This window comes from Pseudochrobactrum lubricantis, from assembly GCF_041929865.1.
Classification (GTDB): Bacteria; Pseudomonadota; Alphaproteobacteria; order Rhizobiales; family Rhizobiaceae; genus Pseudochrobactrum; species Pseudochrobactrum saccharolyticum.
This window is the reverse complement of sequence record NZ_JBHEEE010000007.1, coordinates 89234-204576: the sequence shown is the minus strand read 5'-3', so window position 1 is coordinate 204576 and position 115343 is coordinate 89234. Positions and strand designations below refer to the sequence as shown.

Below are 115343 nucleotides of genomic sequence, written 5' to 3'. Positions count from 1 at the left end.
CCTCACCGATCTCATCCAGAAACTGTGAGCGGATGATACAACCGGCGCGCCAGATCCGTGCAATCGTCGCCAGTGGCAAATTCCACTGATGCTCCTGTGAGGCCGCGGCCATCACCGCAAAGCCCTGCGCATAGGCCGCAATCTTTGCGGCCAGCAATGCCTGCTCCAGTGCATCAATAAAAGCCTGATCCGCCTTGATCGATCCTGTCTGTACCGGCTCGCCATAGACATCTGCCAGTTTTTGTCGTTGTGCAATCAGGGAGGATATCGAGCGTGCAGCAACAGCGGCTTCAATGCCCGTCGCCGGAACACCGAGAATCTGGCTTTCAATAGCCGCCCAGCGTCCGGTACCCTTTTGTCCTGCAGCATCCAGAATAATATCAGGCACCGGCTTTCCGGTTTCAGGATCAAGCGCTTTCAACACTTCTGCAGTAATTTCAATGAGATAGGAATTCAGCGCGCCTGTATTCCATTTTGCAAAAATCGGCGCGATTTCTTCCGCCTTCAAACCGCAGACATCACGCAAAATGCCATAGATTTCCGCAATCATCTGCATATCGGCATATTCAATACCGTTATGAATGGTTTTGACGAAATGTCCCGCACCATCCGGCCCCATACGGGCACTGCATGGTTCGCCTTTATAACGCGCGGCAACCGCATCCAGTATCGGCTCAATCCGCGCATAGGCTTCAGGCGTACCACCCACCATCATTGACGGGCCGTTACGCGCGCCTTCCGCACCACCGGAAATGCCCATACCGACAAAAGTCGGGTCGTTTTCGCCGAGAGAATTCAGACGACGCACCGTATCGCGGTAATCGGAATTGCCGGAATCAATAATGATGTCGCCTTTTTCCAGAAAGGTCTTGAGCTTGGCCATTTCCGTATCAACGGGGCTGCCTGCTTTAATCAGCATGATAATCGGGCGCGGCTTGGCAATATTCTGGCTGAGCTGCTCCATGGTTGCACAGGGAATAATGCGCTCCTGCAACTCACCGCTGGAAGCATAAAACTTTTCTAATACCGGCGCTTCACGGTCATAAACTGCAACCCGATATCCTTTTTCAGCAATATTGAGTGCCAGATTAGAACCCATGACGCCAAGCCCGATCAGTCCGATATCTGCCAGTTGCATTCTGTTTTCCCTATATGTGAACTATCCGGCAAAATAGCCGGAGCATAATTCTTCGTTCTATATAGGTATGCTATTCAAAACCGGTTTCAACTGAAAGCAGAGACTGACAGCTGAAACCGGTTATTTTTCTTTAAATTCCGCTCTATTCAAACAGCAATGGCCTGACGGTCAGCAATCAGCTTGCCGGTAGCAGTCAGCACACCGGATGCACCGTCCAGATAATTTTCTTCCAGCTCCAGCGCCAGAAAACGGTGACGTTCCACAGGCCCCGGCATAGCCAGATCAGCCATTTTATTGCCGGTAAAACCGAAGCGGCCATAATATTCAGGATCACCAACCAGCAAAATCGCCTTATGGCCAAGCGCCTGCGCATTGTGAATAGCCTGACGCATCAATGCAGCGCCGACACCCCGCCCCGCATAGATTGTCTCAACCGCCAAAGGCCCCAGCAGCAAAGCAGGCACAGCTTCTCCGCCGGCTTTTTTACCGGCAGAAATATGCCAGAGCCGGACACTGCCGATCATCACGCCATGCGCATCACGGGCAATCAATGCCAGCCCATAAGCAGGCACGCGTTTACGGCGCAGCTTTTCCGATGATTTGCGCTTGCGTCCCTCGCCCATCACACGGTCGAGCAAAGCCTCACGCGCGCTGCTGTCCGCAGGCGTTTCATGCGCAATACTAAACGAGACCGGTGCCGGAGCAGTGATTTGCGCGGCTGACAATTCAGCCGTGGTTCCGGCCGCAACAGAAGAAGCAGACATCAGCGTGAACCTTAAAGCATTTGCGTGAAACAAATGCGCTAAAACAAAGCGGTAAGGGACATTGTTTCCTCACACATATGTATGAGGATAAACACAAAGCAAAAATCTTATGTGACAAGACCGGTGGAATTCTTCCACCGGTATCATTCGCAATGTGAGGCTGAATATGCGTCCCTGACGAGACGCATATCATTATCAGATCACATAGGAGCGCAGCGGTTCAAAACCGTTAAACGCAACAGCCGAATAGGTTGTTGTGTAAGCGCCGGTGCCTTCGATCAGCACTTCATCACCGATGGTCAGCGAGACCGGCAGCGGATAAGGTGCCTTTTCATACATCACATCGGCGCTGTCACAGGTCGGGCCTGCCAGAACGCAAGGCTCCAGAATATCGCCGTCACGCGGAGTCACGATCTGATAACGGATCGCTTCATCCATGGTTTCAGCCAGACCGCCGAATTTACCGATATCGAGATAGACCCAGCGATTGTCATTGTCGGCTTTGCGGGAAACCAGAACCACTTCGGTTTTGATGACACCGGCATTGCCAACCATGCCGCGGCCTGGCTCGATGATGGTTTCCGGCAGACGATTGCCGAAATGACGGCTCAGCGCGTCGAAAATAGCTTCGCCATAGGCCTGTGCGGTCGGGATATCTTTGAGATAACGGGTCGGAAAACCACCGCCCATATTGACCATGCGCAGGTTAATGCCTTCTTTAGCCAAAAGATCAAACACGCCTTTGGTATCGGCCAGAGCACGATCCCAGGCAGTCAGATCAGTCTGCTGTGAACCGACATGGAACGATACGCCATAGGCATCAAGACCCAGCTGATGGGCTGCACGCAGCACATCAACAGCCATTTCCGGAACGCAGCCGAATTTGCGCGACAACGGCCATTCAGCACCTTCACCGTCAGCGAGAATGCGGCAGAACACGCGGGAACCAGGAGCCGCACGGGCAACTTTTTCCACTTCTGCAACGCAATCAACAGCATAGAGGCGAATGCCATATTCATAGGCGCGTGCAATATCGCGCTCTTTCTTGATGGTGTTGCCATAAGAAATGCGGTCAGGTGTTGCACCGGCATTGAGTGCCATTTCAATTTCCGCAACCGAAGCTGTATCGAAGTTCGAGCCCATGGAGGCGAGCAGCGACAGAATCTGCGGTGCAGGATTTGCCTTTACCGCATAGAAAATGCGCGAGGCTGGCAGAGCCTTTTCAAAATGTTCATAATTTTCACGCACAACGTCGAGGTCAACGACAAGGCAAGGGCCTTCCGGACGTCGGGTGGCGAGAAAGTCGATAATGCGCTGTGTAGCCATCCTGATCTCCTGAACTGCAATAAGCAGTAAAAAGCCGCATCTTCATATCATTTGCGATGCGAAAGCCTGCCCCCGTGCAATGACGCACAAGGTTGAGCATGGTTTCAAAGGACTGATGAACAAATACCTGCGCATACACGCATCAAAAGCCATCAGAGGGACAAACTGCCTTACGGCAAATATGAATCAGCTCTTCGCGCAACCGGCCTTTGGAGATGCAGGAAACACGGAACAAATACATATGCAGATGGATCAACGCCCTGAATTTAGCGTTTTTCCGCTTTGTCTGCCTTGGCTTGGAATGGGAAAAACCCGGTTCCGCACTTAGGGCAATGAGGGTGTGCCTCTTTGAGTTCCCGACCTGTGGAGAGCCGGAAGACACCAGAAAGGCCCGCACCGTCGTTGCTTCAAGGTGTCCTTGATCCATGGTTGGCCATCAGATCAACTGGAGCGGTTAGGTCCAGGTTACCGTACCGGTCTATTCTCCATTCAGAATACCGGCGGACACCCACAGGCACGTGCGACTTTGGGCAAGCGCGATATAAGATGATTTATGTGTCCACACAATGACAAATTTGCGCCGGTTTGATTTTTTTTGGTTAATAAATCACTTCTTTATTCAAAATACGGCGCAGTGCTTTATGTAGATGATAAAAACAGGTGTCTTATTGATTGCAATGCAGCGAATCACTTTGATATTTCTGAGACATTTTGAATATTCAGGATCGCGATATATGGTGCGGTTTAGTCGCTGATCTGGAGGACAGAGCTTATGGACACACTCACACGGATGCGTGCTTTTATTGATGTTGTGGAGGCCGAAGGTTTCTCCGCAGCTGCGCGCAAAATCGGTCGTTCCAAAGCCCTTCTGTCCAAATATGTCCGCGAGCTTGAAGATGATCTGGGCGTGCGGCTACTGAACCGTACAACTCGGCAATTTTCGCTTACCGAGAGCGGCCACACTTATTATCACCGCGCAACGGAGATTTTGCGCGAGCTGGATGATTTGCAAGACTCTATTTCCGAGAGCAGCGGCGATGTGCGCGGCAAGATCAAACTGACAGCACCGCGCAGCTTTGCGGATGCTTCACTGGGCATGTCACTGATTGATTTCTGCGCAGATCATCCGGAGATTGCGCTCGATATCCACCTTGATGACCGGTTTGTAGATCTGGTTGAGGAAGGCTTTGACCTTGCCATCCGCATCACCCGCTTGCAGGATTCATCGCTGATCGCCAAAAGGCTGAGCGCATTTCACACTGTTGTCTGCGCCTCACCTGATCTGATCGCACGGCTGGGCATGCCGGAAACACCTGAGCAATTGCGGGAAATGCCCTGCATCATTGATACCAACAGCCGTTCCCGCAATAACTGGCAGTTCCGCAATCAGGACGGCTCGATGATGACAGTCGCCATTCGCGGTCCGCTGGAAGTCAACAGCCCGCTCACTACGATGGCAGCGACTGTCAAAGGTCTGGGCTTCAGCGTTCTACCGCGTTTTGTTGCTGATGGTGAGTTGAATAAAGGCACACTTGTGCCGGTGCTCCTAGATTATATGCTTAATGACGGCGGCATTTATGCCATTTACCCGCACCGTACCTATCTGCCTGCCAAAGTGCGTCTGCTGGTGGACTATCTCGCCAAATGGTTCAAAGATAATCCGTGCAAAGAGCTGACCAATGACGAGGCGTAAAACCCGTAGACTGTCGTCGTAGTTTTGCCTCACTCATTCTCCAAATTCCGAACCAGCATTGACCGCTCAAAAGAGTGATTTTCGTTTCCATGACCAGCAGCAAAAACAAGTCTTTACTGAATGTCCTCGGCCTGACCTGTCTCATGACAGGGCTGGGTGTTGTCGCGGCATCAGCGCATCCGCATGTTTTTGCCGAAGCCCGTCTGGAAATCACAATCACACCGGATCGTTCCGTTGAAAAACTAGCGCATGTCTGGCGTTTTGACGACCTGTTCTCGTCAACCGTATTGATGGAGTTCGACAAGAAAGGCACGCTGAAACTCGACAGCGCCGAGTTGAATGAACTCAGCACAACAATCGACACATCTATTGCCGAGTATAAATATTTTCAGACAGTTACGCAGGATGGCAAAGATATTGCCATGAACAAGCCTGAGCATCTGATTGCCGATCTGCCGGATAATCAGTTGATTGTTCTGTTTGAAAGCAAGCCGGAAAAACCGTTGAAGCTGGAACCCGGCCATAAAGTCAGTTTCGGCGTCTATGATCCGACTTTTTATACAGCGATTGATTATCTGAAAGACGAAGATTTGGTGGTGAAGGGCATGCCATCCGGCTGCAGTTCTGCTGTTGTGCGCCCTGATCCCGATGAGGCACTCGCCCAGAACCAGCAAAGTCTGACACAGGCATTCTTCGACGAAGCCGCGGCGATGACCAATGACGTGTCTAAATTCTTCGCAACCCGAATAGAAATCACCTGTAAATAACAAGCCCACGGCCAGCGCATTAGGATTGGTCAAAATTCAAATTTGTTACGTTATATCATCAGAGGCATTCCGGCATGAACCACGCAAAGCAACACACTCTTACTCTATCCCCGTTAAGAGCCTGTGCTTTGCTGCTGACCATATGCACCTGTCTGTTGTTTGTACTTCACAATCAGGCATGGGCGCAGTCTTCATTAGGTATCGGCGCCAGTGAAGTCACATTGCAGCCAACCGGCCCGTTTGCAAAACTGATATTGTGGATTAATGCCGAGCAAAAACGCTTCTATCTGATGATGACCACCGCGCTGAAAGCGATGAAGGATGATCCGTGGGCTGCGTGGACATTGGTCAGCCTGTCTTTTCTCTATGGTATTTTGCATGCCGCCGGCCCCGGCCACGGCAAAGCGGTGATCTCATCCTATATGATTGCCAATGAAACAGCTTTGCGACGCGGAATTTTTCTTTCCTTCATCTCATCCGTTTTGCAGGCACTGTCCGCTATTTTTCTGGTCGGCATGGCATGGTTTGTGCTGCGTGGCATCGGCATTTCAATGGGAAAAGCAGGACGCGGCATGGAAATAGCCAGCTATGTGCTGGTCATTCTCTGCGGGATTTATATCATCTTCCGCAAGCTTCGCTCAAAACCGCAATGTGCTCCTGCAATAGCGGTTGAAACAATGGCACCGGCTCCCGTCTGGCAAGGTTCACTCTCAGCCTCGGCAACACAAAAACCATCGGCATTGAACACATCCATGCGGCTTAAATATCAGCCAACCAATGCAAAACCGGCTGTCTTTGACCATGAGTTTTCAGGGAATGGCGCCAATTGCACAGCCTGCGGCCACAGTCACCTTGCTGATCCGTCCACTCTGAGCGGTGAATTCAACTGGAAAACCGCATGGGCAGCGATTATCGCCGTCGGCATCCGTCCCTGCTCCGGCGCGATTATTGTACTGACATTCTCAATGCTCAACGGCCTGATGCTGGGTGGCATTCTCTCTGCCTTTGCCATGGCATTCGGTACTTTCATCACCGTCGCCTTGCTCGCAACACTGGCTGTCACGGCTAAAAATACGGCGCTGCGCCTGGTCAAGAATCCGCTGATGTCAGCACGTTTGCAAACGGCGATTGAAATCGCCGCTGCATTATTCATCATTCTGACCGGCGTGCTTCTTCTGATTGCTGCCCTGAGTTAATTCTCTTTGTGGTGTTTTCGCTGTGATTTCGCCCGCAGCCAGAACACCACAAAAAAGGCCATCACAAAGACAACCGCAATCAGCGCCGCCAGCACATGGCTGTAAGGCCCGACCGCCAGCATGATGATCGGCATGGAATAAAACAGCGCGCCGAAAACCACCATAATCAGTGCGGCGGCTATAGCGGAATTGCGCGTATCCTTCTTATTCTGCTGTGGGGATGCCATGCGCTTATCTCCGGCCTGTATCGGCGTAGAAGCTTTCCAGCTTTTTGATCTGCTGCCCGTTCGCGTCAAAGTTTTCTGGCGCGAGCCAGTTTTGGTAAGCCTGTTTCAATGCAGGCCATTCACTGTCGATCACCGAATACCATGCAGTGTCACGGTTCTTGCCTTTAACAATCAGATGCTGCCGGAAAATACCTTCAAACTGAAAACCGAAACGCTCCGCCGCACGCTTTGACGGCAGATTGTCATTATTGCATTTCCACTCATAACGGCGGTAACCGAGCTCATCAAAAATATATTGCATGAACAGATACTGGGCTTCGGTCGCAGCCGGCTTGCGTGAAATCAGCGGCCCCCAATAGATATTACCGATTTCAATACTGCCATTCTCGGCATCAATGCGCATCAGCGCCTGACGACCGGCAATTTTACTTGTCGCCTTGTCAATCGTGACGAAAAACATAGTCGTCTGGCTTGCGGCGGATTTCTCCAGCCATGGCAGCATCTCTTCGAGCGTTGCAGGCACTGTATCAAACAGCCATGTGAAACGGCTATCCGCATCGGCAACGCTGGACGCCTCAAACAGCCCCTGCCCGTGCTTTTCAACACTCAGCGGCTCCAGCCGCACAAACTGCCCTTCAAGAACTTTGCGCTCAGGAACAGGCCGCGCTGTCCACTCTGACAAGTCCTGCATAATCATTCTCCTCTTCCTCAAAAGGAAATGACCATATTTTATGCAGATTGCAAACTTATTTCACTTTGCTGCAGTCTTGCGGCACTGCGATCTATCGACACTGCTTTGATAAGTGCAAAAACCTGCTCGCCGGTTTTCAGATTGAGATCCTGCACAGATTTGCGCGAAATACGGGACAATAATTGCACATCGCCCAATTGCAGGCGCAATTCCGCAAACGGCCCGTCATCGGTTGAGATTGCAGTAATCGTTACCGGAAAAATATTGCGGATACTGATATCCACCGGCGCAAAGCGCGACAGAGATACATCGCGCGAGCGGATACGCAGACGCACTTTCATCCCCGATTGCAATGCATGGTCTGTCAGCTGAAAATTATGCCCGCCAATGGCAATGTCAGCCATGGCATAGGCATCATCACTGCGGGTGACTTCCCCTTGCAAAAGCACACTTGTCGTATCGCCCGTACCATCAATCTGGCTGAAAATATCAAACACTGAACCGCTTTCCCGTACCCGTCCCTGCTCCAGCAGCACAAGCGTATCCGCCAGCCGCGCGACTTCATCCACCTCGTGACTGACAAAGACAATCGGCAGCCCGCTCTCGTCACGCAGACGCTCCAGATAAGGTAAAATTTCCTGACGCCGCGCATGATCCAGCGATGACAGAGGCTCATCGAGCAGCAGCAGGCGCGGTACCGACAGTAATGCCCGCCCGATCGCCACACGCTGTTTCTCACCGCCGGACAATTGATGCGGCTTGCGCTGTAATAAAGCGCCGATGCCGAGCAGCTCGGTTATTTCCTCAACCTTACGCTCCGGCTCACGTTTACCTGCCCATTGCGCATAGGTCAGATTGCGCAAAACACTGAGATGCGGAAACAGACGGGCATCCTGATAGACATAGCCGATATGGCGTTCTTCAGGACGGAGATTGATGTTTCTGGCGCTGTCAAACAGCACCAGATTGCCAACGGCAATACGTCCTTCCTCAGGGCGCAGTGTTCCGGCAATCATCCGCAGCAAAGTGGTTTTACCGGCACCGGACGCACCGAATAATGCTGTAACGCCGGTCTCAGCACGAAAGGCCGCCTCAACGCGAAACCCGCCATTGCCGCCTTTTACATTGAAATCAAGGGTATTGAAGCTGATTTGATGTGTCATTTACCAGCTCCGCTCAACCGGCGCTGCAACCATTCGGACAGCACCACCGCCAGCACAGACAGCACAACGGAAACCAGAATAAGCTTCAGCGCAGCGGCATCACCGCTCGGCGTTTGCATCAGCGCATAAATCGCCAGCGACAGGGTTTGCGTTTCACCCGGAATATTCGAGACAAAGGTAATTGTAGCGCCAAATTCGCCGAGCGCTTTGGCAAAACCCAGCACACTACCGGCAATAATGCCCGGTATCAGCAAAGGCAGCGTCACAGTCATAAAGGCTTTGATGCGCCCTGCTCCCAGCGTGCGGGCAGCTTCTTCCAAGCCCTTGTCAATATTTTCAATCGCCAGCCGCATCGGACGGATCAGCAATGGCAGCGCCATCACACCGGCAGCCAAGGCCGCCCCTGTCCAGCGGAAAGCGAAGGTAAAATCAAACCATTGCAGCAGCAGACTGCCGATAGCGCCGCGCGTACCAAACAACACCAGCAGAAAATAACCGGTTACTACCGGCGGCAGCACCAGCGGCATTGTCAGCACCGCCTGTAACAGGCTTTTGCCGGGGAAATTATAGCGCGCCAGTATCCACGCAAAACCAAATGCAACCGGCAAGGCTCCGAGGATAGCAAGCCCTGCTATCCTCAAAGACAAAGCGATAATTTCCATTTCCGGCATTGCCATCAGTCAGATCAGAGCCTTATTTTGCTTCTGCCGCAGACACAAAGCCCTTATCGGCAATGATTGCCTGTCCGGCATCGCTGCGCAGGAATGCAAGAAACGCCTTGGAGTTTTCGTCAGACTTGCCGACCAGTGCCGCAGGATAAAGAATTGGCGCGTGGCTGGACGCAGGAAAACGATAAACTTCAGTCAGTTCAGGCACCTGTGCACGATCCGATGCATAAACAATACCGGCTTTCACTTCACCGCGGGAAACATATTGCAGCGCTACGCGCACATTTTCCGCGAAGACTGCATTGGCAGACACATCACCCCAGATGCCAAGTTTTTCAAGTGCTGCCTTGGCATATTTACCGGCAGGCACATTTGACGGATCGCCCATCGAGAAACGACCGGCTTTGAGGATTTCCGCAGCTTCTGCCGGTTTTGTATCTTTGGCACCGGCGATAACCAGCGCATTACCGGCGATCACAGCGCGGCTGTCATTATCGATCAGCTTGCGTTCCTGCACATAATCCATCCAGTCGAGATCGGCTGAGATAAAAATGCTGGCTGGCGCACCGGCCTCAATCTGCTTCGCCAGCACAGAGGAAGACGCATAAGACGCAGTTACTTCCGCACCGTTTTCAGCCTTAAATTTCTCTGCTGCCGTATCAATCACATCTTTCATGCTGGCCGCAGCAAATACGACAATCTTCTCTGCCGCTAAGGTTGGCAGGGCAGTTCCGGCAAGCAGGCCAAGTGCAACAACAAATCTGATCATGATATCCCTCAATATTTTCAATCATTATATTTCATCATGCATATCGATTCCTGCCTTATGCTTCAAGCAAATAAAAAAGGCCCTCCGAAGGGAGAGCCTTTTGCAAATGAGGACGGACTAAAAATCAGTCGCCGATATGCTGTTTGGCACCGCGCTCTTTCGCCAGCAGAACCTGACGCTGGCGTTCGGCATAACGGGCACGGTCAGCATCGCTGCGCTCATGATAGCAAGTGTCGCAGGAGATACCTTCCTGATAGAATTTCGACAATTTGCCTTCCGGCGTCACCGGATTACGGCAAGCGCGACAGAGCTCGACATCGCCTTCCACCAGACCATGACCAACGGAAACGCGCTCGTCAAAAACGAAGCATTCACCTTCCCAGCGTGTATCTTCCGCAGGCATATCTTCGAGATATTTCAGAATGCCGCCTTTGAGGTGGAAGACATCATCAAAGCCCAGACCTTTTACAAAAGCCGTTGCCTTCTCGCAGCGGATACCGCCGGTGCAGAACATGGCAATTTTCTTGCCTTCCAGCTCGTCGCGGTGGTCTTCAACCCATTGCGGAAACTCGCGGAAAGTCTTGGTTTTCGGATCAATCGCGCCTTTAAAAGTGCCGATGGCATATTCATAATCATTACGTGTATCGATGAGGATCGTGTTCTCATCGTCGATCAGCGCATTCCACTCCTGCGGTTGCACATAAGTGCCGACGCTCTGCAACGGATCAATTCCGTCCACACCCATGGTCACGATCTCTTTTTTGAGACGTACTTTCATACGGTTAAACGGCATCTGGCTAGCTGTTGAATATTTCAGTTCAATATTCTGCTCACGCAAGGCAGGAATAGCTTCAATGAAAGCAATCAGCGCTGCAATGCCGGACTGTGTTCCGGCAACGGTGCCGTTCAGTCCTTCAGCAGCCAGCAACAAAGTGCCCTTGATACCCTGCTCATCACAAAGCTCAGTCAGCGGTGCCTGATAGGCTTCAAAATCCGGAAAACGCGCAAAACAATAGAGCGCAGCAACAGTGAAATGTGCTTCACACATAAATAAACCTCAATAGCTGGTCGCCTCGCAAAGGCGCTGCCGTGATATTCCGCCTGAGCACCCTGAGGGTCAGTCAGACAGCCGAAAACAGATTAATCTGCTTGCCTGTGCTCTAACGCCGCTGCGGAGCAATTTCAAGATCAGCATCAAATTTTGCTGCCATGAAGCGACAATCTATCCCCGCCCTCACTACGCATGACACAGTGCAACGGGTTATATCGGTCAGGAGAGAGTGCCATGTTTCGCGCAGAAATCAGAATGCTGTTTTCAGAAGCAGGACAAGCGCATCATCTCGATCCCGCAGCCCTTGCTGCTGTCGCACAGACAGAAAGCAGTGGCATTGTCACCACGCGCATCAATGGACGTGATGAACCACTGATCCGTTTTGAGGGGCATTATTTTGATAAACGCCTCAGCCCTGCCGATCAGGCAAAAGCCAGAGCGCTGAAGCTCTCCTCTCCCCGTGCCGGTGCCACTCCCAATCCGGCGGATCAGGCGGCACGCTGGCAAATGCTGGACAAAGCCTGCCGCATCAACCGCGATGCCGCTTATGAATCCACATCATGGGGTGTCGGACAGGTTATGGGTGCCCATTGGCATTGGCTCGGTTATGTGTCCGTTGCTGAAATGGTTGAAACTGTGCGCAGCGCCGTGCCGGAGCAGATTGAACTGATGAGCCGCTTTATCGTCTACAGCAATCTGCGGGATGTGCTGAACAAGCACGACTGGCAGAAATTTGCATATAGCTATAACGGCCCGCTCTATGCCAAAAACCGCTATGACCGGAAACTGGCTCTAAATTATGCGCTGTATCAACCCTTGTTTCCCGCCTTCACTACCCCTGATCAACGAACAGCATAGACAAAATATCTTCGGAACGTTAAATCGATTATAACAATAATTCCGAGGGTGAGATGTCGCAGAAAACCGAAAGCCTGATTCCCGTCATGACGGGACAAACCGTCATCCCTGTTCTGCTGATTGATAAAGCAGCAGATGCCGTGCCGCTTGCACGCGCTCTGGCAAAAGGCGGTCTGCCTGCCATCGAAATTACCCTGCGCACCAGCGCGGCATTGGATGCTATCCGTGCCGTGGCAGAAGATGTGCCGGAAGCCATTGTCGGCGCCGGAACCATCCTCAATGCTGCCCATTATGAGCAGGCTGTCACTTCCGGTTCAAAATTCATCGTCAGCCCCGGCGTAACAGATGCCATTCTGAAAGCCGCAGATAACAGCCCTGTCCCTCTGCTGCCGGGTTGCGCAACAGCAAGCGAAGTGATGAGCCTGCGTGAGCGCGGCTATACTCATGTGAAATTTTTCCCTGCGGAACAGGCAGGCGGCGCGGCCTATCTTAAAGCCCTGTCCTCCCCGCTTGCCGGTACTTTCTTCTGCCCGACAGGCGGCATCAGCCTCAGCAATGCCATGAATTATCTCACCCTGCCGAATGTGCTGTGCATCGGCGGCTCATGGATTGCTCCCAAAGAGCTGGTCAATGATGGAAAATGGGATGAAATTACAGCGCTGGCAGCCGCAGCCGCCGCGCTCAAATCCTGATCAACATCAAAATTCAGGCAATAAAAAAGGGAGCTCAAAGCTCCCTTTTTTCATTCTTGTACCGATCAGTTAATCTTAGAGAATTTAGCAATCGGAATGAAAGTCACAGCATTGCCTGTAAAGCGGTTTGCATTACCGGCAGGCAGGTCTTTCTGGAAGCCAGCCGTATAAACAACGGTTGGTGCCTGACGCATGGCATCATTCCGCAGAACCGGATTAGACACCGGTACAACCTTGGCTACAGGTTCATTCGAAATCGCAACTTCTGTCGCGGCATCGGCAGGCTGCAGCACTGCATTGGCAGCCGCTTTTGTAATTGGGCGATCTGAGCGACCGGCTTTAGCGGTTGTCCGTACAGCGTCAGCACCAGTTGCTGCGGCAGTATTCTCGCTGTTTACGACCGGACGGGAGGACGGACGGCTGTTGCGTGTATCCTGTGGCATAACCATAGCCACCTGCTGTTCCTGAGCCTGCGGACGCGGAGCCGGAATAGATGCAGTGTGATCATTATTGCTCAGCAGATCAGCAATCGCATCCTGACCGGCTTCAGCACGGGCAACAGAGACTTCCTGAGCCTGTGTTGGACGTGTTGCCGGAACAGCAGCGGCCAGAACGGTATTGATCGCCTGTCCTGCACCCTGCGGACGCTGTACCGGAACCGGCACATATCCGCTCAGCATAGCACCGGTATTTGCAGTTGTGTCAGCTGCAACCAGCGCGGCAATCTGGTCATTGGCAGGCTGGGCCGGTGCGGAAGGCGCACCTGTGGCACCCGCAAAAGCCTGCGCTTCAAGTGTATTCGGCGGTGGCGGCGCCATAGCCAGCAGCACTTCGGCTTCCGACTGCGGACGCTTCACCGGAACCGGCACGGCAAAAGCCATGGCAGCCTGTGCATCCGGTGTCATTTCCACGCCGGCCGAAGGGCGCGGTGCATTCAACGGTACCGGTGCATCGCGGGCAGGCAAAGCAGCAATCAACGCTTCCTGCGGCGCCTGAGGCTCAGGCTGTGCAGGTACAGCACGGTTCGGCACTGCCGGTACCGGAGCCTGACGGGCAGGAACTGCGGCAGCAGGTGCTGTACGTGCCGGACGGGCAGTTGCTACAGCACGGCTGGAGCTTTCACCATTATCTTCTTCTTCATCCGCACCGCCGCCAAACAACATACCGAACAGAGATTTGCTCTTTGGCTTGGCAGAAGCCATCTGGATTGTACCGCCATTGGCCTTACGGGCTTCATAGGCAGCAAGCGCCTGTTCATAACCCGGCAATGGCTTGCCATCGGTCGGAACGTGAATTGTTTTACCGTCAGGGAACACAGCCAGCAATTCGCGGCGGCTCAGGCGCGGCCAGTGACGCACACTGCCAACATCAAGATGCACAAACGGTGAACCGGAAGTCGGATAGTAACCAACGCCGCCGATCTGATAGCGCAACGCGGTGTCACGCAGCTTTTTCAGCGGAACACCCGGAATGAAAAAATCCATCGCCTTGCCGAGCGTATGCTGGCTGCTTTTGGCAACGCCGCGGGTACGCGAACGCAGCATGGAGTTCGTCGCCGGTGAACGATAGGCGGAAACAACAGTAATATAATCGCGGCCACCGGCGGTCTGATAGACCTGCCAGACCAGATCGAACAAACGCGGGTCCATCTTGGTCGGCTCATTGCGGCGCCAGTCGCGCAGGAAGACATTCAGCTTCTTCAAACCATCCGGCAGATAGCGGCCGTTTTTCTTGAACGTGATTTCTGCACGTTCACCGGTATGCACAAAATGCAGCTTCAGTGTACGGGTTTCGGCTGCAGCCTGAGACGGCGCGAAAGCTGTAACAGCCGTGAAAACAAGTGCCAGCTGCGCGCTGAGTTTAAAAACCCTGCCTGCCCAGCCCGCCAGTTTAGATGTTTTGCTGTTTTCCAATTTCGAATGCCTTACCGTTTACAGTCACGCTATTCAGATGAATATCGGATTTAATGGTTAATAGACACTTATTGAACAGACAATGAGTTTTCAGCATGACAAAAAAAACGCATTCGGGAAGGACTTTCCATCATGGTAAAGAGTTTATGAACAGATTTTACAACCTGAGGAAGCATGATTTTATCTATACACGCGCTCAGTGGTACAAACAGCACCCTGTGGCATATATGCACCATCTGATTGAAAATATTTAATTTTCAGAACAAATAATGCGATATTTCGCGGTTTCCGGCACCTGAAAAACAAAGAACACCAATCAGAAAATTCATATAATATTTCAGCAGTATAATAGGCCTTAAGCACATAAAATTTACCGGATTTTACTCACATTGTTTCGTTAATGTAACGCAATGTGATGGGATAAAGAGCCTCATTTCGGGAACCAAATCGGTTTTGGCTCTGCTTTTGAGTCGAAAAAACACAAAATTGCACCAGCGCCACCTGATCCGGCATGCTGATTTCACCCTTTTATATCTTAACAGCGCCTGTCAGCACCCGACTTTGATCCCGCAATTTCAATACTGCTGAAACGCATGAAATCTGCGCAGGAACATCCTATATAGACTGCAGCATTAAAAAGAATCGTATGAGGTTGAACCACAATGAATTTACGCAACCATGCAGAATTTCTCCGTATGCCTGCCGATGCCCCGCAGGCACAGGTTTCCGCAGCTTCCGAGCTGAGCAATCTGCCATGCTGGAACCTCACCGATCTTTACCCGTCACCGGACAGTGCGGAACTGACCAGCGACCTGCAGCTTTCAGCAGAGCGATCAATTGCTTTTGAGAATAAATGGAAAGGCAAGCTCGAAGCTGAAGCCTCCAAGCCTCAGGGCGGTAATTTTGCCGATGCGATTAAAGAATTCGAACAGCTTCAGGAACTGATGGGACGCATCTATTCCTATGCCGGTCTGCTCTATGCGGATGACACCTCCAGTGCCGCCAATGCCAAACTCTATGGCGATGTGCAGCAGAAACTCACCGATGCAGGCAGCCATCTGATCTTCTTCTCGCTGGAACTCAACCGTATTGATGATGCCCTGCTCGACAAAGCTATCGCTGAAAATCCTGCTATCGGCCATTATAAGCCATGGCTGATCGACCTGCGCAAAGACAAGCCTTACCAGCTGGATGACCAGATTGAGACATTGTTCCATGACATCTCTGTCACCGGTTTTGTTGCCTGGAACCGTCTGTTTGACGAAACCATGAGCGGTTTGCGCTTTACAATTGACGGCGCAGAGCTACCGATTGAACCGGTGCTCACCATGTTGCAGGATGCGGATGGTGCAACCCGTAAAAAAGCCTCGGACGCATTGTCCAAAACCTTTGGTGAAAATCTGCGCCTTTTCACGCTCATCACCAATACGCTCGCCAAGGATAAAGAAATCTCCGACCGCTGGCGCGGTTTTGAGGATATTGCCGACAGCCGCCACCTTGCCAACCGCGTTGAGCGTGAAGTTGTCGATGCACTGGCCAGCGCCGTGAATGATGCCTATCCGCGTATTTCCCATCGCTACTATGCGCTGAAAGCCAAATGGCTCGGCCTTGAACAGCTCGACAACTGGGATCGCAATGCGCCGCTGCCGGAAACCCCGCAGGTCACTATCGGCTGGGATGAAGCAAAAGCAACTGTGCTGGATGCCTATGCAGGCTTTGCACCGGAAATGGCCGATATTGCCCGCGACTTCTTTGACAAGAACTGGATTGATGCCCCGACTCGCGCAGGCAAGGCACCGGGTGCTTTTGCCCATCCGACAGTGCCTTCCGCACATCCTTATGTATTGCTCAACTATCTGGGCAAGCCGCGCGATGTTATGACCCTTGCCCATGAACTCGGCCATGGTGTGCATCAGGTTCTTGCCGCCAAACAGGGTGCGCTGATGGCTTCAACCCCGCTGACACTGGCAGAAACCGCCTCCGTCTTCGGTGAAATGCTGACCTTCCAGTCCCTGCTTGCTAAAGCAAAGGACAAGCGCGAGCGCAAAGCAATGCTGGCGCAGAAGACCGAGGACATGATCAATACGGTCGTGCGCCAGATCGCCTTCTACCAATTTGAACGCAAAGTTCACACCGAGCGCAAAAACGGTGAGCTGACAGCCGAACAGATCGGTGAAATCTGGATGGAAGTGCAGCGTTCAAGCTTAGGTCCTGCAATCCGCCTCAATCCGGGTTATGAAAGCTTCTGGACTTATATTCCGCATTTCATCCACTCGCCGTTCTATGTCTATGCCTATGCTTTCGGTGATTGCCTCGTAAATTCGCTCTATGCGGTTTACCAGAACAATCCTGAAGGCTTTCAGGACAAATATTTCGACATGCTTAAAGCTGGCGGTACCCGCCATCATAAAGAACTGCTGGCACCATTCGGTCTGGATGCTTCTGATCCGGCCTTCTGGCAGCAGGGCCTGTCAGTGATTGAAGGCATGATCGACGAACTGGAAGCGATGGAAGACTGATCGCATTATGGTTGAGCGAGCAATGCCTGCATCTTCTGAGCCTTTCATTCTGTTTCGTGACGATGTTGAACAGCAGTCCATGCTGTTCAACAGGCCGGAACAGCTGATTATTATTGAACAGGCTTCCGATTTTGAGGCAGGCTTTGCCGCGCTTGAAGCAGCGCACCGTCAGGGCAAATGGCTTGCAGGCTATTTCAGCTATGAGGCGGGTTTTCTGCTGGAGCCGAAGCTTGCTCCCCTGCTGCCGGAGGAACGCCGTGTTCCGCTGATTTGCTTTGGTGTCTTTAGTGAACCGCCGGCGGATATCCCTGCCGGTAATGGGAACACTGGCACCAATGCGCATCTTTCTGATTTTCATGCCCATTGGTCGGAAACAGACTATCAGCAGCGCTTCCAACGCCTGCATCGTCATTTGCGTGAAGGCGATTGCTATCAGGGCAATCTGACATTTCCGATTTCAGCACGCTATCACGGTGAGCCTGAGGCGCTGTTTGCCGATCTCAGCAACCGCCAGCCTGTGCGTTACAGCGCATATGTTAATCTGACTGCGCAAGACAAGGCACCGCTTATTCTGTCGCGCTCACCGGAGCTGTTTTTTCAAATCAATAAAGACGGCTGGATAGAAACCCATCCGATGAAGGGCACCACACCGCGCGGGGCAACACCACAAGAAGATGATGCCTTGCGTGATTTTCTGATCCATGACGAAAAAAGTCAGGCCGAAAACCGCATGATCGTGGATTTACTGCGCAATGACATTTCGCTGATCAGCGAAGTCGGCAGCCTTTCTGTGCCGAAAATCTTCCATGTCGAACGCTATCCGACGGTACACCAGATGGTCAGCCATGTGCGGGCGAAGCTGTTGCCCGATCTCACTTTGCGGCAGATCTTTGCAGCTTTGTTTCCGTGCGGCTCGGTGACCGGCGCACCGAAAATCAGCGCCATGACGATTTTGCACAAGCTTGAACAACAGGCGCGCGATATTTATTGCGGCTCCATCGGCTGGATCGCACCATCCGGCGAAATGCGCTTCAATGTCGCCATTCGCACCCTGTCGCTCTATCCTGACGGAGAAGTAGTCCTCAATGTCGGCGGCGGTGTGGTCTATGATTCAACGGCAGAAGCAGAATATGCCGAATGTTTGCTGAAAGCCCGCTATGCGACCGGTGAGAACACAGTCTCCGGCATCCGAGAGTGAAACATGCAAGACCTGAATTTTGGCCTGATCGAAACATTGCGCTTTGAGCCTGCCAATGGTTTTCTGCGTCTTGAACAGCATTTACAGCGTCTGCAGCAATCTGCGACGCAACTCGGTTTTGTTTTTGATGAAGGTGCTATCCGTTCACAATTGCAGGCACATGCAAACAGCCCTCATGCCTTACGTGTCCGTCTTTGCCTGAGGTCAGACGGTACAGCAGATATCATCACCGCAGTCTTTCAGCCTTTGCCGCCGCAAATGATCTGGACATTGGCAATTGCCGAAACCCGCCTGAACAGCGCCGATGAGCTGCTGCGCCACAAAACAACACGCCGCACGGCCTATGAAGCCGCGCGGGCGGAATTTACACCTGCACAGGCTGATGAAGTTCTGCTGCTCAATGAAAAAGACGAGATTTGCGAAGGCACGATCACTTCGCTCTTTGCGGATATGGGGGATGGTATATTGCTGACCCCGCCGCTGGAATGCGGGTTGCTGAATGGCGTCTTGCGGCAGGAACTGCTGCAACAGGGTAAAGCCAGAACTGCCGTTCTCACGCTTCAGCACTTGCAAAAAGCGCACCGGATTCTTGTCGGCAATTCTCTGCGCGGCATGATACGAGCGCAATTAGCCGATGCATTCTGATATCCGCCGCCCTTTAAATTACGCCATTATAAAATATAATGTTTTTGCTGTCTGAGACCAACAAAACCGCTTCACACACAAAGATGTGAGGTAAAAAAGCAACAGATACAAGGCTCTTCATGGTTAAGGAACCTATAAAGCTCTTGTATTTACCCGCATTTACATACATCAAATTATTATAAAATTTTGCAGAATCCCGGGAGAGCTCGCTTATGAAAACATTCCGCACGGCCGCATCCCTTTGTCTGGCTGCCACACTCGCTGCCTGTACCACATACGGACCAGTCAATGGCGGTGGCGGCAACACCATGCCGACCCGTCCGGCTAATGCCGGTATTGATGGTGGCTGGGTCGATGCCAATGGCATTACATCGAATTTCAACGGCGGCGTTTTTGAAACCCGCACAACTGACACCAATGAAAAGCTGGCAGAAGGTAATTACCGTTACCTGTCACCGCGTTTGGTGGAAATTGATATGCGTTCGATCGTACGCGGCACTACATCCAAAGTGAATTGCGCACAGGTTACTCCGTCACAGCTCAATTGCACCACATCAACCGGTTCGCAATTCTCGCTGACACGTAAAGCCTGAAATTAGACAAGAAAATATACAAACGCCCGCGGCTCTGCTGCGGGCGTTTTGCTATTCCTAGAGTATGTCGCAGCTAAATGGTCTCATTTAGCGTCCGCGAACATACGACAATTAAGTGAATCTAGAGCGAACGCTATGAATTCAATTAAACGCGACACGCTCTAGCTCTCTCAGAACTTGGGAGATGCAAACAGCATTCGTCATATTACTATGCTATTTTGCCCCGACAAATGTCTACGGAGAAAGCCATGTCCGGACTGTTCAAGATTCTGTTTTGCAGCGCCAGCCTCGTAAGCCTGTCACTGCCTGCCTATGCCGATTACACGCTGACCATTCTGCACACCAATGACACGCATTCCCGCATTGAAGAGGTCAATAAATATGACGCGACCTGCTCGGCTAAAGAAAGCGCAGAGCAGCAATGTTTCGGCGGTATGGCGCGGCTGAAAGCGGCCATAGATGCCGAGCGCGCCAAGGGCGGCAATATGCTGGTGCTGGATGCCGGAGATCAGTTTCAGGGTTCATTGTTTTTCACCACCTATAAAGGCACGGACAATGCCGAATTCATGAATGCCATCGGCTATGATGCGATGGCACTCGGCAATCATGAATTTGATCTTGGGCAGGAAGGGCTGGCACCCTTTTTGGAAAAAATCAAACTGCCGGTTCTGTCTGCCAATATTGAAACCGCTGCCGGTTCACCGATCCACGGCAAATTCGCGCGCTATCTTGTCAAAACAATTGGCAATGAAAAGATCGGCATTGTCGGCCTGACCACACCGGACACAGTGGAAATTGCACGTCCGGGCAAGGACATCCGTTTTCTTGATGCCAAGGAAACATTGCAGCGCATGATCACAGATCTGAAGGCAAAGGGCGTGAACAAGATCATCGCCCTCACCCATCTGGGTTATGATGCGGATCAGCAATTGGCAGCAGAACTGGATGATGTGGATGCAATTGTCGGCGGGCACAGTCATACATTGCTCGGCGATAATGCTTTGCGCGCTTCCGGCCCCTATCCTACTCTCGTCAAAAATCCGTCCGGCAAGATGGTGCCGGTCGTCACGGCCTATGCCTATACGCAATATCTGGGCAGGCTGGTGCTGAATTTTGACGATGCGGGCAATCTCACATCAGCCTCCGGTGTACCGCTCCGGCTGGATGCTTCCATCAAGCCGGACGCAGAACTGGCCAGCCGCATTGCGGAAATGGCCAAGCCGATTGAAGAGCTGAAAAACCGCCGCGTCGCCGAGACAACCAAGCTGATTGATGGTTCTGCTGTCAGTTGCCGCACGCAGCAATGTCCTATGGGCGATCTGGTTACCACTGCCATGCTCGATCGTGTCCGCGATCAGGGTATCACTGCCGCGCTGATAAATGGCGGTGCATTGCGCGCTTCGATCAAGGCCGGTGACATCACTATGGGCGATGTACTGGTGGTGCTGCCGTTTCAGAATACGGTTGCAACATTTCAGATGAAAGGCAGCGATCTGCGGTCAGCACTGGAAAACGGCGTCAGTCAGATTGAAAAAGGCAGCGGCCGCTATCCGCAGGTTGCAGGCATAAAATTCACACTGGATATGGCTAAACCTGCCGGACAGCGCATTACCGCTGTCGAAATGCAGGATGCGGAAAGCAACTGGCAGCCGCTTGATGATAATAAGCTTTATGGCATTGCCGCAACCGATTATCTGCGCACAGGCGGTGACGGCTATGACATGATCGCCCAAAAAGCTGAAAAAGCCTATGATTACGGTCCTTCACTCGATCAGGTTGTTGCTGAATATTTGCAGGAACATTCGCCCTATTCAGATGCTGCACAGCCCGCAGCAAAAATGCCGGTCTCTGAGGCTTATGAAATCAAACAAGGCGACAGTTACTGGTCGATTGCAGAGAAGCTCTATGGCAATGGCACAGAATGGAAACGCCTGTTCCGTCAGAACCCGACTTACAAGCCACGGAAACTGCCGGTTGGCGCTGTTTTGAAAACCGGAGCACCTTCCCAATAAAAAACCACTTTAAATTTGAGTTTTCTCATCATGTTATGGTTATGTTCTGGTCATGCCGGACATAATACTGTTATGATAGGCAAATTTTGTTCGGCAGCTTCCGCGCACGCAGATACAGATTGTATTTGTTCGAGTGAAAGCACCGCCCCCTCAGGATAGAGACACAGACATGCATGATAATGTGATGAGCCAATCCGCGACTTCCCAGCCGGTTTCAGCAAAACCTGTTCTTGAAAAAACAGGCGTAATGCTGATCAATCTGGGAACACCTGATGGTACTGATTACACATCCATGCGCCGCTATCTGCGCGAGTTTTTAATGGATTCGCGTGTTATCGAATGGCCGAAGGCGATCTGGTATCCGATCCTGTTCGGTATTGTGCTCAATACACGCCCGAAAAAGTCCGGTGCCGCCTATGACCGCATCTGGAACCGCGAGCGCAATGAATCACCTTTGCGTACCTTCACACGTTCCCAGAGCGATCAGCTCAGCGCCCGCCTCTCCGATCTCGGCAATGTGGTTGTGGACTGGGCAATGCGTTATGGCCAGCCCTCGATTGAAGATGTGCTGACACGCCTGCGCGAACAGGGTTGCACCCGTATTGTCGCCTTCCCGCTCTACCCGCAATATTCTTCTTCCACCACCGGCAGTGTGATTGAAAAACTCAATGACGCACTGAACAAGCTGCGTTTCATGCCTGCCGTGCGTACAGTGCCGTCATACCAGCATGAGCCGGTCTATATTGATGCGCTGGCACGCTCGATTGAAGACCATATTGCCAAGCTGGATTTTGATCCGCAGGTCGTGGTTGCCTCCTATCACGGCATTCCGCAGAGCTATGCACGCCGCGGCGATCCTTATCCGCAGCAATGCCTTGAAACCACGCGCCTACTGCGCGAGCGCCTTGGCTGGGATGAAACCAAGCTGATCAGCACGTTCCAGTCGCGCTTTGGCCCTGAGGAATGGCTCCAGCCTTATACGGATAAAACCATCGAGGAAATGCCGAAACAGGGCATCAAATCCGTTGCCGTATTCAATCCGGGTTTCGTGGCTGACTGCCTTGAAACTGTTGATGAAATCGGCAATGAAGCGGCAGAATCCTTCCATGAGAATGGCGGCGAGAATTTCAGCCATATTCCGTGCCTCAATGACACAGAACTCGGCATGCGCGTGATTGAAGACCTCGTACGTCGTGAATTGCAGGGCTGGGTCTGAGACTTTTATAAAACAAGACCATCATCATTTCCGGCATTTTAAAAAGGAAACAGAATGGAATTCGGTGCCAATATTGCCCTGCTGATTTTAGCTGCAGTGGTTATTTTCACGCTTTATGCCGGTATTAAAATTGTGCCTCAGGGTTCCAATTTTACTGTCGAGCGTTTCGGCCGTTACACCCGCACTTTGTCGCCGGGGCTGAATATGATCGTCCCGTTTTTTGATCGTATCGGCGCGCGTCTCAATATGATGGAACAGGTACTGGACGTACCGACACAGGAAGTCATTACCCGTGATAATGCGACCACATCGGTTGATGCTGTCGCCTTCTTTCAGGTGCTGAATGCGGCACAGGCTGCCTATCAGGTTTCCGATCTGCAATATGCAATCCTCAACCTGACCATGACCAATATCCGTACCGTCATGGGTTCGATGGATCTGGATGAACTGCTCTCCAACCGCGACACCATCAATGATCGTCTGCTGCGCGTGCTGGATCAGGCGGCGCATCCGTGGGGCATCAAGATCACCCGCGTCGAGATCAAAGATATCAACCCGCCGAAGGATCTGATTGATTCCATGGCGCGTCAGATGAAAGCCGAACGTGACAAGCGTGCACAGGTTCTGGAAGCTGAAGGTGACCGTAATGCGCAGATCCTGCGTGCTGAAGGTCTGAAACAGTCACAAATTCTGGAAGCGGAAGGTAAGCGCGAAGCCGCCTATCGTGAAGCTGAAGCCCGCGAGCGTCTGGCAGAAGCGGAAGCCAAAGCGACAACCATGGTGTCAGAAGCTATTGCGCAGGGTGATGTGCAGGCACTGAATTACTTCGTTGCACAAAAATATACCGATGCCTTGTCTGAAATGGCCTCTGCCAAAAATCACAAGGTCATTATGATGCCGCTGGAAGCCTCGTCGCTGATCGGCACATTGGGCGGTATTGGTGCGATTGCCAAAGAAGTCTTCGGCAATAATTCGGATTCCGGTGCGAATACTACTACCACCCAAGGCGCACAGGCCGCTCGTAAAGCACCTGCCAAACCGGCTGCCCGCAGTGAAGGTACAACCCGCAGCGGCTCTGCTGATTATGTCTCGGTTCCGAACCACATTATCGGCAATCGTGTACCGCCGACAGGATCACGCTGATGCCGGATATGCTCGCAGCATTGGGGATATGGAACTGGGTCGTCCTTGGCCTTGTTCTGCTGTTTCTGGAACTGGTGACACCGGGTGTCTTCCTGATCTGGATCGGTTTTGCTGCTCTGGTTACCAGCCTGATTGCGTTTACCGGCCTCGGCTTCATCGACAGCTGGCAAGTGCAACTGCTGCTCTTCATGGTCTTGTCGGTGATCTTTGTACTGATCGGGCGCAAATATTTTAATCCGCGGGTGCAGAACAGCGATGAACCGCTGCTCAACCGCAGAGCCGATCAGCTGATCGGCATGCGCACCACACTGGAAGAGCCGATTATCAACGGCCATGGCCGTGCACGGTTTGATGATACACTCTGGCGTGTGACCGGTCCTGATCTCCCCGCTGGTACAACAATTATCGTGCGGGAATATCACGACGGATTATTGCAAGTTGAAGAAGTGAAATAACAAAAAAGGCGGCTTATCAGCCGCCTTTTTATTATCCTGCAGAGAGCGTTTAAGCCACACCGGCACGCAGCAGATCGTGGAAATGCACCAGCCCGACAGGACGGTTATTCTCAGCCACAATCACTGCGCCGATACGCGCTTCATTCAAAAGTGCCAGTGTTGAACCAAGCAGCTGGTCAGGGCTGACAGTCTTCGGTGTACGGGTCATAATATCATCGACTTTCAGCGTCGCCATTGGCCGGTCGACATTGCGTGTCAGATCACCGTCCGTGATGATACCGGCCAGTGTGCCGTCTTCATTCTCAACAATCACACAGCCGAAATGCTTATGCGAGTGAATGCGCATCGCTTCCGGCATTGGTGTGCCGATTTTGACCAACGGCAATTCCTCGCCGCGATGCATAATATCTTTCACATGAGAAAGGCTGGCGCCCAGTGAGCCACCCGGATGAAACACGCGGAAATCGCTGGCGGTAAAGCCGCGTCTTTCCAGCAGAGCAAGTGCCAGTGCATCACCGACTGCCAGCTGCATCAAAGTCGAGGTGGTTGGTGCAACACCATGCGGGCAGGCTTCAACTGCTTTCGGCAATAACAACAGCACATCAGATTCACGGCCGAGAGTGGAATGTTCACCGGAGGTCAGTGCAATCAGCGGCACTTTAAAACGGCGGGAATAGCTGACAATACCTTTCAGCTCCGCAGTCTCACCCGACCAGGACAGGGCAAGAATAACGTCATTGCTGTTAATCATGCCGAGATCGCCATGATTGGCTTCCGCCGCATGAACAAAAAACGCAGGCGTTCCGGTGGACGCAAAAGTTGCCGCCAGCTTGGAGCCGATATGACCGCTTTTGCCGATACCGGTCACAACAACCCGTCCCTTCATAGCGGAGATCGCCTGAACTGCCTGTTCAAACGGCTCTGCAAGCCCGTTTTGCAGCGCATCTTCAAGAGCGCTCATACCGGCTTTTTCAACTGCGATTGTATTCAGGGCGGAGCGGATAGCTGGGCTGTGGCTGCTCAATGGACTTCTCTCACTTCATTCATCCGGTCAATAGTGCTTCTTCTATATAGAAACCGGAGCTGCATTCTGCAAAACGAATTATGAGGTAAAACTTTACATATTCCCTGTCCAGCCTCCCTGCTTACAGAAATACAGCACATATTTCCCTGCGATTAATAAAGCACAAGCTGAAAAGCTGAATAAAGCCAGCCCATTACAGCAAAAGAAACTTTGTATTAACCATGATCCTTTACCGTCCTGTAACAAGCCTGCTCCGTGCAGGCATTCTCAGTTGCGTGCACAACTCTTGGCAGGACAATGGAAAAAACAGCCAAACCGGCTCATTACGCCCCGCTTTCCCTGTACGGGCTGCGTCAGGCAGCTCTGCTGACGGGCGTTGTGCTGTTTTCATCCGTGGCCATATCCCAGGCACAAACTGTGCCCTCCGGTGCTCAAAATGACGCAATTGCCGATGTTATTGCGCAGAGCGAAGGCACTGAAAATATAACTTATGATGCCAATGGCCGTATCGTTGCACAGCCTGTAATCAATCCTGCAGTTCCGGCTGCACGCCCTGTTGCCGACAGCGCTGTTCCTTTGAGCGAAGATATCAGCGGTTTACGCACCGGCCCAGCAGATGCAGGCAGAGCCGTTCGCGAAGGACGGGAAAATATGCCGGAAGGCGCCCTTGAAGGCCGCCCGCGTGCGCCTTTTGAAGCGGATCCGTTTGAACCGCAGGGCATTCGCGCCGGAAGTTTCATCTTACGTCCGTCGCTGGATCAGGGTATCCGCGCCACCAATAATGCCGATAACAGCGCAACCGGAACCAGCGGTGTCTTGTCCGAAACCGCATTGCGGCTGAATGCCCGTTCAGACTGGGCAAGCCATCTGGCCACACTGGATGCATCCGGCATCTTCGAGAGAAATCTCTCCGGCCAGTATGTTTCCAATCCGCGCGGGCAGATTGATGCTGCATTACGGCTGGATATGAGTGATGAAACCCGTCTGAATTTCGGGCTTGGTTATTCTGTTAATCGTGAAGATTCATCCGATCCGAATGGTATCAGCGCCGCACGCACCCGCCCTCTGGTACAGAGCCTGAATGCGCAGGCCGGTATTGAGCGCGATATCGGCAAGATTTTTGCCAGTGCGATAGCACGGGTGAACAATACCCGTTACGGCAAAGCCAAATTATATAATGGCGACCAGCTGGATCAGAGCGACCGCAACAATACCTATGTCAGTATGACATTGCGCGGCGGTTTTGAGCTGAGCGCCGCCATCCGCCCGTTTGCGGAAGTTGAAGTGGGTCGCCGGCTTTACCAGAATGATAATGGTCTGGATCGCAATGCAACCCAGCTCGGGCTTCGTACCGGTTTGCAGATCAATACCGGTGAAAAACTGAATGGTGAGTTTTCTGTCGGTTATATAGGCGCACGCAGTGCAGATGACCGTCTGCAAGATACCGGCGGCCTGTCGGTGGATGCAGCGATGAACTGGTCACCGCAGCGCGGCACCGATGTTCGCTTTGGTCTGCGCACCTATCTCGACAGCAGCCCGGATATTGGCGGCAATTCATCCATTTTGTATCTCGCCAATATTGATGTCACCCGCATGATCCGCGCCGATCTCAGCGTGAATGCCCGCTTTGATGCTTCTATCCGGGATAATCGTGACGGCAGTGGTACCGATTATGGTATGGGCGCGGAAATCGGGGCGACTTATTGGTTCAACCGCTTCTTCGGTGTGGATGGCAAATTGCGCCATGAATTCATCAACAGCGATGTGGCCAGCCGTAAATATAGCAGTAACAGCGTCTATCTCGGCGTAAAACTGCGCCGCTGACATATTAATCCGCAACAAAAAAGCCGGTCAGTGACCGGCTTTTTTATTTAAACTTAAGAGAGTTTAATAGTTTTCAGCAGTTCATCAATGCTGACTTCGACCAGCGGGCGGATATCATGGCGCCACAGGGCAAAGGCCACATTGGCCTGAATGAAGCCCTCTTTGGAGCCGCAGTCAAAGGTACGACCCTGATAATTAAAGCCGTAGAAATCCTGATCTTTCGCCAGTTTCAGCATCGCATCAGTCAGCTGAATTTCGTTACCGGCACCCTTTTCCTGCTTGCTCAGCAGGTCGAAGATTTCCGGCTGCAGAATATAACGGCCGTTAATATAGAGATTTGACGGCGCGGTGCCTTTGGCTGGCTTTTCAACCATCTGATTGATTTCAAAACCATTGCCGATTGCATTGCCTTTGCCGACAATACCATATTTGTGCGCTTCTTCCGGATCGCACTCCTGCACAGCAATCACATTGCCGCCGGTCTGTTCGTAAAGCTCAACCATTTCCTTGAGGCAGCCTTTTTTCGACTGCATCACCATATCCGGCAGCAACAGTGCAAAAGGCTCGTCACCAACGATTTCGCGGGCACACCATACTGCATGGCCAAGGCCAAGCGGCACCTGCTGACGCGTGAAACTGGTCGTACCAGGCTGCGGCTGCAAGCTCTGCATATGGTTCAGCTCATTGAGCTTACCGCGTTCCTGCAGCGTTGTGTAAAGTTCAACCTGAGCATCAAAATAATCTTCGATCACCGCTTTATTACGGCCGGTCACAAAAATCAGATGCTCAATACCCGCTTCGCGCGCTTCATCAACCACATATTGAATGACCGGCTTATCAACAACGGTCAGCATTTCTTTCGGGATTGATTTTGTGGCTGGTAAGAAACGTGTCCCCAGTCCGGCGACAGGAAAAACTGCTTTGCGGATTTTTTTAACTGAACTCATGTCACTTCCCGTTTTGTCCGGTTTCAACCTACATCAAACAAACCTAAGCCGCCGGTTATAATTTTTCTATTATCAACCTGTACTCTAGTCTCTTGCTAAACCTGATCTATAAAAGCCATTACAGCCAAACTATGAAAAAAGCCTGCATTTTCTAAAAGTTACGGTCACATTTCATGTGCGATTATTAACGCAGTTGAGCGTCTCTCATGCCCGAACAGGAGTTTCTTCACGTCCGGTTCATCAATGATGCAGTAATTCAGACAAGCCGAAATTACGCATATGCAGATCATTCATTGTCTGATTATTATCTGCACTGTCTTAACAGTTTTTTGCCGGTTCTTAATTCCGGCACTGCATGGTAAACTAAATGCTAACTTCCGTGTGGCATAAACAATGAACCTAGACCATTTCCCGCAAAATTGTGAAGCGATTTTGCATCCGGATAATGCGGCTAAAACCATTACCCGAGCGTAGTGAGCACCGGCAAACTGAACGACGCTCTTGATTGATTGCATTTTCGTACCCGCAACAATGCCTGTGTGCCTTGTTAGAATGCGAAATGCTAAAGTTTATATTCAGGGAGAAAAGCATGCTTCGAACCCATATTTTCAAAAGCCGCTTCTGGAAGACCGCAGCAACAACAGCCTCTGCGGCTGCCTTGTCGCTTATTCTGACAACCGGCTATGCATCTGCCGATGCACAATTTCGCAAATGGGTTTCCAGTTTTCGCCCTGTAGCCCTTCAGAACGGGATTGCTCCGGCCACTTTTGACCGTGCTTTTGCCGGTGTGAATGCCATTGATCCTGAAGTGCTGCAAAAAGCGCGTTATCAGCCTGAATTTACGTCCCCTGTCTGGGAATATATCGACAACCGTGTCAACGAGCATTCTATCGGTACCGGTCAGGCCATGGCGCGCAAATGGGGCAAAGCCCTCAATGCGATTGAAAAACAATATGGCGTAGACAAAAATGTGCTTCTGGCTATCTGGTCGATGGAAACCGGCTATGGCGAGATGATGCAGCGTCCCGATGTCATGCGCGATGCAATCCGCTCACTGGCTACACTGGCCTATGCCGACCAGCGCCGTGCCAAATATGCCCGTACGCAGCTGATTTCAGCGATGAAGATTCTCCAGACCGGTGATATTGACCGCGGACATCTGAGCGGTTCATGGGCCGGTGCAATGGGGCATACCCAGTTTATCCCGACCAGCTATCAGGCCTATGCGGTTGACTTTGACGGTAATGGCAAACGCGATATCTGGAATTCCGTGCCGGATGCGCTGGCAACCGCTGCCAATCTTCTGCGTAAAAACGGCTGGGAGCCAGGCCGCACATGGGGTTACGAAGTGGTTCTGCCTGCTTCGGGTAAGTTCCCGTCCGGCAGCCTGAGCATTGCTGAATGGCGCCGTCTGGGACTGGTGCGCGCCAATGGCCGTCCGTTCCCGAGTGATGCTGAAAAAGCCACGCTGAAAGTCATGGATGGCCGCAGTGGCCCTGCCTTCCTGATGACCAAGAACTTCTTCGTTATCAAGCGCTATAATAATGCGGATAAATATGCTCTCGGCGTGGGTCTTCTGGCTGACCGCGTTGCCGGTTATCAGGGTTTGGTACAGGACTGGAACCGTCCTTTCACACCAATCTCCATGAAAGAACGTGAAGAACTGCAAACGCATCTGCGTGCACTCGGCTATTATGACGGCAATATTGACGGCAAAATCGGCTCAAGTTCACGTAAGGCAATTGAGGCCTTCCAGCAGCGCAACGGGCTGTCACCTGACGGCCATCCGAGCAAAGAAGTGCTCAGCGTTCTGCGTCGCCGCTAAATACGACTTATTGTCAGGCCGGTTAATCCGGCCTGACCCTTTATACTGCCGCATATATGCGTTCTAAACGGCAAATGCAGCAGAAGGCTTAAGGGTTGAAACCCGTTATGACAGATCAAACAGTCACACAGAACAAGATCAGAGCGGGCTTGCTCAGCCTGCAATCCTTAACTGTGGCTTTCGGCCTGACCGCATTGCTGGCAACTCCCGCCACTGCACAGACACAAATGGCAGAGCCGGACAGTGCCCCTGCTCTCATTGCCCAGCAATATCCGCAGCAACAAAAACGCCGTACATTGCTGGATATATTATTCGGCAATCCCGCACAGCCCAGACAGCAGGAAGTCACCCGCCCTCCGGTTCAGCAGCCGCAACGGCGCTCGGCACCAGTGAAGAAAAAACCCGTTGTCACCAAGCCTAAGCCGGCCATTATTACACCGCCGCAACCGGAAGCCGTCGCAAAGAATCCCGATGCGCGGAAAATTATGGTTATTGGTGATTTTATCGCCGGTGGTCTTGCAGAAGGGCTGACAGAGACATTTTCCCAAACTGCGGATTTGCAGGTTATCAACCGGACCAATGGCTCATCAGGCTTTGTTCGTCAGGATTATTATAACTGGAGCAAAGAACTTCCGGCCATTTTGACTGAGCAGAAACCTGCCGTCGTCGTTATGATGATCGGGGCGAATGACCGCCAGCCGCTCACGCAGAAAAGCGTCAGTGTTGCAGCCGATACGGATGAGTGGAAGAAACTGTATCAGTCGCGGGTTGATGAATTTCTGCAAGTCACAGCGAAATCCGGCGTGCCTGTTGTCTGGATCGGCCAGCCGCCCTATCAATCTTCTTCACTGTCTCAGACCATGTTGTCGCTGAACAAGATTTATAAGACTGCGGCAGAACAAGCCGTCACAACGGAAGATACAACACCTCAGGTTGTTTTCTCCGATGTCTGGGACGGTTTTGTCGATGATAAAGGCAGCTTTACTCAGACCGGTGTTGATGTGAACGGTCAGACGGTACGCCTGCGCGGTAATGACGGAATTAATATGACCGCAGCCGGCAAGCGAAAACTGGCTTTCTATGCGGAAAAACCATTGCGTCAATTGCTGAAACTCTCATCACCGGATGCTCCTGTTTCATCTGACAGTAAAAGCAATGAACCTATGGCTTTACCGGTGCAGAAAGAAATCACCCGTATCGGGCCAATGAAACTCAATGATCTGGATCAGTCCGGTGATGATACATTGCTGGGTGATACAACAGTAATCAGCAAAACCGCTACTGCAGCAAACAAGCCTGCGATGAAAGCAACTCCGCATGGCCGTGCGGATGATTTCAGCTGGCCACGCCCTTAAAAAAAAGCCTCAAGAGCGGCTCCGGTTAAGATTAAATAGCTGGAGCCGCTCTATCTTTTAGTTTACGCATTATCCTACGCAAAACCGCTTCACACTTTTGCTGGAAATGCTTTAGCGAGGCTTTTCTTCATTCACGCAGGCAACAGACTGGCGCCCATTAGCTGCAAGTCAATAGCCCGCGCCGCCTGTCTGCCTTCACGGATTGCCCAGACAACTAATGACTGGCCGCGACGCACATCACCCGCTGCAAAGAGTTTTGGTATAGATGTGTGATAATCCGTCTCATTGGCCATCACGCTCTCACCGCCACGGGCATCTTTTTTCAGCTTCAGCCTGTCACCGAGTTCCGGCAACACGCCTTGCTTGGCAGGGCCGCTGAAACCAAGGGCAATGAATGCCAGATCCGCCTGCAGAATGAACTCCGAACCGGCAATTGGTTTACGCCGTTCATCCACTGCGCTGCAAAGCACATGGGTCAGTTGACCGTCTTCGCCGCCAAAGCCTAGTGTCGCCACCTGAAATTCACGCATAGCGCCTTCCGCCTGACTGGACGAAATACGGATCTTTGTCGCCCAATAAGGCCACACGCCGAGCTTATCTTCCCGTGCCGGTGGTTCAGGACGAATATCCAGCTGCGTTACCTGTACTGCGCCCTGCCGGAAGGCCGTGCCCACACAGTCAGAGGCCGTATCGCCACCGCCGACAACCACAACCCGTTTACCTGCTGCCGAAATACTGTCTTCCAATGCCCAAGCGCGCGACTGTTCATCTTCCCCTGCAACGCGACGGTTTTGCTGCACCAGATAAGGCATGGCATCATAAACACCGTTTAAATCAGATCCCGGCAAAGTCGGATCGCGCGGCGTTTCCGCACCGCCGCAATAGAGCACAGCATCATAGTCTTTGAGCAATTGCTTGACCGCAATGTCCTTGCCGATTTCCACACCGCAATGGAATGTCACGCCCTCGCCTTCCATCTGGGCGATACGACGGTCAATCAGCTGCTTTTCCATTTTAAAATCAGGAATACCGTAGCGCAGCAAACCACCCGCACGGCTTTCCCGTTCATAGACATCAACACCGTGACCAGCCCGTGCGAGCTGTTGTGCAGCGGCCAGACCTGCAGGACCCGAGCCGATAATCGCAACACGTTTTCCGGTCTTAACAGCCGCGATTTGCGGTTGTATCAGACCCAGTTCGAAAGCTTTGTCAGCCAGTGCCTGCTCAACGGTTTTGATCGCCACCGGCATATCTTCCAGATTAAGCGTGCAGGATTCCTCGCACGGCGCAGGGCAAATCCGCCCTGTAAATTCCGGAAAATTATTGGTGGAATGGAGATTGGCAATCGCCTCTTCCCACTGCCCCGCATAGACCAGATCATTCCAGTCCGGAATCTGGTTATTCACCGGACAACCGCTGTCACCGCTTTTATCGCCATGACAGAACGGTACACCGCAATCCATGCAACGCGCAGCCTGCTTCTGCACTTCCGGTTCACTCATCGGCAGAGTGAATTCACGAAAATGCCTGATGCGATCCGATGCCGGTTGATATTGCGCAACCTGCCGGTCGATCTCCAGAAAACCTGTAACTTTACCCATTTTAAAAACCTGTTCTTTTCTGAAGTTCGGATTATTCTGCGGCAACCGGATTGCGCAGAAGTTCCATCTCTTCCAAGGCACGGCGATATTCGACCGGCATGACTTTGACGAATTTCGGACGATACTGTTCCCAGTTATCAAGGATCATCCGTGCCTGTTGCGACCCCGTATAATGATGATGATTGGCCAGCAGCTGTGTCAGACGCTCCTCATCGTGACGGGTCATATTGCCGGAAACATCCACGCGGCCTTTATGCATCAGGTCACCGCCGTGATGATGCAGCTTTTCGAGAATGTCGTCCTCTTCTGGCACCGGCTCCAGTTCGACCATCGCCATATTGCAACGCTGGGCAAAGTCACCGGCTTCATCCAGCACATAGGCCACGCCGCCGGACATACCGGCCGCAAAATTGCGCCCTGTCTCGCCAATCACAACCACCACACCGCCGGTCATATATTCACAGCCGTGGTCACCCACGCCTTCAACAACCGCCACGGCACCGGAATTACGCACAGCAAAACGCTCGCCAGCCTGTCCGCGAATATAGCACTCACCTTCAATCGCGCCGTAGAGCACAGTATTGCCCGCAATAATCGCCTCATCGGCCTTGAGCCGGCTGTCTTCACTCGGACGGATAATAATCCGCCCGCCGCTTAAGCCCTTGCCGATATAGTCATTGCCTTCGCCATGCAGTTCAAAACTGATGCCATGTGCCAGAAATGCCGCGAAAGACTGCCCTGCAGTACCGTTGAAACGCACCTGAATCGTATCTTCCGGCAGACCTTTATGACGGTAACGGCTGACCAGCGCACCGGACAGCATCGCCCCTGCCGAGCGATCCGTATTTTTAATGCTGCGGGTAATCGTAACCTTCTCACGATTTTCCAGTGCCGGTGCGGCAGCTGCAATCAGATCACGATCCAGCACATCATCAATCGGATGCTGCTGCAATTGCGTATGGCGCAGCTGTGCCTCATCGCCAGCGATTGCCGCATAAGGGCGGTAGAAAATACGGCTGAAATCCAGCCCCTGTGCTTTCCAGTGATTAATCGCTGCCTGTTTTTCCAGCAGGTCTGAACGGCCGATAATTTGCTCCAGTCTGGTAAAGCCAAGCTCGGCCAGCAGCACGCGCACTTCTTCCGCCAGATAGAAGAAGAAGTTGATCACATGCTCCGGTGTGCCTTTGAAGCGCTGGCGCAGCACAGGATCTTGGGTCGCCACACCAACCGGACAAGTATTGAGATGGCATTTGCGCATCATGATACAACCGGCAGCAATCAATGGTGCGGTGGAGAAGCCGAATTCATCCGCCCCCAGCAAAGCACCGATAATCACATCGCGCCCTGTGCGCAAACCACCATCGACCTGCAATGCAATGCGCGAGCGCAAACCATTGAGAACCAATGTCTGATGCGTTTCCGCCAGACCGGTCTCCCAAGGGGAGCCTGCATGTTTCAGCGAGGTCAGCGGCGATGCACCTGTTCCGCCGTCATAGCCGGAAACGGTGATATGATCGGCGCGTGCCTTGGCAACACCGGCAGCAACCGTACCGACACCGACTTCCGACACCAGCTTGACCGAAATATCGGCTTGCGGATTGACATTTTTCAGGTCAAAAATCAGCTGCGCCAGATCTTCAATGGAATAGATATCATGATGCGGCGGTGGTGAGATCAAGCCGACACGTGGGGTGGAATGACGTGTCTTGGCAATCGTCGCATCCACTTTATGCCCCGGTAACTGACCGCCTTCACCGGGCTTGGCACCCTGCGCCACCTTGATCTGGATCATGTCGGCATTGACCAGATATTCCGTGGTTACGCCAAAACGCCCTGATGCTACCTGCTTGATCGCCGAGCGCTGCGGGTTTGGTGAACCGTCACGCAGCGGGTAGAGACGATCCGGCTCTTCACCACCCTCGCCGGTATTGGACTTGGCACCCATCCGGTTCATGGCAACGGCCAGTGTTGTATGTGCCTCACGCGAGATCGAACCGAAGGACATGGCTCCGGTTGAAAAGCGCTTGACGATTTCAGCCGCAGGCTCAACTTCTGCCAGATCAACCGGCCTCTTTCCGCGTTCACCCGCGCGCTTTAAGTGGAACAGGCTGCGGATGGTTTTGGCTGCCGCAGAACGGCTATTGAGCATTTCGGAATATTCCGCAAAGCTCTTCGGATTATCATTGCGCACGGCATGTTGCAGCTTGGCCACCGCATCCGGCGACCACATATGCGCCTCACCGCGAATACGATACGCATATTCACCACCCGCAGGCAGAGCGCCGGTGCCACCAATTTCTTTCACGAAGGCCGTGTTGTGCCGCAGCACAGTTTCCTGCGCCACTTCAGTTAAGCCCACACCTTCAATCATAGAAGCTGTGCCGAAGAAATACCGGTCAACAAAATCCTGTTTTAAGCCGATGGCATCAAAAATCTGCGCACCACAATAGGACTGATAGGTGGAAATGCCCATTTTCGACATCACCTTCAGCATGCCTTTGCCGATCGACTTAATGTAACGACTGACAATTTCACTACTATCCACCTCCGGCGGAAAATCGCCGCGCTGATGCATATCGGTCAGCGTATCAAAAGCGAGATACGGATTGATCGCCTCGGCACCATAACCGGCAAGGCAGCAGAAATGATGGACTTCGCGCGGTTCGCCGCTCTCAACCACCAGCCCCACAGATGTACGCAGACCCTTGCGGATCAGATGATGGTGTACGGCAGCCGTTGCCAGCAAAGCCGGAATGGCGATACGGTCGGGCCCCACCTGCCGGTCTGACAGGATGATGATATTATAGCCGCCATGCACAGCGGCTTCCGCACGGTCGCACAGACGTGCCAATGTGCCATCCATACCTGCCGCACCTTCATTCACCGGATAGGTAATATCCAGTGTCTTAGTGTCAAAACGGTCTTCCGAATGGCCAATGGAGCGGATTTTTTCCAGATCAGCATTGGTCAGGATCGGCTGGCGCACTTCCATACGCTTGCGCCGTGAAGTGCCGACCAGATCAAACAGGTTTGGCCGCGGCCCGATGAAAGATACGAGGCTCATCACCAGTTCTTCCCGGATCGGATCAATCGGCGGATTGGTGACCTGCGCAAAATTCTGCTTGAAATAGGTATAAAGCAGTTTGGCTTTGTCCGAGAGCGCGGAAATCGGCGTATCCGTACCCATCGATCCAACCGCTTCCTGCCCCGTTGTCGCCATCGGTGCCATCAGCAGTTTGGTGTCTTCCTGTGTGTAACCAAAGCTGCGCTGACGCTCGATCAGGCTGACATCACGGCGTAGTGCGCGTGGCTCCACCGGTGCCAGATCTTCCAGCACCAGCTGTGTGTTTTTCAGCCATTGGCGATATGGATGCGCGCTGGCGATCTGGGATTTCAGCTCGTCATCACTGACAATGCGCCCCTCTTCCAGATCAATCAGCAGCATACGCCCGGGCTGCAAACGCCATTTTTTGACAATCCGGCTTTCATCCACCGGCAGCACACCCGCTTCGGATGCCAGAATGATCCGGTCATCATCCGTCACCAGATAACGCGCAGGGCGCAAACCGTTACGATCCAGCGTCGCGCCAATCTGGCGACCGTCGGTGAAAGCAACGGCGGCAGGGCCATCCCAAGGTTCCATCAAGGCGGCATGATACTCGTAAAATGCCTTACGCTCATCCGCCATCAGCTTGTTATTACCCCAGGCTTCAGGGATCAGCATCATCATCGCATGGCTCAGGCGATAACCGCCCTGCACCAGAAATTCGAGCGCATTATCAAAACAGGCTGTGTCCGACTGGCCTTCATAGGAGATTGGCCAGAGCTTGGAAATGTCATTGCCGAACAGCTCACTATCAACCGAAGCCTGACGCGCAGCCATCCAGTTTACATTGCCGCGCAGCGTGTTGATCTCGCCATTATGGGCAACCATACGATACGGATGCGCCAGCTTCCACGATGGGAAAGTATTGGTTGAAAAGCGCTGATGCACCAGCGCAATCGCGCTTTCAAAACGCGGATCAGCCAAATCCTTATAATAGGCACCGACCTGATAGGCCAGAAACATGCCTTTATAAACAACGGTGCGGGCAGACATGGAAACAATATAGAAACCGTTGTCACGGCCTTCAGTTTCCTGAAAAATCCGGTTGGAAATCACCTTACGCAGCACGAACAAACGGCGCTCGAAATCATCATCACTGGCAATATTCGGGTTGCGGCCGATAAAGACCTGACGATGCACCGGCTCGGTTGCAGCGATCTCCGGCGCTTTGGACAGTGAACTATTATCTACCGGCACAGTGCGGAAACCGAGCAATGTCTGGCCTTCTGCGGCGATCACTTCCGTAATCACCCGCTCCAGATGCGCACGCAGCTTCACATCCTGCGGCATGAAAATCTGGCCGACAGCATAATGTCCGGCATCTGGCAGATGAATACCGGCTTTTGCCATTTCTTGTGCAAAAAACTGGTGCGGAATCTGCACCAGAATACCGGCACCATCGCCCATCAGCGGGTCGGCACCCACGGCACCGCGATGCGTGAGATTTTCAAGCATCTGCAAGCCGTCCAGCACAATCTGGTGCGACGGCACATTTTTCATCTGCGCAATAAAGCCGACACCACAGGCATCATGCTCATGTCGCGGATCATAGAGCCCTTGTTTCTTGGGCATAGTTCGGGAAGTTTGGGTGGTTTTAGTCGATGTTGTGGTTTTGCCGCCTTTTTCTGTATGCGTATGAGCCTGAAATGCCCCAACAGAATGCGACTTGATCAACATCGAAACCTCCTTAGACCCGGTACAGGGCCATGTGCCGGCTCAGGCGTGCGGCACCAACCCGTCCTCCGGACGGGATAAAGACCGGAGCTGAAACAGCAGAATTGTTAAATGAGTTTGTGAAAATGCCTGTCCGTGCAGCGCACCAAAGGAAGCAGACAGCATAATACATCAGATTAATCATTGACCGGCCTCCCTTGTTGCTAAGCACGCTATGGCGTGCGCATGAACGGAATGCTCTCACCGGTTATCGCAACGGCTGTTTTGATTGCCATCGCGGAAAACAGATGAAATCATAGCATGAATTGCAGCAAAATTCGCCGGATTTTCCTTAGACCGAACCCTGCTCAATAGGTCAGCATTGCTGCCCTATCATTTTATTGCAGAATATTTTCTGCTCTACAAGCACGAAATATTCAATTTTAAATCGATTTTTTGTAATTTTATTGCGCAATCAATTTCATCATATGAAAAAACAAGGATTTAGCTGGCAGCACCAGACGCAAATCAGAAAAACTGCGTCAATGTGACCACACCGAAACTTGATATCAGGTTTCATTCGTGTGTCAGAAAAAACCAGCTATAAACACGCATCACATTAAACTGCACCCTCTAAACGATTTGCAGTTTAGTTCTTAGTCCTGATGCATACGGAGCTCTTGATGTTCTTCGCTTCCGATAACTGGGCCGGTGCCCATCCTGATATCAATGCCAATATTACTGCTCATGCTGGTGGCTTTGCTGCTTCCTATGGTGCCAGCGAAATCGACAAAAAGGTCGAGCAGCGCTTCAACGAATTATTCGAGCGTGAAGTTGCGGTTTATTTTGTCGGCACAGGTACAGCCGCCAACTCTCTGGCGCTGGCCAGCGTTAACCGTCCGGGCGGTGTATCGCTTTGCCATCGTGAAGCCCATGTGATCGAAGATGAATGCGGCGCACCGGAATATTTCACAGGCGGTGCCCGTCTGCATCCGGTAGACGGCGCTCTGGGCAAAATGGATCCGGCAAATCTGCGTAAGGAACTGAAACGCTTCAACCCTGCCTTTATCCATGCCGGTCAGCCAATGGCTGTGACGATCACGCAGGCTACCGAAATCGGCACGCTATATTCGCTTGATGAAATTGCCACGATTTCGGCGATCTGCCGTGAGCATGATCTGCCGCTGCATCTTGATGGCGCACGCTTTGCCAATGCTCTGGTGACGCTGGGTGTTACACCGGCAGAAATGACATGGAAACAGGGCGTTGATATCGTCTCTTTCGGCGGCACCAAAAACGGTTGCTGGTGTGCGGAAGCTCTGGTGTTCATGAACCCGCAACAGGCGAAAGACCTGCCGTTCATCCGCAAACGCGCAGCACAGTTATTCTCCAAAACCCGTTTCATTGCTGCACAGTTTGATGCTTATCTCAAAGATGACCTGTGGCTCAATCTTGCCCGTCATTCCAATGCCATGACCACCAGAATGGCAGATGCCATCAAAACTTCCGGCAAAGTGAAGCTGGCATGGCAGCCGCAAGCCAATGAAATTTTCGCCATTCTGAAAAAGTCAGACAGTGAAAAACTACTGGCACAGGGCGCAGTATTCCATGACTGGAACCCGCCGCACAGCGCTGATCCTATTGCTGAGGACGAAACTTTCATTCGTCTTGTTACCAGCTTCGCCACAACGCAAGACGAGACAGATAAATTCGTCAGCCTGATCAAAGCATTATAATCATTTTTTCCATCGCATTTTCCTACGCAAAACCGCTACACACTTTTGCTGGAAATGCTTTTAAAAGGGCAGGAAATTTCCTGCCCTTTCTTCATTACTCACAATATGTGCAGATCAGTTTTTACTGATTGCTTTTGCATCAACGGTTTTGGCATCGATGCTTTGCGAAGTATCGCCCGAAACACTCGTCACATTAATCTTGCGTGGCTTCAGTTCTTCCGGAATCTCACGCTTGAGATCAATATGCAGAAGGCCGTTTTTCAGGCTCGCACCGGCGACCTCAACATGGTCAGCCAGATGGAAGCGGCGTTCAAACGCACGCGATGCAATCCCGCGATAGAGAAATTCTTTTTCACTGTCCGCTTCATCGGCAATCTTGGTGCCTTTGATGGTCAGCTGATTGCGGTGCGCTTCAATTTCAATCTCATTCTGATCGAAACCGGCCACAGCCATGGTAATACGGTAGGAGCTTTCACCGGTGCGCTCGATATTATAAGGCGGATAAGCCTGCGCACTTTCCGGCTGGCCGAGACTGTCCAGCATTGTGAACAAACGGTCGAAACCAACGGTTGAACGGTAAAGCGGAGAAAAATCAAAATGACGCATAAAATGCCCTCCTTCAGAGCGACGTTGCGTTAAAAGACTGTCTGAAAAACTCCCGTTATCGGCGAGCCTTTCTCATTTGCGCAGCCCCTTATCAGGCGGCTACACCAATGATCTGGTATTACAGAAAACATATTTCAAGGGGGCAATTCCGGCATTTACAATTTGTCTTCCGCCCGCCATGATCCCGCTATATGCAGACCATATAAGAAGCACTGAAGCTTCACCGGCACGCAATGACAAGAGTAGCAGCAATGACAAATCCGTTTTTTGAGACAGAAAATAACAAGGCCCCCGCAGGATTGCAGGCAGGCTATTTTCAGTCTGCCGACGGGTTTGAGCTGCGCTATGCTTTTTGCCCCTATGCGGAAGATACACCGCGCAACGGCACTGTCATTTTGCTCCACGGGCGCAATGAAGCCTTTGAAAAATATTATGAAACGATCAGTGATCTGAACCGGCGCGGTTTTTGTGTTGCGACAATGGACTGGCGTGGTCAGGGCGGATCGTTCCGCATTCTCAAAGATGCCGCGCGTGGCTATGTCCGAAAATTTTCCGATTACCGCAGTGATTTCGAGATTTTTCTCAAAACCATCATCATGCCGGATTGCCCGCCGCCCTATTATATTCTGGCACATTCAACCGGCGCATTAATCGCCTTGCAATCTCATGAAATGCTGCAATCGCGTATCCGCCGCATGGTGCTGGTTTCCCCTTTTCTCGGGCTGGCGCGCAGCATCTTTTCAGACCGTCAGCTTAGGCCGCTTGCCACATTGCTGGCATCATCCGGTTTTGGCAGCCGCTATGCTGGTAAAGTCCCTTTGCAACTGCCGCCGGAGAGTTTTGACGGCAACCCGCTTACACACGATCAGGCCCGCTATCTGCGCAATGCCGCAATCACACGCGATCATCCGCAACTGGGTATCGCAGGGCCGACAATCCGCTGGCTGGCGCAAACACTCAATGCCATTCACAGTATCAACAATCAGCAATTTTACGAGAATTTTGCGATTCCAACGCTGTTTATCGTTCCCGGTGCCGACCGTGTTGTCGATGGCAAGGCAGCAATGCGTCTTGCTGAAAAACTACGCAGTGCCTCTCTGATTACCATTGACGGTGCGCGACATGAATTATTGCAGGAAAGCGATTTTTATCGGGAGCAGGTCTGGGCAGCGTTTGATGCATTTATACCGGGATCAAACGCGCCGGAACAAAATACTGAACCGGCGCTGATTGAAGCATAGGTCGCTATAGTCAGGCGTTCAGTAGTTTCAGAGCCTGTTCATGCAGAGCTGCTGAAGAAGCAGCAACAATATAACCCCCCTTCTCCGCAGGTCCGCCGTCGGCCTGCGTAATAACACCGCCTGCCTGTTCAATCACCGGAATTAAGCCCATAACATCATAGGGCTGCAAACCGCTCTCAATCACCAGATCGGCAAAACCGGAAGCCAGCATTGCATAGGCATAGCAATCCACACCATAACGGGACAAACGCACCTGTGCTTCCAGACGATCAAACGCCTCGCGCTGCTTATCTTTGAACAAAGCCGGTGATGTTGTGAAAACCGTTGCTTCCGACAAATCTGTTGTCTGGCGGGTTTTCATCTGCACATGCCCGCCATTGCCTGCATATTCCGGCCCGCTCCAGAACGCACCATCGCCCAGCGCATAAAACATCTCATTGGTGAAAGGCTGGGACATCATACCAATACGGGCATCGCCATCAACCATCAGGCCGACCAACGTACCCCAAACCGGCAGTCCGGAAATAAAAGCACGGGTGCCGTCAATCGGATCAATTACCCAGATATGGCTGCTGTCGAGATTTTCGCCGCCAAACTCTTCGCCCAGAATTCCGTGATCGGGAAAATGCTGATTGATCACTTTGCGAATGGCTTTTTCAGCCTCGCGATCCGCTTCGGTTACCGGATCAAAACCGACAGTATATTTATTATCGATTGCGATTTTTTGCCGGAATCGCGGCAGGGTTTGTTCGGACGCTGCCTGTGCAACCTCTTTTAAAAACGACGAATTCACCACGAAAATTCACTCCATTTCACAGCAGGATTTTAGCATTTCGACGAAATTTCGGCGATATCTCTCATCAAAATGCTTGAGCCATAGCTTTTAGCCAAAACATTTTGATGAAATATATCAATAAGTTAATTTGATTGTAACTTCAGAAAATTCAGAATTTTCATAAAAATGTCTGATTTTTCCGAATTCCGAATTGACCGTAACTCACCGGCAAAATAAAATAGTTAACGGACAATATGTCTGTTTTCGCCCGCAAGGGCGTTTCCTCCCTAGATTTTGGACCGCACTTTTGTGCGGTCTTTTTTTATGCGCGTTTCATTCTGCGGCCTGCGGTTTCTGTAAAAATACATAATCCGGCAAGGCCGTCAGATCTGCCATGAATTGCGTCAGATCACGGCAAAGCCCCGCAAATGACGGCAGGTGCTCAAGGCTGTTTTCGTCGACATAGAGTGCGCGGTTCACTTCAATCTGCAAAGCATGGAAATCACGATGCGGGCGTCCGTAATGCTCGGTAATATAACCACCGGCATAAGGCTTATTATGCGCAACATTATAGCCCATATTTTGCAACAGCTCGATTGCCGCCCATGACAAGGCATCAGAACAGGACCGTCCGAAACGGTCACCGATAATGAAATCCGGCCGCCCTGTAATCCCGTTCTGACCGGCATTATCAGCCAGATCCATTCCGCTCGGCATCGAGTGGCAATCCACCAGAACAGCATAGCCAAACTGCGCCCGCGTATCGCTCAGCAACTGTCCGAGCACATGATGATATGGCTTATAGATGGTTTCGATCCGGTCGAGCGCCTCACATAATGGCAGTCTGGATTTATAAATATCCTGACCTTCACCAACGATTTTAGCGATTGTGCCTAAACCGCCTGCAACCCGTGTTGACCTGATATTCGCATAAGACGGCACAGGCTCGTTAAACATTTTCGGGTCGAGCTCAAAGGGTTCACGATTCACATCCAGATAGGCGCGCGGGAAATGCGCACGCAACAAAGGCGCGCCCAGCGGCACGGCCATGGCGAATAATTCATCCACATAACAGTCTTCCGACTGACGGATATCATGGGGGCTGAGACGGGATTGCTGCAGAAATGCCGGCGGATAATAATTGCCGCTATGCGGCGAATTAAAAACGAACGGGATGCGCTGTTGCGCCGGAGCACAGACTTCAAAAGGAGTGATTGTCTGAAAATCCCGTTGCAGGCTCATTCTTCACTTTCATATACTGCAAGGGCATATGCCCGGATTATTTGGCCGGATAGCCGGTTCATTTCTCAAGCCTAACTGATAATCCGGAAAAGCAAAGCCGGAATTGTCATATTTTGCCAGAAAATACCGGCAGCAGGCATTCAATTTATTATTTAAGAACAATTTCATACCATGACACATGACATTTTCTTGAACTGCCCTATATGGTATTTTTAACGTCGTTCTTGCCTGTCAAAATGCATAGGCAATAAAACGCTTTTGCCCTGCCGGTCGCAGTGACGGGGCAGATTAATGGGAATGATTCATCCGATATTTACCAAAGCAGCGTCTTATAGGATCAGATTGAATCGCTTTTCTTGCCATTTTGTCACCGCAATATCATGCTGGGGACACGCAGATAAAAAGCGTACAGACATTCGGACGGACCAATGAAAAGAATTCTGCTTGCTGAAGATGATAATGATATGCGCCGTTTTCTGGTGAAAGCACTGGAAAAAGCCGGTTATCATGTCACCCATTTTGACAATGGAGCCAGCGCCTATGAGCGTCTGCGCGAAGAGCCTTTCTCTTTGCTGCTGACGGATATTGTTATGCCTGAAATGGACGGAATTGAACTGGCACGCCGTGCAACCGAAATTGATCCTGATCTCAAAGTCATGTTCATCACCGGTTTTGCTGCCGTTGCTCTCAATCCTGATTCAAACGCACCGCGTGAAGCCAAGGTATTGTCCAAGCCGTTTCACCTGCGTGATCTCGTGAATGAGATCGAGAAAATGTTGCTGGCAGCCTGATTTCAGGTATCAGGATAAGCCTGTTGAAAAACAACAGGTAAAACAAAGTTTTTTCTCTTTATTCTTCAAAAGGGCATTGACGCGCGCGAGCCAATATGGTGTATGCGCGTCATCGGATGGGCGTATAGCTCAGCGGGAGAGCACTACATTGACATTGTAGGGGTCACAGGTTCAATCCCTGTTACGCCCACCATCCGAATTCATTGATTTTACTTTTGTATTTCATGCTCAAGCTAAACTACAATTGCACTCATTTTTCCAACAAGTTACAGATTAGGGGCATTTACTGCACCTTTCCATAGCAGCTGTAAGATGCACTTTTTCATAGAGTTGAAGCAGACAAGCTGTCACTCATAAACTGGATAAAATTATCAAGCACACTGGATTGAACCTGCATACGCGGACGTATCAACCAGATATTAAACTTAATCTCAGGTTCAAATTTTTTGACAACCAGCTCTCCATCCCGATAACCGGCTGCACTTATCGGGTCAACCACAGATACGCCCGCCCCTAACGCCACAAATGAACAGGCGGTTTCTGATTGACCTGTCTCAATCTGCATTTTGCGCGGTATCTGTAAATCATCAAAAATTTTATCAATCAGCATACGTGACTGATCCTGTGGTCCCAAAGATACAAAGGGCTGGCCGGCAAGATCCTGTGCTTTGATGCTTTGTTTTTCTGATAATGGGTGCCCGACCGGCAGAATGCATACTGCTTTTAATGTCTGCAGCGGTATGCTTTCAATTTCATCCCTGTCCCCCGGAATAAAACTGATCCCGAAATCCAGCTGATGGCTTGCAACAGCATCAATCAAACTGCGTGAGCGCATGCTCTGCAAATGAAAAACTATATTGGGTCTTTCAGCAGCATAATCTGCAACAATTTCAGGCAGGACACGGCGAGCGATTGCCGGAAAGGCACCAAATGTAAGCGCTCCCCATTTCTGCTCTCTCAGAGCAGTGGCAACGCGCGAAACACGGTTCACACCAGCAAACATTGCCTCAACCTCTACCAACAGCGCTTCCGCCTCTCTGGTCGGGTGCAAACGCTTTCCTTTGCGTTCAAAAAGGGAAAAACCGCAATAAAACTCCAGCTGATTGATCAGCTGACTGACTGCCGGCTGAGAAATACAAAGTAATTCTGCGGCCCTGCTGACACTCCCCATCGACATAACCGCTTTAAACGCCTCAAGCTGCCTGATATACACCGCCCCTCCTTATTAGATTTTCTTATAATTATCTTAGAAAATAGTATTATTAATTATATGATATTGTCGATAGGCTTTGAAGACAGCATTTCGTGGTCATCCGATTTTGTGGTGCCAATAATGAAAATGCACATACCAAAAGGGGATTTTCATGCGTGCTAACTTACTTGCCAAACTTTCATTGACAACCATTCTTTCTGGACTGGCATTGTGCATGGCAGCTCAAGCGGATCAGCTCGATGACGTAAAAGCCAGAGGGAAGTTAATCGTCGGCATTAAGAACGATTATGTACCTTTCGGATTTTTAACCAAAGAGGATGAGTTGAAAGGTTTTGAAATCGACCTGGCGAAATATGTCGCCGGAAAGATTGTCGGTTCTGAAACAGAAATTGAACTTGTGCCGGTGGTGGCTTCCAACCGTATCGAGCTTTTAAATGCCGGTCGTATTGACCTGATTTTGGCAACGCTCGGCGTTAATAAAGAGCGCGCAAAAGTTATCGATTTTACCGAAGAATATTACAACATGGCGGGCATTGTACTGCTTACCCCCAAAGAAAGCACAATCGCCAAATGGGAAGATGTGCGCGGGCAGAAACTCTGCGGCATGCAAGGCAATCTTTACAATCGTACCCTGACCGGAACTTACGGCGCACAAACTGTTCTACTCACCGGTACCGCGGACATGTTCAAGGCATTTCAGAACGGCCGCTGCAGCGCCGTTGCCTTTGATGGTCCTATCCTCCAGCAAAAATTGTCAGATCCTGAATGGGGCGCAAAGTACAAAATCGCGCTGGATACATTTGATTACATTCCGATTGCGGGCGGCGTACGTAAAAACGAACCGCGCTTTCTGGAAGAGGTCAACAAAGCCATTCTCTCTGCAGAAGCAGCAGGCCTGCTCGTTAAAGCAGAAGAAAGCTACGATATGGGTTCCAGCGAATACGTGACCAAACGCGCGGCAGACGCCAAAGCTGCCGGTCATTGATCTGCACTGAGAACAAAACCGGTTATCACTCGCTAACATATCTGTGTAGCCCAAACTGATAACCGGTAAATTCATCGGAAATAATTCATGATATTCGGTCTCGATTTTGAATGGCTGGCAGATCCGCTCTATCAGAGCTGGTTGTTTGAGGGCTTGAAAACCACGCTCGCAATCACTGCTCTGGGCACTATATTAATGCTGATTATCGGCATTGCCGGAGCAGCGATCATTCATTTTAATGTCCCTGCTGCCCGATCTCTGACCATTATCATGATCGACTTGTTCAGAAACACGCCGCCTCTGGTGCAGTTGTTTTTTCTGTATTTCATGCTGTCTGATTTAGGCATGACCTATACAGATGCAACGACAGGAGAACGGGTGCCTCTCTTATCCGGTTTTGCCTGTGTGGTCATTTCACTGGCCTTGTATAATGGATCAATTGCTATTGAGATTATACGCTCAGGCATCAATTCCGTACCACGCCAGACAGTCGAGGGCGGCCGGAGCATGGGCTATAGCCGATTGCAGATTTTTCGCTGGATTGAACTGCCGATTGCACTGCGCATGACCATTCCCAATATGACCAGCAATGTTGTGAGCCTGATCAAGACATCTGCGCAGGCAGCGCTCGTTGCTGTAACTGATATTATGTTTTTTTCCACTCAGATTGCATTGGAAACCTTTCTCAACCTCGAAGTGATGATCGTGCTGTGGCTGATCTATCTGACCATAACCACTGCGGTCGTTCTGCTCGCCAAACAAATCGCAAAAGTCTTTGCAATTCCGGGGTTTGGTGCAGGAGAAGTACAATGAACAGAGACGCAATCTCCGCTATTCTTGGTTTTTTCGGGGTTATCATCACGCTGCTGGCTATTCTGTTTATAAGTTACGGACAGGCAAGCGGTACTGCTATCGGCGTTCTTATCGACCGCTCATCACAGCTACTCACCGGTAGTGCTGGTTTCATCGATTTTGGCGGCGGCTTCTCCGCAAATGTGATTATCAGCATTTTTTCGATGATGATCGCTCTCGTGGCAGGGTTTTTCCTTGGCGGCGCGATGGTGTCGCCTAACCGGGCGGTCAGAACCACTGCCATATTGATCATGAATCTGTTGCGCTCTTCACCGTGGCTGGTCGTGCTCTATGCGATGCTTTATCTGCTGCCATTTCGTATGACGTTTTTCGGCATCAGCCTCTTTGTGTCACCGTTCCTCAAAGCTGTAATCGGTCTGTCCCTGCCCGTTACCGCTTATGTTGCTGAGGGGTTCCGGAACGGAATTCGCGCAATACCGGATGGCCAGTGGGAATCTGCCCGTGCCCTTGGTTATCGCCGCGGTCAGATTTTGCGCTCCATTATTCTGCCTCAGGCACTGCCAATGATGCTGCCCAACCTGATGACGACCTATGCAATGCTGTTTATCGGCACGAGCCTTGTGGTTGTTACCGGCACATCAGATGTTCTCTCCATTGGCAAAACAGTCATTGCCAGTGACGGCGATGAATATGCGACGGCAATTTACCTCTACATTCTCCTGCTATTTTTTCTCTTCGCCTATCCGTTGGCGACCTGGACGCGTGCTCTTGAGCGCCGCCTGATTAAAGGCAAATGACATGACCACATCCTCCACACCAATCATCAAAGTCGCTGACATCTATAAGAACTATGGTTCTGTTGCGGTGCTGAAAGGCATTTCAATGGAAATTCAGAAAGGTGATGTTGCCTGTATCATCGGCCCTTCCGGTTCAGGGAAGTCCACACTTTTGCGTTGCCTGAACGGTCTTGTCCCGATCAACCACGGCAGCATTCGTGTCGGCAATTTTCAGGTTGAGAAACTGCGCTCTGAAAAAGAGCTGGTTCCGTTGCGTCATCAGGTTTCAATGGTGTTTCAGCAATATAACCTGTTTCCGCATAAGACCGTTCTGCAGAATATTATGATGGCACCCATACAAGTGCTGAGACACAATGCCCAGGACGTGCGGGAGCGCGCGGTCAGACTTCTCGCCAAAGTTCAACTGTCAGGCAAAGAAAATGCGTATCCGGGAGAATTGTCCGGCGGGCAGCAGCAGCGTGTAGCCATTGCGCGGGCGCTGGCAATGCAGCCGGAAATCATTCTGTTCGATGAAGTAACGGCCGCCCTTGATCCGGAAATGGTGCAGGAAGTCCTCAATGTCATCCGCGATCTGGCAGCGGAAGGAATGACCTGTGTGCTTGTTACCCACGAAATGCGTTTTGCGCAGGAAGTGGCCGATCAGGTGTTTTTTACTGATGGCGGCATCATGGTCGAGCGAGGCGAACCGTCAACATTTTTCAATCAGCCGCGTGATCCGCGTCTCAAATCTTTCCTGTCCAAAGTTCTTTGATTAATTCTCGGGAGGAATTTATGCAGACTTACAAAATTTTGGTACCGGATGCGCATCTGCGCGATTTGGCAATTGAAAGTGCCGTTTCCGGAGACCGGTTTGAATATCTGATTTATGACGAGACTAATCCTTCTGCCATTCCGGAACAGCATTGGCGGGAATGCGATGGCATTCTGGTCTGGCACCGCATGCGCATTGCCCCGCAAACAATTGCCCTGCTGGACAATTGCAAGCTTATTGTCCGCGTTGGTGTAGGCTTTGACAATGTGGACGTTGATGCCTGCCGTAAAGCTGGCATTGCCGTATCGAATGTTCCGAATTACGGCACAACAGAAGTGGCAGATCATGCCATTGCCATGCTGCTTTATCTGACACGCGGCCTCGGCACCTATGAGAAACGCCTTAAAGCTGATCCCGTCAAAGGGTTTGTTGCAGAAGGCGCCCCTGTTGTACGGCGGCTACGCGGGTTGACATTCGGAGCTATCGGCCTCGGCCGCATCGGTACTGCAATCGCACGTCGTGCTGCGGCTTTTGACATGAAAATTGCCTACTACGATCCCTATCTGCCTGAAGGGCATGAACTGGGCATCGGCTTTGAGCGCAAGCAAACGTTGGAAGAACTGGTGGCAACATCTGACATTGTCAGTCTGCATGTACCGTTATCTGCTGAAACCCGCTCCATGATCAATGATACCCTGCTGGCACAGTTCCGCGACAATGCTGTTTTTATTAATATTGCGCGCGGTGGTCTGGTGGATATTGATGCGCTTTACCGCGCATTGCAGAGCGGACGCCTAGCCGCTGTCGGACTCGATGTTCTGCCGGTTGAACCACCATCCCCTTCTCCCGCCTTGCTTGAAGCATGGCGCAATGATGAAGCGTGGATTGCAGGACGGTTCATTGTATCGCCCCATGCGGCTTTTTATTCTGAAGCCGGCTATGTCGACATGCGCACATTCTCAGCTGAAATTATGCTGGATTTTCTTCTGCGCAACAAAGTCCGCAACAACGTCAATCCCGGTTGGGAACAATACAACCACTGACATACAGTGTGCCGAGGAGTGTGCCACAATGGCATTTCAAAAAGTAAACGCCCCGTTTCAAAAACTGTCTAGTGCTGCTCTTGATGCATGGCGCACCATCCCGCCTGCAGTCGCTTCCGACTGCCTGAACCGGACGCAGGCAATGAGCGCTGCGATCAAACCCGTCTCAACGGGCATCACACTCTGCGGTCAGGCGCGAACCGTTACTGCTATGGCGGGAGATTGCGGCAGTATTTGTGAACTGATCGGTGTGGCAGAAGCCGGTGAAGTCATTGTGGTTGATGCCGGTGGCGTAGAAGATACTGCGGTATGGGGCGGGATCATGACGGCAGAAGCAGCCCACCGGAAACTTGGCGGTGCAGTCGTTTTCGGCGCTATCCGCGATGTTGAAGAAGTTCGGCAACTGCAATTCAACATGTTCTGTAAAGCGATTGTCCCCCGTGGTCCGCATCATGGCTTTGGCGGCATCATTGACGGTGCTATTTCAATGGCCGGCGCCGTTGTTCACCCCGGAGATATTGTGCTTGGCAATGATGACGGCGTGGTGATTGTCCCCTTGGAACGAGCGGAAGAAATACTCGCGGCCGCACAAGAGCACATCGAAAAAGAAAAAGCTTGGCTCGACGGCATACGAAGCGGACAAACGATCCAGCAAATGTTCAAGATGCAAACTTCTGCATCAAGGTAACAATATTATTTTCAAAAATATGTAATATCAATAATTTTTGGAACTGACATTAAATATTCATATGTATTATCCATGTCAGTTCCAACAAAAATAATATTATTTCATATATACTTATAATTAGAAATAAAAATAAGCAATATATTGTAATTATGGTACAATTTCTTGATAAGCAAGATTATCACTATACTGATTACATAAGTTGCGACCTGCTTCGCGGGCAATTGTTGCAACCAGCGTAATTAATCGCGTTGCCGATGCCTCCAGATACATCGCACTATAATTTGTGGCCGGAAACATTGTATTTGTATTGAGAACTTTCAGCTCCCCCTGCCGCAGTTCTTTTTGAATAACAACCGGTGGAAGAACCGAAATGCCAACACCCGCAGAGATCATATTGATGGTTGTAGTAAGGGAGTTGGAATAATGCACCGTTGCATCTTTGATACGATCTTCTGAAAAATAATTGATGATTTGCTGATGATTATGTGCCCCTCGTTCATAGGAAATAATCGGATAGTTCAGCAAATCTTCACGTGAGAACAAATCTTCGGGACTAATAAGAACGTCAGGTGTCCGGCTGATCCAAAACATGCCGAATGTGCAGATGTTAACGCTGCGCAATGTTGCCGCTGTCTCGGGGCGTATTGCAAACACAATGTCCAACTCACGCTGCTCAAGCTGCTGCGTCAGGACTTTGGACGAATCTGTCGTAATTGAAATTCTGATTTTAGGATAACGCTGGCGTAAAATATCTAAAACATCAGGCAAAATTGTCATCGCAAGACTCGGAACAATACCGAGTTTAAGCTGTCCTTCGACACTGTTTTTGGGGCTAACGCTTTCAACAAGGTTATGATAGCGCAGCACAATATCCCGTGCACCTTCAACAAACACCTCCCCTTCTGCTGTCAGGCTGACGTCGCGGGCATCACGCTCAAATAAACGGAAGCCGAGTTCTTGCTCGATTGCACCAATGCGATTGGAAATTGCGGCCGGTGTCATGTTCATGCGCGCCGCAGTGATCCGGAAATTGCGCAATTCCGAAAGCCAGATCACCGTCTCAAGAAACCGGATATTCATCGATATGCAGTCTCCCCTCCGCATATTATGTGACTGAATTCTTATGTCTTATTTTTTGCTATGATCCTACTGAGAAATAACCGGAGCGACCGACTATGAAACTGAATGGCCGTGCCGCTCCGGCTGTGCTTTTATACCGCCATGCGTGCTTTGACTTTGTCGGAGGCGCCTGAAACTTCGCCGAGTTTCAAACCAGTTTTGACGGAAGCCTCACGCTCTTTTCCGCGTTCCTGAATAGCCAGCGCTTTGGTTGCAACTTCGTTGACTTCGCCTCGCGGCAGCACAAGCACACCGCTTTCATCAGCAAGAATGGCATCCCCCGGATTGACGACCACGCCGCCACAGGAAACCGGAATATTGATCCCGCCGCCCAGATCGTAAAGACGGGTGGTGATTGGCGAAATACCGCGTGCCCACATCGGGAAGTCGGAATCCTCAATTTCGGTCAGATCAGTGCACGGCCCGTCAACAATACCAGCCACCGCACCGGCAGCTTTAGCGGCAATGGTCACTCCCCCGCCCCAGCAGGCATAGCGGTCATCGCCCATACGGTCGACCACCAGTACATCACCCGGACGCAGCATACCGGTGATATGATGCAACAAAGTTGAATCCGGCCCCGGAATGGCAATGGTGACGGCAGTGCCGACAATCCGGCGCTTTGGCAGCAGCGGTTGAATGGAATGGTTCATAAAACCAAAGAAACGCCAGTGACCGACAGTTGCCGTTTCCACACCGGACAGCAAATCCAGATCAGCCTGTTCCACCTGTTCAGGCATTGCATTAATAACATACATGATGAGATTTCCTTACACTGCACAGGCTTCATGACGTTTGCCTAACCGGCGGTGCTGTACCATCGGAATTAAAGCGCGAACGCGGTTGATCTGCTCACGATCAATTCTGGCGGTGACGAAACCCACACCGTCCGATGCGCGGGCAACAACATGCCCCCAAGGGTCACAAACCAGAGAATGTCCGTATGTATGACGTTTCTCGCCGCCGCTCACCACCGCGCCGGTCTGTCCGCAGGCGACAAAGTAAGTCTGGGTTTCAATGGCGCGGGCGCGTGCCAGTACTTCCCAATGGTCTTTGCCCGTTTGCAGCGTGAAGGCGGCAGGCAGAATGATGATATCAACACCGGCCTTTTCCAGCTCAAGATACAGTTCAGCAAACCGGATATCGTAGCAAATAGCACAACCGACTTTGAAACCGTCGAGGTCATAGACCACAACATCTTCACCCGGTTTCACCGTTGCGGATTCTTTATATGCTGTGCCATCCGGTGCCACGATATCGAACATATGGATTTTACGATAATGGGCGACTTCTTTACCCGAGCGGTCAAAGACAAAAGTCGAATTATAAATCCGTGCCTCACCTTCAACTTTCTCCATGATCGTACCGGCATGAACAAAAACTTTATGCTCACGAGCAAAATCCTGCGCCATTTTATAGGCAGCACCATTTGGTGCGGTTTCAGCCTCATTCAGCTTACCCTCAGGGCTGCCGCCATAATATTCAAAATATTCCGGCAGAACGATCAGATCAGGCGCATCTGTACGCACTGCATCTTCCATCAGTTTACGGGTTGTAGCCAGATTGGCGGCTTTATCAGCCTGCGGATTGGTCTGGATCAAACTTACTTTCATCATGCTCCTCCAAGCTCATTGAATAGAAATAAAATCAGGCAATAAGCGCTTCTTTTTTAAGCGCATTGACAGTGGTCATCATGCCCTGACGCAGGGTCATATTCTGTGTGGCGACGACCAGCATTGATGCGCCCTCATCCAAGGCAAAACGGCGCTCGGCTTCTGTCCATGCAGGCATGATCCATGGCTTGCCCGCATCACGAGCAGCTTTAGCGCAACGGCGCAGATCAGCCTTGTCCGCATCATTGAATTCATAAGCACCGCGACCACGGGCAAGTGCCAGATCAGAAGGCCCCGGGAAAAGACCATCGACCGTATCCAGCGCGATGATCTTTTCGACATCAGCAAGGCTTTCAGCCGTTTCGATCATGGCGTAGCATTTGGTTCGCTTATTCTCTTTTTCGAAGGCATCGGATGCCGGACGGCTATAGCCGAACACGCGACCACCGGCATAAGAACGTGTACCGGTCAGCGGATATTTCGCTGCTTTGGTGACTTCTCTGGCATGATCCACACCCAGAATATGCGGAACAATCACACCATCTGTGCCAAAATCGAGCACCTGCTGAATAGCTTCTGTGGTCGGTGCCAGCACCTTGGTCAGTGTCGGCAGGCCTTGCGCTTTGGTGAAAGCCAGAAACTGATCAAGCGTGCCCAAGTCAAATGTGCCATGCTCCAACTCCAGCACGAAAGATGTGAAACCGCAGGTTTTAGCAATCTCAAGATATCCGAAATGCGGCTGCGACATCCAAAGGGCGATATTTTCCATTTTCGAGACCTCCTCGTCTCTTCATTCATGCAATGCGAATGCGGTTATTTGGTATTTTCAGAAGACTTGCCGATAGTTCGGGACAGACCAAGTGTGCGTTCAATCAGGAAAATGATCAGCAAAGTTGCGATAATCAGCACCACAGAAATTGCGGCCGTCATCGGATCTGTACGACTTTCCACATAATTGAAAATCTCGACCGGCAAGGTGGTCAGGCGCGGCCCTGTGATGAACAGCGAGATTACCACCTCGTCAAAAGACAACAGGAATGACAGGGCAGCACTGGCCACCAGACCCGGCATCATCAACGGTAAGGTAATGCGGCGGAACACTGTGAATGGTGTAGCACCCAGCATCGTCGCAGCTTCTTCAACGGAGGGTGGCAGGGTTGAAAAGGCTGTGATCATAATGCGGATCACATAGGGTGTGGTCACGATCAGATGCGCGATAACAAGCCCTGTAAAAGTACCGAGCAGCTGCATTCTTACAAAGACCAGCAGAATGGCCAGACCCAGCACGATTGACGGCAGCAGCAACGGCGCAGTGAAAATATTGAGCAACAATTCCCGCCCGCGGAACTCATAGCGACGGATCGCATAGGCGGCCGGAATACCGGCTATCAGCGACAGAACAGTCACGACGCTGGCAACGCCAAGGCTGATCCACAAAGCATTGATCAGCGCCTCGTGATGCAGCATTTCACCATACCACCGCACACCCCAGCTTTGCGGCGGAAAGGTCAGATAATTATCATTGCTGAAAGACAGCGGGATCACCACCAGAATAGGTGCAAGCAAAAAAAGGTAGAGCGCTACAACCAGAATTTTAAACGGCAGTTTCATAGTACCAATCATGAGATTTCCCCTGCCGGTTAATCGATGCGGCGGGCAATGCGTGAATACACGACCAAAGCCAGTCCGAAGATGATGAGAACGATGACGGATGTTGCTGCCGCACGCGGCCATTCAAGCTGGATAACCGCTTGATCATAAATCTCGGTTGCGAGCATGAAGACACGACCACCGCCAAGCAGTTTCGGTGTGATAAAAGAGCTGATTGCCAATACGAAGCACAGCAGACAACCCAGCGCCACACCGGGCAAAGTCAGCGGGAAAATCACACGGCGAAAACGGGTGAAGCTATTGGCACCGAGTGAAGCGGCAGCCTCTTCCAATGTCACATTCAGGCGGCCAAAACCGGCAATTAATGACAGCGCCATATACGGGATAAGGATTTCCACCATACCGATGAAAACGCCAAGCGTATTATTGACCAGACGAAACGGTTCTGAAATCAGACCCGTGCTCATCAACATACCATTGATAAGCCCCTGATCACCGAGCAGCACCATCCAGCCATAAGTTCGCACCACGCTGCTCACCAACAGCGGTGAAACGGTGATGACAAACAACAAGTTACGCCATACCGGTGATACACGATGAAGAAACAGGGCAATCGGATAAGCGCAGACCAGTGTCATCACCGTGATTAAAGTGCTGATCCACAGAGAGTTGAAAATCAGCTCCCAGTTGAAACTGTCGGTGAAGAAGCTGAGATAATTCTCCAGCGTGTAATTGTCGGTCAGAACCCCGCCGCTGCGGCTTTCCAGAAAGGAAATCTGCGCAAGATTGGCTACCGGTACGATGAACGCGATCAGATTGATCAATGCCATCGGCAGTAAAAGCCCGACGGCAATCAGAGGAAACCAGCCGCGCTTCGGTTTCGCAAGATTATTGGATGCAGAGGCAAGTGCAGTCATTGCTTACCTCCGAAAACCAGCATGTCTTCCGGCTTCCACTCGCACAGCAGCTTATCGCCAAGCTGGAAACCATGGCCACCACTGGTCGTCGGCACTTCAACCTTCAGGCAGCCGCCGTTAATCTCGATTTCATATTGAACAATGTCGCCGATATAAGTAATCCGCGCGACCTTACCGCGGGCGCTATTGGTGGTCACACTGATCAGCGACTGGTCACGGTTAGGTGTCAGGCTGATACGGTGCGGACGGATCGCAATCTGCCCCTCACCGGAAGTCGCACCATGAGTGTTACAACGATAGACATTGTCACCCAAACGGCAGCTATTCTCTGCAATGATCTGGCAAATATGCACATTGGCGCGTCCGACAAATTCCGCAACAAACAATGAGGACGGACGCTCATAAATTTCTTCCGGTGTGCCGAGTTGTGCCAGTTTGCCATTATGCATCACACCGACCACGTCACACATGGTCAGCGCTTCCACCTGATCATGGGTCACAAAAACAGTTGTGATATTCATACGTTGCTGAATTTCGCGGATTTCAATGCGCATATCATCGCGTAATTTCGCATCAAGGTTGGAAAGCGGCTCATCAAGAAGCAAAATGCGTGGTCGGATCACCAAAGCACGGGCAAGTGCAACGCGTTGTTGCTGGCCGCCGGACATATCTTTCGGTTTACGGGGGCCATAACCGGGCAAGCGCACCATTTCCAGCGCTTCCTCAACCCGTGCCTGTGCTTCATGTTTAGGCACGCGGCGCATATCCAGCCCGAAAGCCACATTCTCTGCTACGGTCATATGCGGAAACAGCGCATAATTCTGAAACACCAGACCAATGTCTCGCTGATGTGGTGGTTTGCGGGAGATATCCTCGCCATTGATATAAATATTGCCGTCTGTGATCGGCAATAATCCGGCAATCATGCGTAGAGTTGTAGTCTTGCCACAACCGGATGGCCCCAAAAGCCCGAGAAGTTTGCCTTTGGGCAAATCAAGATGCAGATCATCAACGGCCTTATAGTTGAGACCATAGAGTTTTGAGACGGCTTTGAGTTGCAGAAATGTATTGTCTGTCGTCATGTCAGAACCCGAATTATTCTGTGCCGTTCCGCCTGATAAAGATTAGGCAGAGCGGTTTTGCAGTCATAAGAAATGGAAATCTGTGCGCTGAAAATCAGCGACCGGCAGGGATGATCTGGCGACGCCACGGGTCCAGAATTTTGCCGCGGATATCGCCGATCGTCATCCAGTCCACGGGAATGAGTTTGTCACGCTGTTCAGAATTCATCATCGGGATGCGGGCGCGTGTGGCCTCATCAACTTCGGCTTTGGTATTGGTCGGTGCATAGAACATCATCTTGGCAAAACGCGCCTGTGCCTCAGGGCTGAGTGCATAATTTATGAAAGTCTTGGTTGCGTCCTGATTTTTACCGTTGGCAATCGCACTGATCACATTAATCTGCGCTGCTGTACCCTCGGAAGGCCCTACAGAACGTAGCTTACCGCCGGTCTGATCATAGTAAAACTGCGCACGGGCATTATAACCAATCGACAGGTTCGCGGTGCCATTCGCCACCAATGTATAGGCATCAGGTTTTGGTTCCCATGTCTGTACCAATGGTGCCAATTCTATAAGCTTTGCCACAGCAGGTTTGATGGTTTTTACATAGTCAGTTTCACCGGCGAGCCGGTTGGTGATGATTGTCAGCAGTATGGCCTGAATATCACCGCCACCTTGCGCGGCGATAATGACTTTGCCATTTTGTTTTTTATCCCACAGCGCTTCCCAACTGGTTGGCCCTTCCGGAAAAGCATCATGATTATAGATTAGTGACAATGTATCGAATGTAATCGGAATGGCTTTACCGGCAAGCTCTCTGCCAATATCTGCCAGATCGGCATAATTGCTCAGAGCAGCAGTATCGAGGTCTTCGACCAACCCTTCATCACTGGCGATTTTAGCAACGGAAAGATCATAAATAACCGCATCAGTTTGCGGAGAGGACTTTTGAGCGCGCATATTACCAAGTGATGTCGCGGCATTCTGGACACCGTAATAGGTCACTTTAATATCCGGATGTTCTTTCTGGAAAGGCTCGATAACAGCCTGAATATAATTATCCTGAAATGCACCGCGATAGCCCATCACGGTAATATCAGCAGCCATCGCTGGCAGTGCCACCCCCGTCAGGGCAGCGGCAGCTGCCAAAATCAAAATACGGGATGCCTGATATTGAGATTGTTTCATGTTCTTCCCCTTTGTTTTTTCAAAGGTGCAAAACATCAGGCTTATCGTCCAACGACTTATTCTTACCGCCTGTTCGATTTTGGTTTATGCATGTTGCTTATGCTTGTCAGAATTATGTTTTTTGCCTGTCAGTATCCATCTTGGCCGCATAATTTATATAACAATCCAAACGCAAATAGATTGGCCAATGATCATCCATGATGTCTCGTGACACCTCAATGGCACAATCAAGCACTCGCACTCTCAGACTTGGTTTTTTCTCACTTCCTAGGAGCAATGTTTCCACCTCTTCTACTGGTCATTAAAGAGGCAAAAGCGCACTGGTCTGTCTGTCAACAGCTATTCATCACGAAAAATAAACTTTACAGTTTCATGTGCTAATCTGATAACCTTAGTAACAAGATTATTCGTGCTGAAATCTAAGGAGTGAATGCCACATCCGGCGAGCAATCACTACCGCCCCCCCAAATCACGTTTCAATACAGCGCCATATCTGTAGCATTACATTATGTAGCGCCTAATAAAGATTCATTTTCACCTTCAATTTATCTAGGTAAAAAAACAGAATAGATAATATTTTTTCAATAAACTTAAAATAATACGCATTTTTATGAGTAAAACAGATTTTTAAAGTGACAATAAATTGTTACCTTATGATATTATAAGCATTCTCATCGCGACTATCTGCACGGGAGATTGTGGGGAAATTATCTCACGTTCAGATAGATGGGGCACATAGATGGGAATCAAAGTCGGGGTCACAGGGGGAATAGTTTTTGGTTTCAAAAACGCACCGGAAAATTTGCATCGGCACGATCACAAAAGATCGCCCCGTTATGCTGCAGAAATTGCTGATGTCTTATGCCCGGCTGATTATTCCTGAGGGGATACAGGTCTGTTTTTTAGTTGTAGAAAACAATCACGAGAAAACAGCCTGCTCGATTATCAATGACTTTAAGGCAAGAGTTTCGCCTGCTGAAGTCGTCTATACTGTTGAACCGGTTTTAGGCATCGCATCGGCCAGAAATCATGTGCTCAATTATGCTATTGATCATGGTTATGATCTGCTGACCTTTGCTGACGATGACGAGCAGGTAGAGCCGCAATGGCTCATGGAATTGCTGAAAGAACGCGATTACCACAATCTTGATATTGTCGGCGCACCGGTACGTTTTGCACCACCCGAAGGCAAATTGTCATTATGGCAAAGAATTGTCTGGCAGGGTGTTGATAAAATGAACAGTAATGCGGAAAGCCGCTCAATCAAAAAACGAGCTAACGGCAAAGCCGGACAAGTGAAACTTGCTACCGGCAGCTGGATGGGCAATCTCGACTTTTTCCGCTCAACCGGATTGCGCTTTGACGCAGCTTTAGGTCAGTCTGGGGGTGAGGACTGGCAGCTATGGGCCGAGGCAAAAGCCCTTGGCGCTAAAACAGGCTGGACGCCGTACGCTATTGCCTATGAAACCGTTCCTACCTCGCGTTTGAAACTGGGCTATTATTATCGCCGCAACCGTGATATTGCCAGAGCAGCCCATCTGGAGCGCATGAAAAATCCGGAAAAAAGTATAATATGGCGCACCTTCAAATCCGTTCTTTCGCGTGTTTATAAAGTGCTTGTCGGCAGCCTATTATTGCCAATCTATCGCGAAAGAGGCCTGCTAACGATTGCTGCGAATTTAGGCAGTCTGGTCGGCTTTATCGATGGAGCCCGTGGAAAAAAATCCATGCATTATGTTGATATTGACGGCTACTGATAACCAGCCCCTGCCCGAAGAGTAAAAGCACCTGACTATGACAGTTCCGATCCTTGTCTATCATCATATTGCGGTTGTCGGCAGCAGCGTCCCTTTTCGCAGCCTTTTTGTGCATCCGAAACGCTTTGCAAGCCAAATGCGCTGGCTGAAAAAACTCGGTTATCAGGGGCTCTCCGTGCGGGATGCCATGCCTTACATTAAGGGAGAAAAAACCGGAAAGGTTGCTGTCCTGACTTTTGATGACGGCTTCCTGAATGTGCTGGAAAATGCTGCACCGGTTCTGGCAGAATGCGGCTTCACCGCCACGAATTATTTTGTGGCCAACCAGATCGGTGGCAGCAATATCTGGGACAAGGCAATCGGCATTCCGGAAATGGCATGTATGTCCGTTACGCAAATGCGTGAATGGGCAGCATTGGGACATGAAGTCGGCGCCCATACGCTTGATCATGTCAATCTGAATGACACACCGGATGAAGAAGCCCGCCGCCAGATCAGTGAATCAAAATCACGTCTGGAGGACATGCTGGGCGCAGAAGTTCCTCATTTTTGCTATCCCTACGGTGCCAATAATCAGACGCACCGCGTAATGGCACGCGAGGCAGGTTTTCAAACTGCGGTCACGACAATTGCCGCGCGTGCAAAACCAAATGATGACCCGTTTGGCATTCCGAGAATATATATCCGTCGCAATCATACATTGCCGGAATTTTTATACCGTGTGTATTTCCGCTAAAGGCAGCAAACAGCATATTTTCAGATAATTAACACCTGCAATTATCGTCAGTTTGTTCTGACGCAAAGACGCATTCCGCCACTTCATTAAAGTCCACTGCATAACCGCTGAGCAGCCTGCTGCTGCAGCACCTGACTTGCAGTGAGCACCTTATATGAACCGCTTTCATGATCGTCCGGCATTTTTCATCAGAAAACTGATCCTGCTGTTCTGTCTTCTGTTAAGCGGCTTCATCAGCCTGCAAACGACAGCCTTTGCCGCTCAGCTGGATAAGTATCTGCCTGTGCTAAAAGTGCAGGAACTATTTCAGGATGCGGATCGTATCGGCACGCCGCAAGGTGAACCACCGATTGCGCCGGTTTATAAAAATCAGGATTTGCTCGGCTATATTTATCTGAATTCGGATTTTACCAGTTCAGTCGGCTATTCCGGCAAGCCGATCCATATTCTCGTCGGCATTGATACCAAAGGTATCATTCGCGGCATCAAACTTGCCGACCATAAAGAGCCGATTGTGCTGATCGGCATTCCCGAAGCCAAAGTGGTTGCGGCGCTCAACTCCCTCATCAACAGCGATTTCAATGCCGTTGCATCCGGTACAGCCAAACCGCCTCAGGTCGAGATTGTCAGCGGTGCCACGGTCACTGTTCTGGTCATGGGCGACAGTGTGGTGCGCTCGGCTGTCGGACTGATCCGTAGCGGCCGTCTGGGCAATCAGCTTGCTGCCGGACAAGTCGCGGCACCGCAGGAAACCCGCACTGTTGATCTGTCAAAACAGGATATCCGTGACTGGCAGGAACTGACCGGTGACGGTTCTGTCCGCAGCCTGAAGCTCAGCGTCGGCGAAGTAACGCAAGCTTTTCTTGACGCTAAACAGCCGCAAGCCGCAGGCAATCCTGAAACATCCGATCCTGAAGATCAATTCATCGAGCTTTATATCGCGCCGGTATCGGTACCCTCTATCGGCCTCAGCCTGCTTGGCAAGGCCGGTTATGACCAAATGCAAAAACATCTCAAACCCGGTCAGCAGGCCGTACTGGTTGCCGGTGATGGTGCCTATTCCTTCAAGGGATCGGGTTACGTACGCGGCGGTATTTTCGACCGTATCGAACTGTTGCAGGACGGTCAGGGCATCCGTTTTCGAGATAAAAACCATACCCGTATCGGCAATATTGCTGCTGAAGGCGCACCGGATTTGCGTGAAATCGCGTTGTTCACGGTGCCGGAAGGTTTCGCCTTCGACGTAACAAAGCCATGGGAACTGCAATTACTGGTACAGCGTGGCTTTGGTGCCCGTGACAAAGCCAGCATCTTCTATGACCTCGGTTATACACTTCCCGACCAATATGTGACCATCACCGCACCTGCCAAACCTGTCCCGGCTCCCGTGCAGTCTGCACAAGATGCTGCCACTGCGAATAATCCGCATGTCAGCGCACCGGTCGGTGAAGCATCCATGCCTGATTTCTTCGGAGAAGATAATCCGCTGTGGATTCAGATGTGGCAGATGAACAAAATCAATATTGTGATTACTGCCTTCGCCATTCTGGTGCTGGTCGCAATCTTCTTTTTCCAGAACCATCTGGTCAGACGTCCGCGCTTCTTCGCATGGGTCAGACGCGGCTATCTTCTCTTCATTCTTGTCTGGCTTGGCTTCTACACCAACACCCAATTATCGGTCGTCAATGTCCTGACTTTCACCAATTCGCTCATCACTGGTTTCAACTGGGAGTTCTTCCTGACCTCCCCGCTGACCTTCCTGTTATGGGGTTCGGTTGCTGCCGGTCTGCTGTTCTGGGGACGCGGCCCGTTCTGCGGCTGGCTCTGCCCTTTCGGCGCGCTGCAGGAACTGAGCAACAATCTGGCACAATGGCTGAAAGTACCGCAGGTCAAACTACCATGGGGCCTGCATGAACGTCTGTGGCCGATCAAATATATTATCTTCCTCGGCCTGTTTGGTCTGTCGCTCTATTCCGTGGCTCTGGCCGAAGTTTTCGCTGAAGTCGAACCGTTCAAAACCGCGATCATCCTAAAATTCGCCCGCGAGTGGCCGTTCGTCATCTATGCCCTGACCTTGCTGACTGCCGGTCTGTTCATCGAGCGCTTCTTCTGCCGCTATCTGTGCCCGCTCGGCGCGGCACTCGCCATACCCGGCCGCATTCGCATGTTTGAATGGCTGAAACGCTGGCCGGAATGCGGCTCGCCATGCCAGCGTTGCGCCGTTGAATGTCCGGTACAGTCAATCCATCCGGAGGGCCAGATCAATGTCAATGAATGCATCTACTGCATGCATTGTCAGGAGCTTTACCACGATGACCAGCGCTGCCCGCATATGATTCAGGTGCGCGTCAAACGTGAGAAATTCGCTGCCCGCAACGCGCCTTATACGCCACCGGCAGAGCGTACCGGCAGCCAGTCAAAAACCATCATCACCCATAACGGACAACCTGTTACCGGCGCATCCGCACCGGACGCAGCATCCTGAAATTTTCAACTGGAGACAAAGCAATGTCTGAGCAAGAAAATAAGACCCGCATGAACAGACGGCAATTACTCGGCACCTCGGCTTTTGTGGCCGCTGCCGGTGCCAGCGGCATGGGCGGTGCGCTTGTCATGGCCGGCGCACCGAAGCAGGCCATGGCGGCATCCGCATCCGGTTCAAGCGCTGAAGTCAAGCCGGGCGAACTGGATGAATATTACACCTTCTTTTCCAGCGGCCAGAGTGGTGAAGTGCGTATTGTCGGCCTGCCATCCATGCGTGAGCTGATGCGCATTCCGGTTTTCAACCGTGACAGTGCCACCGGCTGGGGGCAGACCAATGAAAGCCTGAAAGTTCTGACCGAAGGCATGCTGCCTGAAGACCGTGAGTTTATGAAAGACCGCGGCGGCGTTTTCGACAATGGTGACCTGCACCATCCGCATCTCTCCTTTACTGACGGCACCTATGACGGCCGCTATCTCTACGCCAATGACAAGGCCAATACCCGCGTCTGCCGCATCCGCCTTGATGTGATGAAATGCGACAAGATCATTCAGCTGCCGAACCAGCACACGGTTCATGGCCTGCGCGTGCAGAAATATCCGAAGACCGGCTATGTCTTCTGTAATGGTGAAGACCGCGTGCCGATCCCGAATGACGGTAAAAATCTGACAGATACCAAAAACTATCATGCGATTTTCACCGCCGTTGACGGCGAAAGCATGAAGGTAGCATGGCAGGTGATGGTCAGCGGCAATCTCGATAATGTGGACTGTGACTATCAGGGCAAATATGCTTTCGCGACCTGCTACAATTCCGAAGAGGGCGTGACACTGGCCGAAATGATGGGCAGTGAGCAGGACTGGATTGTTATCTTCAACCTGAAACGCATTGAAGAAGCGGTTGCCAAAGGCGAGTTCAAGGAAATCAACGGCGTACCGGTGATTGACGGACGCAAGGGTTCCAAATTCACCCGCTATATTCCGGTGCCGAACAGCCCGCATGGTATGAATACCGCGCCGGATGGCATCCATATTGTGGCCAATGGTAAATTGTCGCCGACCGTCACTGTTTTCGATGTGCGCAAATTTGACGACCTGTTTGATGACAAAATCAATCCGCGTGATGCCGTTGTGGCAGAGCCGGAACTCGGTCTCGGGCCTTTGCACACGGCCTATGACGGCAAGGGCAATGCCTATACGACACTGTTTATCGACAGTCAGGTCTGCAAGTGGAACATTGAGGATGCCAAACGTGCCTTTAAGGGCGAAAAGGTTGATCCGATCCGCCAGAAACTTGATGTGCATTATCAGCCGGGCCACAACCACACCTCGATGGGACAGACCAAAGAGGCTGACGGTAAATGGCTGATCTCCCTCAATAAATTCTCCAAAGACCGCTATCTCAATGTGGGTCCTCTCAAACCGGAAAATGACCAGCTCATTGATATTTCCGGAGATAAAATGGTGATTGTCCATGACGGACCAAGCTTTGCCGAACCGCATGACGCAACAATCGTACATCGCTCCAAGATCAATCCGGTCAATGCCTGGAATCGTGAAGATCCGTTCTTTGCCGATGCTGTTGCACAGGCAAAGGCCGATGGCGTCGATCTGATGGAGGCTGCTGAGGTCATCCGCGACGGTAATAAAGTCCGCGTCTATATGACCTCTGCCGCACCGGCCTTCAGCCTTGAGGAATTCACCGTCAAACAGGGCGATGAAGTCACTGTCTATGTAACCAATATTGATGAAATCGAAGACCTAACCCATGGTTTCTCGATCATCAATTACGGGATCAATATGGAAGTGGCACCGCAGGCCACCGCCTCGGTCACCTTCATCGCCAATAAGCCGGGCGTGTGGTGGTACTACTGCTCGTGGTTCTGCCATGCCATGCATATGGAAATGAAAGGCCGTATGCTTGTTGAGCCGAAAGGCGCTTAAGCATCATGCAGCATCAGCGCCATAAGGAAAAACGCAATTCCGCAGCTTTACCGGAGCACAGAGCGCCCGCAATGAAGCACTATGCTTTGGCCACGGCTTTGTGTTTTTCCGGCCTGCTGCCCGCACTGATTTCTCCGGCACTGGCCGGAGAGATCACCGTATCTGCCGGACAAAATCTGCAGACCGTCCTTGATCAGGCACCGGCGGGGGAAACGATCCGCCTGCTCAAAGGGCGGCATGACGGGTCAGTCGTCATTGACAAGACAGTCATGCTGGAGGGGGAAGCCGGAGCCGTGCTTTACGGCTCCGGCACCGGCAATACAATTACCGTCAATGCACCGGAAACCATCATTCGCGGATTGGAAATCCGTGGTTCCGGCGACAATCTCTTTGATCTCAATTCCGGTATTTTCATCGCCAAAACCGCTACCGGCGCACGGGCGGAGAATAACCGGCTGATTGATAATCTCTATGGTATCTATCTGCATGGTGCCAAGGATTCCGTGGCCGAAGGCAATGAGATTATTGGCAAGCGCGGTGTGCGTATGGCGCAAACCGGCAGCGGTGTTTCCATCTGGAATGCACCGGGTGCCAAAGTGCTGAATAATATCATCCGCTATGGCCGCGACGGCATTTATACCAATGCCAGCCGCAAGAATATCTTCCGTGGCAATCTCATGGAAAATGTGCGCTTTGCCGTCCATTATATGTACACAAATGACAGTGAAGTCAGCGATAATATCTCGCGCAATAATTCTGTCGGCTTTGCCATTATGTATACCAGCCGGCTCAAAATTACCGGCAATCTTTCGGAGGGTGACCGCGATCACGGGTTGCTGCTAAACTATGCCAACAGTTCCGTCATCACCGGCAATCGGGTGATCGGCAAAATGCAATCGGCTGACCGCTGGATGGATGCCGGTGTTCAAAGCGCCGAGCACGGCATGCCAGCACCGGAAACTGACCCGTCTGCAGAGACTGGCAACCTGCGACTGGGGCCTGAGAAATGCGTTTTCATCTACAACGCCAATAAAAACAAATTCACCGGCAATCAGTTTGAAAATTGCAGTATCGGCATTCATTTTACTGCCGGTTCCGAAGGCAATGTGATGAGCGGCAATGCCTTCATCAACAACCGCAATCAGGTCAAATATGTCGGCACACGCAATCTCGACTGGTCGGTCAAAGGACGCGGCAATTTCTGGAGTGACAATCCCGCCTTTGACCTCAATGGCGACGGCATTGCAGACAGCCCCTACCGGCCAAATGATCTGATCGACAAAGTGCTGTGGACAGCTCCGCAGGCCAAAATTCTTATCAACAGTCCGGCGATCCAGACAATCCGCTGGGCGCAGACGCAATTTCCCGCATTGATGCCCGGTGGTGTCATTGACAGCTATCCGCTGATGAAACCGCCTGCGTTGCCGGTCAAATCCGGAGGCGAAAATAAATCATGACTGAAACCGTAAAGCTTGCCGGTGTCACCAAAACCTATGGCACATTCAATGCCATCAGCGATGCGTCCTATGTGCTGAATGCCGGTGAAAATATTGCCCTTGTCGGCCATAATGGTGCAGGCAAAACCACGATGATCAAGCTGATGCTGGGATTGATCCGCCCGACACAAGGCAAAGTGCTGGTGCTGGGTGAAGATCCCGCAGCCGGACAATTTGCGGCACGGCGCAAGCTTGGCTATCTGCCCGAGCATGTCTCCTTCAATATGGCGCTGACCGGACGGGAGACCCTGTCCTTTTACGCCAAGCTCAAATCCGTTCCCGCGAAGGAAACCGCAGCACTGCTCGATCATGTCGGCCTGTCCCATGCGGCAGACCGCCGTGTCGGCACCTATTCCAAAGGCATGCGCCAGCGGCTTGGTCTGGCACAGGCTTTGCTCGGCAAACCCGCCGTGCTGCTGCTGGATGAACCGACAACCGGCCTTGATCCGGCCTTGCGCAAAAACTTCTACGATTTGCTGGAGGTTATGCGTGCGGAAGGCACCACCATTCTGATGTCCTCCCATGCGCTCACCGAACTGGAAAATCGTGTCGGACGGGTAATTATCGCCAATCGCGGCAAGGTCATCGCAGATGGCTCACTGGATGATCTGCGCCATATTGCGCGTCTGCCGGTGCGTATCCGCGTCAGCTTAGCCGAAGGCGAAGCCGCACCCCACAGCACCGGACAATCCCTGCGGATAGGCTGGCGGAAAACCGGCTTTGCAAGTTTTGAGGCGGATGTCTCCGCAGAAGATAAAATGCAGGTTCTGAACTCCGTTATCGCTCAGAACCATAACATCACGGATATTGATGTCATGGCACCGACACTGGATGAGCTTTACGCCCATTTCCTCACAGTTAAAGAGGCCGCGGAATGAAAAACCTCATTCATATTGCCGGTAAGGAAATTCAGGAAGGGTTGCGCAACCGCTGGGTGCTGGCAACCACTCTGCTGCTGGCTGCGCTGGCACTCAGCATGAGCTTTCTCGGCAATGCACCGACCGGCACCACCATCGGCTCCAACCGGCTGGATGTGGTGATTGTCAGTCTCTCCAGCCTCACCATTTTTCTGATCCCGCTGATTGCGCTGCTGATCTCTCATGATGCTGTTGTCGGCGAGATGGAACGCGGCACCATGCTCTTGCTGCTGAGTTACCCGATCGGGCGCAAACAGGTCATTCTTGGCAAGTTTCTCGGACAGCTCACTATTCTCGCTTTCGCGACCCTGTTCGGCTATGGCAGCACCGCCGTAGTGCTTGCGCTGACAGGCAGCGGCATTGATGCGGCAAGCTGGCTGGCTTTACTGTCACTGATCGGCAGCTCTGTCCTGCTCGGCGCGGTATTCATCGCCATCGGCTTTTTCGCCAGCACAATCGTGCGTGAGCGCAGCACTGCTGCGGGTATTGCCATCGGCATCTGGCTGCTCTTTGTGCTGATCTATGACATGGCGCTGCTTGGTTTGCTGGTCTTCGATCAGGGGCAGATGATCGGCACTGCTTTGCTCAATATTTTGCTGCTTATCAACCCGACAGATGCCTATCGCCTGCTCAATTTCGGCACAGGCGGTGCCGGTGCCCTCACCGGCATGGGCGGCGTTGCTGGCACCACAACTCTGAGCGCAGGTGTCCTCACTCTGGCGCTGGGACTATGGACTGCCATCCCGCTCGGCCTTTCCATACTCATCTTTTCAAGGAAAGAACTATGAGACTGATCTCCCTTTTCATCCCCGTCATTGCCGCTCTTACCCTGTCCGCCTGTTCACCTGAAAAACAGGCCGAGGCACCGGCGCCTTTCGCGCTGACTGAAGCTGCCATGGGGCGCTATTGCGGCATGAATGTTCTGGAACACAGCGGCCCGAAAGGTCAGATCATTCTGCATCCGGCAAGTGAAGCCATCTGGTTCTCCTCTGCCCGTGACACGCTGGCTTTTACCATGTTGCCGGAAGAGCCGAAAAATATCGCGGCAATCTATGTCTCCGATATGGCCAAAGCTCCAAGCTGGGAGCAACCGGGCGCACAAAACTGGGTTGATGCAAAAAAGGCTTTCTTTGTCATCAACAGCAATGCCACCGGCGGCATGGGGGCTAAAGAAACCGTGCCCTTCTCTACCCGTGAAGCGGCAGAGCAATTTGCCAAAGATAAAGGCGGAGACATCGTTACCTTTGCCGACATTCCGCAAGACTATGTTCTCGGCACCTCAGACACGCCTGCTGAAGCACCAATGAGCACGCATCATTAATCTCATGAATATTTGCACGGAGGCTGCCATGACAAGCCGTATCAATCGCAGACGTTTTATCGGTATCAGCTGTGCTGCTGCGGGTCTGAGCCTCCTGCCGTTTCATGCCGGTGCATCTGCACATAATAATGCTGTGATCTGGCAGGGCTTTGCCCTTGGCGCACCGGCAAAAATCATTCTGCATCATCCCGACAAGAGGGCCGCAGAAGCCCTCCTCCGGCAGGTTCGTGCGGAAATCGCACGTCTGGAAGGTATTTTCAGCCTTTACCGGCCAGACTCTGAACTTGCCTCGCTCAACCGCTCCGGTGCTCTGGCGATGCCATCGCCGGAGCTGGTTGAGTTGCTGGAAAAATGCCGTGGTTTTTGGGAAAAAAGCGGCGGTCTGTTTGACCCGACTATTCAGCCGCTTTGGGCATGTCTTGCGCGGCATTTCTCCGCAGAACATGCCGCCGCCTCCGGCCCCTCCGCACAGGAATTGCAGCAGGCGCAGTCTTTAACCGGCTTTGATGCCGTGCGTTTCAGTAAAGGCCGGATTGTTTTTGACCGCCCGCATATGGCCATGACCCTCAATGGTGTGGCACAGGGCTATATCACTGATCTGATTACGCAATTGCTGGCAGACCACGGCGTTACCAATACGCTGGTGAATCTGGGTGAATATCGTAGTCTGGATAATCAGCCCGATGGTACGCCCTGGCAGATCGGTATTGCCGATCTTGAAACCGACCCGCAGCCCGATGCGATGCTGCAACTCTCCGACAATGCACTGGCCACATCCGGCGGTGCCGGTTTCCGGTTTGATCCGGACGGGCATTTCAACCATCTGCTCAATCCGAAAGCTGCGAACAGTCATGAACTGTCTTCGTCGCGTTATCAGCGCCTGACAGTTATCGCGCCTGACGCAACTTCTGCTGATGCATGGGCAACAGCCTTCAGCCTGATGGAGCAGGCAGAAATCCGTGCAATCCTGCAAAATATGTCCGCAACTTCTGTCTATATAAAAACTGAAAAAGATGGTTTTCAGCGGTTAAAAGTCTGAAAATGATAGCAATATATTGAATTGCGCCGCGCATCACAAAGCTTTACTACTCATCCCACATTGATGAACACAGGGTCGGTCACGGCGACGGCTCTATAGCGTATCATGACTGCAAAGGGATGAGTATGATTGACCGGACGCTTGTCAGCGCATTGCCGATCTTTGCAGGCATGGAAGAAAGCGCTCTGGACAAACTGCTCTCCAATGCGGTTCAGCGCCCTGTTGCCAAAGGCGCTAAAGTCTTCGAGCAAGGTCAAAAAGCAACCTCATTCTACCTGCTTCTGCAAGGCCGGTTGAAAGTCATGCAGGTTACCGCCGGTGGTCAGCAGCTGATTGTGCGCGTCGTCCATCCCGGTGATTTATTCGGATTTGCTCTGGCAATCGGGCGCACAGAATATCCGGGCACACCGATTGCTGTCGCCGACAGTATTGTACTCGCATGGCCGATGAACATGATGAACAGCTTTCTGGAGCGCAATCCCACGCTGGCGATTAACGCCATGCAGATGATCGGCCAGCGGCTGGATCAGGCACATAACCGTATCCGTGAAATGTCCACGCAGGAAGTGGAGCGCCGTATCGCTCATACGGTTATCCGGCTGGCACAGGAAGCGGGCATTCATGAAGGTTCTGATATCCGCATTGATTTTCCGATTTCGCGGCAGGATATTGCCGAAATGACCGGCACCACATTGCATACGGTTTCCCGCATACTCAGCAACTGGGAAACCAGAGGACTGGTCAAAGGCGGACGGCAATTGCTACTGGTTTCCAATCTGTCCGGCCTTAAAAGACTGGCCGAGCACGAAGACTAAAATACTCCACCATTTTTGTCCGGTTTTTCAGCCTCTTTGCGCCCCGACAAAGAGGTGTGTTTCAATCTGTCTTAAGAAACGGGCAGCCGCTGAAGCGGTTATCTTTTTTCGGAGACTGACATGAAACTTACCGCAACAAAACTGGCTCTGACAGCAGGCGTTTTCGCCCTCTTTACCCTGCCGTCTCTGGCTGCCGATATTGAAGTACACATGCTTAATAAAGGCGCAGAAGGCGCAATGGTCTTTGAACCCGCCTATATCAAAGCCAATCCCGGCGACAACATCATCTTCATCCCGACGGATAAAGGTCACAATGTCGAGTCGGTCAAAGATATGATCCCTGAAGGCGTTGAAAAGTTCAAAAGCAAGATCAATGAGAATTACACGCTGACAGTCCAGCAGGACGGCGCTTATCTGGTTAAATGCACACCGCATTATTCCATGGGCATGGTAGCTCTGATCGTTGTCGGTGACAATCCGGCTAATCTCGATGCCATTGTGGCCGCGAAGAAACCAAAGCCGGTACAGCAGCGCCTCGAAAAAGCAATTGCCAGCGCACAAAAATAACAGCCCTGCCTGATGCAGGTTTGCATACCGGCACGCATGTTGAGATGAGGACACCGCTGTGAACGCCCCTGATACCGCTGACCATCTGAAAAACGAAAACACCAAAACCAGAAAACCGGTGCCGCGCGGGTTAAAAATGACCGGCCCTGTGCTTTTCAGTTATGGTTTCAGACCGTTTTTCCTTGGTGCCGGTATCTGGGCTGTGCTTGCCATGCTGTTGTGGATTTTATCCCTCACACTCGGCATGCCGCTGGGCGGTTCTTATGATGCACTCAACTGGCATGCCCATGAAATGCTGTTCGGTTTCGGCTCTGCGGTTCTGGCAGGTTTTCTGCTGACCGCTGTGCCGAACTGGACCGGAAACCTGCCGGTCTCCGGCACACCGCTGATCATTCTTGCCGGTTTCTGGCTGGCGGGACGTCTGGTCTTTCTCTATCCCGATCTCATCCATTTCTATGCGGCAATCGCATTGGAAAGCCTGTTTCTGCCATTGTTGCTGGTCATTTGCGCAAGAGAAATCATTGCCGGCAAACAATGGAAAAACCTGAAAGTGCTGATCGGTGTCACACTTCTCACCATCGCCAATCTGACCTTCCATTATACCGTGATAACCGATGGTGATATTGCTTTTGCCAGCCGTATCGCTGTCAGTGCCTATGTGTTGCTGATTATGATTATCGGCGGCCGTATCGTGCCAAGCTTCACGCGCAACTGGCTCAACCGCAATCAGAAAACACGTTTTCCTGTACCGTTTAACCGCTATGATGCACTTTGCATCATCACAGGCGCATTAACGCTTCTAAGCTGGATAGTTGCGCCGGAAACGCCGGTCACACTCGTGCTCGCCAGTCTGGCTGCGATCTTGCATATTGCGAGACTGGCACGCTGGCGCGGCTGGGAAACCGCACCGGAAAAACTCCTGCTCATCCTGCATATTGCCTATGCTTTAATTCCCGCAGGTTTTATCGCTATCGCTTTGTCTGCAGCGGATATGCTCAATGCCTATTCAACATTGCATATTCTGACGGTCGGCGCTGTCGCCACCATGATGCTGGCGGTGATGGGGCGTGCCACTCGTGGGCACACCGGCAATGCGCTCAGCGCATCTCCGCTCACCATTCTGTCTTATGTCTGTCTGATTGCCTCAGCACTCCTCAGACCATTTGCGGAAATTGTTCTGAATTATTTCCATACAATTCTGGCAGTGTCGGCGCTGTTATGGATCGCGGCCTTCGCCCTTTATGTCATCGAATATGCACCGATGCTGCTGCAGGATCGTCGCCAGCGGGCAGAATAAGAACAAATCAATGAGCGCCGGAGCGTATCATCATCCGGTATGCTTCGCCGCTAGCATCAAAATTTCCGACCCATTGATGACCTGCATTTTCCAGCTCCGGCAGCAAGAAATGCGGCTCGGCTGAGAACAGCGCGAAGATCACCGCACCTTCTTCAATTCTGCCAAGCAGGCGCAGGATTTCTTCCGTAACAGTCTTCTGATCCGGCAATGAATAATCCAGATAATGCATCGGATCCGGCCAGATTTCCGGCACCACGGTTCGGGCAGACAGGCTGACAGGCTTTATCTCTTCTGCGGATTCTTCTGAAATTGCCGGAGAGAAGATGACCTCCCAGTCACCACCGGTAATTTCACGGGCAGCACAGGAAAAACCTTTCCGCTCCATGACCTGAAACAACGGCACCGGACGGAAAGTTGCAAGCAATCTGAGGGATTGCCCTTCCTGCAAGCCGGAAACAGTCTGCATAATCAGCGGAAACGGCTCACCGCCGTCACGCAGCACCGGCCGTACATCCAGCTCAACTATTTGCATGTAAATCCCCCGTCATAGACAGAATCTTGATTCCGGTGCGTTTTCAGGAGGTCAGTTTAAACCGGAAGTCTTCAGAGAATAAACAAACCATGCGTGAATTATAATCATGGTTTGAGGACAGGATTTTGTTCTGTCGCAAATTGCTCGAAATAAGAATTAGCTTTTAAAAATTACGCTAAAATACAAACCGGCAGAAGCACGGGCATATCGGCGACCGCGCGTAAACGCGTGTGGTTTACACTCATTAAGAGCGCAAACCACAAAGCTGATTAACCGGCGGCCATCACTGAATGCGCCTGTCCGGTTTTGTTCAGGTCAGGAATAACGACGATATCACTGCCGTCACGCACATTATCATACAGATGCATTACATCCTGATTGACCATGCGGATACAACCGGAAGAAACGGATTTACCGATGGTCCAATATTCAGGTGAGCCGTGAATACGGTAAATCGTGTCGCGTCCGTCTTTATGGATATAATGGGCACGGGAACCGAGAGGATTTTGCAAGCCCGGCCCCATACCACCATTGGCGATGCTGTAAGGTTCAAGCGCCGGATTACGGGCTACCATTTCATCCGGTGGTGTCCAGCGCGGCCACTTACGCTTATAGGCAATTTTCGCACGGCCGGACCATGCATAACCGTCTTTACCAACGCCGATACCGTAGCGGGTCGCACGGCCACCGGATTTAATGTGGTAGAGATATTTATTCGGTGTATCGACGATAACCGTGCCCGGTTTCTCATCCGTGATATAATCAACTTCCGTGCGCCAGAATTTCTCCGGAATTTTCGACACATCGACTTCAGGAACCTGATAGCCTTCATCCCACACTGCATAATACATTGGCGGAGTGACAGGCTTGATTTTGTTGGCTGCAAGATCAGCCGAAGGGCGCTTGGTTTCACCGGTGGAAACGCAACCCGTCAAAGCAAGAGCACTGGCTCCAAGCAAGAAATGACGACGGGAGAATGCAAATTCAGACATTTATAGCTCAATCTTCATTGGAATTGATCCCGAACTATCATGTCTGTCCTTAAGTCAGGCTTAAGAGCAGTCACGGGATCTTTCACTTCATTCATTTATCTTTTCTGATTTACTGAACGCGGGAGGCTGCGTTTTTCATTCAGCAAGTCTGAAACCTGAGAAACCACATCTATGACAACAACATGGTAAAAACAGAATTAACGTATGAAATAATAAGTTTTCTGGATGACCTGTGGCATTTATAACAAAGCCCTCTGCGTTTCAGGCAAAGGGCTTTGTTCATTTCGTACTTATGTCAAAGTTCAGTTCTTGCCGTAGCCGCCACCGGTCGGGGTAATGATGGTGAAAGCCTCACCGGCTTTCAGAACTACCTGATCGCAGCCTTTCAGCACTTCGACAGCACCGTCCTTACGGCGGACTTCATTGCGTCCCAGCTGGCCGTCCTCACCACCTTCAAGGCCAAACGGCCGTACGCGGCGATGGCCGGAGAGAATCGCAAATTCCAGCTCTTCCAGAGCACGGATGGTACGGTGTGTACCATTACCCGCAGTCCACTTGCCGCGGCCGCCGGAATTTTCACGGATATGGAAATCTTCCAGCATCACAGGGAAACGGGTTTCCAGAATTTCCGGATCGGTCAGGCGTGAATTGGTCATATGGGTATGCACAGCATCGGCACCATTGAAACCAGGGCCTGCCGGCGCACCGGAACAGATGGTTTCGTAATACTGATATTCATTATTACCGAAGGTCAGATTGTTCATCGTACCCTGTGCCGCAGCCATGGCCTTGGTCGCACCAAACAGGCAGTTGGTCACAGCCTGACTGACTTCCACATTGCCCGCCACAACAGCAGCCGGATAATGCGGTGACAGCATCGAGCCTTCCGGCACGATGATTTTAATCGGACGCAGACAACCGGCATTCATCGGAATATCACCGTCGACAAGCACGCGGAAAACATAAAGCACGGCGGCACGGGTAACCGGCTGCGGCGCATTGAAATTATCAGGACGCTGTTCAGACGTACCGGTGAAATCAACTGTCGCTTCACGCTTCACACGGTCAATCGTCACTTTGACTTCAATTTTGCTGCCCTGATCCAATTCATAAGTGAACTGGCCATCCGGCAATTGATCCAGCACACGGCGCACGCTTTCCGCAGCATTATCCTGCACGTGCGCCATATAGGCTTGCACCACGTCTTCACCAAAATGCACAATCATCTTGCGCAGTTCCGCCACACCTTTTTCATTGGCGGCAATCTGAGCTTTCAGATCGTTGACGTTCTGCGTGAGGTTACGCACCGGATATTTGGCACCATTGAGCAAATCAGCCAGCGCATCTTCACGGAACTGCCCCTGATCGACCAGCTTGAAATTGTCGATATAGACACCTTCCTGCTCAATATTCACCGCCAGAGGCGACATTGAACCCGGTGCAATACCGCCGATATCGGCATGGTGACCACGGCTGGCAACCCAGAAGCGAATCTCGGTCTGTGCATCATCAAAGACCGGCGTACACACGGTCAGATCCGGCAAATGTGTGCCGCCATTATAAGGTGCGTTAATCAGGAACACGTCACCCGGTTTAATGACCGGATTTTCACGGATAGCTGTAGCAACAGAGGCATCCATCGAGCCCAGATGCACCGGCATATGCGGCGCATTGGCAACCAGATTGCCTGTCGCATCAAAGACCGCGCAGGAGAAATCGAGGCGCTCTTTAATATTCACCGAATAGGCGGTGTTCTGCAAAGTCACGCCCATCTGTTCAGCAATTGACATGAACAGATTGTTGAAAATCTCCAGCATGACCGGATCAGCTTCTGTGCCGATGGCAACGCGCTTCGGCAGCGCCTTGATGCGGGTCAGCACCACATGGTCATGCTCGGTCAGGCGTGCCTGCCAGCCATCTTCAATGATAATAGTCTGGTTTTTCTCAATGATAATCGCAGGACCGGTTACGGTCTGGCCGCGCTGCATGGTTTCACGCACCACAACAGCTGCATCATGGAACGCACCTTGTGAATAGAAGCGTGTCTGACGGTCAGCCTGCGCTTCAGTTGCCTCACCAATATTGCCTGCTGCCTCGCCCTCACCGGCACCACCGCCGACAGTTTCCAGTTCAACAGCATCAATGACCAGCGCTTTATTTTCCGCAATGAAACCAAAACGACGCTTATGCGCAGCTTCAAATTCGGCACGCAGGCGCGAAGCCGCATCAACTGCCGGATAAGTTGCCTCAACGGAAAGCACGGTATCTGTGCCCGCATAACGAATATGGGCACGCAGATGCTTGGTAATAACCTGCTCTTCCACGCCCTGTGCAGTAAGTTCAGCCACACACTCAGTGGCCAGTTCGGCACCAAGGCGCTGCAATTCGGCAGGCGCATCCGCATCAAGATCAACACCCAGTGCTTTCTGACGGGTGGCGCGGATATCCGCCAGACCCATACCATAGGCCGACAGCAGACCGGACATTGGATGCAACAGAATATTCTTCATACCCAGCGCATCAGCCACCAGACAGGCATGCTGACCACCCGCGCCGCCAAAGCAGCTCAGGGCATAACGGGTCACGTCATAGCCGCGCTGTACGGAGATTTTCTTGATCGCTTCAACCATATTGGCAACAGCAATACGAATGAAACCGTCTGCCACGCTTTCCGGTGAACGGTCGTCGCCGATTTCATCGGCCATCTGCGTGAACAATTCACGCACGCGCTCAACATCCAGCGGCTTGTCCTGATCGGGACCAAAAATCGACGGGAAATAATCCGGAATCAATTTGCCGAGCATCACATTGGCATCGGTAACAGCCAAGGGACCACCATTACGGTAGCAGGCTGGCCCCGGATTGGCACCGGCAGAATCAGGACCAACGCGAAAACGACCGGCATCAAAATGCAGGATGGAACCGCCACCTGCAGCAACCGTGTGGATCAGCATCATCGGTGCGCGAACACGCACACCAGCCACTTCGGTCTCAAAAGCGCGTTCATATTCGCCGTCAAAATGCGCCACATCTGTCGATGTGCCGCCCATATCAAAGCCGATAACCTGACCGAAACCAGCCGTTTCACCGGTACGGGCAAGTCCGACCACCCCGCCGGCAGGGCCGGAGAGAATCGCGTCTTTACCCTGAAACATATCCGCAGCCGTCAGACCACCGGAGGACATCATGAACATCACGCGCGCACCGGTGCGTTCTACGTCGAGTTCGCGGGAAACCTGTGCCACATAACGGCGCAAAACCGGCGACAGATAAGCATCAACAACGGTGGTATCGCCACGACCGACCAGCTTGATCAGCGGCGAAACTTCATGGCTGACAGAAACCTGTTCAATGCCGATATCACGGGCGATTTTGGCCACAGCAGCTTCATGGGCAGGAAATTTATAGGCATGCATGAAGACGATAGCGACGGCATTATAACCCTCAGCTTTCAGCGCACACAGCGCAGCTTCTGCCTGAGCCAGATCAAGCGGCAATTCAGTGCTGCCATCGGCCAGCACGCGCTCATCAATCTCGACAACGCGGTCGTAAAGCGCTTCCGGCTTGATGATTTCCGTTGCGAAAATATTCTTGCGTTCCTGATAGCCGATGCGCAGCGCATCACGGAAACCTTTGGTGGTCACCAGCGCCAGCTTTTCACCCTTGCGCTCCAGCAGCGCATTGGTGGCAACGGTTGTGCCCATGCGTACTTCACCGATTGCACCGGTCGGTACCGGCTCACCGGTTTTCAGCCCCAGATGCAGGCGGATACCCTGAACAGCCGCATCCTTATAGGCAGAAGGATTCTCTGACAGCACTTTGCGGGCGTGGAGCACACCCTGCGGGTCACGACCGATAACATCCGTAAATGTGCCGCCACGATCAATCCAGAAGTCCCAAGCCCCTGAAATCTCTTGTGTCGCTGCGCTCATTATCGGCTCCCTCACAAAATTATGCCGTTACGCTGAATGTTTATTGGAAAACATAGTTTCATTTTATTGACAAAATGTCGATAAGATGGTGACATAAAATACACAGGATTGGGAGACTGGCAATATGAGCAGGAAAAAATCGCCGCCACCGGCAGATCATAATGACGAGTCATTTGTGGCCGAGGTCAGCCTGCCTAAGCATTTGCGCCCTGTCCCTTCCATCGGCCCTATTGTCTCTTCCGCCCATCTGGCAGAAGGCGGTTCTACCGCTTTATCCGAAGTGGAATATGGCTTGATTCTCGCGTCCCATGCATTCTCCCGCTGGATGGTACGTTGCATGGCCGCCGCAGGGCTGCCGGGTCTCTCCCCGATTGAAATCCTGATCCTGCATTCCATCCGTCATCGCGGTCGTGAAAAGAAGCTGGCTGATATTTGTCTGGTTCTGGATATTGAAGACACGCATATTGCGACTTACGCTCTACGCAAGCTGGAAAATGCCGGCTTGCTGACCACCGGCAAGGCCGCAAAAGAAAAGACCGTCCGTATTACCGATAAGGGTGCTGAAGCCTGTGCGCGCTATGCGCAAATCCGTGAGCGTCTGCTCGTGGATTCCACAGCCAATGCACGCCCTTCGGAAGAAACCCTGTCGGAAGTGGCGGCTCTGCTGCGCTTTATGTCGGGTGCATTTAATCAGGCAGCCCGTTCTGCCATTACACTATAAGGATGACCGGAGTGAACGACGCACAGCTTCGCCAAACAGCTGAAACCCAGCCACTGCTGGAAGTCAAAGATCTCTCGGTAGAGTTCGGGACCGCCCGCGTGGTGGACGGATTGAGCTTTTCCGTTCGTTCCGGCCGCACAACGGCAATTGTCGGCGAGTCCGGCTCCGGTAAATCCATTACCTCTTTGTCAGTGATGCGTCTGGCAGATATGCTCGGTGCAAAATTCCCTGAAGGCAAAATCCTGTTCACCGGCTCGCAGGGACAGATGAACCTGCTCGAAGCCGAACAGAAGACTATGCGCGGCATTCGCGGCAAAGAAATTGCCATGATTTTTCAGGAGCCGATGACCTCGCTCAATCCGGTTTTCACCATTGGTGACCAGATTGCCGAAGTGCTGATGCTCCATGAAAAAATGAGCAAGAAGGCAGCGCTGAAAGAAGGCCAACGCCTGCTTGAAATGGTACGCCTGCCGGATGCACAGGGCATGCTCAGCCGCTTCCCGCACCAGCTTTCCGGTGGCATGCGCCAACGCGTGATGATTGCGATGGCACTGGCCTGCCGTCCGAAACTGCTGATTGCCGATGAGCCAACCACCGCCCTCGATGTAACCATTCAGGCGCAGATTCTGCATATTATCCGCGATCTCCAGAAAGAACTGGAAATGGCCGTGATCTTCATCACCCATGATATGGGCGTTGTTGCGGAAATGGCCGATGATGTGGTGGTGATGTGGAAGGGTAAAAAGGTTGAGGAAGGCGCGGTCAGCGATATTTTCGCCAATCCGCAGCATCCTTATACCAAGGTTCTGCTCTCAGCCGTGCCGAAACTCGGCAGCATGGCTGGTGAAGATTTCCCTAAACGCATGCCGGTCACAATTCTGGAAGATAACAAACCGGTTCTGGTCGGTGAAACCCGTATTCAGGACACCGCCCGTCTTGATGAAGCGCCGCTCTTGTCAGTGCGTGATCTGTCTGTCCGCTTTAATATCAAGAAGAATATGTTTGGCCGCACCACCCATGTGTGTAATGCAGTCTCACAGGTCAGCTTTGACATTCATCCGGGTGAAACGCTGGCTCTGGTTGGTGAATCCGGCTCCGGCAAATCCACCATCGGCCGCACAATCCAGCAATTGCAGAACCCGCTTTCCGGCGACATGCGTTTTAACGGCAAAGCCTTCTCAGAAATGAGTTCTGCTGAGCGCTTCCGCATGCGTCAGGAAGTGCAGTATATTTTTCAGGATCCGTTTGCCTCGCTTGACCCGCGCAAGACCATCCGCTTCTCGATTGCCGAGCCGATCCGCACCCACGGCCTCATTCTTGACGAGGCAGCGATCACCAAGCGCGTTGATGAATTGCTGGAACGTGTAGGCCTGAGTTCAGCCGTTGCCGGACGATATCCGCATGAGTTTTCCGGTGGTCAGCGCCAGCGTGTCTGCATTGCCCGTGCGCTTGCTTCCAATCCGAAGCTGATTATCGCCGATGAAGCGCTCTCTGCGCTCGACGTTTCCATTCAGGCACAGATCATCAATCTGTTTATGGACCTGCAGAAAGAACATGGCCTCGCTTATCTCTTCATCAGCCATGACATGGCTGTGGTTGAGAAAATGAGCCACCGCGTGGCCGTGCTTTATCTCGGTCAGATCATGGAACTCGGCTCACGCCGTCAGGTGTTTGAAACACCGTCCCATGATTATACCCGCCGCCTGCTCTCAGCCGTTCCTGTCGCCGATCCGCTGGCGCGTACCAACCGCGCAATGCTGGAAGGCGAAATTCCGAGCACAACACGCCGGATCGAGGACAAACCGCAGATCTGGCAGCATGAGGAAATCGCTAAAGGGCATTTCATTGCCCGCAGTGCATAAAATCTAACATCTGTTTCATTGTTTACAAAAGGGGAGTCGAGATTATGAAGCTTAAAGCATTACTCACCGCGCTGACTGTCGGCACAGCATTGTCCGCTGTTGCTCTGTCATCCGCACCGGCATTCGCTGCCGGTAAAATGACCGTATCCTCACCGCAGGATCCGGGCAGCTGGGATCCGATTGACACATTTCTGGTCAACTGGGCATCTGTTGCCACCAATATTTATGACGGTCTGGTCTATCGCGGCCCTGATCTGAAAATCGTACCGGCGCTCGCCACATCTTGGGAAGAGCTGGACGAAGGCAAGCGTATCCGTTTCAACCTGCGTGAGAATGTAAAATTCCACAATGGCGAGCCTTTCAATGCGGAAGCTGTCAAATTCACCTTTGAGCGTCTGCTCGGTGATGAAGGTGCCAAAGGCCCGCAGCGCTCCAACTATGTTGCAATTGAAAAAATCGAAGTTATCGACGACAAGACTGTCGATTTTCACCTGAAAGCGACCGATCCGGTTCTGATGACCAAGCTCGCCGGTTACGGCGCGATGATCGTGCCGCCAAAATATATTCAGGAAAAAGGCGATGATTTCTTCAACGCCAATCCTGTCGGCACCGGCCCGTTCAAAGTCACCAGCTACAAGCCAAAAGTCGGCATTCAGATGGAAGCTTTTGCTGACCATTGGGGCGGCGCACCTAAGCTGTCTGAACTTGAATACCGCTTCATCACCGAACCATCAACAGCCGTTGCCGAATTGCAGGCAGGCCGCGTTGATCTGGTAATCCCGCCGACAATTCCGATCGGCATGATCCCGACCATTGAAGCTGATCCTAATCTGGCGATTGTCACCACTGCCGGTCCAACCGTTTATTCGCTTCGTTATAATACCCGCGACGGTATTACCGCTGATGAACGCGTGCGTAAGGCCCTGATCCTCGGTGTTGATCGCGACACCATCATCAAATCCATTCTCGGTGGTCAGGCTGAGCCAATTGCCAGCCTTCAGGGTGCGCTTTCCTTCGGGTATGATGCCGAAATGAAGCCGCTGCCATACGATCCGGAAGGCGCGAAGAAGCTTCTGGCAGAGGCCGGTGTTAAGCCGGGTGCAGCCGTGCAGATCGACATTCGCGGTAATGACGCAACATTCAACGAAGTTGTGCAGGCTGTTTCCAGCTATCTGCAGATCATCGGTATCAATGCGACCATCAAGCCATATGAAACCAACGTATTGCTGAATGACATCATCCCGCAGGGTAAAACCGGCGCGATGTTCCAGCAGTCATGGGGCGGCTGGACATTCGATTACGATAACACCGCTTATTCCATGTATCACGCCGGTGAAAAATGGAACCCGTATGACAATGATGCGAAAATGAATGAACTGCTGGAATCCCAGCGCGCCATTACCGATCGTGCCAAGCGTGAAGAAATCCTCAAGGAAATCGCAAAATACGCAGCCGACCGTGCATTGGAAATGCCGCTTTACAATCTCAAAGCGATTTACGGCATCAACAAGCGCGTGAAAGATTTCGTACCGGCACCGGACAGCCGTCTGCGCCTCACCGAAGTCAGCGTTGACTAATAAACAGACTAAACCGCGCCGGATAAGCATTTCGCAGCCAGATGGTAACATTTGGCGGCAGCGACAATGCGCCAAGCAAAAAACAGAGCGAAGCTCTGGATCGGCGCGGTAATTCCTTGATCTTATAAAGGATAAGAATTTTGGCCGGATTTCTGATCAAACGAATTTTACAGGCGATCTTTGTCGTCATTGTCGTGACTTTGACCGTCGCTTTCGCAATCCGTATGACCGGTGATCCGGCGCTGATGCTCACCCAAGGTGCGGGCAGCGTAACCGAGGCCGATCTGGAGCGCATCCGTGAAGGTCTGGGTCTGAACCAGCCTTTCATCGTGCAATATATGAATTTCATCAAAGGCCTGTTCACGCTGGATTTCGGGCGCAGCTTCCTTGGCGGCACTCCGGTTTCCCTGCTGATCAAGGATGCCCTGCCTGCCACTCTGCTGCTGGCTTTTGCATCTATGGCCGTATCGATCATTATTTCGATCCCGCTCGGCATTAAAGCTGCGGTATCACGCGGCAAATGGGCAGATCAGCTGATCCGTATCCTGTCGCTTGTCGGTCTCTCTTTCCCGAACTTCTGGCTCGCAACCATGCTGGTATTGCTGTTTGCTGTCGGTCTGCAATGGCTGCCACCAAGCGGTATGGATGGCTTTGCCAGCTTCATCATGCCTGCGGTGACAATGGGGATTATCCTCACTGCTACCAATGTGCGTCTGGTGCGCACCTCCATGTTAGAGACCCTGCAGTCCCAGTATATTATGGTGGCACGCGCCAAGGGCCTGAGCGAAAACAAGGTGCTCTACAAACATGCACTGCGCAATTGCGCCATTCCGCTGATTACCTATTTCGGCCTGCAATTCGGCGGGTTGCTCGGCGGTATTGTGGTGGTTGAGCGCGTGTTCAACTGGCCCGGCATGGGCACACTGGCTTTCGATGCGGTTTCCGGCCGTGACTATCCGGTGCTGCAGGCAAGTATCACCGTGCTGTCGCTCATGATTATCGGTGTCAATCTTCTGGTCGATATTGCCTATGGTCTTGTCGATCCGCGTATCCGGACGGAGTAGAAAATGGCCGCGAAAACTTCCTCTTCCCTGCTGTTCTCCCGCCTGTTCAGCCTTGAATTCATTCTCGGCGTCGGCCTCACAGCCATTATCTGTCTTGCCGTGCTGTTCTCCGGCCTGTTGTTTCCCGGTGGTGCGGACAAGATCGATCTGATGGCGCGTCTTACGCCGCCATTCACCAATATGTCCCATATTTTCGGCACTGATCCGCTCGGCCGCGATGTACTGGCACGCGTTGTCACCGGCGGTAAAATCTCACTGCTGGTCGGCTTTGTCTCCGTTGCCGGTGCCGTGGTTGTCGGCGTTATCATGGGACTGATTGCCGGTTATTATCGCGGCTTCTGGGATATGGTGGTGATGCGTTTTGCCGATGTGCAGCTCGCACTGCCATTCATCCTGCTGGCTATTACCTTTATCGCCATTGTCGGCGGCGGCCTGATGAACACCATCATCCTGCTGATCGTTTCCCAATGGGTACAATATGCCCGTCTGGTGCGCGGTTCGGTACTGGCGCTGCGTGAGCGTGAATTCATCCTCTCCGCCCGTGCAATCGGTGTCAAAGACTGGCGCATTATTTTCCAGCATCTGCTGCCGAACCTGCTTGGTCCGGTGATCGTGCTGATGACGCTGAATGTTGCCAATAATATTCTGCTGGAATCCAGCCTGACGTTCTTGGGGCTTGGTGTTGATCCGACCATTCCGAGCTGGGGCGGTATGTTGGCCGATGGCCGTACTTATTTGCAAACCGCATGGTGGGTCAGTCTTTTCCCGGGGTTAGCAATTTTGCTGACAGTGCTTGGTCTTAATCTTCTGGGCGACTGGCTGCGTGACAGCCTTGATCCGACAGGGAGAACATCACGATGAGCATGATCTTTGAAAAAGGCTTTGAGCGCAGCCTCGATGCACTTGTTGCCCGCTTTTCCGATGCGTCAATGAAAGGCGCAACGGTTGAGGCATGGCTATTCGATGATCTGCAAAGCCGGCAGGCAACAGAAGCAAAGCTGCAGGCACTTGGCATTACGGCCAAACTGCATAGTGCCTATAAGCCGCTGGTGCATTGCTTTCTTGAAGATGTGGACTGCAGCAATCTCAAGCACATCAGCATTGCCTATCCTGCCCATGAAGCTTGTGCAGCCAATCGCTTTTTGCTGGAAACCTATCCGCTGAGCAAACTGACCGGTAATGCGGAAGTCGAGTTCAAGCCATCGGGCAAACAGGATTTCACCTATCAGGTGACCCTGACAGACAAAAACGGCACTGCCACGCAACACGAGGTTTTCGCACCAAACCGCACCCATCAGGATGCGGTTGGCGAAACCTTATTGTCGCCGACCGGCTGGCTGAAAATCACCCATCAGGGCACAGTCACGTCCGAGCGCTTTGAGACAGATTTTGAACAGCTGTTCCATACTGGTATTGCAGCAATAGCTAATCATACATGGGGCGATACAGAGCCTTATTTTGAAGAGCTGAACATTGCTGTCTCGCTACCAGTCAAAGATCAGAAGCTAACTCACGCGGAAGAAGCAATCAGCCTGACAGAAGCGCTGCATGAAGACTTCTACTTTGCATTGTTGGAAGTGTTTCAGAAAAAATCCGGCCGCCCGCTCGGTGACCGTGGTTTGCAGCCGGGACAGATTGTGCCGGAAATCACTTACGCAGATGCAGCGCCTTCTATCCGCATCGCTGCCCGCGCTTTATCGGTCAAAGACAGCGCCGGTGAAAGCCAGATGCTTGCCACCGCACAGGCACCGCTATTTGCAGCACAGATCGCACAGGAGCTGGAGCTTATTGGTGGTGAGGCTTTTGAGGCCAAATCCCGTTCCGGCCGCAGCGTTCTTGGCCGCTATATCAAAGGCACAGATGAGCCAATGATTATCAGCGGCGGTCAGCATGCCAATGAAACCACCGGTGTGGTCGGCGCCTTGCGTGCAGCCCATGAGCTGAAATCCCGTAAAGGCGCGCATTTCACCATCTCCCCGCAGGAAAATCCTGACGGCTATGAGCTGCATCGCCGTCTCTGCGCTGATAATCCGAAACATATGCACCATGCGGCGCGTTACACCGCTATGGGTGATGATCTGGAATATCGGAGCGGCGAGAAACCCAAGGGTGGACTTGGCGAAAAAGCCATCCGCACACAGGCTGAAGTGCTGACCGGTGCCAAGCTTCACGTGAATCTGCACGGCTATCCGTCTCATGAATGGACACGCCCGCTCTCCGGCTACATTCCGCGCGGTTTTGGTATGTGGACACTGCCGAAAGGCTTTTTCCTCATCGTCCGCCATCACTCTGACTGGGCACAGCAGTCCGAAGAGCTGGTTGATCATGTCACCCGTCATCTCTCGGCCATAGACGGTCTGGTGGAATACAATAATGCGCAGATCGCCTTGTTTGAAAAACACGCAGGCGAAACCGGCTTCCGCATCATCAACGGCTTCCCTTGCCTGATCGGTGTCGATGACCGTCATACCGTGCCGCTGACGCTGATCACTGAATATCCGGACGAAACCATTTACGGCGAAGATTTCATTCGCGGCCATACGGCGCAAATGGAAACAGTGCTCTCAGCCTATGAGGCACTGCAAAAATTATCTGCCAAATGGTACATTGCATGAATAAAAATCCCGCCACTTCAACAAAAGCGGCGGGATTTTTTTAATTTATTATACCAACAGGTAAAAATGCCTCATGGCACCCCGCTTTACTTCACCCTGCTGACAAAATAGGCTTTCCTTGCTTCTGATATTTCAGCATCGGCCATCAAACCAATATCTGAATAAAACCAGAGACATATAAATAATTATCCGGCCTTTTGCTTTCCTTATCAGATGCACAAGACAATCGCAGTTCCGGCTCAAAACAGTCCGGAAATGGTGTGTGTAAAGAGGAGAGACCATGCCTGAGACTCTGATTTCCGTTGATCTTTCACAGTCCGCTTATGACAATGATAACCTGCATAATCGCTGGCATCCGGATATTCCGATCAATGTCTGGGTCGACCCCGGCGATGACTTCCTCGTCGAGACTGTCGACTGGACCGGCGGTGCGATCAAGAACAATGATTCCGCTGAAGATATCCGCGATGTCGATCTGACAACGGTGCATTTTCTCTCCGGCCCTATCGGTATCAAAGGTGCCAAACCCGGCGATCTTCTCGTGGTCGATATTCTCGATGCAGGTACGCTCAAGGGGCATGAATGGGGCTTTAACGGCTTCTTCTCCAAGACCAATGGCGGCGGCTTCCTGACCGATCATTTCCCGAGCGCACAGAAATCCATCTGGCATTATGAGGGCATGTTTACCCGCTCCCGTCACGTTCCGGGTGTCAGCTTTGCCGGTATGATCCATCCCGGTCTGATCGGTACGCTGCCTGACCGTAAAATGCTGGAAATGTGGAACACCCGTGAGCTTGGCCTGATCGCTCAGGAACCAAACCGCGTTCCGCCACTGGCGAATCCGCCCCATGCCCGCACAGCTCATCTTGGCTCGATCAAGAAGGGTGAAGCCTTCGACAAGATCGCAGCGGAAGGCGCACGCACTGTTCCGCCACGCGAACATGGCGGCAATTGCGATATTAAAGACCTGTCGCGTGGTTCGAAAATCTATTTCCCTGTCTATGTTGACGGTGCCGGTCTCTCTATGGGCGACCTCCACTTCAGTCAGGGCGACGGCGAAATCACCTTCTGCGGTGCCATCGAAATGGCCGGTGGCTGGCTGCATATCAAAGTCGATTTGATCAAAGACGGCATGGCAAAATACGGCATTCGCAATCCGGTCTTCAAACCATCGCCGATGGTGCCTAATTATAAAGACTATCTGATCTTTCAGGGTATTTCTGTCGATGAACAGGGTCATCAGCATTATCTCGATGCCAATGTCGCCTATCGTCAGGCTTGCCTCAATGCCATCGAATATCTGAAGAAATTTGGCTATTCCGGTGCGCAGGCCTACTCGATCCTCGGTTCTGCTCCGGTGCAGGGACATTTCTCCGGCGTGGTGGATATTCCGAACTCCTGTGCAACTTTGTGGCTGCCAACCGAAATCTTCGATTTCGATATCAGCCCGTCGGCAGCAGGACCGAAGAAGTTCCTCGACGGCTCCATTGATATGCCGATTGCCTATGATCTTTGAGGTGAAACATGCCGGTTTATGAATATGCCTGCGAAGAATGCGGGCCATTCACAGCTCTGCGTCCGATGTCGGAATATGATCAGCCCTGCGCTTGTCCGGACTGTGAGACGTCCGCCAAACGCGTCATGCTGACAGCGCCCAATCTTGCATCAATGAATGCAAATAAGCGCAATGCAATGGCGGTGAATGAACGCAGTTCTCATGAACCGATCAGTTCAAAATCATTAGGACACGGACCGAATTGCGGCTGCTGCGGATCAAAATCCAAGAAATCCAAGGCAAAAGTCTCGGCAAACGGCGCGAAGAGTTTTCCTTCCGCCCGCCCATGGATGATCAGTCATTAAATCTGCAAATAAAAAAGGCGGGTCTTCCCGCCTTTTTTACAAATTAACACCGCGATTGAATTTGGTTTCCATCACAATATTCGATGTAGTGCGGACAATACCCATCATTTCATTGATCTTGTTGATCTCGGCATTGAGCTTTTCCAGCGTATCCGTGCAGATGTGAATAATCAGATCCCAGTCACCGGAGATCGAATGTACAGCCTGTACCGCTGTCAGTGTTTTCAGCTGTTTGATAACATCAGGAAAATTCTTGTTGTTCAGTGCCGCAAAGGTAAAGCACTGGATCGGTGAGCGGTTCACATTCGAACCGAGGCGCACCGAATAACCGTCAATAATCCCGTTGGTTTCCAGCCGCTGGATACGCTCCTGCAAAGCCGTGCGGGATACGCCAAGCTGGCGCGCCAGAGACGCCACAGATTCACGGGCGTTTTTCTGCATCAACGCCAGTAACTGCTTATCCTTATCGGTCATTTGCATAGTCGTCATTCCGTGTCTTAACGATGCGCGCCCTTATAGCGACCTTCCTGAAAGTAATCCATCAGGCGCAGATAATAGTAGACGCTTTCAGCAGCCAGCGGGCCGAAAATACCGCCATTCCATGTCAGACCATAAGGTTTGAACAGACGGATACGGTCGCTTTCGCCACTCACGGCTTCAGCCACAACACGTCCGCCGATAGCGGTCGTATTCATACCGTGACCGCCGAAAGAGCTGCATGCCCATACACCATCTTCAACTTTGGCAATGTGAGGCATTTTATGGCGCGAATAGCCCATCAGACCCGACCATGCCTTTTCGATTTTCACATCTTTCAGACCGGCAAACACATCGCACATATCCTTGCGCAGAATTGCAGCGAGACGTGTCTCATCCTGCTCATTCTTAGTGGTAATGCGCCCGCCCCAGAGAATGCGGTCCCCTTCCACCACACGATAATAATCGGATGAGCGACGGTCATCGCCAACCGCATCTGTAGTGCGAATGAAATCCTGTAAACGGCTGCCCAGCTTTTCAGTCAGTACAACATAAGTGGCAATCGGCAGGAATGAACGGCGCAGCTTGCCAAACTGGGAACCGCCATAACCACCACAGCACAACACCACATCATCGCATTGCACAGAACCTTGTGCGGTTTTCACCGTATAACGTCCTGTGGCACCGGCCTGTGGGTTACGGGTGAAGGACTGCATCGCACTGTCTTCAAAAATCCGGCCGCCTTTGGCGCGGATCAGATCAGCCAGCCCCAGTGCATAATTCAGCGGATGAAAATGAAAGCCGGTACTGTCACGCAGTGCCTGTTTATAAATCGGCGTATTCAGCTTCTGACGAACGGCAGCAGTGTCCAGATACTCATATTCATAATTGAAATGCTGCGCCATGCGATCACGGTAGCGCTGCATCTGGTCCGCAGCCTCATAGCGCACAACGCTGAGCTTGCCTTTGACAATATTGCAATCGGGCAGATTATTCTGCTCAATATTTTCACGGACAATTTCCACGCCTTCAACCGACATGGCAAACAGCTTTTTTGCATCCTCAAAGCCGCTGCGTTTTTCAATCGCGCCCAAGCCTTCAGCCCAGCCGTTCAGACAGAAGCCGCCATTGCGCCCCGACGCACCCCAGCTCACTTTATTCGCTTCAATCACGATCACGGATTTATTGCGCTTCAGCAATTCCCATGCGGTTGTCAGACCGGCAAGCCCGCCGCCGACAATACAAACATCGGCCTGCAAATTTTGCTGCAAGCTTTCATAGGCAGAAGATGAAGCAACGCGGGTGGCGCTGTAATAGGTAGCCGGATATGAACTCATAATGATACTGCTTCTTACAGAAAATGCGTTTCAGTTTGTAAAAGACAATACCGGTTTCTGACTACGGGGGAAGTCCAGAAACCGGCATGCATAAACAGACTGATTATTTAAGCTTGGTATAATCCACGCCGTACCACTTTACGGACAAGTCAGACATTGTGCCGTCTGTTTTCAGCTGTTCAAAGATCTCTTTAACCTTAGCTGAAAATTCAGGATCACCCTTGTCAACGGCAACAGCCAGCGGCTCGTAGAATGCCGGCTCATCAGCCAGCGCACGGATCGGATAACCGCGCTTCACCGCATTTTCCACGGTTGGCATAGCGGAGACTGTCGCATCAAGACGGGTGCCGTCACCAAGACGCAGATCATCCAGCGGACCTACGCTGTCGCCATAGGTTTTAATATCGCCCGGCTTCACGTCATATTTGAATTCCGGCACACCAACGGCATCAATCTTCAGGCTGCCATTGATATAATCTTCGGTGGTTGTGCCGCCTTCAACACCAATGGTCTTGCCGTTCAGATCTGCACGCTTTTCAGCCTTGGAATCTTTGTGCACAGTGAAAACATAAGGCGTGTAATAATAAACAATCGGGAAATCGAGCACGCGGGCGCGGCCTGATGTCGGGGTCATGGAACCTACAGAAATATCCCAGCGGCCATTCCAGTGACCGGCAGTGATAATGCCCCATTCCGGTGTCACAAAACGGGCAGTCGCACCCAGACGCTTGGCAACTTCGGTTGCAACATCAATGTCGAAACCCACCAGCTTGTCGTCTTTCATGAAAGACTGCGGCGGCCAGTTCGCGGCAGTTGCCACAACCAGTTCTTTTTTGCTGGTCACGCGATCCAGCGTTTCACCGGCAAAAGCAGGCAGGCTGACAGTCAGTGCCAGTGCTGCAACGGCGGCGGATAAAATTGCATTCTTCATATGGTTTCCTCCCCAGAGCATAGTGCTATTCGAGTAACCTCACCGGAATAAACGCTATGCGAACAACAATAGATAGTTGTGGTCAGAACGGCTGACCGCCCGTATTCATCAGCGTTCCTGACGCTTCATGCGATTTTCCAGCACAGCCTGACAGCGTTCGAGAATAATCGACAAAATCCAGTACAGCAGAGCAGCAGTGATCAGCATTTCCAGATGGCGGAATTCTTCACGACCCTGCGTACGGGCAAGGAACATCAGCTCCCAGACACCAATCACCGAGACAAGTGATGAATCTTTCAGCATCGCAATGAACTGGTTTCCTGTCGGCGGGATGATCAGTTTCATCGCCTGCGGCATGATTACTTTGCGCATAGTGGTGAACGGACGCAGACCAAGGGCACGGGCAGCTTCCCACTGGCCACGCGGAATGGACATGATCCCGCCGCGGAAAATCTCGGTCATATAAGCGCCGTAGCAGAGCGACAGGGCAAGCACACCGGCGGGTACCGCATCAATCACATAACCAAGCTGCGGAATACCCAGATAAATCAGATAGATCTGGATCAGCAGCGGCACGCCGCGGAAAAATGAGGTGTAAAATGAGGCGATAGCAACCGCAAAACCGTTCTGTGAAAGTTTGGCAACCGCACCGACAATCGCCAATACAAAAGCAATCGCAATGGAAATCGCCGAGATATAAACGGTGGTGAATACGCCCTGCGTAATCAGGAATGGCAGCTTCGACAGGATAAAAGTGTAAGACAGATCAAAGCTGTAGAAGAAATACAGAGCAGCAGAGAGCAATGCCAGCCAGACAACGATCGTCTGTATCTGCATCGGCAATTTACCGACAAGATTGATAATCAGCGTCAGAACCAGCGAAGTGACGGCTGCAACCGCAATTATGCCGCCCGATGTCTGCAATAATCCGGCCAAACCCGTAGCGGCAGCATCGGCTGCGCCTGTCAGATGCCAGTTCTTCCAGACCATAAAAATGAAGGTAACAAGGGCGAATACGCCCAAAAACCACGGTTTTTGCGTGATTTTATTTTTTTGTACTTTATCGTAATACATGCTGCTCTGCTCCCTGCCTCTATGTCTCCGTCAAAAAAGCGCAGGCTTCCACCCGAACATTTGCCGGAAATGACACAAAAGGCAGTCAAAATCACTGAAATAACAGTCATAATGCGATTCAAAGCAGCAGATTTAACTGCATAAGCGCATGATGAAGTCTCTTAAAAGTGATTTCGCAGGTCATAAAAGACTGAAACACGGGTCAATGACCGTCATTTTCACATTATTTTTCGCCGGATATATCGCAAGATATTAAACAGTGTTTTCAGGACACAGCGTTGCCGGTTATGCGACTTGATTTATCCCTGCCCGCACCATAAATTCGGCTCATGCAGCAAGAACCGGAACTGTCCGGCGCTTTGCTCATAATAATTTTAATCGTTCTCAGGGCGGGGTGTAATTCCCCACCGGCGGTAACAGGCGGAAGTCTGAAGCCCGCGAGCGCTTAATCGAATGATGCCGGCATGATCTATATCATCATTTTGCAGGCTCAGATTTTGGTTATGGCGTGCTGAAAATGGTGTTTTCTCGAGAACCGGAGCGGAGTGTACTTTGAGTATATGAGCACCGGAAAGCGTAGAAAAACGACATTTGCAAGCCGTCAGAGACAAAATATGTCGGTTAAGGACAGCAGATTCGGTGCAATTCCGAAGCCGACGGTCATAGTCCGGATGAGAGAGAGCGGGGCTGAAATGGCATCATGCGCGGCGTTTTTTGCCGCCATTGTGTAATTTTCTTCCCGTAGCATTTCCCAATCCCTGGGGTAACGGCTTACGAGACAGGAAGAAAACGTTGAGCCCAATTGCCTCTGTTCAAACATTAAAACCAACCGTCCGTGGTGCAGCGCTCATGCTGGCAGCCGGAGCAGCTTATGCGGGCGTCAATGTCGCCACCCAATGGGCAGGCACACGCACCGGTATCCCTTCGGTTATTATTGCTTTCTGGCAATATGTCATCGCCCTTGTACTGACCTTGCCGCTGCTGATCCGCGAAGGCGCACAGGCACTGCGCACCAATCATCTCGGGCTGCATATTATTCGCGTGGCGCTGGCTGCCGCCGGTGTGCAGGTATGGATTTTCGCCCTCACCCATGTGCCGATCTGGCAGGTGATTGCACTGTCCATGACCTCGCCATTTTTTGTTATTCTCTGTGCAAGATTGTTCCTGCGCGAGGCTGTAACACAGACACGCCTGCTCACGACTCTGGCAGGCTTCATCGGCGCATTGATTATCATTGCTCCCTGGTCTGACACCTATACAGTCTACTCCCTGCTGCCAATTCTGGCCGCAGCACTGTGGGCAGGCTATTCGGTGATGACCAAATATCTGACCCGTTTTGAAACAACAGCCAGTATCTCCATGTATATGCTGATCCTGCTCACACCGATTAACGCGGCACTCTGGGCTGCATCAGGTGTCGGCTTTCCGGAGATCGCATCGCCATCCATGGAAATCTGGTCAATCCTGCTCACCATCGGCGTTCTGACCGCCATGGCGCAATATTTCCAGATCGCCGCCTATTCCGTGGCAGATGCTGTCTATCTGCAGCCCTTTGATGATCTGAAACTACCGCTGAATGTTATTCTCGGCTGGATCGTTTTTGCGGCCACCCCAAGTATCAATTTCTGGCCGGGTGCACTGCTGATTGTCGGCGCGTCGCTCTATCTGATGCGTCAGGACAGCGGGCGGTCATCCCCGAAAATACAAGCGGCAGAATAATCAAAAAAACGGCGGGAAATCCCGCCGTTTTTATTTGAACTGATACACTTTAATGACCTGCCGCGTCTTTCGGCACATCACCGGGCTTCTTCATCATCGTGGCAAAAAACGCCAGTGAGACAAACAACACGGTCAGGATCATAAACACGTCGATGAAAGACATCAGCGTTGCCTGCTGGCGCACCATGCCGGAGAGTTTCATCAATGCAATATTGGCACCATCCATACCCGCCGCATTAAATTTAGCAGTCAGATTGGCCAGCATTTCCTGCGCTTCGCGGTTGCCCCAATTCAGATGCTCCGACAATTGCGCATAATGCAGATCACCGCGCCGCATCAGCATCGTATTAATCACCGCCAGACCAATCGCACCACCCAGATTACGCATCAGATTAAACAGGCCGGAAGCGTTTTTAATATGGGATGGATGCAATGTACCAAGCGCCAGATTGTTGATCGGCACCATACACAGCATCATCGAGCAACCACGCAGAATCTGCGGCAATAGCAATTCGTAGAAGTCCCAGTCCGCTGTCAGCCCCGTCATCAGATAGGTACCGGCGGCAAAGCCGATAAAGCCGATCATCATCATCAGGCGCGGATCCATCCGTGTGGAGAGAAAACCTGCCAGTGGCGCTGTCATAAACATCGCCAGACCACTGACAAACAGCGCCTCACCGATCATCAGCGCATCATAACCGCGGATACTGCCGAGATAGAGCGGATAAAGATAAGTCAGCCCGTAAAGCCCTACCCCCATGATGAATGAGAAGCTGGAGCCAAGCGCAAAATTCATATTCCTGAAGGCCGAGAGATCAACAATCGGCTCTTCCGCCGTGAATGCCCTGTAAAAGAACATCAGCGCACCGGCCACGAGCACAATGGTCATAATCACAATATGGCTGTCCTGAAACCAGTCATTGCGCGGCCCTTCTTCCAGCACATATTCCAGCGAGCCGAGAAATGCCGCCATACCAGCCAGTCCCCACCAGTCGAATTTAGCCAGCAGGGATTTATCACCCTTGTCAAAGTCGATCAGGTTCCATGCAGCAATTGCCACCAGAATTCCGGGCCCGACATTGACCAGAAACAGCCAGTGCCATGAAAATGCGTGCGAAAGATAACCGCCGATTGTCGGCCCCACAGTCGGCGCCAGTGTTGCCACCAGCCCGACAATCGGAGAGACGATGGAACGCTTGGACGGCGGGAAAATTGTGAAAGCCGCCGCAAACACACTCGGGATCATACCGCCGCCGATAAAACCCTGAATGGCACGGTAGACGATCATCTGCTCAATATTGGTCGCGGTCGCACAGAGCACACTGGCAGCGGTAAAACCCGCCGCCGAAACAGTGAACAGCACACGGGTCGACAGCAGACGACCAAGGAAGCCGGAAAGCGGGATCATCACCACTTCGGCAATCAGATAGGAGGTCTGCACCCATGAAATTTCATCGGAACTGGCACCCAGTCCCGCCTGAATTTCAGCCAGCGAGGCCGACACAATCTGGATATCCAGAATGGCCATAAACATACCGAAGACCATGGCCAGAAAGGCAAAGGCTTTTTTCGGATCAATTTTTTCTTCAGCGGCAGGCACTGCCTGCATGGTGGTTGATACAGCCATGGCTGAATACTTTTATTGTGCAGCCGGAGTGTTTTGCGGTGCTGTGCGGGTATCCACATCCACAACAACACTCAGGCCAGCGCGTAGTTTACCGGTCGCCAGAGCCGCTTCAGGAATGGCAATGCGCACCGGAACACGCTGAACAACCTTGGTGAAATTGCCCGTGGCATTTTCCGGCGGCAGCAGGGAGAACACAGAGCCGGAGGCCGGTGACAGCGATGCGACTTTGCCTTCAAATGTCTCTCCGCCCAGTGCATCAACGGTGAAATGCACCGTCTCGCCGCCATGCAGATTTTTCAGCTGGGTTTCTTTAAAATTCGCATCAATATAGAGCGCATTGACCGGCACCAGCGCGGCAATACGCTGCCCTGCACTGACCAGATCACCTTTTTTACCGGTCAGATTGCCGACAACACCATCAAAAGGCGCACGCAATGTGGTGAAGGACAGATCACGCTGCGCTTTGTCGCGCGCCAGTTCAAGACTGCGGGTCTGGCTCTCAGCTTCCTGATATTGCGCTTTCAAAACACCGATATTGGCCTGAGCCGCTGCAATCTGCGCCTGTGCATTGGCATCCGCCGCCTGTGCCTGCGCCAGAGCCGTTGTTGCGCGGTCAAGCTCCGACTGCGAAACAAAACGCGTGTCATGCAGCTTGGTGATCCGCTCCATGGTTGCCTGCGCATTGGTCAGACCGGCTGCCGAAGATTGCTGAGAGGCGCGCACCTGTGTGAGGCTGGCTTCTGCCGCAACAGTCTGTGCCTCAATCCGTGCCAGCGTTTTCTGCTGGCTGGCCAATGCCGCGATTTTCTCATTCAAAGCAATCTGGTAATCACCCTGATCGAGCTGGAAAATAGCATCACCGGCTTTAACATGGCTGTTGGCACTCACCAGCACATCATCAATATAGCCGGTCACTTTCGGCGACATTGCCATAATATCCCCGTGAATATAGGCATCATCAGTCGAGACCATAAAGCGGCCTGTCGTCCACCAGTCATAGCCATACCATGCGCCACCGGCCAATGCCGCGAGCAGCAGAACACTCAGGATTTTACGCTTGCGCGATGGTTTACCCGATGCAGGCTTTGATGTTTCCGGTGCTGTCGTCTGTTCGCTGAAGGGTTGGGACTGCTCAGCGCGCAGCGGATCGTCCGGCATTCTGTTGTCATCATTCTGCGCCGCTCGCTTGAAATCAACCGGAGCAACACTCTGAGTGTTGTCCTGATCGGGCGAGGAATGATTCGACTGAGCTGGTTTCGCAACGGGCTTGAGAGCGGACATAGCGGGGGCAACTTTCTGAGTAAAACAGGCCGTACTGCCAATAAACTTTATTGAATTTAGAGCATTTCCATTTTTGACTGGGTCAGAGGAAATGCTCTATCTATTTGTTTTTACGCATTTCCTGACGCAAAACCGTTATCCACTTTTGCTGGAATGCTTATTATTCCGGTAAGAAGAATTTCAAAAAGAACCGAAACCAGACTGAGAAATATGCCTGTTTCTGTCCTTCTGACAGGTGCTGCACAACCCTTCAAACCGATCGGTTCGATGTTGACATAAAGCAAGAGAGACGGCATATCAATTGAAATCGCACTGATCGGTTCGAATTGATGATTTTTATCGTCGGCACATAAGCGGAAACACACAGATATGACAGACACCAAACAGGCACAGAATGGCCGTCACGGCGCCGGACAAGATCCGGCAAAGCGTCAGAAAATTCTGGACGGTGCGCAAAATGTATTTCTGCGCATGGGGTTTGATGCTGCGAGTATGAATGACATCACCCGTGAAGCCGGTGTGTCCAAAAGCACAATCTATGTTTATTTCGAGAGCAAAGACGAATTGTTTGAAACGCTTTGCGAGCAACATCGCAGCGTTTTATTTTCGCAGATCGGTGCAATTAACGGCGATACCCTATCCAGCAAAGAGAGCCTGATTACCTATGGTGTGGCGCTCGTGACGCTTGTCACATCGGATATGGTTATCAGCGCCCAGCGCACTATTCTCGGTGTTACAGAGCGGAAACCGGAAATGGGTGTGCGCTTCTATGAGCGCGGCCCGCGGCGCGGCTTGATGGTGCTGAAGGCCTATATTGAAAAGCTGGCCGAGCAAGACATTATCCGTGTGCCGGACGTGCAGCATGCCGCCTATCAGCTGGCAGAACTGTTTCTCGCAGGCATATATCGCCAGCGGCTGTTCGCTTATATGGAAGAGGCACCGACAGCAGAGCAAATCCGCTATAATGTGGAATCCGCAGTGAATATGTTCTTCGCGGCCTATGGCACACAACCGGACGCGCCCGAAGTCCGATAACACCGCCCCCTCCTCTCAACATCACAATGCCATAACTGTAATTGTGATTGCAGCAATGCAGATTTGCGCTACTCTGCCTCAAACAACAGTTTACGTTCAGGTCAATTAGAGCGCCGTGTACCGGATTTGGCACACAAAGGTCGCTCTAACACTTTAAAATTAGAGCATAATTTTACCTTCAACTGATCCAGTGTTAAGGAATTATGCTCTGAACAGGCTGTGTAAAGGGGGAGACAATGCATGGCGGTCGGAAACACATCACAGACAATCAATAATCATCATGCTGCAACAGTGATCTATATTTTACTCGCTACAGCAGCAATTGCGGGCGCATTGCTTGGCAGCTCACTCAGCCCTGAATGGCGCTGGCTGCATTATCTGACCAAGCCGACGGCTACGGCTTTCCTGCTGTTTCTGACTTTGCAGATTAAGCATCCTGCATCCCGCCATTATCGCAATGCTATTGCGCTCGGGCTGGCCTTTGCCATTGGCGGTGATTTCTTCCTCATGCTGCCGCAGGATTATTTTATGGCCGGGCTAATTTGCTTTCTGCTCACCCATTGCGCCTATATTTATGCATTACTGTCCGATCATGCTGCGTTCAAACCCGCTGTCTTTATCGGCTTTGCAGCCATTGCATTATTGATTATTTCCGGTCTGTGGAACAGCCTGCCTGATGGCATGCATATTCCGGTCGCTATTTATGCAGTGGCACTGGCGCTGATGGCTGCACTGGCACTCAACCGCGCTATCAACATGACAATCGCCGACCGCAGCACAAAACAGGCGGCCAAGATTGCGGCTTTTGGCGGCATCTTCTTTGTTATCAGTGATAGTATTCTGGCTTACGGGCGTTTTCGTTTTGATATTCCGCTGAATCCGGTCTGGGTACTCGGCACCTATTACGCAGCGCAATGGTGCTTTGCCCGTTCTGTTTTAAGGGACACAAATGACTGAGCAATTGAGCACGAATTTTGCGATTTTGCGTGAAGCATGGCTGAAAAACCGCCCTGATGAGCGGCAGCGCCGTGAAGATTTGTTGCGGTTGCGCACAGCTTTCAAAGCCAGCCTGCCGCAAATGGCCGAAGCAATATCGCGCGATTTCGGGCATCGCTCCACCCATGAAAGCATGATGGCCGAAGCCGTGATTGTGCTCAAGGAAATTGACTTCTGTCTGCGCCATCTCAGAAAATGGATGAAGCCGCAAAGGTGCAAAGCCGGATGGCAGTTCTGGCCTGCGAGAGCAGAAATACGACATGTGCCGCTGGGCGTGGTTGGCATCATGTCCCCGTGGAACTATCCGGTAAACCTCTCCCTGACGCCGCTGGTTTCTGCACTTGCGGCGGGTAATCATATCTATCTGAAACCTTCAGAACATACGCCGCATACCAATGCCTATCTCAGCCGCCTGTTGCAGGAAATATTCCCGCCAGAACGTGTGTGCATCGCTCAGGGTGGTGCGGACATTGCCGCAGCATTTTCTGCCCTGCCCTTTGACCACTTGTTTTTCACCGGTTCCGGCGCGGTCGGTAAAAAAGTCATGGCCGCAGCTGCCCGAAATCTCACACCGGTCACTCTGGAACTCGGCGGTAAATCGCCTGCATTGATCGCACCCGATGCCGATCTTGTTAAAAGTGTCAGCCGCATCCTGACAGGTAAACTCTTCAATGCCGGACAAACCTGCATCGCGCCGGATTATGTGCTGCTGCCGGAAGATATGCTGGAAGCTTTTATTACGGAATGCAAAAGCCAGACCGCCCGTCGTTATACGGGGCTCGACCGGCAGCCGGATTACACAGCCATTATCAATGAAGGTCAGTATAAACGCCTCACCCATTTGCTGGATGATGCCAGTATCCGTGGTCATAAGACCATTCCGCTTCTGACATTGAGCGATATACAGAGAGCCGGAGAATATCATATTCTGCCACCGATGCTGATTATCAATCCGGATGATAACAGCACCATTATGCAGGAAGAGATATTCGGTCCGTTGCTGCCGGTGAAAACCTACCGCACCTATGATGAGGCCATTGGTTTTATCACCAGCCGCGACCGGCCGCTGGCATTCTATTGTTTCAGCAACAGTAATGAGACCATTGAGACTACGCTTACACATATTGTGGCAGGCAGTGTGTGTATTAATGACACGCTCTATCAGTTTGCCTGTGCAGACCTGCCATTCGGCGGCGTGGGCATGAGCGGCATGGGGCATTATCACGGTGAGGAAGGTTTCAAAACTTTCTCCAAAGCCATGCCGATCTTACGAAAATATAATCCCGCGGCGACTGATTATCTGCACCCGCCCTATAGTCGCTTTGCCGATTTCATCATCCGTTTTCTGACACGATAAAAAACAAAAAGCCCCGCCTGAAACAATCAGGCGGGGCTTTTTCATTACTCTGTTACCGCTGCTTAATTGGCAGGCTGCACCTGCATCATAGCGGCTGCACCACGGGCAAAATATTGCGGACGATACATATCTTCCACAAACGGTGCCGGATGCGCATAGGTACCCGGTGTCACCGCCCGCACAATATAGGCAACCGTATATTCACGGGCATTGCCGCCGCTGCTGTTGAATGCCGCAACAAAACGGTCACTGCGGAATTCGCTATGAGCAACGGTCGTGTCACCGAGCCAGCCGAAATTGCTCAGATCCGCACTGTTCACAACGCGAGGATTATCAATTTCAAATCCGGCAGGCAGCAAATCCGTTATCAGCACACGGGAAGCCCAGTTATTCGATTCAGCTACTTTCAGAACAACCACATAGCGCTCATTCTGTTTCGCTTCAGAAACACTGATCTCTTCACCGTCGAGCGTGTAATAGCTGCGGCCAATGCTGAAACCGTCACCACCTGCCGGTGGTGCTTCCACCGGTGCCGCAACAGTTGTAATCACCGCAGTCACCGGCCTGTCACCGGTATTGCCCACAGTTACCGGCGCGGCTTCAAGCTGTTCGCCAGTCAGACGCTCAGACAATGCACCCTGACGGGCCTCACCATTGAGCAGCAAGGTCAGATTGGCATCTTCATCCTTCAGCCCCTTGGCAGCCAGCAACAACCATGCCTGTTCTTGCGTGCTGGTATAACGTGTTTCATTGCTCAGACCGCCAACCACTTTCACCAGTTCCGGTACAATGCTTGGTACCGGACGGCTTTCTGCGGCAAGAGCCAGAATGGCTGCACCGTCTCGCAGGTGCGAACCGTAATCCGAACGCGCCCAGGAAATATTGCCTTTATTGGCAAGACGGAACGCCGAAGCAAAAGCCTTTTCGGAGCGTGCACCGTCACCATAAAGGGCAAGGCTTGCACCGAGCTGAGCACGTGCCAGCGGCGTTTCAAACTCATCCAGACGGGTATCCGCGTAGTAGCGCAGATCGGCAATGGATGCACGGCGGTTACGCGACAATACATAGAAAGCATAGGCTATCGAATTGCCGTTATCCTTGATCGAAACATCGTAAGACAGTGCATTTTGCAGATTATCCAGTGCCGAAATCATCGGCTGCTGCGGCACATCAAACTTCTGCTCGCGGGCGCGGGTCAGGAAATCTGTCACATAGGCATCAAGCCACAGATCACCGCTATCCGGCGACCAGAGACCGAAACTGCCGGAAGAGGACTGATTATTCAGAACTTTGTAAATGGCTTCCTGAATGCGCTTGTGCAGTTCTTCTTCACTGTCCTGCATCGGCATACCGGCCTGCTTGGCCAGTTCGCTCATATAGAGCAATGGCAAGGCACGGCTGGTTGTCTGTTCGGTACAGCCGTAAGGATAACGGTCAAGCGATGTCAGCAAGCCCGGAATATCAAAGCCGGATGCATTGGAAACATTGATGCTGACTGAAGCGCCGTCCATACGCTGACCGGCAAGCAGTTCTTTATTGATAACAAGAGAACCGTTAACCGCAGCCAGTGTTACTTCCTTGCGGGTCGTTTCCGGCAAAGACGATGCACGCACCGGCAGGATCAGATCCTGCGAAATACTCAGACCGCTTTCATGGGTCAGCTGTACCGTCAGTTCTTCAGTTCCTGCACGTTCCGCTTTCAGCGGCAGTGTCAGATATTTCTTTTCGCCCTGTGCCAATGTCACCGATGCCGGTGCCTGTTCCTGCGGCACAGAAACCAAACCGGAACTGGCCACACTCACAGTGTAATTTCCGGCAGGGCCATCCGTATTGGCAATATCAAGACGCAACTGTGCCTGATCGTCCGGTGCCATGAATTTTGGCAGAGCGGCAGTGATAACCACCGGATCACGGATGATGACATCCGACTGCGCATTACCGACAGCCGTCTTTGTCCAGGCTACGGCGCTGATCCGCGCAGTACCGTTAAACTGCGGAATATCAAAGCTGACATTGGCTTTGCCATCGGCACCAACCTCAACAGGACCGGCAAAGAATGCCACCAGTTTTTCGGTTGGCGGCGAGCCTTCAGCGGCCATTTGCGCGCCGTCACCACCGGTGCGCAGACGACCCATCGTGCCGAGCGAACCGTCAATCAGTCGACCGTAAAGATCGCGGATTTCGAGACCGAGCTGACGCTGACCGAAATACCAGCCAGCCGGATCGGCCGGTTTGTGATTGGTCAGGTTAAGAATACCCACATCCACAGCCGAGATCATGACATAAGCCTGATCGCCGGATTTCAGACCGCCGATTGAAACCGGTATAGTCAGTGCCTGACGCGGTTCGATTTTCTCCGGCGCTTCAATCCGCACTGAAAGCTTGCGCTCTGCAGGATCAACAGCCAGCCAGCGGATACCGATGGCGCGGGCAGGCATACGGGTTTCCTGAGCTTCGCCCGGACGATAGAGGCTTGCGGTAATATAAGCACCGGCACCCCACTCACCGCTGACCGGAATTTCAACTTCCGCACCCTCAGCAGGAACCGAAACGGTTTTGGTCATCAGCAGACTGTCAGCGCCGACAGTGACCAGCAGCTCACCGGCAAAACGCGGAGAGACTTTCAGCTTTGCGGTTTCGCCGTCTTTATAAATGTCTTTATCAAGCGCAACTTCCAGACCGTCCGGTGTTTCAGTCGAGCGTGCTTCAACATACCAGCCGGCATCAAATTCAATGCTGGTCTGCGGGCCGTCAGGGTCAGAGGTCGCGATCTCAAGACGATAACGTCCCCATTCCACAGGCACCTGAATGCTGCCTGCAGTCTGCTCATCGGCAGAAACAGTGCCGTCGGCGACTTTCTTCGTATAGCTCACCGGCTCATAGTTCCATGAGCTGCCGCTGCGATACCACTGATACTGGCGCTCGACTTTAACCAGCGTCCATTCCAGCCCTTCCTCAGTAACGCGCTTGCCATCAGCATCGCTGACAATCACCGAGAACTGCGCATTGCTGTTTTCCGGCAGGCTGTCGCCGTCAAATTCCGGCTTGATACCGATCATGGCGCTGTCGGATGCAACCGGCAAAGTCAGCTTACGCTCAACCGCACGGCCGCCACCTTCACGCATACGCACAACGATATCCGCATTCAAACGCTGCGTTGTCGCGGGCAGATCATTCAGCAGCACCGGAATTTCGGCCTTGCCCTGTTCATCCAGTTCCGGCAGATCATCCAGCGTAATACGTGTATCTTCCGGCTGATCCTCATCGGCCAGACCGAAAACATATTTCGGAAACAGATCCCATGTCCGTGTCGGGCGAATATTGACTTCGCCTTCCAGTGTCAGACCGGCCGCTGGTGCACCATAAAGATAACGGCCGTCCACTTTAACCACAGCCGCATCACCGGCTTGAATTTCCTTCACATCTGAAGTCAGGTCGAATTCTGTGCGGTCAGGCACAAAATCCTCAACCAGAAACTGCTTTTCTGAGAGCGGGGTGGCTTTCGGATCGCTTAAAATACGCAATGTCCATGTACCGCGCATGGCGTTGTTTGCCAGCGGCAATTCCACAGCATGACCACCGGCAGCCTGTGAGGTGCTGACAATCGCACGGTCTTCCACACCATCAGGACGCAGGAAAGAGAATGTCAGCGGCAGATTTTCTACAGCCTTCGCTGAGCCGTCACGCACCAGCGCAGCGGCATGAACGGTTTCACCGGTGCGATAAATACCGCGCTCGGTCCAGCCGTAAACATCCAGCGCACCCGGTGCAGGACGACCGGTTACACCGCGATCCGAGAGGTCAAAACCGGCACGTTTCATATCGAGGAAAACATAATCTTCCTCATCGCCATTGCCCTTGGAGCGTGCGGTCAGAATGGCAGGCGCCATCGCTGCTGTGCCGCGCATCAAACCGGCGGTGAAAGTCGCACGACCATCACCATCCGTTGTTGCAGTCCCCAGAACTTCATTATTCGCCGCCAGCAATTGCAGTTCAACGCCGCTCAGCGGCTTGGCTGTTGCAAGGGAACGGGCGAAAACATTCAGACCATCTTCACCGGCAAAAGTTGCAAGACCGGTATCCGACACCAGAAACCACTGTGTCGCCTGCGATGACCAATATTCCGAACGGTCACCCTCAGCCTTGGCTGTCATAATATAGATGCCGGGCTTACGCTTCGGCAGCGCTTCATCCACGGGGAAGGATGAGACGATTTCTTTGTTCAGCTCACTCTCAACATCCAGTTTGCCGGTATAAACTTTTTCACCCAGCGAGCTGACAATCTGCGATGTGGCATAGCCGTCAAGCTGACCGAAGAAACTGATACCATCCATCGACTGGGTAAGAGCACGCTCCCCCACACGATAAACTTCCAGATCAATGGTTTTGACATTGATGCTGACAACAGGAATACCGCGGCGCATGGTGCTTGGCAGCACAAAAGCATCGCCGTTGAAACGTACAGTCGGTGCACGGTCACGCACATAGATATTAAGCGCAACCGGTGTTTCAATCATTTCACCGATCGCGGCAGGCAAACCGGAGCGGATACCGATGCGGTAATTTTTACCGTGCTGCAAACCTTCAATACAGATTTGCTTTTCTTTGGCTTCCAGACCTTTCGGGCTTGCATCATCAACAGTCACGAAAGAAGCGTAATCAATGCCGCTTTTCATCAGCGTTTCTGAAAGCTGGATACAAACACGCGGATTGGCGCTGTCGCTGTCCACCGTATGATCGACCACGCGGAAACCTTTACGCATACGCAGGTCTTCATAAGCGGCACTGACCGCAGCCGAATTTTGCAGCGCAAGGCTGGCTTTATAACTGTCGATAGCAGGGCGGAAATTATCGCGCAACTCCAGCGCCTTGGCCAGATTGCTCAAAGCTTCAGCACGGTCGGAAACCGTACGGCTGAGCTGATAGGCAATAATAGCCGAAGATGTGGCAGCGCGTTTGATCTGCCAATTGGCATCATTGCTTTGTGCAGAACCAAGCGTCGCGCGGCTCAATCCCATCCAGACAGCACTGTTTTCTTTTGCAGCAGGCACAATACTGGCAAAATCAATCACTGATGAAGAAACACTGCCGGATTCGTAATTTCTTTGGGCAGCGCGCAGCAATTTGCTGACATCACCGGCAGGCTTTTCGCCGCTGTTCAGCTTATTGCGATAGGTGCGTGCCTCATCCAAAACACTGGCCGGAACAAAGGTAATCGGTGCAGGCGCGGGCAGTTCCGCTTCCGCAGCGGCAGCATCCAACACTTTACCCGCTACTGCGCCTTCAAAAGCATTGAGCTGATTATAATCGGATTTCAGGAAACACCATTTTGCTTTCACATTATAGGTGAAAGCACGGCATTCCTCATCTTTCAGACAAATATTCTCACACTGGTCAAGGCCGACATCCTTCACTGTGCGCAGATCAAAACCGGGATAATCACCGTTTTGCGTTGTTTCAATCGTCCTTGTTCCGTTTTGAGCAGTCTGTGCCGTAGTAGCTTGGGCTATAGAAGTTTGAACAGACAGTGAAAGCGCAGCAGACAATATCAGGCCTGCAAAGACAGTACGCATCGACATCGGGATTCTCCGGTCAATTAAATTTGATTCAGCCATGAAACTTGTCCGGAGACTCTTGTCAAGTCAGACGCGCAGTCAGGACAACAGAAGCAAAAGCATTTTATAGATCAGATATGACAATACATGCTGTATCACTAATTCAGTATCATAAATTTTGGATGACCATGACCGGTTTTTATTCTAAAGAGGAAACAAGTCTTTAAGACGTTTGAAGTGCCGGAGCATGTTGTATTTGATTGCAGCCACCGCAAGCGCTCTGGATTTTTTAGTTTATCGCATGTGCGCGGGCGTTAAATGACAGCATTTAACTGCGGCATGCTTAGTGCGGAATGCTTCTATGGAATTGAAGTGGCTCGAAGATTTTCTCTGCCTGTCACAACACTTAAATTTCTCCCGCGCGGCTAATGAGCGGCATGTTACACAATCCGCGCTGTCACGCCGGATCAGGCAACTTGAAGCATGGGTCGGTGTACCGCTGATCGACCGTTCCACCTATCCTATTCGTCTGACCCTTGCCGGACAAAGTTTTCTGCTCCGTGCGCATGATGCGGTCGGTCTCCTCACTCATGCCCGTGACGAGCTGAGCGCCCGCTATACGCCGATGATGGAAGTGCTGTCCTTTGCGACACTCAACACTCTGTCGCTCACCTTTTTTCCGGCGCTGATGGCACGGATTGAAAGCAACGGCGATAATTTCCGCACCCGTTTTTCCGATCCGCATCCCTCATTTCTCGGCAATGTCTCAACCCTTCTCAACGGAAATTGCGATTTTCTGCTGACCTATGCTCACCCCTTGGTCAGCCAGATGGAGGATCTGAGAAATTTCCCTTATTTGTCTCTCGGGCATGAAAAGGTAATACCGGTATCAGCGGCAGATGCCGCCGGCGAACCACTGCACCGGCTGGGAAACCACACATTGCCGACAGAATATCTGCGTTATCGCGATACAACATTCTTTGCACAGGTTCTCGATCCGCTTGTGGAGCGCCGCGGCCTCAATCTGAATATGGTCTATGAGAACGGCATGGCCGTCGGGCTGAAGGCCATGGCGGTTTCCGGTCAGGGCGTGGCATGGATTCCGCAAAGCCTGATGCCGGATGAATGGAAACGCGGCATTCTGGTGCGTGCAGGCGTTCAGGACTATGATCTGGATGTGGAAATCCGCGTCTACCGCTCGCAGCGTTTTCGCACGGATTATGCCGAGCGTTTCTGGCGGCGCGCATCAGCACTCGCCGCCAAAGACATTAACTGGTGGCAGAACTGAATAATGATTTCAGTGCTTTCAGATCTTTTGCAACATCCAGTGCCAGAAGCTCTTCATACACACCGGCAGCATTATCCGATGCCCCGCAGCAATCCATGAATTTACCGAGGCGGTCAGCATCGGTGAAAGGCTCCTGTAAGCCACCAACAGCATAATTTCGAGATGCTTTCAGCACGCGCCCGTCATGCAATTTCACAGTCACAACATGCGGAAGCTTATCCTGTGCAATCCGTTCTTCATCCGCACTGTAGCTCAGCATGGTTACGCGGTTTAGCAACGCATCACTTGCATAGTGCTGCACAGCTTGCGGCGTAAAATCAGTAAGACTTAAATGTCCCTGCCGCAATGCTCTCGCCACGCAATATTGCATGGAAAAGCGTGCCTGCATTTCATCAACCGGCTGCGGATAGGTCAGATTACGGTAATTGGCGATACCGACCAGCGTCTCGACACTCTCCACATCCTCTGCCGTGAAACTGTGCTCACGCATCAGATCAAGCAAACCGTCAACGATCAGATGGGTTGAACCGCAACACGGATGTTTCTTCGGCATCACCCCAGCGGTCTCAAGAATATGCTTTGCATCAGCGATGATCGCTTCCGTTTTCCAGCCGCGGCGCTGATCTCCGGCAAACAGGCTATGAAAGCCCTGTGCGCCCTCCAGAATATCAGGCCGTGCCTGCATCCCTGCTTTTGCCAGCAATGTGGCCTCCACCGCATTGCGTGCCGCCATGCCCGCATGGAATGGTTTAATCAGCGTGCCGAATTGGCCTTTGGTGCCAGATGCATAGCTGACAGCAATGGTGATTGCCCGGGAAGTCGCCTCTTCATCCAGCCCGAGCAGATGCGCCACTGCTGCGGCAGTGCCGATGCTGCCAATGGTTGAGGTACCATGCCAGCCTGCCGTATAATGCGCCTGCCCGACGCCATCGCCAATCAGTGCCTGCGCCTGAAGGCCTGCCAGATAAGCATCAATCAGTTGCGCACCGGATGTTTTTTCAAAATCCGCGACAGCCAGCAAAGCCGGAACGATAACCGCTGAAGCATGGCTCATGCCGGGCAGAAAATTATCGTCATAATCCAGCGCATGGGCGGCAGTACCATTCACCAGCGCCGCCACAATCGGACTTGATTTTGCACCGGTCACCAGTAACGCCTCTCCCGCGCAGCCAGTCCGGGCGAAAGCCTCAAACACTGTTTTGGTGCTTGCATCTTCACGCCCTGCAACCATACAGGCCAGCGTGTCGATAATCGCATCACGCGCGAGCAAACGCGCCTTTGCACTGGTTACCGGCTTTGCGCAGATTTGCGCAATCGCTGCGGCAACCGTCATTTCCTCCTCCCGCATTTCCCTCACCCCTGAAATGCGTCGAAGATCAGTTTCAGCAGACGGCCAAACTTGTGTCGGTTAAGCTGGCGACCGGCAATATCGGTATCCACCCGATGCACAATCACCATATCCAGCGCCGGAATGGTAATGCAAAAATGTCCGCCTGCACCAAAGCCTGCATAGCTGCCTTTAGGAGTTACAACACCGGGGAAAAACACACCGTCACGCTCCAGCCACCACATATAGCCATAGGCACCGCGCGCACCGGCATCAGAATAAGGCATTACGCATTCCTGCGCCCAGCCTTTTGGCAGCACATCTTCACCGTTCCAGCGACCATGACGCAAATAAAGCTGGCTGAAACGCGCCAGATCGCGGGTCGACAGGCGGAACGGATAGGCCGCGTGGCGGCTCTCGGTGAAACGATCGTGCCAGCCATCCGGCTTATCACCACTGAGCGAAAAATCTTCAAACTGCAGCGGCTTGGCAATACGCTCTTCAAAAGCCTGATGAACGGTCTTACCGGTCAGTTGTTCAAAGATTGTACCCAGCGCATTGAAATCCCAGTTATTATAGCACCAGAAAGTGCCCGGTGCATGGGAGTGGCGCTTCTCTTTAATCATGCGCATCCACGGTGTTTCATAACCCGCTGCATGATAAATACCGGAGCGTGCCGTCAAAAGATCATAGACAGTTGCCTGTTTTTCAACTTCGCTCAAACCGTCATTGTCATCGATGCCAAGTTGCTCAAGCGTCAGGCTCAGATCAATCGTACCATCCGCCACATCCTGCCCCATCAGCGCGGCCAGAATGCTTTTGCGGATCGAATGACAGAGATATTTATGGGTAACATCACCATAGGTGTAGATGATCTTGCCACTCTGCACGATCATCAGTGCATCGGTCTCTTGCCCTTCAGCGCAGGTTTCAACCGCCTGCAGACCCGCTTCAGACCAACCGGACTGAGAAGGGTTTTGCACCCGTTCCCATTCTGCCGCCGGATTGGCCGCATGCTGATAACTCATAGCTGGGCTCCTTTAACTTCATTATGCGCCACGGCCTCAACACTGGCCTGCAAAAATTCCTGCGTATAAGGCGCGCTGGCACGGGATTGACGCAGATCATCTGCCGTCAGTTCTTCCAGAATAATGCCTTTATGCATCACACCGACCCGCTCACAGATATGCGCAACCACCGCCAGATCATGACTGACCATCAGATAAGTCAGACCGCGTTCACGGCGCAGGGTTTTGAGCAGGTTGAGAATTTCTGCCTGAACAGAAACGTCCAGCGCCGAAGTCGGTTCATCAAGCAACAGCACTTCCGGCTCGATAATCAGCGCTCGGGCAATCGCCACACGCTGACGCTGACCGCCCGATAATTCATGCGGATAGCGATACATGAAACTCGGGCCCAAACCGACAGCTGTCAGCACATCACGGATACGCTCTTCCTTACGATCCATACCGTGAATGGTCAGAGATTCCGCCAGCACTTTATGCACCATCTTGCGCGGATGCAGCGAGGCATAAGGGTCCTGAAACACCATCTGCACGCGGCGGAAGAACGATTTGTCACGCTCACCGGACAGCAATGTGCCGTCAAAACTGAAATTGCCGGTATAATGCGGGATCAGGCCAGCCAATGCGCGCAGGATCGTGGACTTACCGCAGCCGGATTCCCCGATCAGACCATAGGCCTCACCACGGGCAATATGAAAACGGGCTTTCTTGACCACTGTCGAGCGCTTGCGCCCCTTGCCGAAGCTGACAGACAGGTCAGACACATCCACCAGCGGCTTTGTATTCTCACTCATAATATCCGCCATTATTTCTGACCTCCGCTGAGGGTTGCACCTGAAAGCCAGCTCGGATCACGCTCCGGCACTTGCAGCATATCCACCGGATGGTCGAGACGCGGCAGGCTGGCAAGCAGAGCCTGCGTATAAGGATGCTGCGCTTTGTGCAGTTCTTTGGCAGGCAGATCTTCCATGATGCGACCGGCATACATCACCAGCACGCGGTCACAGAAATCCGCCACCAGATTGAGGTCATGGCTGATAAACATCAGGCCGGTACCGGAACGACTTACCAGTTCATCCAGAACGGTCAGCACCTGACGGCGCACAGTCACGTCCAGCGCCGAGGTCGGCTCATCGGCAATAATCATATCCGGCTCAGGGATCAGCATCATTGCGATCATCACACGCTGCCCCATACCGCCGGAAATCTCATGCGGGAACAGGTTCATCACCCGCTCCGCATCACGGATATGCACGGCTTCCAGCATGGTCAGTGTGCGCTGACGGGCTTCCTGCTTATTCACCCGATGATGCAGCCGGTAGGCTTCCATAATCTGGTCGCCGATACGGATCAGCGGATTGAGCGAATATTTCGGATCCTGCAAAATCATCGAGATTTTATTGCCGCGCACCGAGCGCATCTGACGCTCACTGGCACCCAGCAAATCAACATCGCCGAATTGCAGTTTTTTGGCTTTGATCTGTGCCGCTTTCGGGGTCAGTTTGAGGATCGAACGGCCGGTCATGGATTTACCCGAACCGCTCTCCCCTACAATACCGACTTTCTCGCGTCCGATGGAAAAGCTGATGCCACGCACCACATCGATTGAGCGGTCAACACCCGGAAAAGACACCCACAGATCTTCAACTTCTAACAGAGGTTTGGTCATTTGATTTATCCGTTCCCCTTATCCGTTACGCGGGTCAAGAACATCGCGCAGACCATCACCAAACAGGTTGAAGGCAAGGCTGGCGAGCAGAATGGCACAACCGGGCATGGCTGCGAGCCACCACGAGGTCATCATGAATTCACGTCCGCTGGAGAGCATCGCACCCCATTCAGGGCTTGGCGGCTGCGCACCAAGACCGAGAAAGCCAAGGCCTGCGGCAGTGAGAATGATCGACGACATATTGAGGGTGATACGGATCACCACCGACGGGATACACATCGGCACAACGTGATGCCAGATCACACGCATCGTGGAAGCACCCTGCAAGCGGATTGCTGCCACATAGTCGGATGAGCGGATGGTCAGTGTTTCCGCACGCGCCAAACGGGCAATCGGCGGCCATGCAGCCAGCGAGATCGCAATCACCGCGTTTTCAATGCCGGGTCCGAGAGCCGCCGCAAAAGACAGCGCCAGAACAAGGCTTGGAAAAGCGAGAAAAATATCAACAATACGCATCAGCGCTGTATCAACCCAGCCGCCCATATAACCGGCAGTGGTGCCGACAATCAGACCGATTGGTGCAGCGATAATTGCCGTCAGCGTCACGATATAAAGCGTAATCCGCGAACCATAGACCAGACGGCTGAAAATATCGCGGCCCAGCTCATCGGTGCCGAAATAATGCGTCCATGATGGCGGCTGCAAACGGTTGGCCAGATTATTCGCACCGATATCATAAGGCGCGATATAAGGTGCAAAGATCGCCACAGCCACCAGTAACACAATAACGAACAGACCGAAAACTGCGGATGTGTTGGTCAGAAGCTTCAGCCAAGAGCGGCGCAATTGCTGCACATTGGCCTGAAGGGCGGAAGAAGGCACCGGCGCACGCAGCCATTCACGGAATGACGAAGTGTTAGGTGCGGAATTGGAAGTATCAGTCATGAGAGCACCTATCGTGTACGCGGATCAAAGACGCGGTAAAGCAGATCACTGATCAGATTGATGACAACGAAGAGAATACCCACGATCAGCGTACAGCCGACCACAGCATTCATATCACCGGCCATCAGAGCATTGGTGAGATAACGGCCAAAACCCGGCCATGCGAACACGGTTTCCGTCAGCACGGCACCTTCGAGCAGGAACGCATAGGACAGCGCCACAACCGTCACTACCTGCACGGCGACATTGCGGAATGCATGTCCCCAGACAGTGCGTGCCCATGACAGGCCTTTCACGCGGGCGGTAATGATATATTCCTGATTGAGCTGCTCAATCATGAAACCGCGGGTCATACGGCTGATATAGGCCATGGAGCCGAAAGCCAGAATGAGCGCAGGCATGATGATATGGCTGAAGGCATTGCCGAATGCTTCCCACTGTCCCTGCATCGCACTATCGAGCAACAGGAAACCGGTTGTCGGCTCGACTGAAAACTCATGAATAAAATCAATGCGTCCCGGACCACCGATCCAGCCAAGACCGGCATAAAACACCAGCAGCGCCATCAGACCGAGCCAGAAATTCGGCGTGGAGTAACCGAGCAGGCTGAGCATACGCACCAGATGATCCAGCGGTGAATTGCGGTACATTGCCGAGAACACGCCGAGCGGAATACCAAAGCCGGTACCGATAATAATCGCAACGGTTGCCAGTTCGATCGTAGCCGGAAACACGCGGCCGATATCTTCCAGCACAGGACGGCCGGAAGTCAGCGCATTGCCGAAATCAAACATCACGGCATTTTTAATATAAAGACCATATTGCACGATCAACGGCTGATCGAGACCAAGCTTGCGATACATCGTATCATAGGCTTCCTGAGAGATATTATCCCCCAGCATCGCGATCACCGGATCAAGCGGCAAAAGACGGCTGATGAAAAAAGTCAGCGTGACCAGACCAAGCAGCGTAATCGCCACGGAAATGATCAGGCGTGCGGCGGCGGCGAGAAAGAGAAGAACGGGATGAGGTTCATGATAGACCTCATTGTCAAACTCCGTATCTTGCAAAGTTTCGGGCGTCGTCATGGCAATGTTTCCGTCAATATCGGGAAAAGGAGAATTTGCAGCACAGGGCTTTCAGCACCGCAAAGGTGCCGGTAAAATAAAGAGAATGTGCTGCAAACCTGACTGAATGCCGGAATATCAATTCCGGAAGTTACCTGCCGCCGCAATGCAAGCGGCAGGTCTTTCGCGGTCAGTTATTTAGCGGCTGTATCATAATAGGTGCGGAAACCGTTCCACTCCCAATTCGTGATACCCTTGTTAATACCGGCAACATTATAGATCTGGAACATATAGGCCTGCGGGCCTTTTTCCATCATCTCTTTCTGCAGTGCATGATAAAGCTCGGCACGCTTGGCTTCATCTTTTTCAAACAGGGCAGCATCGACTTGCTTGTTCACGGCCTCATCAAAATAGCTCGCGCGCCAGCTCGGATACATGGTCTGCTTGGCTTCCATGCGGTTATCCGGATTGAAAATCTGACGCGAGGCATTGCCATGCGCATCCGGCACGCCGGTCGCCCAGCCCATCAGCGAGGTCTGGAATTCACGGCCACGGATACGGCTGAACAGCTGGGCATTGGCCATGCGTTCGATCTTGATTTTCACACCGGCTTTAGCCGCTGCATCCTGAATACTCTGGGCAATCGGCGCTGCATAAGGAGCGGTACCGATAAACATGGTGGTTTCAAAACCATCCGGATGACCGGCTTCAGCCAGAAGTGCTTTGGCTTTTTCCACATCCAGAGTGAATGGCTGGCCTTCTTTTTCATCCAGCGCACCGAAAGCACCAAGCTGCACAAAGCTTGCACGCGGCACGCCGACATTGTGCATCACAGTCTTTGCCAGTCCGTCATAATCAATGAGATAGCGCATAGCGAGACGCACTTTTTCATTGTTGAAAATCGGATCAGCATTGTTGAAGTTCCAATAGAACAAAGTCGGTTTCAAAGCGCGTGAAACGGCAACCTTATCCTGTGCTTCCAGATCTTTCAGATCTTCCGGTGTCAGATCACGGGCAATATCAATATCGCCTTTTTCCAGCAGCAGGCGCTGGGTACCGGCTTCCGATACGTGGCGGATCAGAACCTGTTTCAGCTTCGGTGCTTCACCCCAGTAATTATCACTCGCCTGCAACAGTACAACTTCTGCAGGGTTCCAGCGCATCAGCTTATAAGGGCCAACGCATTCGGTACGGGTGGCCAGATATTTATTGCCCATATCGCCTTCGACCTGATTGGCCGTCAGCACTTTCTGGTTGAGCAGAATTGAAACACGGTTTGCTGCAATAGCTGACAAGATGAGATTGACCGGATATGGCTTATCAAGTTTGAAGACGAGCGTCTGATCATCCGGCGCTGTAATCGCAGTATCAACATTGTCTTTGACGAAACCGTATTCCGTCAGTGTTGCAGCATTACCAAAACCGAGTTTAACCACGCGTTGCATTGACCATGCCAGATCACCGGCAGTTGCCTTGTCACCATTGTCAAATTTCAGGTCATCGCGCAGATGGAATGTGATCTGCAAACCATCTTCCGACACGTCCCAGCTTTTAGCCATGCGCGGCAGAATTTTGGTTTCATCTTTCGGGTCAAAATCAACCAGCGGATCGCAGGTATTCTGGATGATTTCGTTGCTCACCACTTCGCCGATCTGAGCCGGATCGAAAGTGCTGATCGCATCAATATTCCATGCCATCACCAGAGCGTTTGGCGGTGAGGCAGCTTCCGATGCAAATGTTGCACCGGCGAGAGCAGCAGTACCGGCAATCATTGCCAAAGCGGAACTGCGGTTCAAAAACTTATTGGTCTTCATCTTTATCCCCTGTTTATCATTATTTGCGTTGATAAAGGACATGGCGGCAGATCACCGCCATGCCGATTGATTTACTCTACCGGGCGCGGCTGCAGCGGCGGGTTCACCTCCGGCGGGATCGGGCAGGTGTAAGGTGTTTTCGCCATACGTGCCTGATGATCGGCTTTGGCAGCATTAAGAATGCTCTCATCCTGCATCACATCCAGCGCGGTTCCGGCCATAACTTTAGCCGCATAGACCATGCCTTTATGTGCGGCTGGCATTTTGCCCTGCGCAGTGATCTGCCATGAGTGACCAGGTGAGCCGATCGCATGGGTGGCAACACGCGCCTGCACGGTCGGCACTGCCCAGCTGACATCGCCCAGATCGGTGGAACCGATCATCGGCACGCCGGTCTGTTCACGCGGCAGCACATAATCACAAAGCGGTGCATTTTCAGCGAAAGGCTGACCAACGCGCAGGTAATCGGTTTCGATATCTTCTGCAGACAGAGTCGTCTGAATTTTTGCAGCGAAAGCACGGTCAGCATCATCAAACGGCACACCACCAAGACGCTCCATATTGGAATGCATTGCGATTTCCAGCGGTGTATTGCCGAGCAGATTGGACACAGCACTCATGATCGAAATATCGACTGTGGTTTCCGTCATCATTGCAGCGCCCTGCGCTACTTTTTTCACGCGTTCATTGAGCGAGAACATGCCCGGCAGATCGGTTGCACGGATTGCATAACGCACTTTGGCTTTAGCCTGCACTACGTTCGGCGCAATCCCACCGGCATTGAGATAGGCATAATGCAGACGGCAATCCGCCGGAATATGCTCACGCAGATAATTGCAGCCAACGCTCATCAGCTCAACCGCATCGAGAGCAGAACGGCCAAGATGCGGTGCAGCAGCAGCATGCGATGCACGGCCGGTAAATTCAAAATCCATACGGGTATTGGCAAGCGACTGGGCATCATCCACTTGCGTGAACGAAGCCGGATGCCATGAAATGGCAATATCCACATCGTCAAAAGCACCGGCGCGCACCATGAAAGCCTTAGCAGCACCGCCCTCTTCCGCAGGG

The 115343-nt window shown here is 52.0% G+C and carries 93 protein-coding genes, 1 tRNA gene and 1 pseudogene (2 of these 95 running past the window's edge); 51 read left to right on the top strand and 44 right to left on the bottom strand.

Features of this window, described 5'->3' with window-relative positions; all coding sequences use genetic code 11:
- From gnd to JNC80_RS15460, 3 genes and pseudogenes are all read right to left on the bottom strand, one after another.
- A pseudogene (gene gnd / locus JNC80_RS15470) lies at positions 1 to 1144 on the bottom strand (NADP-dependent phosphogluconate dehydrogenase); its annotated part reaches 281 nt to the left of the window's first position; the annotation flags it as partial.
- A 140-nt stretch (positions 1145 to 1284) separates the two neighbouring features.
- A complete protein-coding gene (locus tag JNC80_RS15465) occupies positions 1285 to 1902 on the bottom strand; it encodes a GNAT family N-acetyltransferase (RefSeq protein ID WP_151160036.1) in 618 nt (205 codons plus the stop codon).
- 195 nt (positions 1903 to 2097) lie between these two features.
- A complete protein-coding gene (locus tag JNC80_RS15460; RefSeq protein WP_213598711.1) occupies positions 2098 to 3228 on the bottom strand; it encodes a type III PLP-dependent enzyme in 1131 nt (376 codons plus the stop codon).
- 772 nt (positions 3229 to 4000) lie between these two features.
- On the opposite strand from JNC80_RS15460, the gene JNC80_RS15455 reads away from it, so the two are divergent.
- From JNC80_RS15455 to JNC80_RS15445, 3 genes are all read left to right on the top strand, one after another.
- The gene (locus JNC80_RS15455; RefSeq protein WP_376710799.1) at positions 4001 to 4921 is read left to right on the top strand and encodes a LysR family transcriptional regulator; all 921 of its coding nucleotides are present in this window, start codon (positions 4001 to 4003) and stop codon (positions 4919 to 4921) included.
- A gap of 89 nt (positions 4922 to 5010) precedes the next feature.
- Positions 5011 to 5688, top strand: coding sequence for a DUF1007 family protein (locus tag JNC80_RS15450; protein WP_151160038.1), 678 nt, complete (start codon positions 5011 to 5013; stop codon positions 5686 to 5688).
- A 74-nt stretch (positions 5689 to 5762) separates the two neighbouring features.
- The gene (locus JNC80_RS15445; protein WP_376710798.1) at positions 5763 to 6884 is read left to right on the top strand and encodes a nickel/cobalt transporter; all 1122 of its coding nucleotides are present in this window, start codon (positions 5763 to 5765) and stop codon (positions 6882 to 6884) included.
- Here JNC80_RS15445 and JNC80_RS15440 read toward each other — a convergent pair.
- From JNC80_RS15440 to trhO, 6 genes are all read right to left on the bottom strand, one after another.
- Positions 6881 to 7111 carry a hypothetical protein gene (locus JNC80_RS15440; protein ID WP_022709722.1) on the bottom strand — a complete coding sequence of 77 codons (231 nt, stop codon included), beginning with the start codon at positions 7109 to 7111 and terminating at the stop codon, positions 6881 to 6883. The genes JNC80_RS15445 and JNC80_RS15440 overlap by 4 nt on opposite strands.
- A gap of 4 nt (positions 7112 to 7115) precedes the next feature.
- The gene (locus tag JNC80_RS15435; RefSeq protein WP_028233336.1) at positions 7116 to 7802 is read right to left on the bottom strand and encodes a GNAT family N-acetyltransferase; all 687 of its coding nucleotides are present in this window, start codon (positions 7800 to 7802) and stop codon (positions 7116 to 7118) included.
- Positions 7803 to 7840: 38 nt separating this feature from the next.
- A complete protein-coding gene (gene modC / locus JNC80_RS15430) occupies positions 7841 to 8965 on the bottom strand; it encodes a molybdenum ABC transporter ATP-binding protein (protein WP_022709720.1) in 1125 nt (374 codons plus the stop codon).
- Positions 8962 to 9642, bottom strand: coding sequence for a molybdate ABC transporter permease subunit (gene modB, locus JNC80_RS15425; RefSeq protein WP_376710797.1), 681 nt, complete (start codon positions 9640 to 9642; stop codon positions 8962 to 8964). Before modB ends, modC begins: the two co-directional genes overlap by 4 nt.
- A gap of 16 nt (positions 9643 to 9658) precedes the next feature.
- On the bottom strand, positions 9659 to 10414 hold the full coding sequence (gene modA / locus JNC80_RS15420; RefSeq protein WP_376710796.1) for a molybdate ABC transporter substrate-binding protein: 756 nt from the start codon (positions 10412 to 10414) through the stop codon (positions 9659 to 9661).
- Between the two features lie 112 nt (positions 10415 to 10526).
- The gene (trhO, locus tag JNC80_RS15415; RefSeq protein ID WP_022709717.1) at positions 10527 to 11450 is read right to left on the bottom strand and encodes an oxygen-dependent tRNA uridine(34) hydroxylase TrhO; all 924 of its coding nucleotides are present in this window, start codon (positions 11448 to 11450) and stop codon (positions 10527 to 10529) included.
- 237 nt (positions 11451 to 11687) lie between these two features.
- Here trhO and JNC80_RS15410 point away from each other — a divergent pair, with 237 nt between their 5' ends.
- Together JNC80_RS15410 and JNC80_RS15405 are read left to right on the top strand one after the other, a co-directional pair.
- A complete protein-coding gene (locus JNC80_RS15410; protein ID WP_376710795.1) occupies positions 11688 to 12311 on the top strand; it encodes an N-acetylmuramidase family protein in 624 nt (207 codons plus the stop codon).
- 53 nt (positions 12312 to 12364) lie between these two features.
- On the top strand, positions 12365 to 13003 hold the full coding sequence (locus tag JNC80_RS15405) for a 2-dehydro-3-deoxy-phosphogluconate aldolase (RefSeq protein WP_220160120.1): 639 nt from the start codon (positions 12365 to 12367) through the stop codon (positions 13001 to 13003).
- A gap of 65 nt (positions 13004 to 13068) precedes the next feature.
- Here JNC80_RS15405 and JNC80_RS15400 read toward each other — a convergent pair whose 3' ends face one another.
- The gene (locus JNC80_RS15400) at positions 13069 to 14916 is read right to left on the bottom strand and encodes a peptidoglycan L,D-endopeptidase MepK (RefSeq protein ID WP_376710794.1); all 1848 of its coding nucleotides are present in this window, start codon (positions 14914 to 14916) and stop codon (positions 13069 to 13071) included.
- Between the two features lie 695 nt (positions 14917 to 15611).
- Here JNC80_RS15400 and JNC80_RS15395 point away from each other — a divergent pair.
- The 8 genes from JNC80_RS15395 to JNC80_RS15360 all read left to right on the top strand — a co-directional run bounded on the left by JNC80_RS15395 (position 15612) and on the right by JNC80_RS15360 (position 24697).
- A complete protein-coding gene (locus JNC80_RS15395) occupies positions 15612 to 17435 on the top strand; it encodes a M3 family oligoendopeptidase (protein WP_376710814.1) in 1824 nt (607 codons plus the stop codon).
- Positions 17436 to 17442: 7 nt separating this feature from the next.
- Entirely contained in the window at positions 17443 to 18633 is a 1191-nt protein-coding gene (locus JNC80_RS15390; RefSeq protein WP_376710793.1) for an aminodeoxychorismate synthase component I, read from the top strand.
- Positions 18634 to 18636: 3 nt separating this feature from the next.
- Positions 18637 to 19278, top strand: coding sequence for an aminotransferase class IV family protein (locus JNC80_RS15385; protein ID WP_225685091.1), 642 nt, complete (start codon positions 18637 to 18639; stop codon positions 19276 to 19278).
- Between the two features lie 212 nt (positions 19279 to 19490).
- The gene (omp10, locus tag JNC80_RS15380; protein WP_075656969.1) at positions 19491 to 19871 is read left to right on the top strand and encodes an outer membrane lipoprotein Omp10; all 381 of its coding nucleotides are present in this window, start codon (positions 19491 to 19493) and stop codon (positions 19869 to 19871) included.
- A 248-nt stretch (positions 19872 to 20119) separates the two neighbouring features.
- The gene (locus JNC80_RS15375; protein WP_376710792.1) at positions 20120 to 21883 is read left to right on the top strand and encodes a 5'-nucleotidase C-terminal domain-containing protein; all 1764 of its coding nucleotides are present in this window, start codon (positions 20120 to 20122) and stop codon (positions 21881 to 21883) included.
- A gap of 169 nt (positions 21884 to 22052) precedes the next feature.
- Entirely contained in the window at positions 22053 to 23099 is a 1047-nt protein-coding gene (hemH, locus tag JNC80_RS15370) for a ferrochelatase (RefSeq protein WP_139316437.1), read from the top strand.
- A 54-nt stretch (positions 23100 to 23153) separates the two neighbouring features.
- Positions 23154 to 24242 carry an SPFH domain-containing protein gene (locus JNC80_RS15365; protein WP_083647170.1) on the top strand — a complete coding sequence of 363 codons (1089 nt, stop codon included), beginning with the start codon at positions 23154 to 23156 and terminating at the stop codon, positions 24240 to 24242.
- The gene (locus JNC80_RS15360) at positions 24239 to 24697 is read left to right on the top strand and encodes an NfeD family protein (RefSeq protein WP_376710813.1); all 459 of its coding nucleotides are present in this window, start codon (positions 24239 to 24241) and stop codon (positions 24695 to 24697) included. The genes JNC80_RS15365 and JNC80_RS15360 overlap by 4 nt, the downstream gene beginning before the upstream one ends.
- Positions 24698 to 24746: 49 nt before the next feature.
- Here JNC80_RS15360 and JNC80_RS15355 read toward each other — a convergent pair whose 3' ends face one another.
- Positions 24747 to 25721 carry a KpsF/GutQ family sugar-phosphate isomerase gene (locus JNC80_RS15355; RefSeq protein ID WP_225685095.1) on the bottom strand — a complete coding sequence of 325 codons (975 nt, stop codon included), beginning with the start codon at positions 25719 to 25721 and terminating at the stop codon, positions 24747 to 24749.
- A 297-nt stretch (positions 25722 to 26018) separates the two neighbouring features.
- Between JNC80_RS15355 and JNC80_RS15350 the strand changes: the two genes are divergently transcribed.
- Positions 26019 to 27545 carry an outer membrane beta-barrel protein gene (locus tag JNC80_RS15350; protein ID WP_376710791.1) on the top strand — a complete coding sequence of 509 codons (1527 nt, stop codon included), beginning with the start codon at positions 26019 to 26021 and terminating at the stop codon, positions 27543 to 27545.
- 53 nt (positions 27546 to 27598) lie between these two features.
- Here JNC80_RS15350 and galU read toward each other — a convergent pair whose 3' ends face one another.
- A complete protein-coding gene (gene galU / locus JNC80_RS15345; RefSeq protein ID WP_022709701.1) occupies positions 27599 to 28492 on the bottom strand; it encodes a UTP--glucose-1-phosphate uridylyltransferase GalU in 894 nt (297 codons plus the stop codon).
- Positions 28493 to 29051: 559 nt separating this feature from the next.
- Here galU and JNC80_RS15340 point away from each other — a divergent pair.
- Together JNC80_RS15340 and JNC80_RS15335 are read left to right on the top strand one after the other, a co-directional pair.
- Positions 29052 to 30317 (top strand): lytic murein transglycosylase, encoded by a 1266-nt coding sequence (locus JNC80_RS15340; RefSeq protein ID WP_374828103.1) that lies wholly within the window; start codon positions 29052 to 29054, stop codon positions 30315 to 30317.
- A 107-nt stretch (positions 30318 to 30424) separates the two neighbouring features.
- Positions 30425 to 31672 carry an SGNH/GDSL hydrolase family protein gene (locus JNC80_RS15335; protein WP_376710790.1) on the top strand — a complete coding sequence of 416 codons (1248 nt, stop codon included), beginning with the start codon at positions 30425 to 30427 and terminating at the stop codon, positions 31670 to 31672.
- A 131-nt stretch (positions 31673 to 31803) separates the two neighbouring features.
- Here the strand turns inward: JNC80_RS15335 and JNC80_RS15330 are convergent, their stop codons facing one another.
- Both JNC80_RS15330 and gltB read right to left on the bottom strand, forming a co-directional pair.
- Entirely contained in the window at positions 31804 to 33273 is a 1470-nt protein-coding gene (locus JNC80_RS15330; RefSeq protein ID WP_376710789.1) for a glutamate synthase subunit beta, read from the bottom strand.
- A gap of 31 nt (positions 33274 to 33304) precedes the next feature.
- On the bottom strand, positions 33305 to 38050 hold the full coding sequence (gene gltB, locus JNC80_RS15325; RefSeq protein WP_510186705.1) for a glutamate synthase large subunit: 4746 nt from the start codon (positions 38048 to 38050) through the stop codon (positions 33305 to 33307).
- Between the two features lie 665 nt (positions 38051 to 38715).
- Here gltB and JNC80_RS15320 point away from each other — a divergent pair.
- Entirely contained in the window at positions 38716 to 39768 is a 1053-nt protein-coding gene (locus JNC80_RS15320; RefSeq protein WP_376710787.1) for a threonine aldolase family protein, read from the top strand.
- A 114-nt stretch (positions 39769 to 39882) separates the two neighbouring features.
- On the opposite strand, the gene JNC80_RS15315 is transcribed toward JNC80_RS15320, so the two are convergent.
- Positions 39883 to 40374 carry an Hsp20 family protein gene (locus JNC80_RS15315; RefSeq protein ID WP_151160058.1) on the bottom strand — a complete coding sequence of 164 codons (492 nt, stop codon included), beginning with the start codon at positions 40372 to 40374 and terminating at the stop codon, positions 39883 to 39885.
- A 251-nt stretch (positions 40375 to 40625) separates the two neighbouring features.
- Between JNC80_RS15315 and JNC80_RS15310 the strand changes: the two genes are divergently transcribed.
- Entirely contained in the window at positions 40626 to 41615 is a 990-nt protein-coding gene (locus JNC80_RS15310) for an alpha/beta fold hydrolase (RefSeq protein ID WP_376710786.1), read from the top strand.
- 10 nt (positions 41616 to 41625) lie between these two features.
- On the opposite strand, the gene hisN is transcribed toward JNC80_RS15310, so the two are convergent.
- Positions 41626 to 42417, bottom strand: a complete 792-nt coding sequence (hisN, locus tag JNC80_RS15305) for a histidinol-phosphatase (RefSeq protein ID WP_376710812.1) — start codon at positions 42415 to 42417, stop codon at positions 41626 to 41628.
- A gap of 306 nt (positions 42418 to 42723) precedes the next feature.
- Positions 42724 to 43632, bottom strand: a complete 909-nt coding sequence (locus tag JNC80_RS15300; protein ID WP_376710785.1) for an N-formylglutamate amidohydrolase — start codon at positions 43630 to 43632, stop codon at positions 42724 to 42726.
- Positions 43633 to 44060: 428 nt separating this feature from the next.
- Here JNC80_RS15300 and cpdR point away from each other — a divergent pair, with 428 nt between their 5' ends.
- Together cpdR and JNC80_RS15290 are read left to right on the top strand one after the other, a co-directional pair.
- Entirely contained in the window at positions 44061 to 44423 is a 363-nt protein-coding gene (cpdR, locus tag JNC80_RS15295) for a cell cycle two-component system response regulator CpdR (protein ID WP_022709690.1), read from the top strand.
- Between the two features lie 118 nt (positions 44424 to 44541).
- A tRNA-Val gene (locus tag JNC80_RS15290) sits at positions 44542 to 44616 on the top strand.
- 129 nt (positions 44617 to 44745) lie between these two features.
- Here JNC80_RS15290 and JNC80_RS15285 read toward each other — a convergent pair.
- Positions 44746 to 45636, bottom strand: coding sequence for a LysR substrate-binding domain-containing protein (locus JNC80_RS15285; protein ID WP_213598758.1), 891 nt, complete (start codon positions 45634 to 45636; stop codon positions 44746 to 44748).
- Positions 45637 to 45787: 151 nt separating this feature from the next.
- Here JNC80_RS15285 and JNC80_RS15280 point away from each other — a divergent pair, with 151 nt between their 5' ends.
- From JNC80_RS15280 to JNC80_RS15255, 6 genes are all read left to right on the top strand, one after another.
- Positions 45788 to 46621, top strand: a complete 834-nt coding sequence (locus JNC80_RS15280) for a transporter substrate-binding domain-containing protein (RefSeq protein WP_376710784.1) — start codon at positions 45788 to 45790, stop codon at positions 46619 to 46621.
- An 87-nt stretch (positions 46622 to 46708) separates the two neighbouring features.
- A complete protein-coding gene (locus tag JNC80_RS15275) occupies positions 46709 to 47434 on the top strand; it encodes an amino acid ABC transporter permease (protein ID WP_376710783.1) in 726 nt (241 codons plus the stop codon).
- Positions 47431 to 48231, top strand: coding sequence for an ABC transporter permease subunit (locus JNC80_RS15270; RefSeq protein ID WP_376710782.1), 801 nt, complete (start codon positions 47431 to 47433; stop codon positions 48229 to 48231). The genes JNC80_RS15275 and JNC80_RS15270 overlap by 4 nt, the downstream gene beginning before the upstream one ends.
- A gap of 1 nt (position 48232) precedes the next feature.
- The gene (locus JNC80_RS15265) at positions 48233 to 48982 is read left to right on the top strand and encodes an amino acid ABC transporter ATP-binding protein (protein ID WP_376710781.1); all 750 of its coding nucleotides are present in this window, start codon (positions 48233 to 48235) and stop codon (positions 48980 to 48982) included.
- A gap of 20 nt (positions 48983 to 49002) precedes the next feature.
- A complete protein-coding gene (locus JNC80_RS15260) occupies positions 49003 to 50025 on the top strand; it encodes a C-terminal binding protein (protein WP_022709684.1) in 1023 nt (340 codons plus the stop codon).
- A 28-nt stretch (positions 50026 to 50053) separates the two neighbouring features.
- Positions 50054 to 50713: an RraA family protein gene (locus JNC80_RS15255; RefSeq protein WP_022709683.1), complete on the top strand. Its 660-nt coding sequence runs from the start codon at positions 50054 to 50056 to the stop codon at positions 50711 to 50713.
- Between the two features lie 147 nt (positions 50714 to 50860).
- Here the strand turns inward: JNC80_RS15255 and JNC80_RS15250 are convergent, their stop codons facing one another.
- The 8 genes from JNC80_RS15250 to JNC80_RS15215 all read right to left on the bottom strand — a co-directional run bounded on the left by JNC80_RS15250 (position 50861) and on the right by JNC80_RS15215 (position 58223).
- A complete protein-coding gene (locus JNC80_RS15250; RefSeq protein ID WP_022709682.1) occupies positions 50861 to 51793 on the bottom strand; it encodes a LysR family transcriptional regulator in 933 nt (310 codons plus the stop codon).
- Between the two features lie 131 nt (positions 51794 to 51924).
- Positions 51925 to 52590 (bottom strand): RraA family protein, encoded by a 666-nt coding sequence (locus tag JNC80_RS15245; protein ID WP_213598770.1) that lies wholly within the window; start codon positions 52588 to 52590, stop codon positions 51925 to 51927.
- A gap of 12 nt (positions 52591 to 52602) precedes the next feature.
- Positions 52603 to 53445 (bottom strand): carbon-nitrogen hydrolase family protein, encoded by an 843-nt coding sequence (locus JNC80_RS15240; RefSeq protein WP_289388879.1) that lies wholly within the window; start codon positions 53443 to 53445, stop codon positions 52603 to 52605.
- 34 nt (positions 53446 to 53479) lie between these two features.
- Positions 53480 to 54214: an HpcH/HpaI aldolase family protein gene (locus JNC80_RS15235; protein ID WP_220160140.1), complete on the bottom strand. Its 735-nt coding sequence runs from the start codon at positions 54212 to 54214 to the stop codon at positions 53480 to 53482.
- A gap of 44 nt (positions 54215 to 54258) precedes the next feature.
- Entirely contained in the window at positions 54259 to 55068 is an 810-nt protein-coding gene (locus JNC80_RS15230) for an ABC transporter permease (protein ID WP_376710780.1), read from the bottom strand.
- Positions 55069 to 55085: 17 nt separating this feature from the next.
- The gene (locus JNC80_RS15225) at positions 55086 to 55973 is read right to left on the bottom strand and encodes an ABC transporter permease (RefSeq protein ID WP_213598772.1); all 888 of its coding nucleotides are present in this window, start codon (positions 55971 to 55973) and stop codon (positions 55086 to 55088) included.
- A complete protein-coding gene (locus JNC80_RS15220) occupies positions 55970 to 57055 on the bottom strand; it encodes an ABC transporter ATP-binding protein (protein WP_376710779.1) in 1086 nt (361 codons plus the stop codon). The genes JNC80_RS15225 and JNC80_RS15220 overlap by 4 nt, the downstream gene beginning before the upstream one ends.
- Before the next feature lie 94 nt (positions 57056 to 57149).
- Entirely contained in the window at positions 57150 to 58223 is a 1074-nt protein-coding gene (locus JNC80_RS15215; protein ID WP_376710778.1) for an extracellular solute-binding protein, read from the bottom strand.
- Positions 58224 to 59059: 836 nt separating this feature from the next.
- Between JNC80_RS15215 and JNC80_RS15210 the strand changes: the two genes are divergently transcribed.
- From JNC80_RS15210 to JNC80_RS15155, 12 genes are all read left to right on the top strand, one after another.
- A complete protein-coding gene (locus JNC80_RS15210; protein ID WP_376710777.1) occupies positions 59060 to 59980 on the top strand; it encodes a glycosyltransferase family 2 protein in 921 nt (306 codons plus the stop codon).
- Positions 59981 to 60017: 37 nt separating this feature from the next.
- On the top strand, positions 60018 to 60716 hold the full coding sequence (locus JNC80_RS15205) for a polysaccharide deacetylase family protein (protein WP_376710776.1): 699 nt from the start codon (positions 60018 to 60020) through the stop codon (positions 60714 to 60716).
- Positions 60717 to 60870: 154 nt separating this feature from the next.
- Complete coding sequence (locus JNC80_RS15200; RefSeq protein ID WP_376710775.1) at positions 60871 to 63201, top strand: 4Fe-4S binding protein; 2331 nt, start codon at positions 60871 to 60873, stop codon at positions 63199 to 63201.
- 23 nt (positions 63202 to 63224) lie between these two features.
- Positions 63225 to 65141, top strand: coding sequence for a TAT-dependent nitrous-oxide reductase (nosZ, locus tag JNC80_RS15195; protein ID WP_075656993.1), 1917 nt, complete (start codon positions 63225 to 63227; stop codon positions 65139 to 65141).
- A 71-nt stretch (positions 65142 to 65212) separates the two neighbouring features.
- Positions 65213 to 66598 carry a nitrous oxide reductase family maturation protein NosD gene (locus JNC80_RS15190; RefSeq protein WP_376710811.1) on the top strand — a complete coding sequence of 462 codons (1386 nt, stop codon included), beginning with the start codon at positions 65213 to 65215 and terminating at the stop codon, positions 66596 to 66598.
- A complete protein-coding gene (locus tag JNC80_RS15185; protein WP_376710774.1) occupies positions 66595 to 67515 on the top strand; it encodes an ABC transporter ATP-binding protein in 921 nt (306 codons plus the stop codon). Before JNC80_RS15190 ends, JNC80_RS15185 begins: the two co-directional genes overlap by 4 nt.
- Positions 67512 to 68342 (top strand): DUF2705 family protein, encoded by an 831-nt coding sequence (locus JNC80_RS15180; protein WP_376710773.1) that lies wholly within the window; start codon positions 67512 to 67514, stop codon positions 68340 to 68342. Before JNC80_RS15185 ends, JNC80_RS15180 begins: the two co-directional genes overlap by 4 nt.
- Positions 68339 to 68875, top strand: coding sequence for a nitrous oxide reductase accessory protein NosL (locus JNC80_RS15175; protein WP_376710772.1), 537 nt, complete (start codon positions 68339 to 68341; stop codon positions 68873 to 68875). The genes JNC80_RS15180 and JNC80_RS15175 overlap by 4 nt, the downstream gene beginning before the upstream one ends.
- 28 nt (positions 68876 to 68903) lie before the next feature.
- A complete protein-coding gene (locus JNC80_RS15170; protein ID WP_376710771.1) occupies positions 68904 to 69914 on the top strand; it encodes an FAD:protein FMN transferase in 1011 nt (336 codons plus the stop codon).
- A gap of 119 nt (positions 69915 to 70033) precedes the next feature.
- On the top strand, positions 70034 to 70729 hold the full coding sequence (locus JNC80_RS15165) for a Crp/Fnr family transcriptional regulator (RefSeq protein ID WP_376710770.1): 696 nt from the start codon (positions 70034 to 70036) through the stop codon (positions 70727 to 70729).
- Positions 70730 to 70849: 120 nt separating this feature from the next.
- The gene (locus JNC80_RS15160) at positions 70850 to 71296 is read left to right on the top strand and encodes a pseudoazurin (RefSeq protein ID WP_022712562.1); all 447 of its coding nucleotides are present in this window, start codon (positions 70850 to 70852) and stop codon (positions 71294 to 71296) included.
- 136 nt (positions 71297 to 71432) lie between these two features.
- Complete coding sequence (locus JNC80_RS15155; protein ID WP_376710810.1) at positions 71433 to 72593, top strand: NnrS family protein; 1161 nt, start codon at positions 71433 to 71435, stop codon at positions 72591 to 72593.
- Between the two features lie 7 nt (positions 72594 to 72600).
- Here JNC80_RS15155 and JNC80_RS15150 read toward each other — a convergent pair whose 3' ends face one another.
- The 3 genes from JNC80_RS15150 to JNC80_RS15140 all read right to left on the bottom strand — a co-directional run bounded on the left by JNC80_RS15150 (position 72601) and on the right by JNC80_RS15140 (position 78049).
- Positions 72601 to 73125, bottom strand: a complete 525-nt coding sequence (locus tag JNC80_RS15150) for a DUF2249 domain-containing protein (protein WP_376710769.1) — start codon at positions 73123 to 73125, stop codon at positions 72601 to 72603.
- Between the two features lie 269 nt (positions 73126 to 73394).
- On the bottom strand, positions 73395 to 74117 hold the full coding sequence (locus tag JNC80_RS15145) for a L,D-transpeptidase (RefSeq protein WP_022712560.1): 723 nt from the start codon (positions 74115 to 74117) through the stop codon (positions 73395 to 73397).
- A 302-nt stretch (positions 74118 to 74419) separates the two neighbouring features.
- Positions 74420 to 78049: a hydantoinase B/oxoprolinase family protein gene (locus tag JNC80_RS15140; protein WP_376710768.1), complete on the bottom strand. Its 3630-nt coding sequence runs from the start codon at positions 78047 to 78049 to the stop codon at positions 74420 to 74422.
- Between the two features lie 124 nt (positions 78050 to 78173).
- Between JNC80_RS15140 and JNC80_RS15135 the strand changes: the two genes are divergently transcribed.
- The 8 genes from JNC80_RS15135 (at position 78174) to JNC80_RS15100 (ending at position 87748) form a co-directional block, all read left to right on the top strand.
- Positions 78174 to 78770, top strand: a complete 597-nt coding sequence (locus JNC80_RS15135) for a winged helix DNA-binding protein (RefSeq protein WP_213598804.1) — start codon at positions 78174 to 78176, stop codon at positions 78768 to 78770.
- Positions 78771 to 78781: 11 nt separating this feature from the next.
- Positions 78782 to 80632: an ABC transporter ATP-binding protein gene (locus tag JNC80_RS15130; RefSeq protein ID WP_376710767.1), complete on the top strand. Its 1851-nt coding sequence runs from the start codon at positions 78782 to 78784 to the stop codon at positions 80630 to 80632.
- Positions 80633 to 80676: 44 nt separating this feature from the next.
- Positions 80677 to 82209 (top strand): ABC transporter substrate-binding protein, encoded by a 1533-nt coding sequence (locus tag JNC80_RS15125; protein ID WP_151160070.1) that lies wholly within the window; start codon positions 80677 to 80679, stop codon positions 82207 to 82209.
- 140 nt (positions 82210 to 82349) lie between these two features.
- Positions 82350 to 83273, top strand: coding sequence for an ABC transporter permease (locus tag JNC80_RS15120; protein ID WP_075657004.1), 924 nt, complete (start codon positions 82350 to 82352; stop codon positions 83271 to 83273).
- Positions 83274 to 83276: 3 nt separating this feature from the next.
- On the top strand, positions 83277 to 84134 hold the full coding sequence (locus tag JNC80_RS15115) for an ABC transporter permease (RefSeq protein ID WP_376710766.1): 858 nt from the start codon (positions 83277 to 83279) through the stop codon (positions 84132 to 84134).
- Positions 84131 to 85888 (top strand): M14 family metallopeptidase, encoded by a 1758-nt coding sequence (locus JNC80_RS15110; protein ID WP_376710765.1) that lies wholly within the window; start codon positions 84131 to 84133, stop codon positions 85886 to 85888. Before JNC80_RS15115 ends, JNC80_RS15110 begins: the two co-directional genes overlap by 4 nt.
- Positions 85889 to 86168: 280 nt before the next feature.
- Complete coding sequence (gene fmdA / locus JNC80_RS15105; protein WP_376710764.1) at positions 86169 to 87404, top strand: formamidase; 1236 nt, start codon at positions 86169 to 86171, stop codon at positions 87402 to 87404.
- Positions 87405 to 87412: 8 nt separating this feature from the next.
- Entirely contained in the window at positions 87413 to 87748 is a 336-nt protein-coding gene (locus JNC80_RS15100; RefSeq protein WP_122010252.1) for an FmdB family zinc ribbon protein, read from the top strand.
- 36 nt (positions 87749 to 87784) lie between these two features.
- Here JNC80_RS15100 and JNC80_RS15095 read toward each other — a convergent pair whose 3' ends face one another.
- The 4 genes from JNC80_RS15095 to JNC80_RS15080 all read right to left on the bottom strand — a co-directional run bounded on the left by JNC80_RS15095 (position 87785) and on the right by JNC80_RS15080 (position 91567).
- Positions 87785 to 88228, bottom strand: a complete 444-nt coding sequence (locus JNC80_RS15095) for an Lrp/AsnC family transcriptional regulator (protein WP_022712550.1) — start codon at positions 88226 to 88228, stop codon at positions 87785 to 87787.
- Between the two features lie 17 nt (positions 88229 to 88245).
- Entirely contained in the window at positions 88246 to 89562 is a 1317-nt protein-coding gene (locus JNC80_RS15090; protein ID WP_151160073.1) for an NAD(P)/FAD-dependent oxidoreductase, read from the bottom strand.
- A 103-nt stretch (positions 89563 to 89665) separates the two neighbouring features.
- Positions 89666 to 90493 (bottom strand): transporter substrate-binding domain-containing protein, encoded by an 828-nt coding sequence (locus tag JNC80_RS15085; RefSeq protein WP_022712548.1) that lies wholly within the window; start codon positions 90491 to 90493, stop codon positions 89666 to 89668.
- 108 nt (positions 90494 to 90601) lie between these two features.
- Positions 90602 to 91567 (bottom strand): amino acid ABC transporter permease, encoded by a 966-nt coding sequence (locus JNC80_RS15080; protein ID WP_376710763.1) that lies wholly within the window; start codon positions 91565 to 91567, stop codon positions 90602 to 90604.
- Between the two features lie 792 nt (positions 91568 to 92359).
- On the opposite strand from JNC80_RS15080, the gene JNC80_RS15075 reads away from it, so the two are divergent.
- Complete coding sequence (locus JNC80_RS15075; RefSeq protein ID WP_255618271.1) at positions 92360 to 93286, top strand: DMT family transporter; 927 nt, start codon at positions 92360 to 92362, stop codon at positions 93284 to 93286.
- A gap of 49 nt (positions 93287 to 93335) precedes the next feature.
- Here JNC80_RS15075 and JNC80_RS15070 read toward each other — a convergent pair whose 3' ends face one another.
- On the bottom strand, positions 93336 to 94913 hold the full coding sequence (locus tag JNC80_RS15070) for a DHA2 family efflux MFS transporter permease subunit (RefSeq protein WP_225685118.1): 1578 nt from the start codon (positions 94911 to 94913) through the stop codon (positions 93336 to 93338).
- A 12-nt stretch (positions 94914 to 94925) separates the two neighbouring features.
- Positions 94926 to 96071, bottom strand: a complete 1146-nt coding sequence (locus tag JNC80_RS15065; RefSeq protein WP_376710762.1) for an HlyD family secretion protein — start codon at positions 96069 to 96071, stop codon at positions 94926 to 94928.
- Positions 96072 to 96563: 492 nt separating this feature from the next.
- Here JNC80_RS15065 and JNC80_RS15060 point away from each other — a divergent pair, with 492 nt between their 5' ends.
- The 3 genes from JNC80_RS15060 (at position 96564) to JNC80_RS15050 (ending at position 99582) form a co-directional block, all read left to right on the top strand.
- Positions 96564 to 97229 (top strand): TetR/AcrR family transcriptional regulator, encoded by a 666-nt coding sequence (locus tag JNC80_RS15060; protein WP_376710761.1) that lies wholly within the window; start codon positions 96564 to 96566, stop codon positions 97227 to 97229.
- Between the two features lie 240 nt (positions 97230 to 97469).
- Positions 97470 to 98186: a lysoplasmalogenase gene (locus JNC80_RS15055; RefSeq protein WP_075657012.1), complete on the top strand. Its 717-nt coding sequence runs from the start codon at positions 97470 to 97472 to the stop codon at positions 98184 to 98186.
- Positions 98179 to 99582, top strand: a complete 1404-nt coding sequence (locus JNC80_RS15050) for a coniferyl aldehyde dehydrogenase (protein WP_376710760.1) — start codon at positions 98179 to 98181, stop codon at positions 99580 to 99582. Before JNC80_RS15055 ends, JNC80_RS15050 begins: the two co-directional genes overlap by 8 nt.
- Before the next feature lie 62 nt (positions 99583 to 99644).
- On the opposite strand, the gene JNC80_RS15045 is transcribed toward JNC80_RS15050, so the two are convergent.
- The gene (locus tag JNC80_RS15045) at positions 99645 to 105161 is read right to left on the bottom strand and encodes an alpha-2-macroglobulin family protein (RefSeq protein WP_376710759.1); all 5517 of its coding nucleotides are present in this window, start codon (positions 105159 to 105161) and stop codon (positions 99645 to 99647) included.
- 337 nt (positions 105162 to 105498) lie between these two features.
- Between JNC80_RS15045 and JNC80_RS15040 the strand changes: the two genes are divergently transcribed.
- Entirely contained in the window at positions 105499 to 106425 is a 927-nt protein-coding gene (locus JNC80_RS15040) for a LysR family transcriptional regulator (protein WP_116088843.1), read from the top strand.
- Here JNC80_RS15040 and JNC80_RS15035 read toward each other — a convergent pair.
- The 8 genes from JNC80_RS15035 to JNC80_RS15000 form a co-directional block, all read right to left on the bottom strand.
- Positions 106406 to 107758 (bottom strand): MmgE/PrpD family protein, encoded by a 1353-nt coding sequence (locus JNC80_RS15035; protein ID WP_376710758.1) that lies wholly within the window; start codon positions 107756 to 107758, stop codon positions 106406 to 106408. The genes JNC80_RS15040 and JNC80_RS15035 overlap by 20 nt on opposite strands.
- Before the next feature lie 20 nt (positions 107759 to 107778).
- A complete protein-coding gene (locus JNC80_RS15030; protein ID WP_376710757.1) occupies positions 107779 to 108780 on the bottom strand; it encodes a serine hydrolase domain-containing protein in 1002 nt (333 codons plus the stop codon).
- Positions 108777 to 109571 (bottom strand): ABC transporter ATP-binding protein, encoded by a 795-nt coding sequence (locus tag JNC80_RS15025; protein ID WP_376710756.1) that lies wholly within the window; start codon positions 109569 to 109571, stop codon positions 108777 to 108779. The genes JNC80_RS15030 and JNC80_RS15025 overlap by 4 nt, the downstream gene beginning before the upstream one ends.
- A gap of 11 nt (positions 109572 to 109582) precedes the next feature.
- Positions 109583 to 110446 carry an ABC transporter ATP-binding protein gene (locus JNC80_RS15020; protein ID WP_075657017.1) on the bottom strand — a complete coding sequence of 288 codons (864 nt, stop codon included), beginning with the start codon at positions 110444 to 110446 and terminating at the stop codon, positions 109583 to 109585.
- Between the two features lie 18 nt (positions 110447 to 110464).
- Positions 110465 to 111391, bottom strand: coding sequence for a nickel transporter permease (gene nikC, locus JNC80_RS15015; RefSeq protein ID WP_376710755.1), 927 nt, complete (start codon positions 111389 to 111391; stop codon positions 110465 to 110467).
- Between the two features lie 8 nt (positions 111392 to 111399).
- Positions 111400 to 112479 carry an ABC transporter permease gene (locus JNC80_RS15010; protein WP_376710754.1) on the bottom strand — a complete coding sequence of 360 codons (1080 nt, stop codon included), beginning with the start codon at positions 112477 to 112479 and terminating at the stop codon, positions 111400 to 111402.
- A 173-nt stretch (positions 112480 to 112652) separates the two neighbouring features.
- On the bottom strand, positions 112653 to 114272 hold the full coding sequence (locus tag JNC80_RS15005) for an ABC transporter substrate-binding protein (RefSeq protein WP_376710753.1): 1620 nt from the start codon (positions 114270 to 114272) through the stop codon (positions 112653 to 112655).
- Positions 114273 to 114343: 71 nt separating this feature from the next.
- Positions 114344 to 115343, bottom strand: the 3' portion of a protein-coding gene (locus JNC80_RS15000; RefSeq protein ID WP_376710752.1) for a M20 family metallopeptidase. It continues 425 nt past the right edge of the window; 1000 of the gene's 1425 nt are visible here — the last part of the coding sequence; its start codon lies off the right edge, out of view; it ends in the stop codon at positions 114344 to 114346.

What these genes read in the sequence shown, in the direction of transcription:
- JNC80_RS15465 (WP_151160036.1), bottom strand. Translation starts at nt 1,902, where the DNA reads ATGTCTGCTTCTTCTGTTGCGGCCGGAACCACGGCTGAATTGTCAGCC.
- JNC80_RS15460 (WP_213598711.1), bottom strand. Translation starts at nt 3,228, where the DNA reads ATGGCTACACAGCGCATTATCGACTTTCTCGCCACCCGACGTCCGGAA.
- JNC80_RS15455 (WP_376710799.1), top strand. Translation starts at nt 4,001, where the DNA reads ATGGACACACTCACACGGATGCGTGCTTTTATTGATGTTGTGGAGGCC.
- JNC80_RS15450 (WP_151160038.1), top strand. Translation starts at nt 5,011, where the DNA reads ATGACCAGCAGCAAAAACAAGTCTTTACTGAATGTCCTCGGCCTGACC.
- JNC80_RS15445 (WP_376710798.1), top strand. Translation starts at nt 5,763, where the DNA reads ATGAACCACGCAAAGCAACACACTCTTACTCTATCCCCGTTAAGAGCC.
- JNC80_RS15440 (WP_022709722.1), bottom strand. Translation starts at nt 7,111, where the DNA reads ATGGCATCCCCACAGCAGAATAAGAAGGATACGCGCAATTCCGCTATA.
- JNC80_RS15435 (WP_028233336.1), bottom strand. Translation starts at nt 7,802, where the DNA reads ATGCAGGACTTGTCAGAGTGGACAGCGCGGCCTGTTCCTGAGCGCAAA.
- modC (WP_022709720.1), bottom strand. Translation starts at nt 8,965, where the DNA reads ATGACACATCAAATCAGCTTCAATACCCTTGATTTCAATGTAAAAGGC.
- modB (WP_376710797.1), bottom strand. Translation starts at nt 9,642, where the DNA reads ATGGCAATGCCGGAAATGGAAATTATCGCTTTGTCTTTGAGGATAGCA.
- trhO (WP_022709717.1), bottom strand. Translation starts at nt 11,450, where the DNA reads ATGTGTGAAGCACATTTCACTGTTGCTGCGCTCTATTGTTTTGCGCGT.
- JNC80_RS15410 (WP_376710795.1), top strand. Translation starts at nt 11,688, where the DNA reads ATGTTTCGCGCAGAAATCAGAATGCTGTTTTCAGAAGCAGGACAAGCG.
- JNC80_RS15405 (WP_220160120.1), top strand. Translation starts at nt 12,365, where the DNA reads ATGTCGCAGAAAACCGAAAGCCTGATTCCCGTCATGACGGGACAAACC.
- JNC80_RS15395 (WP_376710814.1), top strand. Translation starts at nt 15,612, where the DNA reads ATGCCTGCCGATGCCCCGCAGGCACAGGTTTCCGCAGCTTCCGAGCTG.
- JNC80_RS15390 (WP_376710793.1), top strand. Translation starts at nt 17,443, where the DNA reads ATGGTTGAGCGAGCAATGCCTGCATCTTCTGAGCCTTTCATTCTGTTT.
- JNC80_RS15385 (WP_225685091.1), top strand. Translation starts at nt 18,637, where the DNA reads ATGCAAGACCTGAATTTTGGCCTGATCGAAACATTGCGCTTTGAGCCT.
- omp10 (WP_075656969.1), top strand. Translation starts at nt 19,491, where the DNA reads ATGAAAACATTCCGCACGGCCGCATCCCTTTGTCTGGCTGCCACACTC.
- JNC80_RS15375 (WP_376710792.1), top strand. Translation starts at nt 20,120, where the DNA reads ATGTCCGGACTGTTCAAGATTCTGTTTTGCAGCGCCAGCCTCGTAAGC.
- hemH (WP_139316437.1), top strand. Translation starts at nt 22,053, where the DNA reads ATGCATGATAATGTGATGAGCCAATCCGCGACTTCCCAGCCGGTTTCA.
- JNC80_RS15365 (WP_083647170.1), top strand. Translation starts at nt 23,154, where the DNA reads ATGGAATTCGGTGCCAATATTGCCCTGCTGATTTTAGCTGCAGTGGTT.
- JNC80_RS15350 (WP_376710791.1), top strand. Translation starts at nt 26,019, where the DNA reads ATGGAAAAAACAGCCAAACCGGCTCATTACGCCCCGCTTTCCCTGTAC.
- galU (WP_022709701.1), bottom strand. Translation starts at nt 28,492, where the DNA reads ATGAGTTCAGTTAAAAAAATCCGCAAAGCAGTTTTTCCTGTCGCCGGA.
- JNC80_RS15340 (WP_374828103.1), top strand. Translation starts at nt 29,052, where the DNA reads ATGCTAAAGTTTATATTCAGGGAGAAAAGCATGCTTCGAACCCATATT.
- JNC80_RS15335 (WP_376710790.1), top strand. Translation starts at nt 30,425, where the DNA reads ATGACAGATCAAACAGTCACACAGAACAAGATCAGAGCGGGCTTGCTC.
- JNC80_RS15330 (WP_376710789.1), bottom strand. Translation starts at nt 33,273, where the DNA reads ATGGGTAAAGTTACAGGTTTTCTGGAGATCGACCGGCAGGTTGCGCAA.
- JNC80_RS15320 (WP_376710787.1), top strand. Translation starts at nt 38,716, where the DNA reads ATGTTCTTCGCTTCCGATAACTGGGCCGGTGCCCATCCTGATATCAAT.
- JNC80_RS15315 (WP_151160058.1), bottom strand. Translation starts at nt 40,374, where the DNA reads ATGCGTCATTTTGATTTTTCTCCGCTTTACCGTTCAACCGTTGGTTTC.
- JNC80_RS15310 (WP_376710786.1), top strand. Translation starts at nt 40,626, where the DNA reads ATGACAAATCCGTTTTTTGAGACAGAAAATAACAAGGCCCCCGCAGGA.
- JNC80_RS15300 (WP_376710785.1), bottom strand. Translation starts at nt 43,632, where the DNA reads ATGAGCCTGCAACGGGATTTTCAGACAATCACTCCTTTTGAAGTCTGT.
- cpdR (WP_022709690.1), top strand. Translation starts at nt 44,061, where the DNA reads ATGAAAAGAATTCTGCTTGCTGAAGATGATAATGATATGCGCCGTTTT.
- JNC80_RS15280 (WP_376710784.1), top strand. Translation starts at nt 45,788, where the DNA reads ATGCGTGCTAACTTACTTGCCAAACTTTCATTGACAACCATTCTTTCT.
- JNC80_RS15275 (WP_376710783.1), top strand. Translation starts at nt 46,709, where the DNA reads ATGATATTCGGTCTCGATTTTGAATGGCTGGCAGATCCGCTCTATCAG.
- JNC80_RS15270 (WP_376710782.1), top strand. Translation starts at nt 47,431, where the DNA reads ATGAACAGAGACGCAATCTCCGCTATTCTTGGTTTTTTCGGGGTTATC.
- JNC80_RS15265 (WP_376710781.1), top strand. Translation starts at nt 48,233, where the DNA reads ATGACCACATCCTCCACACCAATCATCAAAGTCGCTGACATCTATAAG.
- JNC80_RS15260 (WP_022709684.1), top strand. Translation starts at nt 49,003, where the DNA reads ATGCAGACTTACAAAATTTTGGTACCGGATGCGCATCTGCGCGATTTG.
- JNC80_RS15255 (WP_022709683.1), top strand. Translation starts at nt 50,054, where the DNA reads ATGGCATTTCAAAAAGTAAACGCCCCGTTTCAAAAACTGTCTAGTGCT.
- JNC80_RS15250 (WP_022709682.1), bottom strand. Translation starts at nt 51,793, where the DNA reads ATGAATATCCGGTTTCTTGAGACGGTGATCTGGCTTTCGGAATTGCGC.
- JNC80_RS15245 (WP_213598770.1), bottom strand. Translation starts at nt 52,590, where the DNA reads ATGTATGTTATTAATGCAATGCCTGAACAGGTGGAACAGGCTGATCTG.
- JNC80_RS15240 (WP_289388879.1), bottom strand. Translation starts at nt 53,445, where the DNA reads ATGAAAGTAAGTTTGATCCAGACCAATCCGCAGGCTGATAAAGCCGCC.
- JNC80_RS15235 (WP_220160140.1), bottom strand. Translation starts at nt 54,214, where the DNA reads ATGGAAAATATCGCCCTTTGGATGTCGCAGCCGCATTTCGGATATCTT.
- JNC80_RS15230 (WP_376710780.1), bottom strand. Translation starts at nt 55,068, where the DNA reads ATGATTGGTACTATGAAACTGCCGTTTAAAATTCTGGTTGTAGCGCTC.
- JNC80_RS15225 (WP_213598772.1), bottom strand. Translation starts at nt 55,973, where the DNA reads ATGACTGCACTTGCCTCTGCATCCAATAATCTTGCGAAACCGAAGCGC.
- JNC80_RS15220 (WP_376710779.1), bottom strand. Translation starts at nt 57,055, where the DNA reads ATGACGACAGACAATACATTTCTGCAACTCAAAGCCGTCTCAAAACTC.
- JNC80_RS15215 (WP_376710778.1), bottom strand. Translation starts at nt 58,223, where the DNA reads ATGAAACAATCTCAATATCAGGCATCCCGTATTTTGATTTTGGCAGCT.
- JNC80_RS15210 (WP_376710777.1), top strand. Translation starts at nt 59,060, where the DNA reads ATGCTGCAGAAATTGCTGATGTCTTATGCCCGGCTGATTATTCCTGAG.
- JNC80_RS15205 (WP_376710776.1), top strand. Translation starts at nt 60,018, where the DNA reads ATGACAGTTCCGATCCTTGTCTATCATCATATTGCGGTTGTCGGCAGC.
- JNC80_RS15200 (WP_376710775.1), top strand. Translation starts at nt 60,871, where the DNA reads ATGAACCGCTTTCATGATCGTCCGGCATTTTTCATCAGAAAACTGATC.
- nosZ (WP_075656993.1), top strand. Translation starts at nt 63,225, where the DNA reads ATGTCTGAGCAAGAAAATAAGACCCGCATGAACAGACGGCAATTACTC.
- JNC80_RS15190 (WP_376710811.1), top strand. Translation starts at nt 65,213, where the DNA reads ATGAAGCACTATGCTTTGGCCACGGCTTTGTGTTTTTCCGGCCTGCTG.
- JNC80_RS15185 (WP_376710774.1), top strand. Translation starts at nt 66,595, where the DNA reads ATGACTGAAACCGTAAAGCTTGCCGGTGTCACCAAAACCTATGGCACA.
- JNC80_RS15180 (WP_376710773.1), top strand. Translation starts at nt 67,512, where the DNA reads ATGAAAAACCTCATTCATATTGCCGGTAAGGAAATTCAGGAAGGGTTG.
- JNC80_RS15175 (WP_376710772.1), top strand. Translation starts at nt 68,339, where the DNA reads ATGAGACTGATCTCCCTTTTCATCCCCGTCATTGCCGCTCTTACCCTG.
- JNC80_RS15170 (WP_376710771.1), top strand. Translation starts at nt 68,904, where the DNA reads ATGACAAGCCGTATCAATCGCAGACGTTTTATCGGTATCAGCTGTGCT.
- JNC80_RS15165 (WP_376710770.1), top strand. Translation starts at nt 70,034, where the DNA reads ATGAGTATGATTGACCGGACGCTTGTCAGCGCATTGCCGATCTTTGCA.
- JNC80_RS15160 (WP_022712562.1), top strand. Translation starts at nt 70,850, where the DNA reads ATGAAACTTACCGCAACAAAACTGGCTCTGACAGCAGGCGTTTTCGCC.
- JNC80_RS15155 (WP_376710810.1), top strand. Translation starts at nt 71,433, where the DNA reads ATGACCGGCCCTGTGCTTTTCAGTTATGGTTTCAGACCGTTTTTCCTT.
- JNC80_RS15150 (WP_376710769.1), bottom strand. Translation starts at nt 73,125, where the DNA reads ATGCAAATAGTTGAGCTGGATGTACGGCCGGTGCTGCGTGACGGCGGT.
- JNC80_RS15145 (WP_022712560.1), bottom strand. Translation starts at nt 74,117, where the DNA reads ATGTCTGAATTTGCATTCTCCCGTCGTCATTTCTTGCTTGGAGCCAGT.
- JNC80_RS15140 (WP_376710768.1), bottom strand. Translation starts at nt 78,049, where the DNA reads ATGAGCGCAGCGACACAAGAGATTTCAGGGGCTTGGGACTTCTGGATT.
- JNC80_RS15135 (WP_213598804.1), top strand. Translation starts at nt 78,174, where the DNA reads ATGAGCAGGAAAAAATCGCCGCCACCGGCAGATCATAATGACGAGTCA.
- JNC80_RS15125 (WP_151160070.1), top strand. Translation starts at nt 80,677, where the DNA reads ATGAAGCTTAAAGCATTACTCACCGCGCTGACTGTCGGCACAGCATTG.
- JNC80_RS15115 (WP_376710766.1), top strand. Translation starts at nt 83,277, where the DNA reads ATGGCCGCGAAAACTTCCTCTTCCCTGCTGTTCTCCCGCCTGTTCAGC.
- JNC80_RS15110 (WP_376710765.1), top strand. Translation starts at nt 84,131, where the DNA reads ATGAGCATGATCTTTGAAAAAGGCTTTGAGCGCAGCCTCGATGCACTT.
- fmdA (WP_376710764.1), top strand. Translation starts at nt 86,169, where the DNA reads ATGCCTGAGACTCTGATTTCCGTTGATCTTTCACAGTCCGCTTATGAC.
- JNC80_RS15100 (WP_122010252.1), top strand. Translation starts at nt 87,413, where the DNA reads ATGCCGGTTTATGAATATGCCTGCGAAGAATGCGGGCCATTCACAGCT.
- JNC80_RS15095 (WP_022712550.1), bottom strand. Translation starts at nt 88,228, where the DNA reads ATGCAAATGACCGATAAGGATAAGCAGTTACTGGCGTTGATGCAGAAA.
- JNC80_RS15090 (WP_151160073.1), bottom strand. Translation starts at nt 89,562, where the DNA reads ATGAGTTCATATCCGGCTACCTATTACAGCGCCACCCGCGTTGCTTCA.
- JNC80_RS15085 (WP_022712548.1), bottom strand. Translation starts at nt 90,493, where the DNA reads ATGAAGAATGCAATTTTATCCGCCGCCGTTGCAGCACTGGCACTGACT.
- JNC80_RS15080 (WP_376710763.1), bottom strand. Translation starts at nt 91,567, where the DNA reads ATGTATTACGATAAAGTACAAAAAAATAAAATCACGCAAAAACCGTGG.
- JNC80_RS15070 (WP_225685118.1), bottom strand. Translation starts at nt 94,913, where the DNA reads ATGGCTGTATCAACCACCATGCAGGCAGTGCCTGCCGCTGAAGAAAAA.
- JNC80_RS15065 (WP_376710762.1), bottom strand. Translation starts at nt 96,071, where the DNA reads ATGCCGGACGATCCGCTGCGCGCTGAGCAGTCCCAACCCTTCAGCGAA.
- JNC80_RS15060 (WP_376710761.1), top strand. Translation starts at nt 96,564, where the DNA reads ATGACAGACACCAAACAGGCACAGAATGGCCGTCACGGCGCCGGACAA.
- JNC80_RS15055 (WP_075657012.1), top strand. Translation starts at nt 97,470, where the DNA reads ATGGCGGTCGGAAACACATCACAGACAATCAATAATCATCATGCTGCA.
- JNC80_RS15050 (WP_376710760.1), top strand. Translation starts at nt 98,179, where the DNA reads ATGACTGAGCAATTGAGCACGAATTTTGCGATTTTGCGTGAAGCATGG.
- JNC80_RS15045 (WP_376710759.1), bottom strand. Translation starts at nt 105,161, where the DNA reads ATGTCGATGCGTACTGTCTTTGCAGGCCTGATATTGTCTGCTGCGCTT.
- JNC80_RS15040 (WP_116088843.1), top strand. Translation starts at nt 105,499, where the DNA reads ATGGAATTGAAGTGGCTCGAAGATTTTCTCTGCCTGTCACAACACTTA.
- JNC80_RS15035 (WP_376710758.1), bottom strand. Translation starts at nt 107,758, where the DNA reads ATGACGGTTGCCGCAGCGATTGCGCAAATCTGCGCAAAGCCGGTAACC.
- JNC80_RS15030 (WP_376710757.1), bottom strand. Translation starts at nt 108,780, where the DNA reads ATGAGTTATCAGCATGCGGCCAATCCGGCGGCAGAATGGGAACGGGTG.
- JNC80_RS15025 (WP_376710756.1), bottom strand. Translation starts at nt 109,571, where the DNA reads ATGAGTGAGAATACAAAGCCGCTGGTGGATGTGTCTGACCTGTCTGTC.
- JNC80_RS15020 (WP_075657017.1), bottom strand. Translation starts at nt 110,446, where the DNA reads ATGACCAAACCTCTGTTAGAAGTTGAAGATCTGTGGGTGTCTTTTCCG.
- nikC (WP_376710755.1), bottom strand. Translation starts at nt 111,391, where the DNA reads ATGACTGATACTTCCAATTCCGCACCTAACACTTCGTCATTCCGTGAA.
- JNC80_RS15010 (WP_376710754.1), bottom strand. Translation starts at nt 112,479, where the DNA reads ATGACGACGCCCGAAACTTTGCAAGATACGGAGTTTGACAATGAGGTC.
- JNC80_RS15005 (WP_376710753.1), bottom strand. Translation starts at nt 114,272, where the DNA reads ATGAAGACCAATAAGTTTTTGAACCGCAGTTCCGCTTTGGCAATGATT.